This window comes from Ancylobacter sp. GW821-FHT10E12 (genome assembly GCF_058809335.1).
In genome coordinates this window covers 1-89,272 of record NZ_JBXASN010000022.1, presented here as the reverse complement: position 1 = coordinate 89,272, position 89,272 = coordinate 1, and the positions used below count along the sequence as shown (strand labels likewise).

The window sequence follows — 89,272 nt, the reverse complement described above, 5'->3', positions numbered from 1 at the left end:
GGCGAGCGCTTCACAAGGGCCATGGCGGCCTGATGTTCAACCCCGCCGCCCCGCACACGAAATTCCTGACAGTCCCTTTCGCTTTCCCGCGAGGCTGAGAGCCTTGGCGCCGAAGGGGTCATGATCATCCCCCCTTATTATTCCTCGCCCACTGAAGACGAGATATTCGAGCATTATCGCCGGATCGCCGAGGCGATCTCGCTGCCGGTGATGCTCTACAATAACCCCTTCACCTCGAACACCGACCTGACGGCGCCGCTGGTCGCGCGCCTCTCGACCATCGAGAACGTCTCCTACATCAAGGAATCGAGCGGCAGCGTGCCGCGCACGACGGACATCATCCGGCTGAGCGGCGGCCGGATGACCGTGTTCGCGGGCTACCACCCTTGGGAGAGCTATCGGGTCGGCGCCGCCGGTTACGTATCCGTCTTCGCCAACATCGCTCCCGCTTTGTCCGCCGCGCTCTATACCGAGACGGTCGAGAAGGTCGACGGCGAGGCCGGCCGGCGCATCCATGACGGCGTTGCGCCGCTCCTCAATGCAATAAGCGGCGATCTCTATGTGTCCGCGACCAAGGCCGCGCTGACCATGGTCGGCATGCCGATGGGTGCCCCGCGCCCGCCGCGCCTGCCGCTACCAGGAGAGAAACACATCTCTCTCCGCCGGGCACTCACCGATCTGGGCCTCATGAAGTCCGGTCCGGATTGATGCGGGACGTTCATTCCAGGCGATGCAAGAGCGACACTCAAAGGGGAACCGAATGAACATCTTTCCCAGAATTGCGGCTGCCGGACTCGCTGTGGCCCTGTGGCTCTCTCAGGCCACGGCGGCCGAATACACACTGAAGGCAAGTCATTCCGCTGCCCCGAGCGAGCCCTACCAGATCGGCCTCCAGGCCTTCGCCGACATGGTGAAGGAACGCAGCGGCGGCCGTGTCGAGGTGGTGATCTATCCCAACAACCAGCTTGGCAACGAAGGCTCCGTGCTGGAGGGCTTGTTGCTCGGAACGATTGACGTTGCGATTGCCGCCAACGGAACGCTCGGCAATTTTGTAAAGCCGGTCAGCATCTTCGATCTGCCGTTTCTGTTCCGTGACCGCGAGCATCTCTACAAGGTGGCGGACGGCCCGGTTGGCGTGCAGTTGAAGGGGAAGATCGCAGAACGGGGCTTTCACCTGCTCGCCTACTACGAGGCGGGCATCCGCCACATACTGACGAAGAAACCCGTCAAGTCGATGGCGGACCTGAAGGATCTCAAAATCCGGACCATGCAGGTCCCCTCGCATATCGCGGCCTTCAAGGCTTTCGGCGCCAATCCCGCACCGATGCCGTATGATGAGCTCTATGGCGCGATCCAGACGGGCGTCGTCGACGGTGCCGAAGCGGCGAACTCCAATTATTACGCCCAGAAGTTCTTCGAGGTGGCGCCGCATTACGCGCAGATCTCCTGGACCGCCATCGTGGCCGAACTGTTGATGTCGGAGCAGCGCCTGAAGTCTTTCCCCGAAGACATCCAGAAGATCATCATCGAGGCCGGACTGGAATCGGCGGCGATCCAGCGCAAGGCCTATGCGGACGCCGACGCAAAGCTTCTCAACGTACTGGTCGAGAAGGGCGTGGATGTTACCTATCCCGATCCCCAACCATTCCGGGAGGCCTCCAAATCGGTCTACGAGGCCTTCATCAAGACGCCGGAGCAGAAGGCGCAACTCGAAGAGATACTGACGACGCAGTGAGGCGGGCGGAAGCCGCATCCGGTATGCCCGCGCCTCGCACGCGCCCCTCGCGGTGCAACTCCCAGCGAGGCGCCTCGCAATCTTCGACATTCCAGCTCACAGCGGGGCGAAGCTTCATGTTCTCCATTCTGGTATCCGGCATCCGGCGCACGATCGATGCTGTCATCATCTGCCTCTACGCCTTCATGTGCATCGCGATCCTCGCCCAGGTGCTCGGCCGGTACATCTTCAACTTCTCGATCGGCGGTGCGGTGGAAAGCGCCACGTTCGCGCAGGTCTGGATGGTGCTGCTCGGCAGCGGTGTTGCGATGCGGTTCAACATGCACAACAGCATGGATCTGATCGCCACGAAGCTCTCGAAGCCGGTCTACCGGGCACTTCTCATGATCTCGTCGCTCTCCTGCCTGTGGTTTCTCTGGATCACGCTCGCGGGCAGCGGACCGCTGATCGAGATTGGCTCGTTCCAGATGTCCGCGGCGCTCGAGATTCCTATGTGGGTTCCCTATCTCGCGATCCCGGTGGGTTGTGCCTACTTCGCTCTGGAACTGCTGCTGTTCACCGTCGAGCGCTGGCGCGCTGGTGAAGCGCCTCCCTCCAGCATCGAGCAGGGCGGGGAGATCGGCGGATGATCACCCTCGCCATCGTCGCCTTCTGCGTGCTGATGCTGATCGGCACACCCGTGGTGTTCTGCCTCGGCATTTCCGCGGCGCTGGCGCTGATGGCGAGCGGCGTGCCGCTCGCCATCGTCACACAGCGCATCTATGGAGGGCTCGAAAGCTTCACCATCATGGCGATCCCGTTCTTCGTGCTCGCCGGCCTGATCATGGAGAAGGGCGGCATCGCCCGCCGCTTCATCGATTTCGCGACCGCCTTGGTCGGCTGGGTGACGGGAAGCCTGCTTTTCGTCTCCGTCGTCGCCTGCACCGGCTTTTCCGCCATCTCCGGCTCCGGTTCGGCCGACACGGCGGCGGTCGGGTCCATGACCCTGCCGGAAATGCGTCGGCGCGGCTACGATATCGATTTCGCCACCGGCATGCTGGCTGCCGCCGGCTGCATCGGTCCGGTGATCCCTCCGAGCATCATGATGGTGGTCTACGCCACCATCGCCAATGTTTCGGTCGGCCAGCTCTTCCTGGGAGGCATCCTGCCGGGCCTGCTGATGTCGGCCGGCCTCATGGCGGCCTGCTACATCCACGCCAAGCAGGGAGGACCGGCCTATCGGGACAGTCTGTCGTTCAGTTTCCGGCGCGTCGTCGAGACCGGCATCGTAGCTCTGCCGGCGGCGGGCATCGCGATCCTGCTCGTCGGCGGGATCGTCGGCGGCGTGATGACCCCGACCGAGGCAGCCGGCGTCGCCGTGTTCGCCAGCGCCCTTGTCGGACGTTTCGTCTATCGCGAGCTGAACCTCTCGGAGCTGCCGGGGCTGCTGCTGCGGGCGTCGGCCATGTCGGCGGCGGTGATGATCGTGATCTCCACAGCCAGCGTGTTCGCCTGGCTCATCACCAGCCAGAACATCCCGGCGCAGCTGGCGGACTATCTCGGCGCCTTCGCCGATGACCGAATCACCTTCCTGCTGGTCGCCAACATCCTGCTGCTGCTGATCGGCACCTTCATGGAGGGAATCTCGGCGCTGCTGATCGTCATGCCGATCCTGCTGCCGATCGCCGATCATCTCGGCATCGATCCCATCCATTTCGGCGTGGTGGTCATCGTCAACCTGTCGGTCGGGATGTTGACCCCGCCCTATGGCAGCACGCTGTTCGTTGCCGCGACCATCGCCGATCGCAACGTCGCCCAGGTCTCCACCAAGATCGCCATGCCGATGCTGGCGCTCACTGCGGCCTTGCTGCTGACGACCTACTACCCGCCGCTGGTGACCTGGCTCGCCAGCACCCTGGCGCCGTGACGGATGCGGGGCAGCGGACAACGAATAGCCCCCCTCGATGACTGGCGGGCCCGGCACGGAATGGGCAAGGTGAGATGATGCAGACGGGTGAATTGCTGACCGGCGTAAAGGTTCTGGACATGGGCAGGGTAGCCGCCGGCCCGCATTGTGCCCTGCTCTTGGCGAGTGTCGGCGCCGACGTGATCAAGATCGAACGGCCGGGCGCCGGCGACGACACGCGTGCCAACGGTTTCCACTTCGAGAACGGCGAGAGCGCCTATTTCCTGCAGCAGAACTGGGGCAAGCGCAGCATCGCTCTCGACCTGAAGCATCCGGAAGGCATGGCGGTGCTGCGCGGGCTGATCGGAGCCGCCGACGTGCTGGTCGAGAATTTCCGTCCCGGTACCCTCGATCGGCTGGGTCTCGGCTGGAAGCACCTGCAGGAGCTGAACCCCCGCCTCATCCTCTGTTCGGTATCGGCATTCGGCCAGTCGGGACCGGAGGCCCTGCGACCCGGTTATGGCGCCATGGTCGAGGCCCGCGCCGGCATTCCGGAGATGACCGGTGAGTGCAACGGGCCGCCAATGCCGACCCCGCTGCCGATCGCCGACTTCCTCGCCGCCTCCCATGCGTTCGGCGCGGTCTGCGCCGCGCTGGTCTCGCGCCAGCGCACGGGACGGGGGCAGCATGTCGACATCGCGCTGCTCGACTGCGCGGTCGAAATGCACGACTGGGCCGTCGAGCTCCACACAGCCAGCGGCGGCGCGATCGTGCCGACCCGGCGCGGCCTGCGCGACCGCGCCATCGTGCCGTGGGGCTATTTCCGCACCACCGACGGATGGATCTGCTTGATCGCCAGCAACGATTCCTTCTGGCGCAAGCTCGCCGAGCTGATCGGACGGCCGGAACTCGCCCGGCACCCCGACTATGCCACGGTCCGGGCGCGCGCCGAGCACGCCGACGAGATCTACGCTCTGCTGGAACAATGGGTGTCGAGCCGCAGCTCCAGAGAGTGCACCGCGATCCTGGACGCCGCCGGCATTCCGGCCGAGCGATTGCAGCGCATCCCCGATCTGCTCGACGACCCGCAGATTCGTCATCGCGGCATGATCCCGGAGGTCGATCATCCCCGCCTTGGAAGGACACGGATCGTCAACACCGCTGTGCGGCTCGCCTCCGGCCCCGCACATATCGACCGGGTCGCGCCCCTGCTAGGCGAGCACACGCGCGAGGTGCTGGCCGAGCTCGGCTATGGCGAACGGGACATCGACCGCCTGGAGACATCTGGCGCGGTGCAGTCGCACCGATGAGCACCATGGATCAGACTGGAGAGACCACCTTCGGAGCACGGCTGCGCTTCCATGCAGCCACGCGCGGCGAGGCCGTGGCGGTGACGGTCATCACCAACGACGGCACGGCACGCGACGTCAGCTGGACCGGCCTCGACCGGTTCGTCGACCAAGTCGCCCATGCGTTCGCCAAGCGCGGGGCCGCACAGGGGACGGTGATCGGCATCGGCCTGCGCAACGGCCTGCTTCATCTCGCCACCGTGCTGGCTTCCTGGCGGCTCGGCGCCACCATCATAGCCTTCGATCCCGGCCTGCCGGCCGCGCAGCTTTCGCCAATGCTGGCTCGGGCCCGTGCCGGCTTCGCCGTAGTTGAGGACGGCACGGGTCTCGACGACGGACAGACCCTGAGACGGACGGCACTGGAGAAGGCCGCCGCAGTGGCACCCGCGACGCCGGTCGAGGACAAGGTGTCCCGGCCCGGCAAGATTCTGCTGTCGGGCGGCTCGACCGGCGTCTCCAAGCTGATGGCCGACGATCTGCCCTGGACCCGATCGCCCGGCCGATCCTGGGGCAATGTGGCGCCAGCGCTCGGCTTCGGTCCGGATCAAGTTCAGCTCGTGTGTGGAGCGATGTCCCACAATGCGCCGCTCACCTGGGCGCATATCGGGCTGTTCGAGGGGCACCGCCTCGTCGTCATGGAGACCTTCGACGCTCGCCGGACCTTGCAGGCGATTGACCGATATCAGGTCGAGTTCGTGATGGTGGTGCCCACCATGATGGTGCGCATGCTCGATGTCTTGGGAACCGAGCCCTGCAGCTTTGCCTCGCTTCGTTCATTCTATCACACCGGGGCGCCCTGTCCGGTCTGGCTGAAGCGCAGCTGGATCGAGCGCTTGGGTGCCGAGCGTGTCTTCGAGATGTACGGATCCGGCGAGAATGTTGGACAGACGATCATTTCCGGCCCGGACTGGCTGTCCCATCCGGGTTCCGTCGGCCGTCCGTTCGAAACCGATGTGCGGGTGCTCGATGTACAAGGCCGGCGTCTTCCTCCAGGCGAGATCGGCGAGCTCTACATGCACCGCTGGAGCGAGGCCGGTGCCGTCCGCTACCTCGATCACGCTCTTGTGCCGCGAACCGATCCGGACGGCTTCACCTGCGTCGGCGACATGGCATGGCTCGACGAGGAGGGTTTCGTCTATCTCGCCGGTCGCCGCGACGACGTGATCAACACCGGGGGGGTGAAGCTGCATCCGGAGCGGATCGAAGCGGCGATCCTTTTCCATCCGGATGTTCGTGACGTGGTCGTCGTCGGGGTCGATGACCGTGAGTGGGGCCAGCGCGTCCATGCTGTCATCGAAGCGGCCGGTATCGGCACGCCGATCGACCTTGCCGAGTTGCGCCGCCACTGCGCGGGCAGGCTGACTGGCGCCGAGATGCCCAAGAGCCTGTCATTCGTCGGGGCCTTGCCCCGCGACGGGTTCGGCAAGGTGAGACGGCGCGCTGTGCGGGACGGACTGGAGAGGGAAGCAGTCGAGGCTGGCTGCGGGCAACTGCAGAGGGTTAAGAAACCGTCATGATCGAGGTCGAACGGGACGGCGATGTCGCGACCATCACGATAAGGCGCCCGCAGGTGCGCAACGCGCTCCGCGCGGCGGACAAGCGGGCGCTCGTGGCCGCAGTTCGCGAGGTCTCGGCCGCCGGCTGCGGGGCGATCATCGTGACCGGCGAGGGAAGCCGGGCCTTTTGTGCCGGCACCGACGTCAAGGAGATGGGGGATTTCTCCGCCGATGACTTCGCCGACATGCTCGATGCGGAGAAGCACCTGAACGACACCTTCCTAACGACCGAGACGCCAATAATCGCGGGGGTCAACGGCGCGGCGCTCGGGGCGGGTTGCGTGCTCGTCTATTGCTCGGACATCGCCATAGCCGCAGCCTCGGCCGTCCTCGGCCAGCCGGAAGTCCGTCACGGCGTCGCCGCCGGACTGCACGTTGCGTTGTTGCAGCAGGTGATCGGGCTAAGCCGCGCCCGTTGGCTGCTTTACACGGGGGAGTTCGTTTCCGCACAGACGGCGCTCGAGATCGGCCTCGTCAACGAGGTCGTTCCCGACGAGGAACTGATGCGGCGGGCACGTGAGATCGCCGCCAGGATCGCAGCCCGTCCACGCCGAGCGATGGCGCTGCAGAAGCGTGCGGTATCGACCTTCATCCATCGACCTCTCCCGGAAGCCGTGGCAACGACCCTCGATGCCAATGTCGCCGAATTTTCCTCCGGTCATCCGGGAAGAACCATGCTGAATTCCCTAGATCGCTAGGGACTTCCCCAATCAGGCGCAATCGCCTTGAGTGGGAAGGGCTGCAGAGCTTGGACGAGTTGTTCGACGACGTGGCCGCCGACACGGCCGGTAACTCCGATAACGAGGATGGTCATGGGGGATCACTCCGATTTGGGGTCAAAAGACACCTTGTAAATTAGTGATCCAGATTCGCGCCGATAGACGCTATATTTAGACAGATCGTCTCACTGATGGAACATATGGATCTTCTTGCTCTTGCTGATTTCAGTCTCGTCGCCCGCCATGGAGGGTTCGGCCGCGCCGCACGTGCTGCAGGGCGCCCGAAGGCGACATAGTCCCGCCGTGTCGCGGAACTGGAGGCGGCCCTCAATCTGCGTCTTTTCGAGCGCGGATCGCGTGATCTGAAGCTCACCGAGGAAGGGCGTGCGCTTTTCGAGCTAACTGGGGCGCTGCTGACGGAGCTGGAGGAGACCGCATCGGCAATCGCGTCCGGTGGTGAACGGCCGCGAGACAAGTTGCGGATCAGTGCCCCACTGCTCTTCTCCCAGACAGCAATGGGTAGGATCGCTGCCGGGTTCGCTCTTAAGTATCCCGACGTCCGGCTTGAGGTCACCACGGAAGACCGCGCCGTCGATATGATCGAGGAGGGATTTGACCTGGTGATCCGGGTCAATCCGGATCCGGATGACAGCCTTGTTGGACGTGTGTTCCTGCGCGATCGGCTGGTGGCGGTGGCAAGCCCTAAACTCGCGCGGCTGGCCGATCATGTCGGCGCCTGCGCCGCGGCACTACGCCCGTTGCACGTGCTGATCAGCGCCATGTACTGACGGCGCAACGGTTACATGGCGACGATACGCCGGTGCCGATCCTGGCGAAGGGCAAGACCGATACCGGTCGGGCCTGGGTGTATGTGCGTAACGATCAACCCTTCGGCGGCGCCGATCCGCCGGCGGTGCTGTTCCAGGCGTCGCGCGACCGCTCGGGCGATCATCCGCAAGAGCATCTGACGCGCTTCACCGGCATCCTGCAGGCCGATGCCTATGCCGGCTACAACCGACTGCTCATGCCCGATCGCCAGCCGGGACCGATCGTCGAGGCCCTGTGCTGGGCCCACGCACGGCGCAAGTTCTTCGAGCTTGCCGACATCGCGGCGAACCGTCGGCGCGGGCGCAATGCTGCGCCGATCTCGCCGATCGCCTTCGAGGCCGTCACCCGCATCGACGCGCTGTTCGATATCGAGCGCGAGATCAATGGCATGGGTGCCGATCAGCGTCGGGCTGTTCGCCAAGAGCGCAGCGCTCTTCTCGTCGCCGCTTGAGGTTTGGATGCGCGAGCATCGCGCCAGGCTCTCCCGCCACGCGCCTGTGGCCCAGGCCATGGATTACATGCTGCGCCGCTGGGACAGCTTCGCCCGCTTCCTCGACGATGGACGCGTTTGCCTCACGAACAATGCGGCAGAACGGGCGCTGCGCGGTATCGCTCTCGGCCGCAAGGCGTGGCTGTTCGCCGGGTCCGACCGTGGCGCCGAGCGCGCCGCCGTCATCTATAGCCTGATTGGCACTGCCCGGTTCAACGACATCGATCCGCAGGCCTGGCTCGCCGACGTCCTTACCCGCATCGCCGACATCCCGCAGAACCGGCTCCTCGACCTCTTGCCGTGGAACTGGCAACCAAGCTCCGCTGACAAGTTCAAAGCCGCCTGACCGTGGCCCTCGCCAGAGGGTTACGTGACGCTTGGCGAGACCATGCAATGTCTCCCCGACGAGAAACTCCTGCGCCACCTGGCGCTTGAACGCGGCGCTATGGGAACGGTGTCGGGCCATGGCTTTCATCTTTCGAAAGCCCGGCTTCCCGGTCAATTGCTCTCCGTCACACTGTCCACCTTAGGGGGCACACTCCATGCGGCGATCGTTATGTGGCAACGCTCTCCTTCGCCAGCTCCCTCAATTCCCTCATATAAGCGCGAGATCGGAGCCTAATACGCTCTCATCCCGGTGCCGGTGCCGGTGCCGGTGCCGAACGAAGTGTCACGCGTTCTTCTTGCGCGGCCCCTCGCGAGGCGCCGGTACGCTGTGCCCCATATCTTGCCTTCCGTCGGCAGGCAGCGGACGAGATCCCGTACTTGCAGCGCATCCTGAAACGGTTGCGCCGTATCGCTCCTCTCCCGATGGGGGCTCAGTTTGCCTCCACCAGGAATGCGGAGGCGCTCACCTCAAAGATAAAAACAGAATGCATTCTGTTTTTTGTTGACCGTTACCTGGCTCCGGCATAGCGTCGCCCCATCAAAAACAAGGGCGACAGGCCAAGCAGGGGAACGTGATGAAGCGACTGAAGCTCGGGGTGCTAGCCCTCCTTTTCTCATCCGCGGCATTTTGCGCCGACGCGGACGACAAGACTCTCAACCTCTTCAGCTGGGTGAATTCCTTCGATCCGCAGATCCTCGAAGAGTTCTCGGCCCAGACCGGCTATAAAATCCGCAACGATGCTTTCGATTCCGACGAGATGCTGGAGACGAAGCTTCTAGCGGGCAGCAGCGGTTACGATCTGGTGACGCCGTCGGCATTTCCCTTCCTGCAGAGACAAATCAAGACGGGCGCCATTCGTTCATTCGACCGGAAGCAGGTTCCCAATGCCGCAAGGCTCGATCCGACAATTATCGGTATGCTGAAGATTAGCGACCCGGAGCTGAATCACGCGGTTCCCTATGCCTGGGGATCGACCGGCATGGGTCTGAACGTCAATAAAATCAAAGAAGTGTTTCCTGACGCGCCGCTCGACAGCCTCGACCTGATGTTCAAGCCGGAAAACGCGGCGAAGCTGGCGAAATGCGGGTTCGTCATGGTCGATTCCGCCACTGACATCGTCCCCATCGCCATGCACTATCTCGGCATCGACACCTATTCCGAGGACGAGAAGGAGATTGGCAGGGCGATCGACCTCCTGAAAGCCATTCGCCCTTACGTATCCTATATCGACGCGACGAAGTACCAGGTCGAGCTGGCCAATGGCTCGATCTGCGCGGCGATCGGCTGGTCCGGCGACATCATCAGCGCGGGCAAGAGCGCCGCGGAAGCGAAGAACGGCGTCGAAATCTCCTATGTCATGCCGAAAGAAGGCACTCTCGTCTGGATGACGACCCTGGCGGTCCCGTCGGACGCGGCCAATCCGGAAGCCGGCTATGCCTTCATGAACTACCTCCTCAATCCGAAGGTCGCCGCGCGGAATACCGAAGCAACTGGCTATCCGGTGCCTGTCCCGGAAGCACGCCAGTTCCTGCCGCACGAACTGGCGGAAAACCCGGCTCTGTATCCGCCCGACAGCGTCAAGAAGGGCTTCTTCATGGGCTCCTCTCAGGCGCAGTCGATCGTGCGTTACGTGAACCGGCAGTGGACGCGCTTCAAGGCGGACAATTAGGGCCCGGTATTTGCTTTGATCTGCTTTGCCTGGAGCCCGGCGACGGGACGTCGCACGCACCCGGGATGATTGTCGGCGGCTCCGAAAGGCTGCGCGGCTGACAGTTGAATGGATCAAAGAGCGACGCTCTCCTGCAAAGCAGCGTCCGCCGCCGGTTTCCAATGCCCGAGCTGTTGCTGCTCTCCTTGGGAGGGCAGAGACCCGACTTGCAATCTTGAAGAAGACCCACATGGCATCGCATAGTTGGATACAGGATCTTCCGGAATGCTTCGTGCGGTACCAAGCCGCTCGCCGCCTCTACGAAGTGGAGTGCATGATTCCGGACATCGCCGGGATTTCGCGTGGCAAGGCGATGCCGGCCGCCAAGTTCGGCGATGCGTCCAATATTTACCTTCCGTCGTCGATTTTCTATCAGACGATCACGGGCAACTACGCCGATCTCGACATTGCCGACCAATGGACCGAAGTCGACGTCGTCCTGAAAGCGGACATGTCCACGGCCTGTGCGGCTCCCTGGGCGGACGAAGTGACGCTGCAGGTCATTCACGATGTCGAGGACAAGCATGGCAATCCTCTCCCGGTCGCTCCGCGCAATGTCCTCCGCCGTATCCTGTCTCTATACGAGGAGCGCGGCTGGCGCCCAGTCATCGCGCCGGAACTTGAGTTCTATCTCACCCAGCCCAACACCAATCCCAGCGACCCGATCGAGCCTTCGATCGGCCGCACCGGCCGGAAAGGCATTGGCCGGCAGTCATATTCGATCACTGCGGTTGATGAATACGGCAAGGTCATAGACGACATCTACGAGTTCGCCGAGGCGCAGGGCCTCGAGCTCGCTTCCGTGATCCAGGAAGGGGGCGCGGGGCAACTCGAGATCAACCTCGCTCACGGCGATCCCTTGCGCCTTGCCGATGAGGTCTTCCTCTTCAAGCGGACGATCCGGGAAGCTGCGCTTCGCAACGGCTGCTTTGCGACCTTCATGGCCAAGCCGATGAAGGACGAGCCGGGCAGCGCCATGCACATCCATCAAAGCGTTGTCGATACGACCACCGGCGCGAACATCTTCTCGCAGGCGGACGGCTCGGAGACCGAGCTGTTTCGCCACTTCATTGGCGGTTGTCAGAAGCATTTCTGGGCCGCGACCGCGTTGTTCGCGCCCTACGTCAATTCCTTCCGGCGCTTTTCCGGCGGCGACAGCGCGCCGACGAATATCGAGTGGGCCACCGACAACAGGACCACCGGCTTGCGCATTCCGGTGTCGTCACCGGATTCCCGCCGCGTGGAGAACCGCGTCGTCGGCATGGATTGCAACCCCTATCTCGCCATCGCGGGCAGCCTCGCCTGCGGCTATCTCGGCATGATCAATGCCGACGAGCCCCGGGAACCCACCGCCGGCGAGGGATATGGCCGCGGATTGTCGCTGCCGCGTAGCCTCTTCACCGCCCTCAAGCGATTGTCCGAGGACGCGGCGTTCCGGCATACGATCGGGGAAGAGTTCTGCATGGTCTACGAAGGAATAAAACATACAGAACTCGAGGAATTCCAGAGCGAAATCTCTCCGTGGGAACGCGAACACCTGCTGTTGGCGGTCTGATCCATGGAAAAATGCGCTTCCAGTTCCGGACAAGACGATGCTCGACCCGGCCGTTCATCGGGGCTCGGAGGGGACTTTCCGTTCCTGACCTTTGCCGGGCGATGACGCCATGGACCTTCTGACCATAAACGACCGGCCGGGCCTGTATCCCGACAGCTACTATGCTGCCTCGGCCGGCGCCCATCGCGCGAGTCGGCCGGCCGCGGATGGCGAGATCCGCTGCGACGTCTGCGTGATCGGCGGCGGCTATACCGGCGTGTCCAGCGCGCTGCATCTCGCAAAAAAGGGCTATCGGGTCGTCCTGTTGGAAGCCAACGGGCTCGGCTGGGGGGCGTCGGGCCGCAACGGCGGACAGGTCAATTCGGGCATGCGGCTCCACCAGGGCGAGCTGGAGCAGATGTTCGGAGTCGAGACAGCACGCCGCCTCTGGAGCCTCGCCGAGGAAGCCGGCGCACTCGTCCACGAGATGATCGGAACGTATGACATAGCCTGCGCCTTCAAGCACGGCGTGCTGACGGCCTGCCATCGCCGCCGCTATGTCGAGGACACACGCCGGTACATCGACAAGCTGGAACGTGAGTACGGCGTCGAGGGGCTGACATTTCTCGACCGCGACGCCTTCCGAGCGATCCTGCCGTCGGATTTCTACCATGGTGGTGCGCTCGACACCAATGCAGGTCACCTGCATCCGCTGAACTATCTCCTCGGCCTGGTGAAAGCGGCCGAAGAAGAAGGCGTCGCGATGTACGAGACGTCGCGGGTCGTGCGCATCGATCGTACCGCGCCGGCGAGAGTCCATACGGACCGCGCCTGCGTTTCGGCCGACTTCGTGATCATCGGCTGCAACGGCTATGCCGGCGATCTCGATCGGGACATCGCGCGTCACGTCATGCCGATCAACGGCTTCATCGCCGCGACCCGGCCGCTTTCCGAGGCGGAAGCGGCATCCGTGCTGACGCAGGACTATGCGGCCGCCGACACCAAGTTCGTCATCAACTATTTCCGCCTCTCCGAAGACCGCCGCCTGCTTTTCGGCGGCGGCGAGAGCTACGGCTACCGCTTTCCCGCGAACCTCGACGCCGTCGTCCGCCGCCCTCTCGGCAAAGTCTATCCGCAACTGAGGGATGTCGAGTTCGACTACTGCTGGGGCGGAACGCTCGGAATCACCATGAGCCGCATGCCCTATTTCCGGCGACTGCACGGCAACGTGCTGACGGCGGGCGGATTTTCCGGGCAGGGCGTCGCGCTCGCGACCCTGGCCGGCAAGCTCCTGGCCGAGGCCATCGCGGGACAAGCCGAAAAGTTCGACCTGCTGGCCTCCCTTCCCGCTACGCCATTTCCCGGCGGTCCCCGATGGCGCTCGCCGCTGCTGGCGTTTGCCATGAGCTGGTACGCCCTGCGCGATGCCTTGTCGTGACATCCGGGATCCGAGTCAAGGAACGCAAGGAATGAACACGACCGAACCGATCGACCTGATCCTGTTTGATGGACGGATCAAGACGATGGACGACCGACGTCCGTTTGCCGGAGCGGTCGCCATTTCGGGCAACAGGATCGTTGCGATCGGCAGCAATCACGAAGTGCTGGCACTGGCGCAGACGCCAACCCGCGTGATCGACGTCCGGGGCGGCACCGTGCTCCCCGGATTCAACGACGCCCATGTCCATATTTTCAGCGGCTCGGCGAGCCTGTCGCAGCTCTCTCTTCAAGGCGTTCAGGGCTTTGAGGACTTGCGATCCGCCATCGTCCGCCATGCCGCCCAGCATCCGGACACGGCTTCGATCATCGGCCGAAACTGCCTCTACACCGCGATATCGCCGACGGAACCCATCACCCGCCATCATCTGGACCGGATCGTCGATGACCGGCCGCTGCTTCTGCTGGCCTTCGACCTTCATACGGCGTGGGTGAACACCACTGCTCTCCGACACGCAGGCCTCCTTTACGGGCGCAAGCTTGCCGGCGGCAGCGAGATCGTCATCGGCGAGGACGGGCTGGCGACCGGCGAATTGCGCGAGCCGGATGCCATTTCCCTGGTCCAGAGCGTGTTCGAGGGTGGCGGAAGGGAAATGCTCGGCATCTCGACGGGAGGCGAGCCGGACAACGTCACGGAGGGCGAGCGGCGCTACGATATCGGTCTTCTGCGCCAGGGCCTCGCCTATTGCGCCAGTCTCGGCATCACGTCGATTCAGAACATGGACGGCAACCTCTACCAGCTCGAGCTTCTGGACGAAATCGAGCGGATGGAAGGTCTTCCGGTGCGTATCCGGATGCCGTTTCACATGAAGAGCTCGACGCCCCTGTCCGATCTGCACGAGAAGGCGGCGGCCTGGAACCGCCTCTACAATTCCGACAGGCTGCGCTGCGACTTCGTGAAGATGTTCATGGACGGCGTGACGGAAAGCGAGACCGCCTTTTTCCTCGACGACTACGCGCACCGGCCCGGCTGGAAGGGCGAAGCCCTCTTCTCGCAGGAGCAGTTCAACGACATCTGCGCGACGGCGTCACGGCTCAACCTCCAGGTGGCGAGCCATGCGGTCGGCGACGGAGCCGTTCGCCGCGTGCTGAACGGTTACCAGCACGCCGCCGACGTGACCGGCGCCCGCGACCTGCGCCATCGCGTGGAGCACATAGAAATCATCCACCCCGACGATATCGGCAGGTTCGGCAGGATCGGGGCGGTCGCCTCGATGCAGCCGATCCATGCGCCCTCGCGCGCGGAGGCCGCCGAGGAAACGGCGCCGCGTCTGGTCGGCCCTGCACGGCTGCCCTTTGCATTTGCCTGGCGGGCGCTCGCGGAGGCCGACACCCCCATGGTGCTCTCGACCGACTGGCCCGTGGCGCCGCTCGATCCGGTGCTCTCGGTCTCGGCGGCGATGACGCGCGAGCCTCTCACCGAGGACCTTCCCGACCAGCGACTTCCCCTTGACGATATCCTGCGCGGCTACACGCTGAATGCGGCCTGGGTCGAGTTCATGAGCGATCGCAAGGGCATGTTGCGGGAGGGCTATCTCGCCGACATCGTCGTCCTCGATGCCGACATCGATGTGGTCGCTCCGGAGGCCCTGTCCACTATTCGCGCTGCGCTGACCATATGCGACGGGCGGATCACCTTCGAGCGGGCGGACCGAGCCTGCGGCACGGCCATGGCGGACCTTCAGCATGTGTGAGGGGGCCATGTCTTCAATCGAGACCTCCGGCATCGCAGGCCACGTCCCTGAGGAGATCGCCGGCCAGTACGGCCACTACGGCACGATGTTCGCCCGGTTTCTGGGACCGGAGTCATTCAACTACGTCTTCCATTTCGTGGTGGACGGCCAGTTTCCCGACGATCCCGGCGCGGCGGATGGCTGGCTGATCACCGGTTCGCGGTACGGCGTCTATGAAGACCATCCATGGATGCGCCGGCTTGAAGAGTTCGTTCGCGCCATTCGCGACGCTAACAAGCCGCTTGCCGGCGTCTGCTTTGGCCATCAGCTGATTGCCAAGGCACTGGGCGGCACGGTCGAAAGATATGCGCCGGGCTGGTCGGCCGGCTCCTGCCACTATACGGGCCTCGGCGGGATGGATGGCCTGACCTTGCTTGCCTGGCACCAGGATCAGGTGATCGTGCCGCCAGGCGGCGCGCGGATCACCGTAACCAGTATATTCTGCGCCCACGCGGCGATTTCCTATGATGACTGGGCGATCAGCTTTCAGGCTCATCCCGAATTCAGCAGTTCATACTTTTCGGCGCTGGTGGAAGCCAGGCGGTCACTGGTCGGCGAACAGGTCGCGACCCGTGCATTGGCCGAAGCAGAAAACGTGTCGAGCCCGCAGGTCGCGAAACTCATCGCCGATCATTTCAAGCGCGCTCGGAATCGACAGGGAGTTCGACCGGCGCCCCGCGATCAGAATTCCCGCAGCGGACACACGATCATGCCAGCCTATCCCGATACGCTCCTTCATATCGGCGGCCGATGGCGCCAGGGGGCCGCGTCGGACCTCGATGTCGTCAACCCGGCGACGGGCGATGTGATCGGCCAGGTCGCACATGCCACTGCGGCGGAGCTCGACGACGCGCTGGCAGCCGCGAACGCCGACTTTGCAGTCTGGCGTCGGACCAGTCCGATGGAACGCGCCGACATCATGAGAAGGGCCGCGAACCTCCTGGCAGAGCGCGCCACGTCAATCGCGCCGCTGCTGACCATGGAACAGGGCAAGCCGCTGCAACAGGCGCACAATGAAATTTCCTCCGCCGTGGAAATCATCCCCTGGTTCGCGGAGGAAACGACACGCGCCTATGGGCGCTTGATCCCGGCGCGCGCGCCGGACGTGGCGCAGGACGTCGTCCGTGAACCGGTGGGGCCGGTGGCGGCGTTCACCCCGTGGAACTTCCCGATCAACCAGAGCGTCCTGAAACTTGCCGCGGCCCTCGCCGCGGGCTGCTCGATCATCATGAAGGGCCCGGAGGGGACGCCCGCAAGTTGCGCGGAGCTGGTCCGGGCCTTCGCCGATGCCGGCACGCCGGACGGCGTCGTCAATCTGGTCTATGGCGTTCCCTCCGTCATCTCCACCCATCTGATTTCCCACCCTGTGATCCGGAAAGTGTCCTTCACCGGCTCCACAGCCGTCGGCAGGACGCTGGCGCAGCTTGTCGGCCAGCATCTGAAGCGGATCACGTTGGAGCTTGGCGGGCATGCCCCGGCGCTGGTTTTCGACGATGCCGACGTGGACGAAGCCGCGCAGGTGCTCGCCCGGGCCAAATACTACAATGCCGGGCAGGTCTGCATCGCTCCCACGCGCCTGCTCGTCCATCGCGGCGTCTTCGATCGGTTCGTTGCAGCTTTCGAAGGCGAACTCAAAGCCATCAGGACCGGAAATGGACTGAATCCGGGCGTGACCATGGGCCCGCTCGCGAATGAGCGCCGCCTCGCCGCCATGCGGGCGTTCGTCGACGACGCGGCGGAGCATGGTGCGGAAATCCGCAGCGGCGGCCAGCGCATCGGCGGGCACGGCAACTTCTTCGCACCGACGATGGTGCTCGGCGCGCCCATCGACTGCCGGCTCCAGAGCGAGGAACCCTTCGGTCCCATCGCCCTGGTCAATCGCTTCAGCAACTATGCCGAGGCGGTCGCGGAGGCCAACCGCCTGCCCTACGGCCTTGCCGCCTACGCCTTCACGCGATCGGCCAAGACGATGAACGATCTCGCGCGGGATATGGAAGCGGGAATGCTTTCCATAAACCACCACGGCCTTGCCTTGCCGGAAACGCCCTTCGGAGGGGTCAAGGATTCCGGCTACGGCACGGAAGGCGGAAGCGAGGGTATCGACGCCTATCTGACCCCGAAATTCGTCAGCACGCGCTTCATCTGAAGCCCATGCAGCACATCGCCGATCCGGTGACGTTCGTCCGCGTGTCCTGTGGTGCCCTCGAAGTCATGAACCTGGTTTGACATCCGCCTATCCGATCAGCGGCCTGCTGGAGAGGTGAATGACGCCGAAACGGAGTTTTCAGCTTGTTCAATGCCAATTCTTCAGGAAGCTCCGTTTCGGACTTTGCGCCGTGGGATGATCCGAAGGCGAGACCGATCGTGGAATTCAGATCGGTTTCGAAAACCTATGGCAGCTTCACCGCCATAGCGGATTTTTCGCTCAAGATCTACGAGCGCGAATTCTTCGCCCTGCTCGGCCCTTCGGGCTGTGGCAAGACCACGATCATGCGGATGCTGGCCGGGTTTGAAACCCCGACATCCGGAGAAATCCTCCTGGAGGATCAGAACATCGTGCCGATCGAACCGCACAAGCGGCCGGTCAACATGATGTTCCAGTCCTACGCCCTGTTCTCCCACCTGACGGTCGAGGACAACATCGCCTTCGGCCTGCGCCGGATGGGAATGCCCAAGCCGCAGCTCGAAGAGACCGTTTCCGAAATGCTCAATCTGGTGCAGCTCGAGCCGTTGCGACGGCGCAAGCCGCACCAGATCTCGGGCGGACAGCGCCAGCGCGTCGCGCTCGCCCGCGCGCTGGCGCGTCGACCGAAAATCCTGCTGCTCGATGAACCGATGGCGGCGCTGGACAAGAAGCTGCGGCGGGAAACCCAGCTCGAACTGATGGACATCCAGTATCGGCTCGGGGCGACCTTCGTGATCGTCACCCATGACCAGGAAGAAGCCATGACGGTCGCGAGCAGAATCGCCGTCATGGATCACGGCGAGCTCGTGCAGGTGGCGCCGCCGCTTCAGCTTTACGAAAGCCCGGCGAGCCGGCACGTGGCCGAGTTCGTCGGCGAGACCAACCTTTTCGAAGGCACCCTGCAGGTGGATGCGGACGGAGGGCGTCATTTCGTTCCGGTTGGCGTGAATGCGAGATTTTCCGTCGCGGCGCCGAAACCGGCTCAGGAGGGAACGGCGCGCTACCTCAACATCCGTCCGGAAAAAATGGACGTGACCCTTCGCGCGCCCGACGACGGCTCGAATACCATCGCCGGCAAGATCGTCGACATCGCCTATCTCGGCAACATCTCCACCTATTATGTCGATGTCGGACTGAAGAAGCCGCTGATGGTTCAGATGACGAACAATCAGAGATCGCTGAACTCCCGTTTTTCCTATGACGATAACGTCTGGGTGTCCTGGTATCCCGACGATGGGCTGCTGCTCGACCGTTGAGCGTGGGGAAGATCAAATGCTCGCTGTTCGGAAATGGTTGCTGATACTACCGCCCTTCATCTGGCTGCTGGCGTTTTTCGGCGTGCCGTTCGCCTTCGTCGCGAAAATCGCCCTGTCCCAGAGCACGCTCGCGATGCCCCCCTATCTGCCGGTGTTCAATCCCGCGGAGGGGTGGGACGGGTTGATAAAGCTCATCAGCCAGTTCCATTTCACCAATTTCCAGACGGTGTTCGCCGATGACATCTATGTCGTCGCCTATTTGAACAGCATCGGAATCGCCTTCGTCGCGACGATCCTGTGCTTGCTGCTCGGCTACCCCATTGCCTATGCGATCGCCTCCGCTCCGCAGGCCTGGAAGCCGGCGCTCATCATGGCGATCAACCTGCCGTTCTGGACCTCGTTCCTCATCCGTATCTACGCGTGGATCGTCCTTCTGTCGAAGGAAGGCGTCATCAATCACCTTCTGATATCGCTGGGTGTGATCAGCGCGCCCATTCCGCTTCTCAACACCAACCTCGCCGTCTACATCGGCATGGTCTATGCTTATTTGCCGCTGATGATATTTCCGATCTACGCGACGCTCGAGAAACTGGACACCAGTATCTACGAGGCGGCACGGGATCTCGGTTGCAGCCGCATCGGCGCTTTCTTCCGCGTAACCCTGCCTTTGTCCCTGCCGGGCGTCCTAGGAGGCTGCTTCCTCGTCTTCATCCCGATGACCGGGGAATTCGTCATTCCCAGCCTGCTTGGAAACATGGGAGTGCCGATGATCGGCCGGGTTCTCTGGGACGAATTCTTTATCAACAGCGACTGGCCGCTGGCCTCTGCCATATCCGTGCTGCTGCTGGCGCTGCTGGTGGTCCCGATCATTCTCTATCAGTTCAATCGCCAGCGTCGAGAGGAGCGGTAGACATGAACCGCACGCTTTCTTGGTTCGGCTATGCCTCGCTGGCCGCGGGAGTTGCCTTCCTCTATATCCCGATCTGCGTGGTGATCTTCTACTCGTTCAACGATTCCGAGTTCATCACCCTGTGGACCGGCTTCTCGTTCCGGTGGTATATTTCCCTGTACCACAATACGGCCTACTGGACCGCAGGGTGGGTGACGCTCAAGATCGCGCTCGCCTCCTCCATCATCGCCACCCTGCTCGGCGTCATGGCGGCCTGCGCCCTCAGCCGCCTGCGGCGATTTCCCGGACGCAGCCTGTTCGCCGGGCTCGCCGTCGCGCCCATGGTCTTGCCGGAGGTGATCAGCGGGCTGTCGCTCCTGCTGCTGTTCGTGGCGCTCGGCATCGACCGGGGCTTTCTCACGGTGATCATCGCCCACGCCACGATGTCGATGTGCTTCGTGTGCGTCGTCGTCTCTGCCCGGCTCTCGCAATTCGATCTGACGATCGAGGAAGCGGCCCGCGACCTCGGCGCCGCACCGCTGCAGGCGTTCTTTCTGGCGACCTTGCCGGTCATCATGCCCGCGGTCGTTTCCGGCTTCATTCTCGCCTTTTCGATCTCTCTCGACTCTCTGGTCCTATCCTCCTTCACGACCGGCCCTGGCACCACGACGTTGCCCTTGCGCATCTATTCCGAGGTCAAGCGGGGTATTCGACCGGAAATCAACGCCTTGTCGACGCTTATCGTCATCGTGGTGACCGTCGCCGTCATTGTGGTGTCACTCCGGACCAAGTTGCAACGTCGGCGGCATGAGCAGGCGGCCGCCTGATCGGCCGTCGCGGCACTCGACCCCCGCGTGGCCACGCGGGGTCCCGGTCAGGTTCCGCTGGAGCTCAGGCGTTCGAAGAGAAAGCGCTCCAGATCGCGGACCCGACGGCGGCGCGACTCTTCGACAGGGAGGATCATCAGATATTGAGCAGGGGCATCCATTTCCACGTCGGAGACGCGCACGAGCTGGCCGCTCGCGAGCTCATCGGCAGCCGTCATCGCATCCGCGATGGCGAACCCGCAGCCCAATGCCGCCAGCTCGAACGCAATGAGCGGGTGAGGAACCCTCAGGAACGCCGGTTCCGCATCACTCGTGAGGCCGGCCGCTGTAATCAGCCTGCGCCAGTCCGACCCGTCGTCGTAGTGGATCAACGGGTGCTTGAGCATGTCGTTCGGCACCCGGATCGCCGGGGAGAGGTTGAGACGTCGCGGGCTGCATACCGCGAAGAAGCACAGCGACGCATCCGTCATGAGCGGCTTGCGCTCGCCGGGAATGTCGACCTCTCCAAAGGAGATGACGATGTCGGTCCCCTCCGGGGGCGGCATCTGGGTGACGATGGACAAGCTCAGTTCGCGATTCTGATCGAGATATTCCGCGAGGAGCGGCAGCACCCGCTTGGAAAGCAGCAGCGGTGCGCATGCGATGCGCAGCTCTCCCCGCATGGGGCCGGCGCCAAGTACGGTCAGCCGGTCGGCAATGCCGTCGAAGGCCTGCTTCAACGCCGGCAAAAGAAGGCGTCCGGCCTCGGTCAGCTGAAGCGGCCGGCTCGCCCGGTCGAAGAGCGTCATTCCTAGTTGCTCTTCGAGCGCCCGGACCTGATGGGACACGGCGCTGGTCGTCACCGCCAGTTCATCGGCGGCGCGGGCCAGCCCACCAAGTCTTGCGGCAGCTTCGAACGCGGCCAGGGCGCCGAGATTCGGCAACCTCCTGGCACTTCCGCGGGGCGCTCGCAGACTTGTTGGACGCTTCACGGATGGACGCTCCTACGTTGAACTATTCTCTACTTAAGTCACAAAATGATCCATTGCATCCAAAATTCCAATACACTCAGATCTTTTTCGACCAGCTGCGCGAAAGTTGCGGTTCATAGCGAGTGGGAGCGCAGCGCAGGTTATGGGGGCTGGTCAAGCGTCAATTTCAGCCGAAAGCCATCAAATCGATCGGTGACCTCCGATAAATGGAAAGGTGAGTATCGCGATGCCCGAAAACAATCCGATAACTGAAGCTCAGCTTGAGATACTCAAGAATCAGATGCAAAAAGACGATGACTTCGTTCCTCGTCAAATTGCCTTTACGGAGGATGAATACAAAGCGCGGCTGAAGAAGCTTCGTGAGGCGATGAAGGGCAACGAGATCGACGTGATGCTGTTGTCCTCGCCTGAGTCGCAGTGTTGGCTGCATGGCTATCAGGCGCGATGGTACCGCGCCGGCTCAACCACGGAATGGCCGCCGTGTAATTTTACGGCAGTCCATGTGGAGAATGATTCTGAAATCAGAATTTCCGTACGCAATCCCCATGCAGGAGATCTAAGGAGTCAACATTACACAATATATGGGAACAAGATAGACGGAAATGGCAAAAATATTGATCGATTAAGTGAAGATAATTTAAAAAAACTGGAGAATCTTAAAGAGCTTCAAGCGTTTAAAGATATAGAACCGATACTAGAATCCGTAGACATAGCGATATCAGACGGTTTTATTGTCTTCGACTCCTCAGACCACAAAGACCTTATACAGTTCACATCGATCGCCAAGGGATTTTGTCACTTCGACGATCCGGAAGATCCGGACAACGCCGACGCATCACTCAACGGCGTACATGGGTTCCTGCTGAGTGAACTCAAGAAGCAGGGCTGGCTGCCCGAAGTGGCGGACGAAGGAAAAAGAGCAAAAATCGGGATCGAGGCGTGGTCGCCTCGGCAGAACGCAGCAACGACGGCTCATCTATCGAAGGCGTTGACTGTCGAAGACAAGAGCGTCAAATCCGTAAGCGATGCTTCGCGCATGCTGCGCGAGTTACAATCCATCAAGACCGGGCCCGAAATAAAAATCATGAAGGAGGCCGGACGAATTCTCGATGATGCGTTTTTGCGCTTGCAAAGTGGAAATCTGAATATCTCTCCCGCAAACGTAAAACCTGGTTCGGAAGATCGTCAAAGAACGATGCGTCTTCATGGAGGGATGACGGAAATCCAGGTGTGGGCGGAGATAGAGTGGGCTATGGCTCAGGCGGGGGGTGAAACAGCCGCGCTGCACAATACGGTGTCGCGGACGCGGAGTTATTGCCATGCTCTGTCGAGCACCCGCCCGATTGGGGAAGGGCCGCTCCTCCTTGATCCGTGTGCGGTCAAACACCGCTATCACGTCAATACGGCCCGGCAGTTTTATCTAGGGAAGAGTGTGCCTGACGAACTCAAGGCGGCGAGTAAAATCGCAGCTGAGGCGTTTGACGTTCTGAATAATCTCGTCAAGGGACACCGACCCTTCAAGGATCACAAGGATGAATCGCGTGATGGCTTGAGGGCGTCAGATATAAGCAAGGTGCTCCGGAAGCACTATGAGGATGCAAATATATGGAAACTCCGGGATTGGCTCGGCGGATATCAGCTTGGGATTGCGTTCACGCCTGATTGGGTGGGCGAATTCAACTGGAACGTTGGCCCTGCGGAAGACAAGAAGATCATCGCCGGCCTGGTCACCAATTTCGAGAGCTTCGTCGGAGGTGCCGGCTTTATCGATTCTATCGTCTTCACCAATGAGGGCATCACGTCCCTATCCAGTCGTCCTCGCGAAATCCAACTGATTGATAATCCGGTGCCGGACTGGTGGGAGCCGAATAAGTCCTGACATTCATTCGCCCTGCGCCTGCGGGCTATGTCCTCGGGCTAATCGACATGGCCGACGCAGTTGTTCTAGTGACGACTGCGTCGGGCTGCGCATGCAGATAACGTCCAGAAGCGATCTGGGGTCTCTTCTCCTTCGGTTTTGGGCCGATGATCGACGGCTTTTCCAGGACCCGGGACTCCGAACGCTGGGTAGTCCGATCGTCGACCACGCCCCGCGACTGGAGGCGGGGCGATGAGTGAAAGTCTCCAATGTGAGGCCGAACCTTCAAGCTGAATTCAACCCGCGGTCGTGCCGGTACCTAAGTCGGGCAAGTGAAATAATTCTCATCTTATATGGTGACATTCTCGGTTGTTATTCAAGGAGAATTGCACACAGATAATCTCGTTTCTCAGATTGGTCGGTCGGTATGCCAGAGCCGTCAAACTGCCCTGCAATCCTGTCGCTTCGGGACGTCGAAGTGCACTACGGAGCTGCACAGGCCCTTGCCGGCGTGAGCCTGGACGCGGACCGCGGCGAGTTCCTCTCGTTTCTCGGGCCATCGGGATCGGGGAAGACAACGACGCTGAACGTCATTGCCGGCTTTGTGTCGCCCTCGCGCGGCGCGATCCTTCATGAAGCCCGTGACATCACCGCCAAGCCCGCGGAGGCGCGCGGTTTCGGCGTGGTGTTTCAAGGTTATGCGCTGTTCCCGCATCTGAGCGCGCTCGACAATGTGGCCTATCCGCTCTGGGTTCGCGGCGTGCCCCGTCGCGAGCGCCGGGCGCAGGCCACGCGGATGCTCGAGCGGCTGGGCCTGGGTGCCCTGGCGGAGCGACGCCCGGCGGAACTTTCAGGCGGCCAGCAGCAGCGGGTGGCGATGGCTCGGGCCCTCGTCTTCGAGCCGCCGATCCTGCTGCTCGATGAGCCGCTTTCGGCGCTGGACCGTGATCTCCGCAGACGGCTGCAGGCCGAGCTGCGGGCACTCCATCGTAATGCCGGCCGGACCTTCATTCTCGTCACCCACGATCAGGAGGAGGCCATGACCCTCTCCGATCGCATTGCGGTGTTCCGCGCCGGGCGGTTGATCCAGACCGGCACGCCGCAGCAGCTGTACCGCCGGCCGGTTTCGCGTTTCGTCGCCGAGTTCGTCGGCGAGGCGAACCTCCTGCCGGCGGCGGCGCTCGGGTCGCACGGCGCAGACGGTCTGCTGTTGCTGCGGCCCGAAGATCTTCGGATCGGCCGGACCGGCAAGGACCGTTGGCATGCCGCGCTCGAGGACCTCGTGTTCGCGGGAGACTGCTGGCGCGCCACCCTGCGCGACGATGCGGGGCGTGGCTGGATCGCCAGGCTGTCCGAGGCGGAAAAGGCGGCGCTCTCTCCCCTGCCGGGCGAGCGCCTGCACATCGGCTGGCAGGATCAAGAAGCCTGGGTCGTCTCCGACGATGTCCAGGCCTAGGCGAGAGGGGATCGAGGCATGAGGACGAAGACAGGGCTGACGCGGCGGGACGCGCTCGTCGGATTTGGCGCTTTGGGGCTTGCCGCCGGGCTTGGTCGACCGGCTGGGGCAAAGCCGAGCGACCTGGTCATGGCCAATTGGGGCGGCGACGCGATCAAGGCCTATGAGGCCGCCTATGCGGAGCCCATGAAGGCGGCCACCGGGCTGTCGCTGCGGATCGACGGCAGCGGGCCGCTCGAAGGAACCATCAAGACGCAAGTGGAGAGCGGCGCGCCGCTATGGGATCTGGCCGATGTGGAGGCCTATTCCGCCATCAGGCTGGGGCGCCAGGGCCTCCTGGAGAAGATTGGCGACGTCGTCCCCCCGGCGGCCGCGACGTCCGGAATGACCGACGCTCACGCGGTGCCGTATTCTACCTTCAGCTACGTCATCGCTTATGACGCCAAGCGCTTCGGCAATGATCCGCCGCGCAGCTGGGCCGATGTCTGGAACGTGAAGAAATATCCGGGCAAGCGTTCCTTCTACAAGTGGATGAGCGCCAACCTCGAATGCGCGCTGCTGGCCGACGGAGTGCCGCCCGACCAGCTCTATCCCCTCGACGTCGATCGGGCGCTGCGCAAGTTCGAGGAGCTGAAGCCGCACATCCTGGCCAATTGGGGCTCGGGAGCGGAGAGCCAGCAGCTCCTGCGCGATGGCGAGGTGACGATCGGGCATGTGTGGCACTCCCGCGCGATCCTTCTCAAGGCCGATACAGGCGGCGCCATAGACTGGACGTTCGACCAAGGCATTCTCGACTACGGAACCTGGGCTGTGCCACGCGGCAACCCCGCGGGCCTCGACGCGGCGCGGCGCGCGCTCGTGGTGACGCAGGATCCGGCCGTGCAGGCGCGGATCATGGAGCTCTATAATTACGGTCCAACGAATCCGGCGGCGAATGCTCTGATACCCGCGGCGCTGCGCGGCCAGAACCCTTCCGACCCGGCCAACCTGACCCGCCAGGTCGTCAAGAACAACGCCTGGTACGCCGATAATTACGACGGGGCGCTCAAACGCTGGCTGGCGCTGTTCGGGTGAAGAAGCCAATGGTGCACCGGGGTCATCTGGCCGTGTCGGGGCTTCTGCTGCCGCTTCCGGCTCTCGCAACGTTCGCCTACCTGGTGCCGTTTCTCGGCCTCGCGGCATGGAGTCTGCGGGGTCCAGGAGGGCTCTCGTTCGATGCGTATCGGGACCTCTTCGGCGACCCGGTCTTTGGGCTGGTGCTCGGCCGCACCATCCGCGTGGCGGCGCTGACGACACTGATCAGCGTCGCCGTGGGCGCACTCCTGGCCTATATCTGGGCCTTCGCGACGCCTCGGACCCGGCTCGTCGTCGAGATCACGGTGCTCGTGCCGTTCTGGATCTCGGTGCTGGTCCGCGCCTTCGCCTGGCTCGTGCTGCTCGGTCGGGACGGTCCGGTGAACGACCTCATCGTTGCTCTCGGTCTCGCCGAAGCGCCGCTCGTGCTCGTCCGTAACGAGTTCGCAGTGGTGATCGGCATGGTCCACTACATGATCCCCTATGCGGTGTTTCCAATTCTTGCGGCCATGCGGGCGGTCGATCCGCGTCTAATGCAGGCGGCGCAGAGTCTGGGCGCGGGTCAGGGCCGGAGATTCTGGAGCGTCCTCATGCCTCTGGCATTTCCCGGAATCACCGCCGCGGCCGTCATCGTCTTCGTCTTCTCGCTGGGTTTCTTCGTGACGCCGGCAATCCTCGGTGGCGGGCGCGTGATGTTGATCGCCGAGTTCATCTATATCCAGATCTTCCAGCTCGCGGACTGGTCGAAGGGGACGGCCGCCACCATCCTGCTGATGCTGGCGGTGGGCCTCCTATTCGGCGGGCTGGCGTTCGGACAGCGGCTGGCGGGGAGACGCTGATGCGCTCCGGCCTGTCGCCTCGCTGGCCCACCGTGGCCGCCGCAATGGTCGTGCTCGCCTTCTTGGTCGCGCCTATCCTCGTGGTTTTCCCGGTCTCCTTCACTCCGGAGCGATACCTTTCCTTCCCGCAGGGCAGCTGGTCGCTGCGCCACTACCGGGACGTCCTAGGCGGCGGCCCATGGCTCGATGCGATCGGCACGAGCTTGATCGTGGCGTTCGCGTCGGCATCGCTGGCCACGGCGCTTGCCGCGGCGCTCATGATCGGGCTCTGGCTCAGGCGCACGCCGTTCAAAGCCGTGCTGCTGGGATTGACCGCACTGCCCTTGGTGGCCCCCCAGATCGTCTCGGGAGTCGTGCTCTACGTCGCGGAGGCACGGCTTGGACTGGTGGCCAGCTACGCCGGCCTCATTCTCGCGCACACGGTGCTGGCGGCGCCTTACGCGGTCATTGCCGTAGGCGTCGGGACGGCGCGGCTTGATCCGGCGCTCGCCCGCGCGGCACAGAGCCTCGGGGCCGGCGTCTGGCGGATCGGCCTGACTGTCGCGGCGCCCAATCTGCGCCTGCCGATCGCCGTCGCCTTCGGGACGGCATTCGCCGTCTCCTGGGAGGAAACCGTGGTGACGCTGCTCATTTCCGGAGCGGACATCGCCACGCTGCCCAAGCGTGTCTGGGAAGGGCTCCGCTTCAACGTCGACCCGGCGATCGCGGCGCTCAGCGTGCTGATGATCGCCTTCACCACCATCCTCGTCCTCTGTGCCCGTGTGCGTGCGCTGCGGGTGCGAGCCCGTCCTCATGGAGAATCGTGATGCAGACCGCCTTCCCGCGCTCCACCTATCGCCGTCGTGTCGAAGCCGTGCTGGCGCGCATGGAAGAGGCGGGGCTCGACGCGCTCGTCACCACGGCGCCGGACAACGTCAATTATCTCTGCGGCTATGACGCGATCGGCTATCTCTGGTTCCACGCCTTGATCCTGTCGCCGCGCCTGCCGGAGCCGGTCTTCGTCATCCGTCACATCGAGATGACCGCGGTCGAGGAACTGTCGGCTGCCCCGACCACTCGGTACTACGACATTTCAAAGGAGGAGCCCGCCGCAGCCGTCGCGGATGTGCTGAACGGCGCGGGCCTGTCCGGTGCGCGGATAGGGCTGGAGACACAGTCCACCTGGATGAGTCCGGCACAGTATTTGGCCTTGCGGGAAGCTCTCCCGAATGGCCGCTTTATCGATGCGTCGACGCTGGTGGCGGAGGAGCGGCTGATCAAGACTCCCGAGGAGGTGGATTGCCAGCGGAAGGCCGCCCAGATGGCGGACCGGGCCATGCGGGTCGCGCTGGGCGCTCTGCGGCCGGGGCTGACGGAAACGGAGCTCACCGGCCTCATCCAGCTGGAGCTCGGCCGGATGGGAAGCGAGTATCCGGCGATTCCGCCGCTGGTGGTCTACGGACGGCGGACCAGCATGGTCCACGCCATGGCCAATCGCGTGCCGCTTGCCCAAGGCGATCTCGTGATGCTGGAGGTTGCCGGCTGCTACAATCGCTACCACGCGGTCACCATGCGCACCGCTGTGCTGGGCGAGCCGCCATCGCGGGTGCTCGCGACCGCGGATGCGTTGTCGCAAGCCTTCACGGCCGCGGTGGAGGCCGTGCGGCCCGGAGCACCAGTGGGCGCGCCGGATGCCGCCTGCAACGCGGCATTGGCACCTTACGACCTCGTTCAGCGCCGGGCACACCGCATCGGCTACAGCCTCGGCATCGCCTATCCGCCGACCTGGCTCGAGGCGATGATCCTGGACGCCGGCGACCCGCATCTTTTCGCACCGAACATGAGCTTCACCATGGAACCCAATCTTGTGTTCGACACGGAAGGATGGGGGCTGAAGCTCGGCGACACGGTGCTCTGCACCGAGGGCGGCGCCGAACGGCTGTCGAGCCTGCCGACTGGGCTGACGGTGATCGAATGAAACCCGCGGCCGGACAGGACGGCGCAGCTGCGTGCCACGAGCCGCGCCTCGACGTTTTCTGGAGCGAGGCAGCGCTCCTGCACGACACCGGTTCGGGTGTTTTCGAAGCTCCCGCGAGCCCTCTTCTCGCGGAGCAAACCCCTCATCCGGAAAGCATCCTGCGCCTGAGAAACATGCGCGCGCTGCTAGAGAGGGGTCCCGTCGCGCCATACCTGGCGTGGCACGATGCCTCTGCCGCGGCGCAGGAGCGGGTCGCTCTGTTCCACCCGGTGCGCTACCTGGATCGCCTGCGCGACGCGGCGATGCGGTTGGAGCGCCTGACCGCCACCACGCCGCTGACCCCGACCTCCTATGATGCGGCCCTGGGAGCCGCGGGGGCTGCGCTCGCGGCGCTGGATGCCATCCTCGGCGGCTCCAGCCGACCGGGCTTTGCCCTGGTGCGCCCCCCGGGGCACCATGCCGGCCGGGAAACCGCAGACGGCTACTGCCTCATCAATCACGTCGCCGTCGTCGCCGAGAACGCCCACGCGGCCGGCATGCGCCGCGTTGCGGTCATAGACTGGGACGCCCACCACGGAAACGGCACGCAAGCCGGCTTCTACGATCGCAACGATGTGCTCACCGTGTCGCTGCACATGGACCATGGCGCCTGGGGACCCAGCCATCCCGAGACGGGTGCAATCGAAGAGCGGGGAACCGGCGCGGGGCACGGCTTCAACCTGAACCTGCCGCTGCCGATGGGCTCGGGCGACGAGACCTATCGGCGTGCCTTCGACGACATCGTCGTACCTGCGATACGGCAGTTCGCACCGGATCTGATTGTCATTGCCTCGGGCGTGGACGCCGGACAGTTCGATCCCGGCGGACGAATGCTCGTCACGGCGGCCGGCTTCCATCGCCTGGCGGCGAGCGCGCTGAGCCTCGCGCAAGAGGTCTGCCACGGACGCATCCTTGCCGTCCAGGAGGGCGGCTACAACCCCGCCCACGCAGCGTTCTGCGTCCACGCAGTCGCCGAGGGTCTTGCCGGACTGCCGATGTCGCTGAACGACCCGCTTGCCTACATGCCGGATGACTCAGACCGGGCGGAAGCGGCTCTCCAACCGTTGCACCGGCGTCTTGAAGACGGCGGCGCCCTGGTTCCCGGGCGTGTTGCTCCGGAAAAGTCGGCATGACCGGCCGAATGTCGGCCCTGTCTGCCTGAGACCCCAGAAATGTCATTGCACCGGGCGCGCATCGAGCGTGGCTCGGGCTGAGCAAGGAAGTACCGATGAAGGTTCTGATGGTAGGCGGTGCCGGCGCTATGGCCAGCGGTTCCGTGCGCGACATGGTTGCGGGTTATTCGCGGCATATCCAGGAGATCATCGTCGCGGATACATCGTTTGAGAGGGCGCGCGACCTCACCGAGCAGCTCGGCGATCCCCGCCTCGAGCCCGTAAAGCTCGACGTCAGCGATGGCAGGGAATTGCGGGCCCTGCTGCAGCGCGTCGACGTCTGCGTCAACGCTGTGCCGGTCTTTGCCGGCCACCACATGGCCATCTTCGAAACCTGTTTCGAGATGCGGAAGACCTATGTCGATTTCGGCGGCATGGGGGTTTTCACCGTCAAGCAGAAAGCTTTCCACGAAGAATGGCAGCGAGCGGGCCTGACCGCCATACTGGGGCTCGGCGCCGATCCCGGCGTCTCGAATGTCATCTGCAAGGCGGTGGCGGAACGTCTCGATCGCATCGATCGGATCAATCTCTACTGGGCCGCCAAGCGCCTTGGGCCGGACAGCCCGGTTCTGGTGCCGCCCTACGCCCTATCGACGGTGCTCGGCGAGTATGCCAACCCGTCGATGCAGTTCCTCGACGGCGCCCACAGGGAAGTCGCCCCCCAGGAGGGCGAGGAGACGTTGGAGCTGCCCGAACCGTTCGGTCGTACGACATTTATCTTCACCCAGCATTCGGAACCTCTGACCGTCCCGTTGGCCGAAGGCATCCGGGACAAGGGCATTCGTGAATTCACCTGGAAGCTGCATCTGCCCCAGAAGGATCATGAGGCGTGGGTCGGCCTGGTGAAGGCGGGGTTCGGCCGCATTAACGACCCGATCGAGGTCGGTGGGGTCAGCGTCGATCCCCGGCAATTCCTCGATGCCTTGATGCAAAGGAACATCCAGCGGCACGACGATGAAATTCCGCAAACGACCTCGCAGGAAATTCACCTCGCCATCGGCCACGGGGAGAAGGACGGCAAGCCGAGCACGATCAATTGCGCGGTCATCGGCACGCCGGACGCCTTGTATGAGGACTATGTCGACGCCGCCACGTCGATGGGCCTGTCGATCGGCGTGCAGCTCATGGCCGAGACCCCGCATAAGCCGGGCGTCTGGGGCCCGGAGGAGTTCTTCGAGACCTCCTCCTTCCTGGCCGAACTGGAGCGTCGCAAATTCCGGGTCATGACCGACATACCGGTAGCGTTCTCGCCCGGAGATGACGTCTGAGGGATCGGTCCAAGCCTCTCCCGAAGACATGCTGTAACCATTGCTGCAAGAGCAGAACCGACGATGCGCGACGCACTTTACATAGATGGCCAGTGGGTTCGGCCGATGGAGGGCAGGACCTTCGAGGTGCTCAATCCGGCCACCGAGGACGTCATCCATCATGCCCCTGCCGCCACGGCCGCCGATGTCCACAGGGCGGTCAAGGCAGCCCGGCAGGCCTTCGAGCACGGGCCGTGGCGCCGGCTGAGCGGCAGGGAACGCGGGCGGTTTCTACGGGCGATCGCTGATACGATCCGCGTCCGCGCGGCCGAGTTGGCCCACCTGGAAGTGATCGATAACGGCAAGCCGCTGCCCGAGGCGGAATGGGACGTCGCAGACGCCGCCGGCTGCTTCGAGTTCTACGCCGGCCTTGCCGACGAGCTGGACGGCCGATCGGCCGAGGCCATCCCGCTCGGCGATCCCCGTTTCACAGCCAAGGCGATTCTCGAGCCGGTCGGTGTCGCCGCCGCGATCATACCCTGGAACTACCCTTTGCTGATGGCGGCCTGGAAGGTGGCGCCCGCCCTTGCTGCCGGCTGCACCATGGTGCTGAAGCCTTCCGAACTGACACCGCTCACGGCGCTTGAACTCGGCACCATCGCCGAGGACGTGGGATTGCCTCCCGGCGTGCTGAACATCGTGACCGGGCTTGGCGGCGCCGCAGGCCAGCCTCTCGTCGACCATCCGGATGTCGACAAGATCGCCTTCACCGGTTCGGTGCCGACCGGTTCCAAAATCATGGCTGCAGCCGCCCGGGACATCAAGCGCGTCAGCCTTGAGCTCGGGGGCAAGTCGCCTTTCCTCGTTTTCGAGGACGCCGACGTCGACAAGGCTGTCGAGTGGATCATGTTCGGCATCTTCTGGAACCAAGGGCAGGTCTGCTCGGCGACGTCGCGGGTACTCATCCACGAGGCGATCTATCACCGGGTGCTCGCCCGCCTTGTCGAGGAAACCGCCAGGATCACGATCGGCGATGGGTTGAAGCCGGGCACGCTGCTCGGCCCGCTCGTTTCCAGGCTCCAGTTGGACAAGGTCATTTCCTCGATCCGGCAGGCCTGTCGTGACGGTGCCAGAATCGCCTGTGGCGGCGGCCCCGCGGCCGGCCATGACACGGGCTATTTCGTTGCACCCACCGTACTGGTCGACGTGCCGCTGGAAAGCAGTGCCTGGTGCGAAGAGATCTTCGGCCCGGTGGTCTGCCTGAGGCGCTTTGCAAGCGAAGCGGAGGCGATCCAGCTTGCCAACGACACCCGCTTCGGGCTCGCGGCTGCGGTGATGTCGGACGACGAAGATCGGCTTGCTCGCGTCGCTGCCGCCCTGCGAGCTGGCATCGTCTGGATCAACTGCTCGCAACCGACCTTCACCGAAACGCCTTGGGGAGGCTACAAGCAGTCAGGGATCGGTCGAGAGTTAGGTCGGTGGGGGCTGGAGAATTATCTCGAGATCAAGCAGATCACACGCTTCGATAACAGCCGCTGGAGATGGTATTCCAAATAGAGCTACTCCCGCGGAGTATTGTCGAGCGGTGCGTACGGATTGCTCGGTCAACTGATTCGAAGCTTCCCGGGACGGCTTCTGTCATCATGGCGTGAAGACTCCACCGAGGAGAGCCAGGGCTCCAGAGTATCAGCGAGCTGTTGCTTGATGTGCTTGAGAAATTTTCCTCGGCTTGGATATCTGTCGCATACATAATTCTGGAAGCCATACGCGACAATGCATTCCACGACCGTCAGAAGCGTCTTGATCGGCGTGCCTGCTTTCAGCAGGCCGCGGTCTTCGAGGTGGTCGAAAGCGCATTCCAACTGGCGAAGATAAAACGCGTGATCGGACCTGATCTGTGGGCCTGCCACGGGGTCGGCGGCAAGGACAATGGTTGCCGCGATCGTTTCGCGCCACAGCATCTTCAGTCTGGGGTCGGCGGGCGGGTCCAGCAGGGCTTCAACGACGGAAGTCATATAGGCGACCGGCTCATCTACCGCCGCATCGAGCGCACTCTTGATTGAGTCTGCATAAATTTCACGCTCGTCCTCAAGCAGAGCCAGCAGGACCGACTGCTTCGAGTCAAAATATTTGTAGAACGTTGCAATAGAAATGTCCGCCTTGTCACGAATACGGCTAATCGTTGCCCCTTGATAACCCGACTCAGCAAAAAGCTCTCGGGAGGCCGTTAATATCTTTCGACGAATGGCAATCGCATTTCTCTTCCTCTTTGTTTCTTCTCCATCTTGTGCAATTTCATTCATAACCAACCCCAACGGAAAGAAACTCTCAAGATTGTTATTTCGTGCGCAGTCTTGGCAGGTGATAGAGCACAGGTCGGTGAGAGACGGAAGCCCACGTCTCGGCTAATGGTGCCAGAGCCTCGACGGCTCGCTCGCCGCGACGGAGTGGCTGGGCCGCCGAGAGGCCGCAACGACATGGGAGTCTTGCGGCCGTCCGCTCCGGATGGTCGCTTCTCATGGCAGGCATCACGCTATTTGGGGCACAATATCGCACGGCGTTGCCTATCAACATACGAATCGAATCTTAGTCCGGTCGATTCCGCGTCAATCAGCTTTGCGTTCCCCATACAAAACTCGTGACGACGCCCTGAGGTCCTAGCCGCCGCGAGCCGCGTGTGACCCCGGAGAAGCGGGTTCGGCGAAATCATCTGCTGCGGCCGATCCGCGATATCGCCAACAGAGCGCTTGGGGACCTGAGCGGGGGGCTTCGCGGCGCTCTATCGTCCGCGGCTTCTTCCGCCGAAGCGGCTAGCCACGCGGATCGGGGCGCGGACGATTGCTTTGCACCCATCCGAGAACGTCCGCTGTTGGGCTCGGCGCCAATTTCCGCTCATGGCGCATCTCGCAGGTTCCAAGCCTGCAATCTCAAAATGGAGGGCTGACCTCACTTGGCGTAATCCGTGGGCATCTAGGCGAGGATCAGACATGAGGGGCGCTGGCGCAAAAGGTCAGTCCCGATTGGTCAGCTTGAGAAAGCCGTGATCGCGGCCGGAAAACGCACCCTGAAGGCCGACCCGCCGGTCGCCGTGGGTCGATAATTCACCTCCGCCCCCATCGCCTGCGAGAGCGTGCGCACGATATAGAGACCGAGGCCCGATCCGCGAGGTCCATGGACCGGTTGGGTCGCCCCCCGCCGAAACTTGCCGAACAGCTGTTCGCGCTCTTCTGCCGGAATGCCGACGCCTTCGTCGATCACTTCGACGAAAGGATCCCCCTCGTTCCCCACAAGCAGACGGATGGTCGAGCCGGACGGAGAGAAGCGGATAGCGTTGGAGACGAGATTGTCGAAGATCTGGTCGAGTGCTTCCACGTCCGCCGTGGCTTGCACAGGGTGAGGCGGCGCTTCGATCGCCAGCCGGATCCCGTTGCCCGCCGCCCTGGCGGCGCTGCGCTGACGTGCCCGCTCCAGCGCCTTGCCGAGATCCACCCCATCGCGCAGGCGGGCGGGGCGTCCTTCCGTCTCGTGCGCCTCGAGCAGCCGACCGACCAGCGCCAGCATCGCGGTGATGCTTTCGCTGGCCTCACGCAACAGATCGTGCAGGGCGTGCGAAGAGGAATCCAGCCGGAATGCGGCCAGGTCGAGCAGGCTGCGCAGCCCGAACAGGGGACTGCGCAGGTCATGCGCCGCAATGGCCATGAGGCTGGCGAGCTCGGCATTGGCGCGGCCGAGCCGTTCGTTGGCGATGATCAGGGCTTCGTTCTGCGCCGCGATCTGTATCTGCTGGTTCTGTTCGGTCTCCTGCATGCGATGCAGGCCGCGCCGCCCGAATATGCCGGCGACGACGGCAAGCCCGGTGTTGAAGATCGCCACCGTCTTGTCGAACGGGCTGGCGTCGAGCAGCGAGACCCACAGCACGAAGATCAAGAAGGTACCGAGGCCGATCAACGCGAAGCGCCGTGGCGGGATCAGAAAGAAGACAGCCCCGGCGAGATAGACCATTGCATAGCCGCTGGGGATGCGTCCGCCGAGCGAGATGAAATAGCCCGCGGCCTGCGAGAGCAGCAGGGCAACCACCACGAATATCTCCGGCAGCCAGACGAAGCGTACCCGTTCTTCCCGCTGGCTACGCCGTGCGGCTCTCAGAAAGAGAAACGCAATGAGGATGGCCAGCCCGCTCAGGGCCATCATGCCAAGGCTTGGGCGGAAATAGCTGAATGCGCCCTCGACCGCGGCATCGAAGATCAGCGCGAGGGAGGCGAGCTCGACGCGGCGCAGATTGAGCCGCAGCCGCCGGTCCGGACGCATCACCTCGTCGCCGCCACGCGGGTCGAGGAGGTCGCGCAGGCGATGGGAGCCGCTCACGGGGTAAGGCGCCCCTGCACATGGTCGCGCGCGAGCGCCTCGAGATCCTTCAGGCTTTCGAGCTGCAGCTTGACCTTGATCCGGTCGCAATAGGTACCGACCGTCTTGATGGAGAGGCTGAGCGCACCGGCGATGGCGCGGCTCGTTGCGCCGTCGCCGATCATCCGCAACACTTGCAATTCCCGGTCGGAGAGCTGGTCGAGCCGTCCTGCGAAGCCAGCCTCGCCCTCGGGATCGAAGGTTTCCGTCATGCGCTGACGCACCGCCTCGCCGATGAAGATGCCACCGGAGGCGACGATGCCGAGCGCCTGGGCGACGACGGGGAGCCCCTCGGACTTGGCGACGTAGCCGCGCGCTCCGGCACGGATGACGCGCCGCGCGAAGCTCCATTCGTTCTGGCTCGAATAGACGAGGATGCGGGTCGCCGGCGCCAGCGAGAGGAGGTCGCGCAGCAATTCGATGCCGTCGCGACCGCCGAGCACGAGGTCGAGGATCACATAGTCCGGCCGCAGCGCCGCCACCTGCTCCCGCGCGCCGGCGCTGTTGGCGGCCTCGCCGCAGATGACGAAGCGCTCGTCGCGCTCGAACAGGAAGCGCAGCCCGTAGAGCACCACCGGATGGTCGTCGATGATGAGAACGCGTCCCACCGGCACAGACACCCGACCTCCTCCGCTCATGGCCATTTCCGGATCGGGATGAAGCCTACCACGCCGGCCCGGCACAGGCTGTAGGTCGGCGCCCGACAGACGCGACATCGCGATCCCGCTAGCGTCGCGGGAATGGTGAAACTTGGCGACATGATCCGGCGGATCGCACGAGGGAGGCTGGTTCGGCAGCCCGCAGTCGAACGGCGCCGTGCCGCCTGGAGGAAGCGCCTCGGCCGCGGCGGCTGGTCCGGATGACGAAGCCTGTTGAAAGCCGATCTCCTTGATGAAGCGAAGGATTCTCGAATGATGGTTCCTCTGTTGAAATGCGTAGCGGTACTCGGATTTCTGGCTGCCTCCGCATTGGCGGCGACGGCCTTGCCGCTGCCGGCCTCCTCGTCCGCCGCGCCGCCGGCGCAGATCGTTCCCGTCGCCGATGGCTGCGGGCCGGGTTGGTATCGCGGGCCGGGCGGCGCCTGCCACAGATTCGGCTTCGGACCCTATCCGGGCGGCTATTACGGGCCCTACGGAGGTGGCGGAGCCGGGAATGGCTGCCCTCCCGGCTACTGGCGAGGGCCCTGGGGTCACTGCCGCGACACGCCCTTTCACGGCCGCCTGCCGGACGGCACATGGCAGTAGGCAGCCCGATCTCATTGCGGAGAATGGATATGAACCACGTCACGTCCGCCATCGGCGCGGCAATCGCCGGCTGGCTGCTTCTCGCTGGGGCGGCCGCCCATGCCCAGAATGCGCCGGCCGCGCCCCAGCAGGGCCAGATCATCGAAATCTACACCGATGCCGACGCGAAGGCGGTCCTCAACGCACGCCTCGTGGCGCTCAAGACCGTGCTGGAGCTGACGCCCGTGCAGGAAAAGCTGTGGCCGCCGCTGGAGGCGTCGATCCGCAAGGCGGCGGCGGATTCGATGGCGCGCGGAAAGCAGCGCGCGGACGCCAGGCCGCCTGCGGATTTCCTCGATGCGCTCGACCGGATCGGGGAGGCTGAAGTCACGCGCGGCCAGGATCTGAGGAGCTTCGTCACGGCGGCCCGCCCGCTCGTCGCGGCGCTCACCGAGGAACAGAAGAACCGTATGCCGGCGTTCCTCGGCATGACGGTCGATCCCCAGTCGCCGCTGGCGACGAGGTCGCTGTGGCTTTTCGAGGAGGAGGAACGGTAGGCGGCCGTCCCGGAGGGCCCGTGTCGTGCACGTAAGGACCGGTGGATGGCCGCCCGGCGGAAGGCTGGGAAATCGTCTTCTCTTCTGCTCGTGACCGGTGCCAGCCGAGGCAAGGCGCCGGAAGCAATGGATCGGATCGCGGTTGGGCGATCCGATCCGCGTCCATGCTGTGTTCGGTGCCGGCGAGCCGGATCGCCGCGAGTTTCTCCATGGCCCGCGTGATCCGCGCTTCCGGTGGCCGGCGGGGAAATTAGATGTCTGCTCAGGGGGCTGAATGATGACCGGAATGCCGCTGCGTTCGAGCCGCAGGCTCTCGATGCTGCTGACCACGACGATGCTGGCCGGCGTCGCGGGCGGATTGACGGGCGTCGGCACCATGGCGCAGGCCGATGACGGGAATGCCTGCACGACGAGTTCGAATCCCGACGGAACCAGCAACTGCTCCATACAGACCATCGAGCCGACGGCTGCGGGTGGCGATCATCCGGGTGAAACCGGCCAGTCGGGTACGATGGCCCAGAATCTCCAGCACGACTTCACGACCCCCTCGTCCTACAGCGTCTTCGAAGGGGCTCCGGTCATACCGTCCCAGCCCGCCATATCGATGCTATCGATGGGTGGAGGCGGCGGAGCCGGCGCCAATACCGACCTTTCCCACGAGAACGGCGGCAATGGCGGTACGGGCGGCAATGGCGGCGATATCACCTTCTCGCTCGCGGCCGGCGTGACCGCCACGGACAACGCCAACATCAATCTCGGCACCGTCCAGATCTATTCGATCGGCGGCACTGGCGGCGAGGGAACCCGTGCCTATGCCGATGATCTCGGGAACCAGGGGGCAGGGTGGCCAGGGTGGCGATGGGGGGACGGTGACCGTCACCGGGTTGGGCGGCACGATCACGGCGTCGGCCCCGGCGCCACGGCCTTCACGGTGGTGTCGATGGCCGGCGCTGGCGGCAACGGCCAGAGCTATGACGAGCACAAGAGCAGTTCCGCCACCGGCGCCGAGGGCGGGCCGGGCGGCGCCGGCGGCTCCGTTTCCGTGACCACCAACAGTACGATGTCGCTGACGTCGGCCAACCTCGGTCTGGTCATCACCAGCAGTGGCGGCAACGGCGGAGGCGGCGGCAACGCCGAAACCGGCCTTGCTGGTGCCACCGGCGGCAATGGCGGCAACGGCGAGACTGTCAGCGTCACCCTGCAGGGCGGTACGATCAGCAGCGTCGGCACGGCGGTGTGGGCGTCCTCCATCGCCGGCGACGCGGGGACGGGAGGGGAAGGGCCTTCGGGCGGCGGCATAGGCGGCATTGCCGGCGACCTCACCTACACCAGCACGGACACCGTGATGGCGATCTCCTGCCCGCCCGGCTCCACGGCCTGCGATTTCTCCCCCGGCGTGCTGCTGCAGGCCAATGGCGGAGCCGCCGGAGCGGACGGTAGCGGCGGCTGGGGCGGCCAGGGGGCAGCTCCCAATCCGGCGGCACCGGCGGCGCGGTCACGGTCGATGCGTCCGGGGGCAGCGGCGGGCCGGATCATGACTGGGCGGGAGGGGGCGGCAATGGCGGTGCCGGCGGCGACGGCGGCACCGTTTCCGTCGTCAGCAGCCAGTCGATCACCACCGCTGGCGCGCTCTCCGAAGGCATCCTCGCCCAGAGCGTCGGCGGTGGCGGTGGCGCCGGCGGCAATGCGAGCGGCGGCGGCTTCCTCGTCGATACCCAGGTCGGGGGCTAAGGGGCCAATGGCGGCGACGGCAACAGCGTCGATCTCGCCAATAGCGGCGTGATCCAGACCTCCGGCCAGCATTCCACCGGCCTGCTGATCCAGAGCATCGGCGGCGGCGGCGGGCGTGGCGGCGCGGCCAACAGCACCTCCGGCTCGGCGGTGATAGGGGTCGCGGTGGCCGTCGGCGGCGACGGCGGGGCCGGCGGGGCCGGCGGCGACGGTGGCGGGATCAATCAGACCGATGGCGTCGGCATCACCAATAGCGGCACCATCCTCACCGCGGGCCGGAGCCTATGGCATCCTCGCGCAGAGCATCGGCGGCGGCGGTGGCGTCGGGGGAGCGTCGCTGGCCTCCGCCTACGCGGCCTCGGCGGACGACGTGCCCGCGGCCAGCGTCAGCATCTCCATGGGAGGAAGCGGCGGTTCCGGCGGCACGGGCGGTCATGTGACCGTGAGCAATACCGGCCTTGTCGTCACCTCGGGCTCCAACGCCTCGGGCGTGGCCGGCCAGAGCATCGGCGGCGGCGGCGGCACCGGTGGCGACACGTCCGCCACCGCCTATGCCGCCGGCGCCGACATCGACATCACGAGCGCGGTCTCGATCGGCGGCTCGGAGGGCTCGGGCGGCGCCGGCGAGCATGTGACCATCACCAGTTCCGGCCCGGTCGTGACGTCCGGCGAATCCTCCTATGCCATCCTCGCGCAGAGCATCGGCGGCGGCGGTGGCGTCAGCGGCAATGGCGACGGCTCGGCCCAGTCCTCGGCTGGCGAGTACACGCTGAGCACCACCCTCGGTCTCGGTGGCAGCGGCGGCGGCGGCGGCGGGGGCGGGCTGGTGACGGTCACCAACACGGGGTCGCTGCTCACGCTCGGCGACGGCGCATACGGCATCCTCGCCCAGTCGATCGGCGGCGGCGGCTGGATCACCACCGACGCCGGCGTGGTGAGCGGCTCGGCCGGCGGCAGCGGCACCGGCAGTGCGGTCACCGTGCAGGTCGCCTCCACCGCCAGCGTCTCGGCCTCGGGCGAGGGCTCGAACGGCATCTTCGCCGAGAGCGCCGGCGCCGCCGGTACCAGCCAGCCCGCGATCCTGATCGCGGTCGGCCCGTCCGACGGCTCCGGCGGTACGGTGACGGGCGGCAGCGGCGCGACCACGGCCGGTATCTCTCTGCGTGGTGGCTCGACCAGCCAGGAGCAGGCATTCGCCAATACCGTGACCAATTACGGCACCATCTCCGCCGCCAGTGGCAATGCGATCATCATCGACAGCAGCTTCGTCTATATCGCGAACTACGGGACGCTCGACGGCAGCCCACAAGCCGTCAATGGAGGCAACCTCTATCTCTACAGCACGGGCACCGTGAATGCCGTGCGTTCCATGGCGCTCGGCACCGGCGGACGGTTCGACAATGCGGGCACGCTGATCGTCGGCGGCGCGGGCAAGGCCAGCACGATCGAGATCGATGGCGCCTTCACCCAGAGCACCGCCGGCACGACGGTACTCGATGCTGACCATGTGGGGGGGGGGGCAATGGCGATCTGCTGCACATCACCGGAGCGGCGAGCCTCGACGGCAGGCTCGAGATCAACCCGCTCTCGCTGAGCCGCACGCCGGTGACGCTCATCACCTCCGACGGCGCGCTGGCACTCTCCTCCTCGCTCTCGATCGTCACGGCAGGCAACAGCCACCTGTTCACCTACACCGGCAGCCGCGTCGACGGCACCAGCCTCCAGGTGAGCGTCTCGGCGCATTTCCTCGACGACAGCGCCAGCCTGTCGGGCGCGCAGCGCAGTGTCGCCGCCTATCTCCAGCGTTCGTGGGAGCTCGACGAGGCCGGCAGCCTCAGCGACGGCTATGTCCAGCTGCAGAATGCCGCCGCCGATGCCGGCAGCTATGCCGTCGGCCTGTCCGGCTTTGCCGAGAATGCCGCGACCATGGCGGGGGCGATGCAGGCGCAGGCGAGCATGTCCTTCGCGGAACACATGAACAGTTGTCCGATCCTCGACGCGGCCAGGCTGCTGGTGGAGCGGGACTGTGCCTGGGCCCGCGTGACGGCGAACAGCATGAACGTCACGTCCGGCGCCGACTTCAGCCAGGATTCCACCCTTTTGCAGACCGGAATCCAGAAGGAGATCGCGGAGGGATGGTTCCTTGGCGGCTCCGCCGGCATCGGCTGGAGCGGTATCGACGCCGACAACGGCGTGACCGACGCGAACGGCACCAGCTTCGCGGCCGGCGTGATCCTCAAGCGGCAGGTCGACAATTGGCTTGTCTCCGTGTCGGCGGATGCCGGCTACACCTCCTACGACAACACCAATCGCTTCGCTCTCAGCGGCGCCGAGGCCAGCTTCAGCCGCAACACGGTCGAATCGGTCTATGGCGGCCTGCATGCGCGCATCGCTTATTTCCAGCCCATGGGAGGCTGGATTCTGAAGCCCTATCTCGACCTGCATGCCTTCTACGGCTACACGGGCGGCTACACGGAAAACAGCGACAGTCCTTTCGCCGCGCGCGTGAGCAGCGCCGACGATTGGCGCTTCGCGGCCGCTCCCACCCTGGAGGCGGATCTGCCGATCGCGTTCGGCAACGGCTCCAGCCTGCTGGCCTATGCGTCGGTGAGCGGTGTCTTCTTCGATGATAGTAGCTGGACCACGTCGTCCCGCTTCCTCGACGCGCCCGCGGCCGCCGGCAGCTTCGATGCCAAGACCGAACTGCCGGACCAGCTGTTCCAGGTGAAGCTCGGTACGCAGATCCTTGGGGCCGGCGCATGGGATCTGAAGCTCGAATATGCCGGTACCTTCGGCGACGATTACCGTGACAATGCCGGCACGATGAAGCTCAACTATCGGTTCTGACCTATGCGCGGATCGTTGGGGTCTGCCTCGGTGGGCAGTCCGGCATGAGAATTATCCGAAGCCGGCACACGGCATTCCCAGGGCACCTGCGAACAGGTTAGTGGTCGTTCTCCGAGCTGCGCCGGGGACCCAGCGCATGCGTATGTGATGTGTGCTCGTCCTAGTGACCTCGAACCCGAGCCGTTCGTAAAGGGCATGAGCGCAGCCATTCGTCTTGAGGACGGACAGCTCAAGAGCCCCGCCGTCGCTGACGGCTGACATGAGTTCCCGCAGCACGCTTGTTCCAATGCCGGTACCCTGGCTATCTGTCTTCACGCACAACGTGTGAACTTGGGTGCACGTGGGGCTGATTGGGGCGACAGTGATGAAGCCGACTTCCTCGTGGTCGAGCCGGATCACTCTGGTGTCGGCGAGCCGCAGTTGGGACCGGAATTGTGTCTCTTCACGTTGGCGATCCCAAGCGCCTCGGGCGGCGATGAAAGCTGCATCGTCGAGCACGGCGAGATATTCCTCGACCACGCGTCCGGCTGCCGCGGGCGATAGCCCCGCTTGACGGCTGGCCTCGGCCTTGATCAGGCTGGCATCTACAGCAAACCCTTCTCCGCCGACCAGTCCTCCGCGATGCAACGCTGCAGCACGGTCTCGAACAGATGCCGGAGCAAATCGCTGTCGCGGAAACGGCCATGACGGTTCTTGGAGAAGGTCGAGTGGTCCGGCACGCGGCCATCGAGCCCGAGGCGACAGAACCAGCGATAGGCAAGGTTCAGGTGGACCTCCTCGCACAGCCTCCGTTCCGAGCGGATGCCGAAGCAATAGCCGACGAGCAGCACCCGGATCATCAGATCCGGGTCGATCGAGGGCCGACCGGTCTCGCTGTAGAAAGGCTTGAGGTGCGCCCGGGTGCCGGAAAGGTCGATAAACCTGTCGATGGCCCGCACGAGGTGGCCGGCAGGGACATGACGCTCCAGGCTGAACTCGTAGAACAGAGCCTCCTGCACCCCAGTCCGCTCGCCATCATCGGCCTGCCCTCCAAACGCTTGATGCAGTTCGGGTGAGGTAGTCGATAAGCGCCCGCGTAGCGGCCGAGAGCCGGCGATGCGGAGCGAAGATGACAGAGAATGGGCGCGTACGCCCTCGCGCGTGTTGCAGCACTTCGACCAGGCGTCCCTGCTCGATGCGATCGCGCACGATGAAATCGTAAGTCTGGCAGATGCCCAACCCGCTTTCCGCAAGCGACATCACGCCCAACACGTCGTCAAAAACCCGGATACGGCCAGGCGGCGTCCACTCGATGTCGCGACCGTCGACATGGAACAGCCACGGCGCACAGCGGCCGGTGCTCGGCATGACGAAGGGCAGGCACTGGTGCTCCGCCAGATTCTCGATCGACCGAGGCGCGCCCGTCCGCTCGATATAACCCGGAGCGGCGACCAGACGCAGCGAAGCATCCTCCAGTTTGCGGGCGACCAGGCCACTGTCGGGCAAAGGCCCGAGGCGGATCGCCAGATCGTAGCCTTCAGCTACCAGGTCGACGTTGCGATTGGTGATGCTCAGTTCGATCTGGACCTCGGGATAGGCATGGGCGAACCCACTCAGCATGGACGGCAGTCTGTAATGACCGTAGGTCGTAGGCACGCTGAGACGCACATTACCGGTCAGCAACTCCCCGTCTTTTCCCTGAATTGTCCGCTCCGCATCATCGATCAGTGAAAACGCGGCACGCGCCTGCTCGAGATAGGCACGGCCGGCATCGGTCAGGCTCAGCCGTCGGGTCGTCCGGCGCATCAACTGAGCACCCAAGCGCGTTTCCAGCCGGGTAATAGCCCGGCTGAGGACCGAAGGCGTGGTCGACAACGTGACCGCTCCTTCGGTCATCGACCCCTTTTCCGCGACGGTCACGAACGCTTCCACATCGCCAAGGTGGTCAAATCGACGACTCATTCTTGCCTCTTGCGAATAAATCAGTTCCTGCAGGAAGGATTTATCCCTCACTGAGGCGACAATAAAGTGCCGTGATCGACGTGGTTCCGATGGCCCTGCCGTGGAGCAACCCTGTTCGCGTAATTTGAAGAGGTGCTGTTGATGGCTGCAACCCGCACATTCCTCATAACCGGCGCAAGCAAGGGGATCGGGCGAGCCATTTTCCGGGCGCCTCGCAGCGAGCGGGCACAAGGTGATCGGACTTGCCCGTCATGCCGACGACAACGTATTTCCGGGCCTGCTCCTCCCGGTCGATCTTGAGGACCGTCACAAGGCACAGGAAGCGCTTGCCGACATCTCCAAGCGATATCGCATCGACGGTGTCGTCAACAATGTGGGCCTGGTGCGACCGCGGCCCCTCGGCAGGGTCGAACTCAGGAAGACGCCGCTTTCATCGGCAAGGCCCTGATTTAGGCGCAGCCATCGGGGCGCACTGGCGAATGCCGACATCGTTCACAGGACGCGATCTTGCTCATCGGAGAACAAATGAATTCCCTGATCCGACCTTTATCGCCGCAATGAGAAATAATAAATCTCCTGTAGTTGGACGCTAGCAATCAGTCATCTTAGTCAGGAGAAAAATCATGGCCAATACAGTTCAGGAGCGCAAACCCGTCCTGTTTGTTCTGACCAGTCACGACGAAAAAGGAGAAGGCGGCGAGCCGACCGGCTTCTTCCTCGGCGAGGTCACACACCCCCTGGCGGTTCTCGATCTGGCCGGCATTCCGGTCGAGTTCGCCTCCGTCGAAGGCGGTGAACCGCCGGTCGATGGCCTTGATCTCAAGGACACGACCAATGCCCGCTACTGGAACGACGAAGGCTTCCGCGACGCCATTCGCCACACGCTGCGCCTCGCCGATGTGGACCCGAAGCGTTACTCGGCAATCTTCTTTGCTGGCGGCCACGGCGCGATGTGGGACTTCCCGACGAGCCCGGCTGTCAACAGCGTCACCCGCGCCATTTACGAAACCGGCGGTATCGTTGCCGCCGTCTGCCATGGCCCGGCCGCACTGGTCAACGTCACGCTCAGCAATGGTGCGCATCTTGTCGCCGGAAAGAATGTCGCCGCCTTCACCGACGACGAGGAGCGCGCGGTCAAGCTCGACAAGGTCGTGCCTTTCCTGCTCGCCAGCACGCTTGCCGAGCGCGGTGCGCATCACCACGCGGCTCCGGACTGGACGGCCAAGGTGATCGTCGACGGCAGGCTGGTCACTGGCCAGAATCCGCAATCGGCGAGCGGTGTGGGCGAGGCCCTTCGCGACCTCCTGACCGCCAACAACTGATCCAGCAGCATTCATAGCAACAACCTCCCCGCCCGGAAGGGCGGTGGATGGTCTTCGCCTGGGGAATATAGATGAAACTCTTCCGCATCGCCGCTGCCGCACTGGCGCTCGGCCTCGGCACCGCCGGCGCCCAAGCCGGCAATGTCGTGGTCATCCTCTCGGACTCCGATCACCTCAACCTGAAGGACGGCAAGGTTCTCGAGACCGGCTTCTACCTCAATGAGCTGATGCAGCCGGTAAAGGCGCTGCTTGACGCCGGCCATCAGATCACCTTTGCCACCCCCAACGGCATGGCCCCGACGCTGGACAAGTCCTCCGTGGACAAGATGCACTTCGGCGGTGACGAGGTGGCGATGCGCGAGAGCAGCGCTCTGCTCGACACGCTCAAGCTCACCTCGAAGACCGATTCACCGATTGTCAGCCTCGCCCGCATCGAACAGATCGGCTACGATCATTTCGACGCCGTCTATGTTCCCGGTGGTCATGCACCGATGCAGGACCTGCTGGTCAGCAAGGAACTGGGCAGGCTTCTCACCGACTTCCACACGAAGGGCAAGACCACGGCGCTGGCCTGCCACGGCCCGATCGCACTGCTTTCGGCCATGGCGGACGCCCCAGTTTTCGTCCGTGGACTTGAGACCAGCGGTTCTGCGAAGGCGCAGGACTGGATCTATGCCGACTATCGGATGGCGGTGATCAGCAACCAGGAAGAAGAAATTGCCAAGGGCCAGCTCAAGGGCGGCGAGATGAAGTTCTACCCCCAGACAGCGCTTCAGGATGCGGGTGCCAACTACCAAAGCAACACGGTTCCCTACACCTCATACGTCGTCACCGACCGTGAACTGATCACCGGTCAGAATCCCGCCTCCGCCCCGGCCGTCGCGAAAGAACTGCTGCGCCGCCTGAAGTAGGCCATCACGAGCGCGGCGCGCCCGGCGCCGCATACTCGACCCGAAAATCTTCATCGAGTTCTCTGACGCCTATACCCAGGAGACGAACCGGCTGCGCATGAAGGTCTAGCGCAGCGTCAGTCGGCGGCGGGGAACGCAGAAACGCCTGTCGGCCCGCCTCGCCGCCCTGCGTGTGCGTGCCGCCGATGTCCCGACGCAACGGACGGCAGCGCCGTGGGCGGACGGCACCTGCCCGGAGAGGAGGCTTGGCTGATCGGCGAGCGCCGCTCCACTGGCGAGCGATGTCCGCACTGCCGTAAGCGCATCAACCACAATCTGCCAAAGTCGTGGCGGGTGGAATCCGGTCGATTTGGAACTGCGCAGCGAGGCGTGAAAGGCCACGTCTTCTGACGTTCACGCTCCAATAGGCGGCCCTCCCGCACGCCGCTTGACAGCCACTTCAATAAACATGATATATGATGCATGTTAAAACTAAAATCAGCTGCAATAAGAATAGCTGATTGTTGGGAGGGAACATGGCTACCAAATTACCGTCCGTGCGATGGAGACTCGTCGCTGCGCTTCTGGCTTGCAGCGTGGTGCCGAGTGTCAGCCATGCGCAGACGCCGGCGGATGTGACGATCGGGTTCGTCCTTCCGCTTTCCGGCGGTTCTGCCACCATCGGCAACCAGACCAAGCTGGGCGCTCAGGTTGCCGCCGACCAGATCAACGGGAGCGGCGGTATCGCTTCACTGGGCGGCGCCAAACTGAAACTCGTTTTCGCCGATTCCCAGTCCAAGCCCGACATTGGCGCATCCGAAACGGAGCGGCTCATCCAGCGCGAGAATGTCTCGCTGCTGATCGGTGCCTATAACAGTGCCGTCACCTTTCCGGCGACTGAAGTCGCCGAGCGCTACAAGACGCCCTGGCTCGTTACCGGCGCGGTGAAGGACGAGATCACCGAACGTGGCTTCAAGTATATTTTCCGCCCCAACAATAAGGCCACCTACGACGCGCGCGAGCAACTCGATGCCATTGACCTGCTGAAGAAGGAAACGGGCAAAGGCCCAACGACCATCGGCCTGTTCTATGAAGGGTCCGACTGGGGCCGCTCACATGCGGCCAACATCAAGAAGTTCGCCAAGGAGCGCGGTTACCAGATCACTCTGGATGAATCCTTCCCGCCGAACCAGGTCGACTTCACCTCCCAGCTTCTGAAAATCCGCAGCGGCAAGCCCGACGCGCTCATCGTCGTCGCCTATACGCCGGATCATCTGCTATTCACGCGCCAGTTCTTCGAGAACAAGCTCAATATCCCCTACGGCCTGCACTCAGTCGGCGGTGGATCGGAAGACCCGTCCTTCTACAAGATGGTCCCGCGGAAGGCTGTCGACTACCTGTTCGTGCAGGAAGACTGGCAGATCGACCGCCTGAAGGTCGACAAGGACCCGAAGGTGCTGGATGCCAACACGCGCTTCAACGCGCTGGCCGGCTACGACATCAACTCCTACGGAGCCCAGGGCGTTTCCAACGTCTATATTGTCAAGGACGTGCTGGAGCGCGCCGCCTCCCCGGACCGCGAGAAAATCCGCGCCGCACTCGCCGCCACGGACATCACCTCCGGCATGCCGCTGATCGTAGGCTACCAGCGGATCAAGTTCGACGAGCAGGGGCAGAACACCTTTGCACATGGCGTGATTTCCGAGAACATCGCCGGCGAGCGGCGCACCGTGTGGCCGCAGGAAAACCGCGCGCTGGATACCAAGCCGGTCTGGCCGGTGCCGGACTGGTCCCAGCGCTGATCGGGCTGGCGGCGTCGGGCCAGGGCCCGCCGCCCCCTTCGCCGCCACGCACGGCATACTCCATCGCCAATAGCCCCCGTGCAGGGGCAAACACCTACAAATGATGAGCCGGGCTACCGGCAGCGCGCTGGCGGTCACCGACCCTGCACCGGGCCATGCCCCATCCGGCCGCGCTCAACATGACGTTACGGGAGTAGCCATATGGATTTGTTGACCCTCTCGTTCGCGGTCATCAACGGACTTCTCATTGGCGGGATCTATGGTGGTGTCGCGCTAGGGCTCAGCCTCATCTTTGGCGTCATGCGCGTGATCAATTTCGCGCACGGCTCCTTCCTCATGCTGGCGATGTACTGTTCCTACCTGATGTGGGCAACGCTCGGCCTGCATCCCTACGTCACGATCCTCGGCACGGTGCCCTTCCTGTTCCTGGTCGGCTATCTCGTCCAGAGCATGGTGATCTCGCCGCTGTTCAAGCGGGAGCGGGCATTGGTGGTCGAGCCCACGAGCGCCCTGCTGCTGACGGCGGGCGTGTATCTCGTGGTCGACAATCTGGTGCTGATGGCCTTCGGGCCGGACATGCGTTCGGTGATGGTCGACATCACCTATGAATCCATCTTCGTGGCCGGCCTGCCCATCAACCTGGCGCGGTTGATCGGCTTCGCCGCAGCAATCTTGGTGGCGGCGGCGCTCTCGCTGTGGCTCAAATATTCCGAAATGGGCCGGGCGATCCGCGCGACGGCGCAGAACCGCGATGCAGCCGCGCTGTCGGGCATCAATGTGCCGTTGGTCTACAACGTCACATTCGGGCTTGGCTGCTCGGTGCTCGGCCTGTTCGGCGCGCTGCTGGTGCCGTTCTTCTCGATCACTCCCAGCATCGGCCTGTCCTTCGGCATCAAGTCGTTCCTCGTGGTGGTCCTCGGCGGCATCGGCTCCATCCCCGGTTCGATTCTCGGCGGACTGCTGCTCGGGGTGTTCGAATCCGTGACCTCCCAATTCGTGACCGCCACCTCCGCGGCGATCTTTTCCTTCGGCCTGTTCATCCTGATCCTGCTTGTGCGGCCGCACGGCCTCATGGGCCGGGGGTGAGGTTCTCCATGCTCCGCAACAACGCTACCTTCGTCCTCGGCGCGCCGCTGCTGGCCATCGGGCTCCTCCTGCCGCTGGCCGTGCGGGACAGCTACTTCCTGCATTCGGCGGCGATGATCCTCTATTTCGCCTACATGGCGTCCTCGTGGAACTTCGTCTGCGGTTATGTCGGGCAGCTTTCGCTCGGCCATGCGGCCTTCTCCGGCATAGCGGGCTACGTCACGGTGCTGCTGTTCACCCAGCTCGGGCTGACGCCGTGGATAGGCATGCTGGCCGGCGGCGCGTTCGCCGCGCTGCTGTCGGTGCCGGTGGGCTATGCCACCTTCCGCCTGAAGGGACCGTATTTCACCCTAACCACCATCGCCTTCGCCGAAATCCTGCGCATCTGGCTGGAGAACACCGACGACTTCCTCGGCATCCCGCTGAAGGGGGCGCAGGGACTGACAGTGCCTCCGGTGGGCGGGTCGAGCTTCCTTGCCTTTCAGTTCGATGGCAAGGTAATATATTACTACATCATACTCGCCCTGCTGGTCGCGGTGATAGCGGCGACCGCGCTGATGGAGCGCTCGCGCCTTGGCTTCTATCTGAAGGCGATCCGGGGTGACCGCGACGGCGCGGAGGCCTTGGGTGTCAATCCGACACGCTACAGCCTCATCGCGCTCACCATCAGCGCGTTTCTGACCGGCATCGGCGGCGCCTACTACGCGCAGATGTTCCGCTACATCAACCCGGAGCGGAACATGGGGATCGACCTGTCCATCGACATGGCGATCATGACCATCGTCGGCGGCCAGGGCACGATACTTGGCCCGACTCTCGGCGCGCTGCTGCTGCACCCGATCGGCGAGACCGTGCGGGCGACGATCGGCGGCAGCTTCCTCGGGCTGCATCTCGTCATCTACGGCATCGTGCTGATGCTGGCCGTCATTTACCTCCCCAAGGGCATCATCACGCCGATCCAGCGCTGGCTGGGGGCCCGTGCGGTCAAGCCGGTGCCGAAGGCCGACGTGCTGAAGGAAGCAGGACAATGAGCGCGCGCGGCAGAATCCTCGACGTGAAGGGCATCTCGAAGCGCTTCGGCGGCGTGCAGGCTGTCAGCAGCCTGTCATTCCATCTGGAGGAGGGCGAGATCCTCGGCCTCCTCGGCCCCAACGGCGCCGGCAAGACTACCGCCTTCAACATGATCGCCGGAGCGATACGCAGCGACACCGGCGAGATCCTGTTCGAGGGCCGCAGCCTCGCCAATCGGAAGCCATGGGACATCTGCCGGCTCGGCATTGCCCGCACCTTCCAGCTCTCCAAGCCGTTCGGCGGGTTGAGCGTGCTGGAGAACGTCATGGTCGGCAGCTTCGTGCGGACGGCCTCGGAAGGCGCGGCGCGCGCGGAGGCGGAACGCGTCCTCGATTTCCTCGACATGTCGGGCAAAGCCCATATCGATGCGGACGACCTGACCGCCTTCGACCGCCGCAAACTGGAGCTCGGCCGCGCCCTCGCCACCCGTCCACGCCTGCTGCTGATGGACGAGGTGGTCGCCGGCGCCACGCCGAACGAGGCCGGCGAAATGGTGCATCTGGTCCGCAAGGTGCGCGATTCAGGCATCACCATTCTCATAGTGGAGCATGTGATGAAGGTCATCATGGGCCTGTCCGACCGGGTCATCGTGCTCGATTACGGCAAGCTGATCGCCGATGGTCCGCCGAAGAAGGTCGTGTGCCAACCAGATGTCCTCAAGGCCTATTTCGGAGAGCGCTATGTCGACGCCCGCGCTTGAGGTTCGCGGCCTGTGGTCCGGCTACGGCGACCAGGACGTGCTGCGCGGCATCGATCTGGTGCTCGAACCCCGCAGCATCGTGGCGCTGATCGGCGCCAACGGGGCGGGCAAGTCCACCTTGCTGCGGACCCTGTCCGGGCTGCTGAAGACGAGCCGCGGCGAGGCCCGCCTTTTTGGCGAGACCATCACCGGCCTTGCACCCCACAAGGTCGTGGAGAGCGGATTCGTGCAGTCGCCGGAGGGCAAGCAGCTCTTCCTCGGCATGTCGATCCGCGAGAATCTACTGGTGGGTGCTCAGAACAAGCGTGCCCGCGCCCGGCGCAACCAGACGCTGGATGAGGTTTTCGAGCTGTTCCCGATCCTGAAGGAGCGCCAGGCGCTCAACGCCTCCACGCTGTCCGGCGGGCAACAGCAAATGGTGGCGGTGGGTCGCGCGCTGATGGCGCTGCCGCGCGTCCTGGCCCTTGACGAGCCTTCGCTGGGCCTCGCTCCGATCATGGTCGACCGCCTGTTCGAATCCATCGCCCGGATCAAGGAGCGTGATCTCACCATCCTGATCATCGAGCAGAACGTGTTCCAGGTGCTGGAGATGGCGGACCGGGGCTACGTGCTGGAGAACGGCGTCATGACGCTCAGCGGCACCGGGGCCGAGCTGCTGGCCAACGATCATCTGCGCGCCAGCTATCTCGGGCTATAGGCCGGCGCCGATCAACCTCACTTCGACGGAGAAGCACAGTGGACAACAACAAGGTGGCCATTGTCACCGGCGGCGGCACGGGCATCGGCCGGGCCGTGATGCAGCGCCTGGCGCAGGCCGGCTACACGGCCATCGCGGTCGGACGCGACAAGGATGCGGACCTCAGCGCGGATGCCGCTTTCGCCGAGCTCGATGTGACGGACGAAGCCGCCATCATGCATCTGGCGGCACGGTTTCCTGAGATCGGCGCGCTGGTGAACTGCGCCGGCATGATCCTGCACGAGGGCAAGGAGTTCGAGGCGGATGGCTTCCGCAGGGTGCTCGACGTCAATCTCACCGGCTCGCATCTCGTCACCATGGCCTTTCGCAAGGCACTCGCGGCCGGCGCGGGAAGCGTGGTCAACATCGCCTCCATGTGGAGCTTCTTCGGCTCCGCCCGCAATCCGGCCTATGCGTCGAGCAAGGGAGCGGTGGTGCAGCTCACGCGCTCCCACGCGGTGGCTCTGGCGTCCGACAACATCCGCGTGAACGCGGTGGCGCCCGGGTGGATCCAGACCCGATTGTCGTCCGGCGCATTGCAGAATCCCGAACGCGCCCCGGCCATCATGGCCCGCATCCCGATGCAGCGCTGGGGCGTGCCGGCGGACGTCGCCGAGGTCGTGGCTTTCCTGGTTTCTCCCGCCGCAGCCTATGTGACAGGCGCGATCATTCCCGTCGACGGCGGCTACGGCATCACGTGATCTATTGTGCGACGTCTTCGCGCCAGACCGGGATGGCCGAAGACGTCTTCTCTGCCGAAGGTCACTTCTGACCGTGCTGATCGACCCAGTCGATCAGCACGCGGCCCCATTCGATATCGGCCTGGATCGCCTCGCGCGCAGCCACCGGATTGCGGGCGCGCAGCGCCGCGAGCACGTCATAGTGCTTGTGCTCGCTACCGGCGATGTGCCGGGGCAGCATGGTGGCGTGAAACACGTTGAGCAGCGGGCCCATTAGCGTCCACATGTTCTCGACGATGGATTCCACGCGCGGAAGCTGCGCGATGTCGAGCAGTGCGAAATGGAAGTCGCGGTTCTTGATACTGGCCTGCTTGGGGTTGGTTGCCGCCGCTTCGATGAATTCGTGCTGGATTGCCTCGAGCTGGCGCAGCTGCCGATCGGTAATGAGGCGAGTGGCCCGTTCCGCTGCTGCTCCTTCGAGCTGGAATCGGATCAGCTGGATCTCCTGCAGCCGTTCGCCATCGAGCATCGGCACATGGATCGCGGTGGCGGCCTTCATCTCCAGCGCCTGCTCGCTGACGAGTCGGAAAATGGCTTCGCGTACCGGCGTGATGCTGGTACCGAGCTCGCTTGCCAGCACGGAGATGCGCAGGCGTTCGCCTGGCTCGTACTGCCCGTCGATCAGTGCCCGTCGAATGCTGCCATAGACGCGCGCTGAAAGGTTTTCATTCTCGATCTGCTGCAGTTCCGCCATTGGCGACCTTCGATTCTTCGATCAACTCCGTGCGTGATATATCATATGGCGACTTGACGCGTTCTGGAATGCCTATTGTCGCGTGCCTCCAACGCCTCGATCGCCGCCACGATGTCGGCCTCCTCCAGCACGCGCAAAAAATGCCGGGCGTGGGGCGCTGTAAGTGTGAGGCGGGCGATGGTCGCGGACTCGGCGCGGGTCGGCGACGCTCCCGCCAGCGCACGCAGGCTGACCGGCAGGCCGATGTGGTCATAGAAGGCGATGATGTCGTCGAGGAAGTCCGGCTTGCGCCCTTCCAGCACCAGTTGCACCAGCAGCCCGTAGGCGACCTGGAAGCCATGAAGGGCGTTGGCATATGCCGGCACGGCGGAGAGGCCGCGTGTCATGGAATGGGAGATGGAGAGCCCGCCGCTCTCGAAGCTCAGCCCACTCATCAGCACCGTCGCCTCCACGACCGTGTCGAGGGCGGCATCAGCGCTCTTGCGGTCGACCGCTTCGAGGGCCGCCTCGGCATGGGTGCGCAGCGCCTCGTAGCAGCCGCGCGCCAGGATCAGGGCACTGTCCACGGGGGCGCCGCCGAAGATGTTGCGGCCCTGCGCCCGTACGCACTGCTCGACCTCGAACAGCTTGACCACGGCATCGCCGATGCCGGAGAGGAAAAGATGGCGGGGAGCCTGCGCGATCACCTGCGTGTCGACCACCACGAGGTCGGGATTGGCCGGCAGCTTCTCCACCGCCAGCAGGCGATGGTTCTCGTCATAGAGCACATAATTGTGGCTGGTCGGCGCGTCGGTGGAGGCGATGGTCGGGATGGTCGCGACCTTGGCGCCCAGGCGCCTGGCCAGCGCCTTGCCGGAATCGATGCATTTGCCGCCGCCGGCCGCGGCGACGAGACTGGGAACCTGATCGCCGCAGGCCGCGGCCAGGCGGTCCACCTCCATGGGTGAGCTTTCACCGCCGAACGGGATGCGGCGCAACGCGACGCCCGCCGCGACGCAGGCCGCCTCGATGCGTGCGCCGTACAAAGTGTCGATCACCGGATCGATGACGATCACCGCGTCCTTCGCGATGCGCGCGAATTCGGTGCCCAGATGGTCGAGTGCGCCAACCCCCTGAATGTAGCGTCGCGGCGCTCCGAATATTTTCATCTCATTCTACCTTTGTCCGGCACGCGCGGCGCGTTCTGCAACGAAATCCGAGCCATCCTCATGGCCCATGTTTGCGAATATGATATATCGTGCATGAATCGATCGCAATCGAACAGAGCGACGAGATGGGAGGAAAGACATGGTGGAACAAAAGCCGGGAGGTGGTGTCGACGGCAGGACCAGGGTGGTGGTGCATCTTGCCTATCCATCCGCGCATTTGCGGACGCCGTCAGTATTCAATCCCCGCTGCCGCGAGCGCGGGCTGAACGCCATTCTGGTGCCGTGGCAGGTCGCGCCGGACCAGCTCGCCGGCGCTTGGGAGGGCCTGCGGAAGGTTGAAAGCCTTGCCGGCGTGATCGTCACCGTGCCGCACAAGGCCTCCGTCGCGGCACTGTGCGATACGCTGGAAGGCGACGCCCGTCTCCTTCGAGTGGCTAACGTTGCCCGCCTCGGACCGGACGGGCGCTTCACCGGCATCATGCTGGACGGGGAGGGCTACATTGCCGGGCTGCGCGCCCAAGGTATCGAGCCGAAGGGCCGGCGGGTGCTACTGGTCGGCGCCGGCGGCGTGGCGACGGCCATGGCCTATTCCTTCGCCCAAGCACAGGTCGCCGGGCTCACTATCGCCAACCGCAGCGCCGACAAGGCGCAGGCGCTTGCTGCACTGGTGAGCGCCGCCCATCCCGGCGTATGGGTGGAAGCGGGGCCTGCCGATCCAGCGGGGTTCGATCTCGTGGTCAATGCCACGTCTCTTGGGCTTCATCCCGGTGATGCCATTCCGGTGGATGTCGAGCGGATCGCTCCCGGGAGCATCGTAGCCGACGTAGTGATGCAGCCGCCGGTAACGGCCTTGCTGGAAGCCGCGCAGGCACGCGGTGCGCGGATTCACAAGGGCGAGCACATGATCCACGCCCAGGTGGATGCGATTATCGACTTCCTGTTCGGCCCGGCATGAGGCTTTGTCCCGCAAAGCGGACAGGAGGCGAGGAATGCCTTGCATGAAGATATATCATATTTTATCATCAAGCATCTGAAGCGTTGCGTCGCCTGAAGCTGCCGCCCGCGACTACGCAACTGAAACGACGGCGGCGCAAAAACCGGGAGTCCCCATTGAGTGTCCCCATAAGTGCGGCTGAACGTCATCTGCCGATGCCCGATGCCCGTGCCTCGAACTTTCGGCCGACGCCGGAGGTGATCGCGCTGTTGCGGGAGAAGGCGCGCTTCGTGCGCCTGGAAACCATTCGCCTGATCGAGATCGCCAAGGTCGGTCACTACAGTTCGGCCTTTTCCGCCGCCGAGATTTTCGCGGCGCTCTATTACGACGTCATGGATATCGAGGCGGACCGCCCTGCCCGCCCGGATCGCGACCGCTTCCTGATGGGCAAGGGCCATGCGGCGGTCGGCCTGTTCCCGATCCTCGCGGAGTTCGGCTATATCCCGAAGGAGGTGCTGGACAATTACACCCGCCTCGGCAATCCGCTTGGCGACCACCCCGACATGCGCAAGGTGCCGGGCATCGACTTCTCCTCCGGCTCCATCGGCCACGCGCTCTCGGCGGGGCTGGGCATGGCGCTGGGGGGGCGCATTCAAGGGCTCGATTTCAACGTCTTCGTCATGCTGGGCGATGGCGAGATGCAGGAAGGCCAGGTTTGGGAGGCGGCGCTTTCCGCCGCCCATCACCGCGCCGCCAATCTCGTCGCCATCATCGACCGCAACGGCTTCCAGCTCGACGGCGCGGTAGATGACGTCATGGGCATCGAGCCGCTGGACGAGAAATGGCGGGCGTTCGGCTGGGAGGTCCATACCGTGGACGGCCATGACGTGGCCGCGCTGACCACCCTGCTGCGTGAGGTGAAGGCCGACAAGACGCGCACCCGGCCGTGCTGCATCATTGCCAAGACCCTGAAGGGCAAGGGCGTCTCCTACATGGAGACCGAGCCCGGCTGGCATCTTGGCTATCTCGACCCGTCCGACGCACGCCTCGCCGTCGAGGAAATCATGAGCAGGGAAATCTGAGCCATGAACCAAGCCCTGTCCTCCCATGGCCCCTTGTCGCCCAATTCCTGGCAGTATCGCGAGCTCAACGCCAAGACGCCGGGTCTTAGCCATCTCTCGAACGCGCTCATTTCACTGGTGGAAGCCGGCGAGCCGATCGTGGCGGGGTCTGCCGATCTGCAATATTCCAATGGCCTGGCGCGTTTCGCGGAACGCTATCCTGACCGCTACATCCAGTTTGGCATTTCCGAGCAGAACATGGTGACGGCCGCCGCCGGCCTCGCCACCACCGGCTTGAAGCCCTATGTCGCGACCTTTGCCTCGTTCCTCGGCCTGCTGTGCTGCGAGCAGATTCGCATGGATGTCGCCTATTGCGGCCAGCCGGTGCGCCTGATCGGCCATCACACCGGCATCTCGCTGGGCTTCTACGGCACCTCCCACCACGCGACCGAAGATATCGCCACCATGCGCGCTATTGCCGATCTTACCGTGGTGTCACCGGCCGACGGGCCGCAGCTCGCCGCTGCCATCAAGGCTTCGGCCTCGTATCCCGAGCCGATCTATTTCCGCATCGGGCGCGGCCGAGAACCGGACGTCTACGGACCCGATGCGACCTTCGAATTTGGCAAGGCGATCGAGCATTTTGCCGGCGACGAGATCACCCTCATCGGCTGCGGCATGCCGGTACATCCCGCACTCGAGGCTGCGCGGAAGCTCAATGCCTCGGGCCGGTCGGTCGGCGTCATCGACATGCCGACCATCAAGCCGCTGGACCGCGAGGCGATCCTGAAGGCGGCGGGCCGATCGAGGCTGCTGATGACCGTGGAGGAGCACAATGTGCTTGGCGGGCTCGGCAGCGCGGTGGCGGAAGTGCTGGCGGATGCAGGTGCGGGAATCCGACTGGTGCGTCACGGCATCCATGACGAATACAGTCTGATCGCGCCGCCGACCCATCTCTATGCCCATTACAAGCTCGACGCGGCGGGCATAGAGGAAGTGGTACTGAACGCGATCGGCGGGGGCCCGACATCATGAACCGCCCATTCGCCTGCGCTGAAGCGGCATGAGGCCGACGCAAACAGTATCTAGCTGTTGGTCCGCGATCAGTGCGCCTTAATTGAGCAGCGACCATCTCGCGACACGAGGTCTGGCTCAACGCCATGCACCGCCACGCCGGCGCCCGATAAGGGGGCCGGCGGGTGGCTGCCGGCGCGCGATAGCGCAGAACATCGTGCTCGGCCGCTTCGATCCGCAGATCATCGAGATCGAGGAATTCGGGCGGCTGCCGCAGGCGTTGGAACGCTTGAAGCACGGGCCGCCCCCCGGCCACCGGGTCGTCGTGCTCTGAGAGCCGGAACCGTCCCGATCGATTCCTTGCTGCGGCCGAGGAGGCCATGCTCATGTCACGCCCGCCGTCCCTTCCCGTGTCTCTCGACGATCCCGCGCTGTTCCGCGAGGCGGCGCTGGTCGGAGGTGATTGGATCGAGGCCTCGGGCGAGGCCGTCATCACCGTTGACGACCCAGCAACCGGGAGGGCCATCGGCCGCGTGCCGAAGCTCGGCGCTCGCGAGACCGAACGCGCCATCGAGGCGGCGCGCCTGGCGCAGAAGGAGTGGGGTGCCCGCACGGCCCGCGAGCGCAGCGCGATCCTGCGCCGCTGGTATGAGCTGATGATTGCGGCCAGGCAGGATCTCGGCCGCATCCTTACCGCCGAGCAGGGCAAGCCGCTCGCCGAGGCCGTGGGCGAGATCGTCTATGGTGCCAGCTTCATCGAGTGGTTCGCCGAAGAGGCGCGGCGCGTCTATGGCGACATCATTCCCAGCCACCAGCAGGACAAGCGCATTCTGGTGATGAAGCAGCCGATCGGCGTGGTGGCCGCGATCACGCCGTGGAACTTCCCCAACGCCATGATCACTCGCAAGGCCGGACCGGCCTTCGCCGCCGGCTGCGCCATGGTGCTCAAGCCGGCCAGCCAGACGCCCTTCTCCGCCATCGCGCTTGCCGTACTGGCCGAGCGGGCCGGCCTGCCCAAGGGGCTGTTCAGCGTCATTACCGGCTCCGCCCGCGACATCGGCGCGGCGATGACCGCGAGCCCGGTGGTGCGCAAGCTCACCTTTACCGGCTCCACCGAGGTCGGCGCCGATCTGTACCGGCAGAGCGCGCCGACTATCAAGAAGCTCGGCCTCGAGCTCGGCGGCAACGCGCCCTTCATCGTTTTCGACGACGCCGATCTCGACGCGGCCGTCGAGGGCGCGTTGATCGCCAAGTTCCGCAACAACGGCCAGACCTGCGTGTGCGCCAACCGGCTCTATGTGCAGGACGGCGTCTACGAGGCGTTCGCCTCCAAGCTGGCCGCTGCCGTGGCCGACCTGAAGACCGGCAACGGCTTCGACGAGGGCGTGGCGCTCGGGCCGCTGATCGACGAAACGGCGGCGCGGAAGGTCGAGGAGCACGTCGCTGATGCGCTCGCCAAGGGGGCATCGATCCGGCAGGGCGGGCGGCGCCATGCGCTCGGCGGCACCTTCTACGAGGCGACGGTGCTGGTGGATGTAACCCCCGACATGGCGGTGGCACGGGAGGAGACCTTTGGCCCGGTCGCGCCGCTTTTCCGCTTCACCGACGAGGCCGACGTCATCGCACAGGCCAACGATACCGAATTCGGCCTCGCCTCCTATTTCTACGCCACCGACCTGGCGCGCGTGTTCCGCGTGGCCGAGGCACTGGAATATGGCATGGTGGGGGTGAACACCGGCGTCATCTCTACGGCCGAGGCGCCCTTCGGCGGCGTCAAGCTCTCGGGCCTTGGCCGCGAGGGTTCGAAATACGGCATCGAGGAATTCCTCGAGATCAAATATGTTTGCCTTGGTGGCCTGCAGCATCGACCGGTTGACCATCCCATCTAGGCCGGAGCAATTTGCACCAACGGGCGTCTGTGCGCCTATCCGACATCGGAAAGACCTTGCAATCGCCCCTCGACATGCGTGCGGGTTTGACCGCCGATCCAAACCTGGCCGGCTTCATCGCGCCTCGCATGAACGCGCCCGTTGCGGCCGAGGCAGGTGCCTTGGGCGGCAATGTAATCCGCATCCACCACTCCAGCCGCGAACAGCCATTGCGCCAGCGAGGCGTTGAGACTGCCGGTGACGGGATCTTCCATGATCGTTCCCAGATGATCGCTGAAAAAGGCGCGAACCTCGAAGGCCGCGTCGCCACCGGATGCATGAGGACCGATCACGCCGATGTCGATCCGCTGGAGCCAGCTACGTGACGGCTTGAGCGACAGGACCCTTTCTGCCGATGGCAGCCTGATACCCAGCCAACCCGGCCCGTTGTCGATCCAGGCGGCATCGACGATCTCGTGGCTTTCGACGCCCAAGAAGCGCTGCGCTTCGATCAGTTCATCCGGGGATGGCGTGCCGGAGCGGATCAGAGGCGGAGCCGCGAAGGAGAGTCGGTCCTGATCGCGTCGGATTCTGACCAGGCCCGCTCCGCATTCCTGGACGATCTCCGCTCCGCCTTTCGACGCACCCCCGGTCTTCAGCCAGACGTGACAGGTGCCGAGCGTGGGATGACCCGCAAACGGCAGCTCCCGTTCCAGCGTGAAAATCCTGACGCGGTAGTCCGCGTCGGGATGCGTCGGAGGCAGCAGGAAGGTCGTTTCAGAGAGATTGAACCAGCGCGTGAGGCGCTGCATGTCGCCCGTCGCAAGATCATCAGCACCGACGACGACGGCCAAAGGATTGCCGGAGATCGCCTCCGATCCGAAGACATCGACCATGTGAACCGAAGCGCTCATGAGCCTGTCACCTGTCCGAAGCGATCAGTTTAAGGCCGGCAACGGCGAACAAGGCGCAAAGCCCACCTTCGATCCAGCGTCTCAGCCGTCCGTAAAGGGCGATCATCGGTGCGGTCGAAAACAGCACCGCATAGCCGCCGAAGACGAGAACGCCGAGCAGCGCGCAACCGCCGATGATCGCCGGCAGGACGCCGGTGGAAGCATCCTCTCGAAGTCCCAGCGACATGATCGCTATCCATGCGAGTACGGCCTTCGGATTGCCCATATGCATGAGAACACCCTGACGATAGAGCAGGCGATACGGAGACGTCGGACGGCCGGTCTCCATGCCGACGATGCCGGACGTCGGTCGCATCGCGGAGCGGCCCACGCGAAACGCCAGATAGAGCAGATAGACGCCGCCCAAAACCTTGATGACCAGGAGCGCTTCCGCATAGGCGGCCAGCACTGCGGAAATGCCCGTCGCCGCAAGGACCGCCCAGAAGAGCGAGCTGGTGATGACGCCGGCAGCGAGGGCAAGGGCCGGAGCACGACCATCGCGCATTGCCGTCGCCATGATCGCCATGTTGCTCGGCCCTGGGCTGGCTGCCGCGACGAGATAGGTGCCGTAGACGAGTGCGATCTGGCTCACGATCATCGGGAGGTTTCCTGAAGCCGCGGCCGTTCTTCGCGCGGATGAAGATCGCCGCGATGGACGATGTGGATCTTGTTTCCGTCGGGATCCCGCAGGTAGGCGCCGAAATACCCGTCGCCGTAATGCGGGCGCTCGCCCGGTGCCCCCTCGTCGGTGCCGCCATCCGCCAGTCCGGCGGCCCAGGCCGCCTCCACCGTCTCGCCGGAAGGGGCGAGGAACGCGATCATGCTGCCGTTCCCTGCCGTCGCCGGTTGTCCATCGCGGGGGACGTAGACGTAGAAGCGCGGAAGCAGGGTCTGGTCGGAAATCCAGCAGAGCGCCGGAGGCCCGCCATCCGGCGCGACCATGCGCCGTTTCAACCCGAGCGGCGCGAGCACCGCGTCATAGAAGCGGCCAGCTCGCCCCAGGTCATGCGTTCCGACGGTGACGTGGCTAAACATGCGGGCTCCATGCGGATGTCATCGCGGATGTGCGCTTCCGAAATGATTGGCTTTCGATGCGAACCATAACCCATGTTACACTTCTGCATTATCCAAATAGTGTCATGTGACACTTTGGGGGGAAGTGAACGTGCGCCTGCAATCCCCGTGGACACCGCGCCTTGCCGACATTGATGCGAGCATCGCCGAACGGCTGGTGCTGGCGCTCGCGGACGACATCATCGAAGGGCGCTTGAAAGGCGGAGATCGTCTGCCGGCCCATCGCGATCTCGCATGGAAACTCGGAATCGGTCTCGGCACCGTCACCAAAGCCTATGCCTCGGTCGAGCGGCGAGGCCTGACGCGGAGCGTCAAGGGGCGCGGAACCTTCGTGGCGATCCGCCAGGCGCATGAGCGGCGGCAGATCGATCTTTCGTCAAACACGCCACCGACCATGCTGACCGAACGCCTCCTCGCGCGCACGCTGGCCGTCATTGCGAAGAAGATCGACCCGGATCAGCTCAATCTCTATGCGCCGCCTGCCGGCCATCTCGAACATCGCCGCCTGCTGGCGCGTTGGCTCGAAACGCTGGGTGTGCCGGCCGACCCATCGCATCTGGTCCTGACAGGCAACGCGCGCCAGGCCATTGCGCTGGCGTTCGATCTCGCCTGCGGACCGCAAGGGGTCCTCTTGACCGAGAGAATGACCTACTCAGGTGCAATCACGCTGGCCCGGCGCAGAGGGTACCGGATGCGCGGCGTCGAAATCGACCGAGAGGGCATGGTCCCGGAAGCGCTGGCTACCGCCCTCGCGGGCGAGAGGGGCGCCCGCAAAGCGGTGTATCTCACGCCAACGCTTCACAATCCCACTACCGCGACGATGAGTCCGCGGCGGCGGCGGGCGATCGTCGAGACGTGCCGGCGTGCCGGTGCCTTGATCGTCGAAGATGGCGTCTATGCCTTCGCGGCGGTGGGATTGCCGCCGCTGGCGGCATTGGCGCCGGACATCACGCTGCACGTCAACGGACTGTCGAAATCCCTCGGGCCGGGACTACGGATCGGCGTACTGGCGCTGCCGGCGGAAATGATGGACGCGGCCGGCGACATCGTGCGGGACGTGCCGATGGAGCCGGCGCCGCTCTCATGTGCATTGGTGGAGGAGTGGCTGGCGAGTGGCGTCATCGCGTCGGTTCAAAAGGATCTCGGCCACGAAGCGCAGCGCAGATCGCATCTGGCCGCTTCGCTTCTCGGCAAGGCCGGGCTCGTGACCGATCCCGCCGCCTGCCACGCCTGGCTACCGGCGCCGCGCGATATTGCCGATGGCCTCGTCACCGCTGCGGCTGCGGTGGGCATCAAGGTCACGCTGCCGGAATCTGTGATGGTGGAGAGCGAGGATCGGGAGAGCGGCATTCGCCTTTGCCTAGGTGGCCCTTCCTTTGATGAACTCACAGAAGCTCTGACCGCCTTCTCCGGCCTGTTGAAGAGCAAAAAGGGCGCTGCGGCCGATCATCAACAGTTCCCCGCCCCACTGCCCGCCATCGCCGCCGTTTGACCACCTTTCGCCACCGAAAGCCGCCGATTGCCGCGGCGACTATAAAATGCCTCCGGCGCGATCATCGGCAACGATGCCGTCCGCATCATGGTCGCGGGACTCGCCGTCGAACTCGCCCCGAGGGTGCGCGCCAACGCGGTGGCGCCGACTTGGACCCTGACACCGCTGCAGCGAAACATGCCAACCGCCGACGTTGAGGCTACGGCTGGACATTAGGCGTGGCACGGGTGCCATGGTGCATCTCACCAGCCAGGCCGCGACCGTCGTTCATCGCACGCAGGGCGAGCCGACTCGTCTGTCGACCTCGATCACGATCGCCGACGGGGCCCTCTTGGCGCTGACGAACGGCCCGTTCATTCTGTTCCCGTAAGCCGGCTGGATAGAGAGCGGCGGGTCGGTTCCAATGGCGACATGGCGAAACTGTTGGCTGTCCAGACTCTGACGGAGAAGCGTGCCGAGATCCTCGCGCGGATCAGGACCTACGAGGCTCAGATTGCGCAGGTTTGCCGTTCTGGCGCATGTGAAAGCGACTGTGCACTGCGCCGGAACGGCAAACCTGCGCGCGGCAGAAGAGATAAGACGCGTGACGGCAAGGACGTTCAGCGCAATCACCGCCTCCATCTTGTCGCTGTCGGGAGCCAGGAAGGCTCCCGCAGCGGGCATTTGCGATGACGGCGCTGTTCGTTGTAACCATGCCGACCGCTTGATTTCCGGAAGAGACGCGGCATGGACCGATTCACCGGCGGCTGCCTGTGCGGCAATGTCCGAATTACAGCGTCGGGACTCCCATACCGGGTCGGCCTTTGTCACTGTCTCGATTGCCGCAAGCATCATGGGGCCCTTTTTCACGCTTCCGCGGTGTTCCCTCAGGATGCGGTGACGATCGAGGGCGAAACACGCGACTACGCCGGGCGGTTTTTCTGTCCCCGCTGCGGCTCGTCCGTTTTCGCACGCACCGCAGACGAAATCGAAGTGAACCTGGGATCGCTGGATGCCCCGGACCAGCTGATGCCAACCTACGAAAGCTGGATCATCCGTCGCGAGTCCTGGTTGCCGCCGTTTCCGCTCGCGAGACGATACGATCGCGATCGTGACGCCACGAGCCGCTTTGAGGAATAGGTCGCACGAACGGTGCGAAGGCGCCGCGACGGGGTGACCGAGCTGTGTGGCTTGATGGGTCCCCCATCCCGCATCATAGGCGCCTCGGCTTCGGGCGCTTTCGGATCAAACGGCCGTTTGGGAGGTCACGCCGGCGCGTCACTCCGGGAGACCGGCCTTGCGATAGCCTTCAACGAAATGCTCGAGCGTCGCAGCGTCGCGGAACGGCTCCGTCGTGGCCCAGTGGCGAGTCGAGAAATGCGGGCTGCCGACGAGGAACAGTTCGACCTCTGCGCGCGCCTCGTCGAGCCGGCCCAGTTGGGCAAGGCTTGCCGCCAGGAAACGGCGCGAGCTCGTGCGATAGGTCTCGTCCCGGTGCAGCGTCTCGACAGCGGCCTCATATTCGCCGGCCGCATATTGCGCCTGGCCGAGCGTCAGATAGTACCAGCTTGCCGGATAAGGGTTCAGCCGGAACGCCTTGGCGATATGCTCAAGGCCCTCCTCGACCCGCCCGGCCAGGACCGCGATGTCGGACAATGTCGCCCAGGTGTCGGCCTCGTTGGGGTCGAGCTCGATCGCCCTGGCGAATTCCGCATCCGCCTCGGCGAAGCTGCGCTCATAGGCAAGCAGGTTGGCCAGAACCCAGCGGCAGCCAGCATCGTTGGGATCGATCGCGACAGCTTTGCGCGCCAGTTCCAAGGCAATATTCCGGTTAGGTTCAATGGGTTCGCCCCAATGCACCCATCCCATCCAGTGGTTCATGGCAAGCCAGCGATAGGCCTCGGCATATCCCGGATCGAGGATGACCGCGCGCGTGAGCATCAGATGCGCTTCCCGCGCCGTCTGCGGCGAATCGTCGATCAGCTTGCGCGCCCGCACGCAGAGATCGTAGGCCTCGATATTCTTGGGCCGATTGCGCGGCGGCGATGCGCGCAGCCGGCCAAGCAGCGCCTCCACGATCTTGGCCGTCACTTCGTCCTGAACGGCGAAGATATCTTCCAGGCTGCGATCGAAGCGTTCCGCCCACAGATGATCGCTGCTCGCCGCGTCGACCAGCTTTGCGTTGATGCGCACCCGCCCGGCGGCGCGTCTTGCGCTACCCTCCAGCAGGTAGCGCACGCCAAGGTCCCGTGCGATCTCGCGTACGTCCATCGCCTTGCCCTTGTAGGCAAAGGCCGAGCTGCGGGCGATGACGAACAGGCCGGAAATCCTGGACAGGTCGGTGATCAGGTCTTCGGTCAACCCATCCGCGAAGGATTCCTGCTCGGGATCGTTGCCGACATTGACGAAGGGCAGCACGGCTATCGATGGCTTGTCGGGCAGCGGCAAAGGTTTTCGCTTGGCGCCACCGAGCTGTTCGATAGCCCCCGTGAAGCGGTAGCCGACGCGCGGAACCGTGGAGATCCATTCACCGCCGTCGGCGGCCGGACCCAGCAGCTTCCGCAGCTGCGCGATCTGGACGGTGAGGTTGCCTTCCTCGATGGCCGTGTCCGGCCACGCCGCATCCATCAGCTCGGCCTTGCCCAGGATTTCACCGGGCTGTCCGACGAGCGCCGCAAGCAGTTTCAGCCCGCGATAGCTGACGGCAACAGGGACGTTGTTCCGAAGGAGCGTTCCCGCACCTGAATCAAGCACGAACGGACCAAAGGCAAAGCGCGATCCCTGCATGCGGCACATCTATAGCCCGTTTGGAAGTTTTTGGAACTATTTGGGAGCGCTTAATTACGACGCTGCTCGTCTCCTACAGAATTCAGCCTCTTCCGGGTCGAGGGTCGCCGGATCCTCAAACCAGATGGAGGTTGCTGTGAACGATACTCCAACCCTCGCGTCAGACCTGCATCAACCAGCATGGCCGGGAACGCCCGTGGGGCCGGCGGAAGGGTCGCGTCGCCGCTACAGCCTGGCGACCCTGCGAAGCATTGTTGCGACCTGGCGCTGGCGGATACGCTTTCGCTGGGAGCTTGAGCAGAAATCGAAGGCCAATCCCCAGTTGATCGACGATATCGGTCTGACGAGACGACAAGTCGAGGCAGAGATCGCCAAGCCCTTCTGGCGGCGATAAGGCGAATGCGGCAAAGACACCGGGTCGCAGCGCCTTGCGCGGGAAGTCGCGATGATGACGCGTCGGGACGGCGCTCGCCGGCTGGCGTTCAGCCCGACTGCAGCACCCGCCAGGCCGCCACGAAATCCTCGGCACGCGCACCGATCTCGGCAACGGACATGCCGGGCTGGAAAAGCGCGGAGCCGAGGCCGAAGCCGGCGGCGCCGGCCTCGCGGTAGGGCCGCATGCTCGCCGGGGCGATGCCGCCCACCGGCAGGAGCCGGACGGATTTGGGCAGGATCGAACGGAGCGCCTTGACGACCGGCGGCGTCAGCAGCTCGGCCGGGAACAGCTTCAGCGCGTCGGCACCGGCCGCGAGCGCGGCGAAGGCTTCGGTCGCCGTCGCCACGCCGGGAACGCAGACGAGGCCGTGCGCCTTGGCCGCGGCGATGACGGCGGTGTCGGCATGCGGCATCACCGCCAGCTCGGCGCCGAGACCGGCGAGAATGTCGACCTCGGCCGGCGCGGTGACGGTGCCGGCGCCCACCAGCGTATCCTCCGGCAGGGCGGCCCGGATGCGCGTGATGCTCTCGAACGGATCGGGCGAGTTGAGCGGCACTTCCACCAGGCGAAAGCCCGCGGCGTGCAGGCGCTCCGCAACGGGCACCGCCTCGCCGGGCGTCAGCCCGCGCAGGATGGCGACGAGCGGCAGGGAAGCGAAAGCCACCTCGAAGCGGCCGGCATGGAGATCAGACACGGACGTTCTCCGCAATCAATTCGGGGATGAGGCCGGCGACACGCCGGTCTCGATGAAGGTCTGGCCGGCGGCGACCAAGGAGCCGCCGAGGGAGATCGGCGCCAGCACGGCCGCGCAACCGGCCGGCGCGTTGCAGGTCACGGCATCCATCCCAAATCCCTCGATATCGCGGCGGCGGCGGCGCGCACGACGGGGCCGAGCGCCACCATGCGCGCCTCCGGCATATGCGGGACGGCACTGGCAATGCTGAGGCCGGCGACGACGGCGCCGATGACATCGTGCACCGGCGCGGCGACGCAGCGGATGCCGAGTTCGTTCTCTTCAAAATCGTAGACCCAGCCGCGCACGGCCGCCTCGGCAAGGCGCGGCTGATAATCGTGCCAGGCAAGCGGCCGAGCGTCGCGGGAAACGCGGACGACACCGTCATCGTAGAGGCCCCGCCAGTTTTCCGGCTCGACGCCGAGCATCATCGCCTTCCCGAGGCCGGTCAGCGCCAGAGGCATGCGCTCGCCCACGCGCGAGCGCATTTCGAGGCCGCGGGTTCCGGGAACCTTGTCGAGATAGATCACGTCCGCACCTTGGGCGCAGCCGAAATGCACCGTATCGCCGGTATCGCGGGCAAGTTGCTCCAGATGCGGACGGGCAAGGGCGACGATCGGACGCTGCTCAAGCGCGCGGGCGCCGAGGCGGATCAGCTTCGGGCCGAGCGAATAGCCCCGATAGGGAACATGATGCAGATAGCCGGCCGCAACCAGGCTGCCGAGCATGCGGTGCGTGGTCGAGCGTTCCGTCCCGAGATGGGCCGCGATGCCTCTTACGTCGGCGATGCCGTCAGCCACGCATTCGAGCAACGCCAGGCCGCGCAACAGCGTCTGCGTGCCGACGGCCTTGGCCGGGGCGGCCATTCCCTGGGATGCGACCTTCTCGGGGACGCTGATGGCGGACACCCATGCCTTCGTTGATCGTCCGAACCGTAGGCTCACCGCCCAGATGCGTCAAATAATTCACATTCGTTCATATAGTGCGACATTCTGGCAAAAGACCTACCGTCGAAAGCGGCCGGCGCGAAAGCCGGGATCCATCCGGTCCATGGCGGCCACCGATCGGCAACCCGGCTGGATGGATCCCGCGTCTCTCGCTTCGCTCCGCCCTGAAACGCCGGGCGTTAACGCCAGTTGTCGATCAGGATGTCGTTCGGATAGGCCGCACCTCTGCCGGTCTCGAGCAGCGACTTCAGGCTCATCAGAAACACGCCCCACTTGGTGCTGCAATGGTGCATGAACTCCACCGGCTCCTTCCAGTCCTGGTGCTTGAAAAGCAGGATGGTGAAGTCGCCATCCTGCTTGAGCTCGAAGCTCACCTTGGTGCCGATCCATTCCTCGGGGCCGTCGACCACCTGCCAGAGCACGCCCCTGGCGGGATCCAGCTCGAGAACCTTCATGTCGAAACCGCCATGGGCTCCGAAGCGGAACCTCACCGTTTCGCCGACCTTGTTCTCCCCTGTCGTATCGTTCGTCCACCAGCCGGAGAGACCTTCGATCGTGGTCAATGCCTTGTAGGCATCGTTGGGGGACGACGTTTTAATTCCGACTCTGTGTAAGATGTCCGGCATTTGCGATTTCTCCTTATGGCTCAGCGTTCCGGGCGATCGCCAGATGGCTCGGGTCTTCGACGCATCTTCCGTCGTCGCGCCACCTGGTATCGTTGACCCTGAGCCACGTTAGGACCGGGCATCGAATGGCGAGAGTTACAAGTGTGACGGGATTCCGATGGACTCGCTGATCACCGCCGCGGCGCGTGCGCTCGCGGCGGGCGATCCCCTCGGCGCCCTGAAACGGGTCGCCCTGCGCGACGACGCGCCGGCGCTCGCGCTCAGAGGCATCGCGATGGCGCAGCTCGGCGATCTCGTCCGGGCGAAGGCCCTCCTGCGAAGCGCCGCTCGTGCCTTTCGTCCGAAAGAGGTGGTGGCGCGTGCGAGATGTGTCGTCGCCGAGGCCGAGATCGCGCTCGTCTCGCGCGACCTCGGCTGGCCGGCGAAGGCGCTCGATGCGGCGCGGGCGACGCTCGAAGCGCATGGCGACCGGATAAATGCCGCGCATGCCCGCAATCTCGAAGTCCGGCGCCTGCTCCTGATCGGCCGTCTCGACGAGGCCGAGCGCAGGCTCGCCGAGACCGACCCCGCAGCGCTCCCGCCCGCGTCGAGGACCGCCCACGAACTGGCGGTCGCGGGAATCGCGATCCGGCGCCTGCAGACGAAGGCGGCGCGAGCGGCACTCGCCCGGGCCGGGCATGCCGCGCGCGAGGCGGATATTCCCGCGCTGACGGCGGAGGTCGAAAACGCAGCCCTGGTGATGGACACGACCGCGGCGCGCCGAATCGCCGGCGGGGAGGAGCGCCCGCTCCGGCTCGAGGATGTCGAAGCGCTGCTGGCCTCGGGCGCGCTCGTCGTGGATGCGTGCCGCCATGTCGTGCGGGAGGGCGGCACGGCGGTCTCGCTGGCGACGCGCCCGGTCCTGTTCGCGCTTGCCCGCGCGCTGGGCGAAGCCTGGCCGGGGGACGTGCCGAGAAGCACGCTCGTCGCCTGCGCCTTCCGGGCGAAGCGCACCGATGAATCGCATCGTGCACGGTTGCGCGTCGAGATCGGGCGGCTTCGCGCGGAGCTTGGCACGCTGGCGGAGGTGAGCGCGACCAAGCGGGGCTTCGCGCTGGCGCCGCGTCGCGCAGGCGAGGTCGTCCTGCTGGCACCGCCCGTCGACGAGCCGTATGCCGCGGTGCTCGCCCTCCTCGCCGACGGCGAGTCGTGGTCGAGCTCGGCCCTGTCGATCGCGCTCGGATCCAGTCCTCGCACCGTGCAGCGGGCGCTCGACCAGCTTGCGGCGGCGGGCAAGGTCCAGTCGTTCGGGCGCGGGCGGGCGCGACGCTGGACGACCCCGACCGTGCCGGGATTCCCGACAGCTTTGTTACTCCCCGGCCCGCTGCCCGGCGACTAGGATCGCAGCATGAAAAGTTCAGCAGCCGAAATCCTTCGTGAATATGGACCCTTTCCGGGGATCGACCAGGTGCATGGCGTCACCTTTGACGGCGAGCATGTGTGGTTTGCGTCCGGCGGCAAGCTCAACGCCCTCGATCCCGCGAGCGGGAAGACGGTGCGCTCGATCGACGTCGCCGCGCATGCGGGAACGGCCTTCGACGGCCGGCACCTGTTTCAGATCGCCGAGGATCGCATCCAGAAGATCGACCCGAAGACCGGTGAAGTGCTCGCCACGATTCCGGCGCCCGGCGCCGGCGGCGACTCGGGCCTCGCCTGGGCCGAAGGGACGCTCTGGGTGGGAGAATATCGCGCCCGGAAGATCCACCAGATCGACCCCCGGACCGGGGCGATTCTTCGCACCATCGAGTGCAACCGCGTCGTTACCGGCGTCACCTGGATCGACGGCGAGCTCTGGCACGGCACCTGGGACGGCGACGAAAGCGATGTGAGGCGGATCGATCCTCAAACGGGCGAGGCCCTGGAGAGTATCGAGATGCCCGCCGGAACCGGGGTGTCAGGACTCGAATCCGATGGCGGCGATCGGTTCTTCTGCGGAGGCGGAAAGAGCGGCAAGGTGCGAGCCATCCGTCGGCCCGGGCGAAGCGCCCGATAGGCAACGGTTCCGATAGGCAACAGCCCTTCAATTCGCCGACGCCGTGATCCAGTCCGCTATGGGCCGGATGCGGCGGATGATGAGGGCATTGTCCGGCGCGATCAGGCACAGGGGCGACGCCTCCAGAAAGGTCGTGTCGAAGGGCGCGACCAGCCGGCCATCGTCGAGCAGGGGCTGTATCAGGCTGCGGTGGCCGATCAGCACCCCGGCCCCCGATACCGCTGCGTCGACCGCGATGCTGTAGAGCGAGAAGGTCGACCCGCGGCGCGGGTTCACCCCCCGCACCCCGGCATGGGCGAGCCAGCGCGCCCAATCATCGCGCCAGCGGGCATCGTGCAGAAGCGTCGCGCCCGCGAGCGCGCCGGGCGGCAGCGGATCATCAAGCAGCGAACCGTCGAGCAATCCCGGCGCACAGACCGGCAGCAGCGTCTCGGTGGCGACCACCTCCGAGAGGCAGCCCGCCGCCGCCCGGTCGGCGAAGAACAGCCCGAAGTCGAACAGCTCGCGGGTAAAATCCGGCGGCTCCTCCATGGCGACCACCGAGACCTCGATGCCCGGAAATGCCTGCCGCAGCGCCGCAAGGCGCGGCGACAGCCAGAGCTGGGCGATGGAGGGCAGCGCGGCAATCTGGATCTGCTCGGGCCGGCCGGTGGCGCGCAGCGCCTGCACCGCATGCCCCAGGGCGTCGAACGCATCGGTGAACAGCGGCAGCACGAGCCCGGCATCCACCGTCGCGCGCAGCCCGTGCGCCTGACGGTGGAACAGCGGCCTTCCCACCCAGGCCTCCAGGCTGCGCACCTGCTGGGCGATCGCCGCCGGCGTCACCCGCAATTCCGCAGCCGCGGCGACGAAGCTTTCATGGCGCGCAGCAGCCTCGAAGGCCCGGAGCGCGTTGAGGGAGGGAAATCCGGGTCGCGGCGGAGCGAGCGCCATTTTCAGGCCTAGATAATCTTGTGCTGGACCGCAGGATAAGTCGTTTGCGCGGCGCGGGCAAAGCTTCCATTGAATCCTCTCCCGCAGCCGGAGCCCCGCGATGTCCACCCTGCATGAAGGCTATTTCACCGAAGGTCTCGACGCCGATCCGCTTCTCGCGGCCGCCATCCGCGGCGAGCTCGCCCGTCAGCAGGACGGCATCGAGCTGATCGCCTCGGAGAACATCGTCTCCCGCCTCGTGCTGGAGGCGCAGGGCTCGGTACTGACCAACAAGACCGTCGAGGGCTTCGCCTATGCCCGCTATTATGGCGGCGCGGAATTCGCCGACGCCATCGAGGCGCTCGCCATCGAGCGGGTGACGGAACTGTTCGGCTGCCGCTTCGCCAACGTGCAGGCGCATTCCGGCTCCAACGCCAATGCCGGCGTGTTCCTCGGCCTGCTCAAGCTCGGCGACACCATCCTGTCGATGAACACTGCGGCCGGCGGCCATATCAGCCACGGCCATCCGGCGACGCTGACCGGCCGCGACTACAACATCGTGCGCTATGGCGTGAGCGCCGTCACCGAGCGCATCGAGCTCGACGAGTTGGGCGCCCTCGCCCGCGAGCACCGGCCGAAGCTGATCGTCGCCGGCGGCTCGGCCTATGCGCGCACCATCGACTTCGCCGGCATGCGCGCCATTGCCGACGAGGTCGGGGCGCTGCTGATGGTCGACATGGCGCATTTCGCCGGGCTGGTGGCGACCGGGCTGTATCCGAACCCGTTCCCCCACGCCCATGTCGTCACCTCCACCACCTACAAGTCGCTGCGCGGCGCGCGCGGCGGGCTGGTGCTGTGGGACGACGAGGCGCTGAGCGACAGGATCAACTACGGAATCTTCCCCGGCGTGCAGGGCTCGGTGATGATGCACATCGTCGCCGGCAAGGCCGCCTGCTTCGGCGAGGCGCTGCGGCCGGAATTCAAGGCCTATAACCGGGCGGTGCTCGACAATGCCCGCACCCTTGCCGCGACATTGGCGGCGGCGGACATCCGGCTGGTGGCCGGTGGCACCGATTGCGGCCTGATGCTGGTCGACCTCGCCACTCTCGGCATTACCGGAGACGTGGCGGCCAAAGCGCTGGAAAAAGCCGGCCTTGCCGTGAACAAGAACCAGATCCCCTTCGACACCCGCCCGCCGGAGGCGCCCTCGGGCCTGCGGCTCTCCAGCAATGCCGGCACCGCGCGCGGCTTCGGCACCGCGGAGTTCGCAGCCATCGGCCAGTGGATCGCCCGCATCGTGAAGGCGCCGCATGACGCCGCGCTGCTGGCCACGGTCAAGGGCGAGGTCGAGGCGCTGTGCCGGCGCTTCCCGATCTATCCGGCAGGCTGAGGCGCTGCCGACCTCACAGCCTCGCGCGCGTCGTGCGCGGGGTGGCGAGCAGCAGGCTGGTCTCCGAGGCGGTGATGCCCGGAATGAGGCGGATGCGGCGCAGCACGGCGTCGAGGTCGGTCAGGCTGTCGGTGCCCAGCTCGACCACCAGATCCCATTTGCCATTGGTGGTGTGGATCGCCGAAATCTCCGGGAAGCCGCCCAGCATGTCGACGATGCGATCGGCGGCGCGGCCCTCCACCTCGACCAGCATGATGCCGCGCACCGGCATGGCGATGGCGTCGGCGCGCAGGATCACCGTGTAGCCGACAATATCGCCCGAGCGTTCGAGCCGCTCCATGCGCGCGCGCACCGTCGCCCGCGACAGGCCGAGCTCGCCGGCCAGGTCGGAGACGCTGCGCCGCCCGTTGTGGCGCAGCAGGGTGAGCAGCTTGCGGTCCTGGTCGTCCATGCTGCCGATCCGTCGATTATGTCCGCCATATCGATAAGCCCTACTGTGCTTTTTGCCAATATTGCCTGTTCATTCTGCCGGTCGCCGACGCTAGCCTGACGGTATCGACATCGGGGAGGCGTGCGTGAAGACCTGCATTCTGCTGGGAGCACCTGTTCAGGAAGGCGCCGGGCGTCTGGGCTGCGACATGGGGCCGAGCGCGTTTCGCGCCGCCGACATCGCCGGCACGCTGCGCGATCTCGGCTATGCGGTGATCGATCGCGGCAATCTCGCGCCGGCCGCCGCGCCGGCGCTGAACCACGCCAACCCGGCCATCAAGCGGCTGCAGGAAGTGGTGGGCTGGACGCAGGCGCTGGCCGAGGCCGCCTACGAGGCGAGCGCGCAGGGCCTGCCGATCACGCTGGGCGGCGATCATTGCCTCGCCGCCGGCACGCTCTCCGGCCTCAGCCGCCGCGCGGCGGAGACCGGCCGGCCGCTCTTCGTACTGTGGCTCGACGCGCATCCCGACTTCCACACGCTCGACACCACGCAGAGCGGCAATCTCCACGGCGTGCCGATGGCCTACGCCACCGGCCGGCCCGGCTTCGAGGGCGTGTTCCCGTCCTTCCCGCATCCGCTCGATCCGCGCCACGTATGCATGATGGGCATCCGCAGCGTCGATCCGGCCGAGCGCACCGCGCTGGCTCTGAGCGGCGTCGCGGTGCACGACATGCGGGCCATCGACGAGCACGGCATCGCCGCGCTGCTCGGCGCGTTCCTGCGGCAGGTGGAAGCGGCCGACGGGCTGCTGCATGTCAGCCTCGACGTCGATTTCCTCGACCCCGACATCGCGCCCGGCGTCGGCACCACCGTGCCCGGCGGGGCGACCTTCCGCGAGGCGCATCTGGTGATGGAGATGCTGCACGACAGCGGCCTCGTCACCAGCCTCGACCTCGTCGAGCTGAACCCGTTCCTCGACGAGCGCGGGCGTACCGCGCGGCTGATGGTCGATCTGGTCGCCAGCCTGATGGGCCGGCGCGTGCTCGACCGCCCGACCCGGAGCCATTGAGCCATGACCGCCAAGCCGGGCCATACCAAGCTCAACGTCGTGCCCTTCGTTAGCGTCGACAACATGATGAAGCTGGTGCTCGCCATCGGCATCGAGCGCTTCCTCGTCGAGCTCGCCGGCTTCATCGAGGCCGATTTCCGCCGCTGGGAACTCTTCGACAAGACGCCGCGGGTGGCCGCGCACAGCCGGGAAGGCGTCATCGAGCTGATGCCCACCAGCGACGGGGCGCTCTACGGCTTCAAATATGTCAACGGCCACCCGATGAACACGCGGGACGGCCGCCAGACGGTGACCGCCTTCGGCGTGCTCGCCGATGTCGCCACCGGCTATCCGCTGCTGCTCACCGAGATGACCATCCTCACCGCGCTGCGCACCGCCGCCACCTCGGCACTGGTGGCGAAATACCTCGCGCCGAAGCCGGCACGCACCATGGCGCTGATCGGCAATGGCGCGCAGGCCGAGTTCCAGGCCGTGGCCTTCAAGGCGCTGCTCGGCGTCGACCGGCTGCGGCTCTACGACATCGACGGCGCCGCCAGCGTGAAATGCGCCCGCAACCTCGCCGGGTTCGGCTTCGACATCGACATCTGCGGATCGAGCCAGCAGGCGGTGACCGGCGCGCAGATCATCACCACCGTCACCGCCGACAAGCAGTTCGCCACCATCCTCACCGACAACATGGTCGGGCCGGGCATCCACATCAACGCCGTCGGCGGCGACTGCCCCGGCAAGACCGAGCTGCATGCCGACGTGCTGCGCCGCGCCGACATCTTCGTCGAATATCCGCCGCAGACCCGCATCGAGGGCGAGATCCAGCAGCTGCCCGCCGACCACCCGGTCACCGAGCTGTGGCAGGTGATCGCCGGCACGGCGCCGGGGCGGCGCGACGACCGGCAGATCACCCTGTTCGATTCGGTCGGCTTCGCCATCGAGGACTTCTCGGCGCTGCGCTATGTGCGCGAGCGGCTGGCCGGCACCGCCTTCTTCGACGAGCTCGACCTGCTGGCCGACCCCGACGAACCGCGCGACCTGTTCGGCATGCTGCTGCGGGCGAAAGTCGCGTAGTCGGCGCGATCCCGGCTGGACGCGACGCCCTAGGAACCCGGCCGAAGGCGCAGCACGCTCGACGTGGCCAGCAGCTCGGCCACCCAGTCGACGAAGACCCGCAACCGGCTGCTCAGGTGGCGGTTGGGCGAATAGACGACATGCAGCACGATCGGCTCGGAATGCCATTCGGGCAGCACGCGCACCAGCCGGCCCGCTTCGAGATGCGGCGCGATCAGCGAATGAATGCCCTGGGCGATGCCGAGCCCGGTCAGGCAGGCGGCGAGATAGGCGGTGGAATCGTTCACCGCCAGCACATAGGGCAGGTCGAATTCGTAGCTCTCCCCGCCGCGCACCACGTCGAAGCCCATGCGGCGCCCGGTGCGCGGGCTGAAATAGGCGATGGCGCGGTGGCCGGTCTCGAGGTCGCGGGGATGGAGCGGCACGCCGTGGCGTTCGAGGTAGCCGGGCGTCGCGCACATGACGAGGCTCACCTCGCCGACGCGCCGCGCGATCACGCTCGGATCCTGCAGGTCGCCGCCGCGTATGGCGCAGTCGATATTCTCCGCCAGCAGATCGGCCGGCCGGTCCGACACGCCGAGATCGAGCTGGATGTCCGGGTAGCGGGCATGAAACGCCGGCAAGGCCGGGATCAACACATGCAGCGCCAGGACCGTGCCGACATCGACCCGCAGCCGTCCCGCCGGATTGGCCTGCGAGCGGGTCATCGAGCCGTCGAGCTCGTCGAGGTCCGAGAGCAGCGCCACCGCCCGCTCGTAATAGGCCGCGCCGTCCGGCGTCACGCCGACCCGGCGCGTGGTGCGGTTGAGCAGCCTCGTACGCAGATGCGTCTCCAGCTGCTGTACCAGCTTGGTGACGGTCGGCTTCGGCGTCTCCAGCAGGTCGGCGGCGCGGGTGAAGCTGCCGGCCTCCACCACCCGAACGAAGGCACGCATCGCGGCGATCTGGTCCATGGCGCCTCCGGGATTATTTCCATGTGTGAATAATCAAATCCATTTTCACCTATTTTTTCGCGACTGGCACGCGCCTAGATTTCGCTGCATCGCAATATGGTGAAACCGGGTGGCATGGCATCACCCGCGCCTCGAAGGTGGCTCCCATGTCGGCAGACGAGACGGAAGACAGGCTGGATCTGGACGGGACGCTGCTGCCCGTCCGCGTCTACCGTCCGTCCACGCCGCTGCGGGCCACGTCGATCGTGCTGCACCTGCATGGCGGGACGTTCACCTGCGGCGACCTCGATTGCAGCCGGCATCTGTGCCGGGCGCTGGCGGATGCCGGCGCGGTGGTGGTCTCGGCAGACTATCCGCTCGCCCCGGAACACCCCTTCCCCGCCGCCCTCAACATCTCCTACGCCGCGCTCGATCTGCTCTACCGGCAGCGCGCGAAATGGGCGGGGCGCGGGGCGCGGCTGTTCGTGGCGGGCGAGGAAGCCGGCGCCAACATTGCCGCCGCGCTGACGCTGATGGCGCGCGACCAGCACCGCCCACCGGTCGCCGGGCAGATCCTCATCTCGCCCATGCTCGACCCCAGCCTGGCGTCGAAATCGGTCCGAGCGGCCGAGGGCGGGCCGGTCGGCTGCCGATGGGCGGATGGCTGGCACGACTATCTCGGGTCGGCCGACAAGGCCGCCCACCCCTATGCCGCGCCCCTGGGCTCGCGCCGGTTGGGCGATCTCGCACCGGCGCTGATCATCACCTCGGACGACTGTCCGATGCATGACGAGACGCTGGCCTATTCCCGCCGCCTCGAAGCCTGCGGCGTCGCCGTGCAAGCCCATGTGCTCGCCGGCCCGACCGACTGGCTCGAAGGCGTCGATCTTGCATTTGCCAGCTCGCCGCCCTGGGCGACGGAGCTGGCGCGCCTGTTCACCGCGTTTTTGGCGGAACGTTCCGCCCCCCTTCTTCGCACCGTTCAGGCCTGAGGGCCCGGAGACCGCTCATGAGCAACGATATCGCTCGCACCGATGCCGCCGGCAACGACGGACATCTCGCCGCAACCACCGCATCCCCCGCCCGTGCTCGGCGGAACGCCGGCCTTGCCGCCACCGCCGCCCTTCTGCTGGCCGGCGCGGCGGGCCTGTTCGCCTGGCCGAGCGACGCCGTGCGCGCCGCCGATCCCGCTCCCGCCGCCCAGGCGGCGCCGGGCACCCCGGTGTCGGTCGCGGTGCTGAAGACCCGCGAGACCATGAAATGGGACGGCTTCTCCGGCCGCCTCCAGGCGGTGGAGCGGGTCGATGTCCGTCCGCGTGTCGCCGGCGCGGTGAAGGCGGTGCATTTCCGCGAGGGCGCGCTGGTCAAGGAGGGCGACCTCCTGGTCACGATCGATCCCGAGCCCTTCGTCGCCACGCTGAACCATTCCGAAGCGCTGCGCGAGGCCGCCGTGGCACAGGTCGAGTACGCCAAGAACGAACTCGATCGCGGCAAGCAGCTGGTCGACAACAGGGTCGTCTCGGTTCGCGACCTCGATCAGCGCACCAACACCTCCCGCGCCGCCGAAGCCAATCTCCGCGCGGCCGAGGCCGCGGTGCAGACCGCCAAGCTCGACCTCAACTATACCGAGGTCCGCGCGCCGGTGGACGGGCGCATCGGCCGGATCAACGTGACGGTCGGCAACCTCGTGGTCGCCGGCCCCACCTCGCCGGTGCTCACCACGCTGGTGTCGGTCGATCCGATCTATGTCGGCTTCGATGCCGACGAGGACGCGGTCAGCCAGGCGCTCGCCTCGATCGGCAGCGGCGACGTGCTCGGCCAGATCGACCGCATCCCGGTGGAGATCACCACCGCCACCACCGGCGGCCAGCCGGTGCGCGGCCATCTCCAGCTGGTCGACAATCAGGTCGATGCGGCGACCGGCACGTTCCGCCTGCGCGCGGTGTTCGACAACCCGGACGGACGCCTTGTTCCCGGCCAGTTCGCCCGCGTGAAGATGGGCCGCGCCAAGACCGAGCCCGAGCTGGTGATCAACGAGCGCGCCATCGGCACCGACCAGGACAAGAAATTCGTCTTCGTGGTCGATGCCGACAGCAAGGCCGCCTATCGCGAGGTCAAGCTGGGCGCGCCGACCGAAGGGCTGCGCGTCGTCGCCAGCGGGCTGAAGGAAGGCGAGCGCGTCGTCGTCAACGGCCTGCAGCGGGTGCGCCCCGGCGCGCTGCTCGCACCTGAAATCGTTCCCATGGAAACCGCCTCCGCCGTGAAGGCCGCGGATTCCGCCACCGCCGTCGCCGCACGCTGAGGCGCTGAGCCTCGCTTTTGCCGGCCTCCTGGGGGGAGGACACCATGAATCTGTCCAAATTCTTCATCGACCGGCCGATCTTCGCCGGCGTGCTGTCGGTGCTCATCTTCGTCGTCGGCCTTCTGGCCCTGCGCGTCATGCCGATCTCGGAATATCCCGAGGTGGTGCCACCGCAGGTCATCGTGCGCGCGCAATATCCCGGCGCCAGCCCGAAGGTCATCGCCGCCACCGTCGCCACACCCATCGAGGAGCAGATCAACGGCGTCGAGGACATGCTCTACATGTCCAGCCAGGCGACGACGGACGGCGTGATGACGCTCACCGTCACCTTCAAGCTCGGCACCGACCCGGACAAGGCGACGCAGCTGGTGCAGAACCGGGTCGGGCAGGCCGAGCCGCGCCTGCCGGAGGAAGTCCGCAGCCTCGGCGTCACCACGGCGAAGAGCTCGCCGAACTTCATCATGGTGGTGCATCTCCTCTCGCCGAACGACCGCTACGACATCACCTATCTCCGCAATTACGGCGTGCTGAACGTCAAGGACCGGCTGGCGCGCATTCCCGGCGTCGGCCAGATCGACCTTTTCGGCGCCGGCGACTACTCGATGCGGGTCTGGCTCGACCCGCAGAAGATCGCCGAGCACGGCCTCTCGGCCGGCGACGTGGTCAACGAGATCCGCGCCCAGAACATCCAGGCCGCCGCCGGCACGGTCGGCGCCTCGCCGTCGGCGCCCGGCGTCGACCTCCAGCTCTCCATCAACGCCCAGGGGCGGCTGGAGAACGAGGAGGAGTTCGGCGACATCGTGGTGAAGACCGGCGCCGACGGCCAGGTGGTGCGCCTGCGCGACATCGCCCGCACCGAGCTCGGCGCCGCCGACTACGCGCTGCGCTCGCTGCTCGACAACAAGCCGGCGGTCGGCATCGGCGTCTTCCAGGCGCCCGGCTCCAACGCGCTGGAGATCGCCCAGAACGTCCGCGCGACCATGGAGGAGGTCAAGAAGACGATGCCGGACGGCGTCGACTACGCCATCGTCTACGACACCACCCGCTTCGTCGACGCCTCGATCGAGGCGGTGGTGCACACGCTGTTCGAGGCGGTGCTGCTGGTCGTCATCGTCGTCGTGGTGTTCCTGCAGACCTGGCGCGCCTCCATCATTCCGCTGCTGGCGGTCCCGGTCTCCATCGTCGGCACCTTCGCGGTGATGTATATCGCCGGCTTCTCGATCAACGCGCTCAGCCTGTTCGGCCTCGTGCTCGCCATCGGCATCGTCGTCGACGACGCCATCGTGGTGGTGGAGAATGTCGAGCGCAACATCGAGGAAGGCCTGTCGCCGCGCGAGGCCTCCTACAAGGCCATGTCGGAAGTCTCCGGCCCGATCATCGCCATCGCGCTGGTGCTGGTCGCGGTCTTCGTGCCGCTCGCCTTCATCACCGGGCTCAGCGGCCAGTTCTACCGCCAGTTCGCGCTCACCGTCGCCATCTCCACCGTCATCTCGGCGGTGAACTCGCTCACCCTGTCGCCGGCCCTCGCCGCCCTGCTGCTGAAGGGCCACCACGCGCCGCCGGACCCGCTGCAACGGGTGATCAACGCGCTGTTCGGCTGGTTCTTCCGCGGCTTCAACTGGGTGTTCTCGCGCGGGGCCAACGGCTATTCGCGCGGCGTGCGCGGCACCCTCACCCGCAAGAGCGTGGTGATGGTGTTCTACGCCGCCATGCTGGGCGCCACCTGGTGGCTGTTCCAGGCGGTGCCGGGCGGCTTCGTGCCGGCGCAGGACAAGCAGTATCTGGTCGGCTTCGCCCAGCTGCCCGACGGCGCCACGCTGGACCGCACCGAGGACGTCATCCGCCGCATGAGCGAGATCACCCTCGCCGAGCCGGGCGTGGAAAGCGCCGTCGCCTTCCCCGGCCTGTCCATCGCCGGCTTCTCCAACTCCTCCAATGCCGGCATCGTGTTCTCGGTGCTGAAGCCCTTCGAGGAGCGTAAGGACCCCTCGCTCAGCGCCGGCGCCATCGCCATGTCGCTGAACCAGAAATACGGGGTGATCAAGGACGCGTTCATCGCCATGTTCCCGCCGCCGCCGGTGCAGGGCCTCGGCGTGGTCGGCGGCTTCAAGCTGCAGATCGAGGACCGGGCGGGACGCGGCTACGAGGCGCTGAACGACGTCACCAACGCCTTCATGGCCAAGGCCATGGCGGCGCCGGAGCTGGTCGGCCAGTTCACCACCTACCAGATCAACGTCCCGCAGATCTTCGCCGATGTCGACCGCACCAAGGCGCGCCAGCTCGGCGTGCCGATCCAGTCGGTGTTCGAGACGCTGCAGGTCTATCTCGGCTCGCTCTATGTCAACGACTTCAACAAGTTCGGCCGCACCTACTCGGTCCGTGTCCAGGCCGACGCGCCTTATCGCGCCCGTCCCGAGGATATCGGCAAGCTGAAGGTGCGCTCGAACAGCGGCGAGATGATCCCGCTCGCCGCCGTGCTGAAGGTGGAGACCACCGCCGGGCCGGAACGCGCCATGCGCTATAACGGCTTCCTCACCGCCGACATCAACGCCTCGCCGGCTCCGGGCTTCTCCTCGGGGCAGGCGCAGGACGCCGCGAAGCGCATCGCCGCGGAGGTGCTGCCGCCGGGCTTCGACTATGAATGGACCGACCTCACCTATCAGGAAATCCTCGCCGGCAATTCGGCGGTGCTGGTGTTCCCGCTCGCCCTGCTGCTGGTGTTCCTGGTGCTGGCCGCCCAGTACGAGAGCCTGACGCTGCCGATCGCGATCATCATGATCGTGCCGATGGGCCTGCTCGCCGCCCTGTTCGGCGTCTGGCTCGGCGGCGGCGACAACAACATCTTCACCCAGATCGGGCTGGTGGTGCTGGTGGGCCTGTCGGCGAAGAACGCGATCCTGATCGTCGAGTTCGCCCGCGAGCTCGAATTCGCCGGGCGCACGCCCGTCGAGGCGGCGATCGAGGCGAGCCGGCTGCGCTTGCGGCCGATCCTGATGACGTCCTTCGCCTTCATCATGGGCGTGCTGCCGCTGGTGCTCTCCACCGGCGCCGGCGCCGAGATGCGGCACGCCATGGGCGTCGCGGTGTTCGCCGGCATGATCGGCGTAACCTTCTTCGGGCTGTTCCTCACGCCCGTCTTCTATGTGCTGCTGCGCCGGCTCGCGGGCAACCGCGCGCTGCGCCAGCACGGCGAGGCCCATCCCGCCGCTCATCCGGCGGAATGAGCCCTCGCGGCCGGTTGGAAAGAAAAGGCCCGCGTGCCGGTTGCCCCCTCGGCGTCCGGGTTTCCGAGCTTTCCAACCGGCCCCTCATCGGCAGCCGGACAGCCCTCAGTGGACCGGCCGCTCGTCCAGCCAGGGCGGGATGATGTTGAGGCGCCGCATGCGCCGATGCACCGTGGTGCGGTCGAGGCCGAGATCGCGCGCGGTGGCGGACACGTTCCATGCGCGCGCGGCCAGCGCGGCGATCAGCTGCTCGCGGCCGGTCACCGCCGCGGAACCGGCGGCGAGCGCGGAACCGCCGATCCTCCCGGCCGGGTCGTGGGCATCGGGCGCGATGCAGCGCAGGCGGTCGGGCAGGTCCTCCAGCCGGATCACCCAGCCATTGGCCACGGCGCTGGCATAGTCGAGGGCGTTGATCAGCTCGCGGATATTGCCGGGCCAGGAATAGGACGCGAACACCCGCAGCGCCTCGTCGGACAGCTCGAAGCGCTCCCCCGACGGGTGGATGCGCCCGGCCAGGAGCCGGTCGATCAGCCAGTCGAGATCCGTCCTCTGCCGCAGCGCCGGCAGGGTGAGCACGGCGCCGCTCAGCCGGAAATACAGATCCTCGCGGAAGCGCCCCGCCCGCACCTCGGCCACGAGGTCGCGATGGGTGGCGGCGATGACGCGGATATTCACCGGGATCGGCTTCGAGCGGCCGAGCGGCGTCACCTCGCGCTCGGCCAGCACCCGCAGCAGCCGCGTCTGCAGCGTCAGCGGCATGTCGCCGATCTCGTCGAGGAACAGCGTGCCGCCGTCCGCCTCGATGACCAGGCCCTTCTTGCCCTTGGCGGTGGCGCCGGTGAAGGCGCCGGGCTCGTAGCCGAACAATTCGCCCTCGATCAGCGTTTCCGGCAGCGCCGCGCAATTGACGGCGATGAACGGCTTGCCGGCGCGGCCGCTGGCGGCATGCACCGCCTTGGCCAGATGCTCCTTGCCGCAGCCGGTCTCGCCCGAGATCAGCAGGCTCATCTGGGTATTGACCAGCTTGGCCGCCCGCGCCGCCACGAGCTGCATGGTCGGGTCGTCGCGGAACAGCGCCTGCAGCGGCTTCGGCAGCGCCGGCGCGGCGGCTTCGGAGGCGCGGGCGCCGGGCCTTGCCGGCGGCGGCATGGTCTGGGCGAAGAGCGGCAGGTCGCTGACGGCGAGCCGGACCATGCGCTGCGTCGCCGGGCGGGAATGGGCGAAACGCGGCAGGTCGTCGACGGTGAGGTCGAAGAACTCCGACAGCGGCCGTCCGACCAGCGGCCGCCGGTCGCCCCGTCGCCCGCTTTCACGCCGCAGCAGTTCGCGGGCCATGGAATTGAAGCCGAGGATGCGTCCCGAGCCGTCCACCGCCAGCACGTGCGCCGGCTCGACATCGGCGAATTCCGGCGACGTGGCGAGCTTGATGATCCATTCGCGCCGGAACCGGTTGATGAGATTGGCGGTCTCGATCTTGTGCGTGAAGGATTTCACGCATTGCAGCGCCAGGAACTGGCTCTCCTTCGGTCCCGGCGAGCGCAGGGCCGAGATGTCCAGCACCGCGGCGAGGTCGCCGAACGGATCGAAGACCGGCGCCGCCGTGCAGGTCAGCGGGATATGCGTGGCATCGAAATGGTCGGTCTGGTGCACCACCAGCGCCTCGCCGGTGGCGATGCAGGTGCCGACCGCGCAGGTACCGGCATGCTGCTCGTTCCAGTCGGCACCGAGATAGAGCCCGGCGCGCATCAGGTTGTTGTCGAAGGTGGGGTCGCCGATGAAGTCGACGGTGATGCCCTTGGCATCGGTGAGCAGCAGCACGTAGCCGAGCCCCGCCACCTGCCGGTACAGCGTCTCGACGCCGAAGCGGGCGGTGTGCAGGAACTCGTCCATCGCGTCCTTGTGCTCGCGCAGCCGCGCCTGCGTCAGGATGCGCGGATCGCGCAGCACCACCGGATCGAGATTGTGCTCGCTCACGCAGCGCCGCCAGGAATCCTGGATGATGGCGTCGCGTCGCGTCGCATGGCCGTTCGCCGCCCGCACAAGCTCGTCGATGTGCGCGGCCTGATCGTGTCGCATGGGCATCCTCCCGGAAGCCGGTCTTATTTTTGAGCGGAGTGTCACCCTGTTCGCCGGTTCCCGCAAGCACCGCGTCCGCGAGTACCGCGCGGGACGGGGCCTTCCTCTGCGTCAGACGGGCGCCACAACTGTTGCGCCGCCCGCCACACCTGCGGCGCCCACGCCGCAGGTCGCCGGCGCGGGTGGCGGATGACCCGATCAACGGGATCAACGACTTAGCTGGAAAATGCGACTTGGCCCGCGGCTTGCGCAGGAGAGGGCAACAATAAGCCGCCCAAAACAAACCGCCCAAGAACAAGCCGCCAAAAACAGAGCTGCCCGGGGAGGGGTGCCTGCATGTCGCCGAAGGTCGGCATTATCGCCAATCCGATTTCGGCGCGGGACATACGCCGCGTCGTCGCCAGCGCCAACAGCGTGCAGATCGCCGACCGCGCCAATATCGTGCTGCGGGCTCTGGCCGCCCTCGCCGCCTGCGGGGTGGAGGAGGTTCTGATGATGCCGGAACGCGGCGGCATCGGCGGCCATGTGCTGCGCGGCATGGAGCGCTCGCGCAGCCAGACCGGGGCGCCGGCCGGCGAGACGCGGTTTCCGCGCCTGCGCTTCCTCGACATGAAGGTGACCGGCACGGTGGAGGACACCCGCCTCGCTGCCCGCATGATGGCGGCGGCCGGCGACGTGGCGGCGATCATCGTGCTCGGCGGCGACGGCACCCACCGCGCGGTGGTCGGCGAATGCGGCGCGGTGCCCATCGCCGGCATCTCCACCGGCACCAACAATGCCTTTCCCGAGCATCGCGAGCCCACCATCACCGGGCTCGCCACCGGGCTGGCCGCCATGGGGCTGGTGCCGCCGCGCATCGCCTTCGCCGACAACAAGAAGCTGGAGGTCAGCCTCGACGGCGGCACGCCGGAGATCGCGCTGGTGGATGTCGCCATCGTCACCGACCGCTTCGTCGGCGCCCGCGCGCTGTGGCGCACCGAGACCTTCCGCGAGCTCTATGTCGCCTTCGCCGACCCGGAAGTGATCGGCATGGCCGCCATTGCCGGCCTCGTCGAGCCGGTGACCCGCGCCGAGCCCGGCGGCCTCGCCGTCATCCTCACCCCGGCCTCGTCGGCGCCGATGCGCGTGCGGGCGCCCATCGCCCCCGGCCTCGTCGAGGCCGTCGGCATCGAGAGCTGGCGCCGCATGCCGGCCGGCGCCGTGTTCCGCCCGGCGCTCGCCGCCGGATCCGTCGCCCTCGACGGCGAGCGCGAGCTGTTCTTCGACCCGCATCAGGAGGTGGCGATCACCCTCGTCGACCGCGCCTTCCGCACCGTCGATGTCGGGGCGGCGATGCGCTTTGCCGCCCGACGCGGCCTGCTGCTGAGCCGGGCGCTCGAACACGCCCACCCATAACGAGCCACCAAGGAGGAGCCGAACGCCATGACCAACAACCCCTTCCCCCTCTCCCGCGACGAACTGCTCGCCGCCTACCGCACTATGCGCACCATCCGCGAATTCGAGGAGCGGCTGCATGTGGAGTTCGCCAAGGGCGACATTCCCGGCTTCGTGCATCTCTATGCCGGCGAGGAGGCCTGCGCGGCCGGCATCATGATGCACCTCACCGACATCGACCGCATCGCCTCCACCCATCGCGGCCACGGCCACTGCATCGCCAAGGGCGTCGATGTCCACGAGATGATGGCGGAGATCTACGGCAAGGCGACCGGCGCCTGCCGCGGCAAGGGCGGCTCCATGCACATTGCCGACCTGTCCAAGGGCATGATGGGCGCCAACGGCATTCTCGGCGCCGGCGCGCCGCTGATCTGCGGCGCCGGGCTCGCCGCCAAGTTCCGCGGCGATGGCGGGGTCGGCATCACCTTCTTCGGCGACGGCGCCTCCAACCAGGGCACGGTGCTGGAAAGCATGAACCTCGCCGCCGTCTGGAACCTGCCGGTGATCTTCGTCGTCGAGAATAACGGCTACGCGGAAGCCACCTCGGTCGACTACGCCACCGCGGTGGATTCCTATGTCGACCGCGCCTCCGGCTTCGGCCTGCCGGGCGTCACCGTCGACGGCACCGATTTCTTCGCGGTGTACGAGGCCGCCGGCGAGATCATCCGCCGGGCGCGCGAGGGGGGTGGGCCGGCGCTGCTCGAATGCAAGACCATCCGCTTCTTCGGCCATTTCGAGGGCGACGCCCAGACCTACAAGGCCAAGGGCGAGAACGACTTCAACCGCGCCAATCGCGACTGCCTGAAGCTCTTCGCCAGCCGCGTCACCTCGGCCGGGGTGGTCGGCGAGGCGGAGATCGCGCTGGTCGACCGCGAGGTCGCCGCCCTCATCGACGAGGCGGTGGAGAGCGCCAAGGGCGCGCCGCTGCCCACCGCGCGCGAGCTGCTGACCGACGTCTACGTCGCCTACTGACCCATCAGAAAAAACCGGAGGAAACGACATGGCCCGCAAGATCAGCTTCAAACAGGCGATCAACGAGGCGCTGGACCTGGAGATGCGCCGCGACCCCACCGTCATCGTGCTCGGCGAGGATATCGTCGGCGGCTCCGGCGCGCCGGGCGAGATCGACGCCTGGGGCGGCGTGCTCGGCGTCACCAAGGGCCTGCACGCCAAGCATGGCGGCCGGCTGATCGACACGCCGCTGTCGGAAAGCGCCTATATCGGCGCCGCCATCGGCGCGGCCGCCTGCGGCATGCGCCCGGTGGCCGAGCTCATGTTCCTCGATTTCATGGGCGTGTGCTTCGACCAGATCCTCAACCAGGCCGCCAAGTTCAAGTACATGTTCGGCGGCAAGGCCAAGACCCCGGTGGTCATCCGCGCCATGGTCGGCGCCGGCTTCCGCGCCGCCGCCCAGCACTCGCAGATGCTCACCCCGATGTTCACCCACGTGCCGGGGCTGAAGGTGGTGTGCCCCTCCAACGCCTATGACGCCAAGGGCCTGCTGATCCAGTCGATCCGCGACGACGACCCGGTGATCTTCTGCGAGCACAAGAACCTCTACGGGCTCGAATGCGACGTGCCGGAAGAATCCTATGCCATCCCCTTCGGCGAGGCCAACATCGTTCGCGACGGCAAGGACGTGACCATCGTCAGCTACGGCCTGACCGTGCATCGCGCGCTCGACGCCGCCGAGAAGCTGGCCAAGAGCGGCGTGCAGGCGGAGGTGATCGACCTGCGCACCCTCTCGCCGATCGACTGGGACACGGTGATCGAGAGCGTCGAGAACACCGGCCGCCTTGTCGTGGTCGACGAGGCCAATCCGCGCTGCTCCATCGCCGCCGACGTCGCCGCCTATGTGGCGCAGCACGCCTTCGGGGCGCTGAAGGCCGCACCGCAGATGGTGACCGCCCCGCATACGCCGGTACCGTTCTCCCCGGTGCTGGAGGACCTCTACATCCCCTCGGCGGATGCCATCGCCGCCGCGGTCGCCAAGACCACCGCCCGCGCACTGGCCGCGTGAAGGAGCCTGTAATGAACGAACGCATCAAGCCGATCGTCATGCCGAAATGGGGCCTGTCGATGTCGGAGGGCAAGGTGACCGGCTGGCTCAAGCCAGCCGGCACCACGGTCGCGGTGGGCGACGAGATCGTCGAGGTCGAGACCGACAAGATCGCCGGCGTGGTGGAGGCCAACGAGGCCGGCGTGCTGCGCCGGGTGCTCGGCGCGCCGGACACGGTCTATCCGGTGAAGGCGCTGATCGGCGTCATCGCCGGGGACGACGTGCCGGACGCCGAGATCGACGCCTATGTCGCCGAATATGCCACCCAGGCGGCGGCGGAAGGCGAGGAGGAGGACGCCGGGCCGCGTTACGAATTCGTCGACACCCCGGCCGGGCGGCTGCGCTATGCCCGGCGCGGCGAAGGCGGGCGAACCATTCTCCTCGTGCACGGCTTCGGCGGCGATCTCGACAACTGGCTGTTCAACATCGACGCGCTGGCCGAGGCTGGCACCGTCTATGCGCTCGACCTGCCGGGGCACGGACAGTCCGACAAGGCGGTGAAGGACCCGAGCCTCAAGGGCCTGTCGGCGGCGCTGCTCGGCTTCATGGACGCGCTCGGCCTGGAGGCCGCGCATCTCGTCGGCCATTCCATGGGCGGGGCGATTGCTGCGCAAACGGCGCTCGATGCGCCGGGCCGCGTCGCGTCGGTCACGCTGATCGGCTCGGCGGGTCTCGGAGCGGAGATCAACGACGGCTACACCGACGGTTTCGTCGCCGCCTCCTCGCGGCGCGACCTGAAGCCGGTCCTGGAGCAGCTGTTCCACGACCCCGCGACCGTCACCCGCCAGTTGGTCGACGACCTGTTGAAATACAAGCGGCTGGACGGGGTCGACGAGGCCTTGCGCGCGCTCGCCGGCGCGCTGTTCGCCGGCGGCCGCCAGAGCGCAGTGCTCGCCGGGGCGCTGCAGGCGTCGAACGTGCCGATGCTGGTCATCTGGGGCGAGAGCGACCGGGTGATCCCCGCCGCGCATGCCGCGGCGCTCGGCGACAAGGCCAGGGCCGAAGTGATCGGCGAAGCCGGCCACATGGTGCAGATGGAAAAGGCCGGCCGCGTCAACGAGCTGGTGCTCGAGCACGTCAAGGCCTGAGGCGCCGCCCGATACCTGGACAATGAAGGTCGCCGCACGAACGGACGGCCAAGGAGGAATCATGCCCGATCTTAGGGATAAGAGCATCGTCATCACCGGCGCGGCCGGCGGCATCGGCGCCGCCATCGCCAGGGCGCTCGCCGCCGACGGTGCCCGCATCACGGTGGCCGACCTGTCGCAGGCCGCCGCCGACAAGGTGGCGGAGGACATTTGCGCCGCCGGCGGCACCGCCATCGCGGTGGCGGTCGACGTGCGCGAACGCAGCCAGATACGGGCGACGATCGACGCCGCGGTCGAGGCCTTCGGCCGGCTCGACGTCATCTTCAACAATGCCGGCGTCGCCCAGACCCGGCCGTTCCTCGACATCACCGAGGAGGACTGGCGCCTCGTCACCGACGTCAACGCGCTCGGCGTGCTGATCGGCATGCAGGAGGCGATCAAGACCTTCCGCCGGCAGGGCGGCGGCGGCAAGATCGTCAACACCGCCTCGATCGCCGCCAAGCAGGGCTACGAGCCGCTGGCCCATTACTGCGCCAGCAAATTCGCGGTGGCGGCGATGACGCAGGCCGCCGCCCGCGCCTTCGGCAAGGAGGGCATCACCGCCAATGCCTTCTGCCCCGGCGTGGTCGCCACCCCGATGTGGGACACGATCGACAGGGGGTTCCGCGACAGCGGCCTGACCCGCAGGGAAAACGAGGCTTTCGATACGTTCGCCGCCGGCGCGGTGCTCGGCCGCGCCTCGCGGCCGGACGATCTCGTCGGCGTCGCGCGTTTCCTTGCCTCGTCCGATTCCGATTTCATGACCGGCCAGTCGCTGATGGTCGATGGCGGCATGGTGTTCATCTGAGGGAGCGTGGAACATGGCATCGTCGGAAAACCTGCCGCAGCAGCTGAAAGAGATGAACCAGCGCTTCGGCGCCCTCGCCAAGGCGGCGCCGCAGACCATGGGCGCCTTCCGCTCGCTGATGACGGAGGCGTCCAGGGCCGGTACATTGCCGGCTAAGTTCAAGGAACTGGTCGCCGTCGCCATCGCCGTCCATCAGGGCTGCGGCGACTGCATCCTGTTCCACGTCGCCAATGCGAAGGGCCATGGTGCCGGCCGCGCGGAGCTCGCCGAGATACTGGCAGTGTCGATCGAAATGGGAGGCGGCCCCGCGGCCGTCTATGCCGGCCGGGCGCTGGAGGCGTTCGACGCCTCCGACACCGGCGTTTCGTGAGCGCCAGCTTGCTCGTCCCGGCGGCCCCGTCCGCCCCGCCCCATCCCATCCCGCGGC

Annotated in this window: 79 protein-coding genes and 6 pseudogenes; 64 read left to right on the top strand and 21 right to left on the bottom strand. The window is 65.5% G+C overall.

What is annotated here, in order from left to right; translation table 11 throughout:
* Nucleotides 1–84: 84 nt before the first annotated feature.
* From AC1RU4_RS23695 to AC1RU4_RS23610, 18 genes and pseudogenes are all read left to right on the top strand, one after another.
* Nucleotides 85–708 (top strand): annotated as a pseudogene (locus tag AC1RU4_RS23695) (dihydrodipicolinate synthase family protein); the annotation flags it as partial.
* A 52-nt stretch (nucleotides 709–760) separates the two neighbouring features.
* Complete coding sequence (locus AC1RU4_RS23690; RefSeq protein ID WP_492893858.1) at nucleotides 761–1,735, top strand: TRAP transporter substrate-binding protein; 975 nt, start codon at nucleotides 761–763, stop codon at nucleotides 1,733–1,735.
* Nucleotides 1,736–1,851: 116 nt separating this feature from the next.
* Entirely contained in the window at nucleotides 1,852–2,364 is a 513-nt protein-coding gene (locus AC1RU4_RS23685) for a TRAP transporter small permease (protein WP_492893856.1), read from the top strand.
* Nucleotides 2,361–3,641 carry a TRAP transporter large permease gene (locus AC1RU4_RS23680; protein WP_492893854.1) on the top strand — a complete coding sequence of 427 codons (1,281 nt, stop codon included), beginning with the start codon at nucleotides 2,361–2,363 and terminating at the stop codon, nucleotides 3,639–3,641. The genes AC1RU4_RS23685 and AC1RU4_RS23680 overlap by 4 nt, the downstream gene beginning before the upstream one ends.
* 74 nt (nucleotides 3,642–3,715) lie before the next feature.
* Entirely contained in the window at nucleotides 3,716–4,930 is a 1,215-nt protein-coding gene (locus AC1RU4_RS23675) for a CaiB/BaiF CoA transferase family protein (RefSeq protein ID WP_492893852.1), read from the top strand.
* The gene (locus AC1RU4_RS23670) at nucleotides 4,927–6,486 is read left to right on the top strand and encodes an AMP-binding protein (RefSeq protein ID WP_492893850.1); all 1,560 of its coding nucleotides are present in this window, start codon (nucleotides 4,927–4,929) and stop codon (nucleotides 6,484–6,486) included. The genes AC1RU4_RS23675 and AC1RU4_RS23670 overlap by 4 nt, the downstream gene beginning before the upstream one ends.
* A complete protein-coding gene (locus AC1RU4_RS23665; protein ID WP_492893848.1) occupies nucleotides 6,483–7,223 on the top strand; it encodes an enoyl-CoA hydratase/isomerase family protein in 741 nt (246 codons plus the stop codon). The genes AC1RU4_RS23670 and AC1RU4_RS23665 overlap by 4 nt, the downstream gene beginning before the upstream one ends.
* A 329-nt stretch (nucleotides 7,224–7,552) precedes the next feature.
* Nucleotides 7,553–7,618 (top strand): annotated as a pseudogene (locus AC1RU4_RS23660) (hypothetical protein); the annotation flags it as partial.
* Nucleotides 7,607–8,908 (top strand): annotated as a pseudogene (gene tnpC, locus AC1RU4_RS23655) (IS66 family transposase). The pseudogenes AC1RU4_RS23660 and tnpC, both read left to right, overlap by 12 nt.
* A gap of 616 nt (nucleotides 8,909–9,524) precedes the next feature.
* On the top strand, nucleotides 9,525–10,619 hold the full coding sequence (locus tag AC1RU4_RS23650; RefSeq protein ID WP_492893846.1) for an extracellular solute-binding protein: 1,095 nt from the start codon (nucleotides 9,525–9,527) through the stop codon (nucleotides 10,617–10,619).
* Nucleotides 10,620–10,932: 313 nt separating this feature from the next.
* A complete protein-coding gene (locus AC1RU4_RS23645; protein WP_492893844.1) occupies nucleotides 10,933–12,213 on the top strand; it encodes a glutamine synthetase family protein in 1,281 nt (426 codons plus the stop codon).
* Between the two features lie 109 nt (nucleotides 12,214–12,322).
* Complete coding sequence (locus tag AC1RU4_RS23640; protein WP_492893842.1) at nucleotides 12,323–13,630, top strand: NAD(P)/FAD-dependent oxidoreductase; 1,308 nt, start codon at nucleotides 12,323–12,325, stop codon at nucleotides 13,628–13,630.
* 31 nt (nucleotides 13,631–13,661) lie between these two features.
* Nucleotides 13,662–15,383: an amidohydrolase gene (locus AC1RU4_RS23635; protein ID WP_492893840.1), complete on the top strand. Its 1,722-nt coding sequence runs from the start codon at nucleotides 13,662–13,664 to the stop codon at nucleotides 15,381–15,383.
* A pseudogene (locus AC1RU4_RS23630) lies at nucleotides 15,376–15,927 on the top strand (type 1 glutamine amidotransferase); the annotation flags it as partial. The gene AC1RU4_RS23635 and the pseudogene AC1RU4_RS23630, both read left to right, overlap by 8 nt.
* A gap of 204 nt (nucleotides 15,928–16,131) precedes the next feature.
* A complete protein-coding gene (locus tag AC1RU4_RS23625) occupies nucleotides 16,132–17,568 on the top strand; it encodes an NAD-dependent succinate-semialdehyde dehydrogenase (protein ID WP_492893862.1) in 1,437 nt (478 codons plus the stop codon).
* Between the two features lie 143 nt (nucleotides 17,569–17,711).
* Entirely contained in the window at nucleotides 17,712–18,863 is a 1,152-nt protein-coding gene (locus AC1RU4_RS23620) for an ABC transporter ATP-binding protein (protein WP_492893838.1), read from the top strand.
* On the top strand, nucleotides 18,841–19,773 hold the full coding sequence (locus AC1RU4_RS23615; RefSeq protein ID WP_492893836.1) for an ABC transporter permease: 933 nt from the start codon (nucleotides 18,841–18,843) through the stop codon (nucleotides 19,771–19,773). Before AC1RU4_RS23620 ends, AC1RU4_RS23615 begins: the two co-directional genes overlap by 23 nt.
* A gap of 2 nt (nucleotides 19,774–19,775) precedes the next feature.
* Nucleotides 19,776–20,579 carry an ABC transporter permease gene (locus tag AC1RU4_RS23610; RefSeq protein WP_492893834.1) on the top strand — a complete coding sequence of 268 codons (804 nt, stop codon included), beginning with the start codon at nucleotides 19,776–19,778 and terminating at the stop codon, nucleotides 20,577–20,579.
* Between the two features lie 47 nt (nucleotides 20,580–20,626).
* On the opposite strand, the gene AC1RU4_RS23605 is transcribed toward AC1RU4_RS23610, so the two are convergent.
* Nucleotides 20,627–21,502, bottom strand: a complete 876-nt coding sequence (locus tag AC1RU4_RS23605) for a LysR substrate-binding domain-containing protein (RefSeq protein WP_492893832.1) — start codon at nucleotides 21,500–21,502, stop codon at nucleotides 20,627–20,629.
* A 274-nt stretch (nucleotides 21,503–21,776) separates the two neighbouring features.
* On the opposite strand from AC1RU4_RS23605, the gene AC1RU4_RS23600 reads away from it, so the two are divergent.
* From AC1RU4_RS23600 to AC1RU4_RS23560, 9 genes are all read left to right on the top strand, one after another.
* Entirely contained in the window at nucleotides 21,777–23,429 is a 1,653-nt protein-coding gene (locus AC1RU4_RS23600) for a M24 family metallopeptidase (protein WP_492893830.1), read from the top strand.
* A 490-nt stretch (nucleotides 23,430–23,919) separates the two neighbouring features.
* Nucleotides 23,920–24,864 carry an ABC transporter ATP-binding protein gene (locus AC1RU4_RS23595; RefSeq protein ID WP_492893828.1) on the top strand — a complete coding sequence of 315 codons (945 nt, stop codon included), beginning with the start codon at nucleotides 23,920–23,922 and terminating at the stop codon, nucleotides 24,862–24,864.
* A 72-nt stretch (nucleotides 24,865–24,936) separates the two neighbouring features.
* Entirely contained in the window at nucleotides 24,937–25,938 is a 1,002-nt protein-coding gene (locus tag AC1RU4_RS23590) for an ABC transporter substrate-binding protein (RefSeq protein WP_492893826.1), read from the top strand.
* Between the two features lie 8 nt (nucleotides 25,939–25,946).
* Nucleotides 25,947–26,777 carry an ABC transporter permease gene (locus AC1RU4_RS23585; RefSeq protein WP_492893824.1) on the top strand — a complete coding sequence of 277 codons (831 nt, stop codon included), beginning with the start codon at nucleotides 25,947–25,949 and terminating at the stop codon, nucleotides 26,775–26,777.
* Nucleotides 26,777–27,583: an ABC transporter permease gene (locus AC1RU4_RS23580; RefSeq protein WP_492893822.1), complete on the top strand. Its 807-nt coding sequence runs from the start codon at nucleotides 26,777–26,779 to the stop codon at nucleotides 27,581–27,583. Before AC1RU4_RS23585 ends, AC1RU4_RS23580 begins: the two co-directional genes overlap by 1 nt.
* Nucleotides 27,583–28,734 carry a M24 family metallopeptidase gene (locus tag AC1RU4_RS23575; protein WP_492893820.1) on the top strand — a complete coding sequence of 384 codons (1,152 nt, stop codon included), beginning with the start codon at nucleotides 27,583–27,585 and terminating at the stop codon, nucleotides 28,732–28,734. The genes AC1RU4_RS23580 and AC1RU4_RS23575 overlap by 1 nt, the downstream gene beginning before the upstream one ends.
* Nucleotides 28,731–29,906 (top strand): arginase family protein, encoded by a 1,176-nt coding sequence (locus tag AC1RU4_RS23570; RefSeq protein WP_492893818.1) that lies wholly within the window; start codon nucleotides 28,731–28,733, stop codon nucleotides 29,904–29,906. The genes AC1RU4_RS23575 and AC1RU4_RS23570 overlap by 4 nt, the downstream gene beginning before the upstream one ends.
* A gap of 95 nt (nucleotides 29,907–30,001) precedes the next feature.
* Nucleotides 30,002–31,213 carry a saccharopine dehydrogenase family protein gene (locus tag AC1RU4_RS23565; protein WP_492893816.1) on the top strand — a complete coding sequence of 404 codons (1,212 nt, stop codon included), beginning with the start codon at nucleotides 30,002–30,004 and terminating at the stop codon, nucleotides 31,211–31,213.
* Between the two features lie 63 nt (nucleotides 31,214–31,276).
* Nucleotides 31,277–32,749 (top strand): aldehyde dehydrogenase family protein, encoded by a 1,473-nt coding sequence (locus AC1RU4_RS23560; protein WP_492893814.1) that lies wholly within the window; start codon nucleotides 31,277–31,279, stop codon nucleotides 32,747–32,749.
* Between the two features lie 47 nt (nucleotides 32,750–32,796).
* Here the strand turns inward: AC1RU4_RS23560 and AC1RU4_RS23555 are convergent, their stop codons facing one another.
* The 3 genes from AC1RU4_RS23555 to AC1RU4_RS23545 all read right to left on the bottom strand — a co-directional run bounded on the left by AC1RU4_RS23555 (nucleotide 32,797) and on the right by AC1RU4_RS23545 (nucleotide 36,204).
* A complete protein-coding gene (locus tag AC1RU4_RS23555) occupies nucleotides 32,797–33,495 on the bottom strand; it encodes a TetR/AcrR family transcriptional regulator (protein WP_492893812.1) in 699 nt (232 codons plus the stop codon).
* Nucleotides 33,496–34,216: 721 nt separating this feature from the next.
* Nucleotides 34,217–35,557 (bottom strand): sensor histidine kinase, encoded by a 1,341-nt coding sequence (locus AC1RU4_RS23550; RefSeq protein ID WP_492893810.1) that lies wholly within the window; start codon nucleotides 35,555–35,557, stop codon nucleotides 34,217–34,219.
* Entirely contained in the window at nucleotides 35,554–36,204 is a 651-nt protein-coding gene (locus AC1RU4_RS23545; RefSeq protein WP_492893808.1) for a response regulator, read from the bottom strand. Before AC1RU4_RS23545 ends, AC1RU4_RS23550 begins: the two co-directional genes overlap by 4 nt.
* Before the next feature lie 303 nt (nucleotides 36,205–36,507).
* Between AC1RU4_RS23545 and AC1RU4_RS23540 the strand changes: the two genes are divergently transcribed.
* The 5 genes from AC1RU4_RS23540 to AC1RU4_RS23520 all read left to right on the top strand — a co-directional run bounded on the left by AC1RU4_RS23540 (nucleotide 36,508) and on the right by AC1RU4_RS23520 (nucleotide 41,954).
* The gene (locus tag AC1RU4_RS23540; RefSeq protein ID WP_492893806.1) at nucleotides 36,508–36,840 is read left to right on the top strand and encodes a GCG_CRPN prefix-to-repeats domain-containing protein; all 333 of its coding nucleotides are present in this window, start codon (nucleotides 36,508–36,510) and stop codon (nucleotides 36,838–36,840) included.
* 29 nt (nucleotides 36,841–36,869) lie between these two features.
* Nucleotides 36,870–37,376 (top strand): Spy/CpxP family protein refolding chaperone, encoded by a 507-nt coding sequence (locus tag AC1RU4_RS23535; protein WP_492893804.1) that lies wholly within the window; start codon nucleotides 36,870–36,872, stop codon nucleotides 37,374–37,376.
* Nucleotides 37,377–37,662: 286 nt separating this feature from the next.
* Nucleotides 37,663–39,159 (top strand): hypothetical protein, encoded by a 1,497-nt coding sequence (locus tag AC1RU4_RS23530; RefSeq protein WP_492893802.1) that lies wholly within the window; start codon nucleotides 37,663–37,665, stop codon nucleotides 39,157–39,159.
* A gap of 180 nt (nucleotides 39,160–39,339) precedes the next feature.
* Nucleotides 39,340–40,701 (top strand): hypothetical protein, encoded by a 1,362-nt coding sequence (locus tag AC1RU4_RS23525; RefSeq protein WP_492893800.1) that lies wholly within the window; start codon nucleotides 39,340–39,342, stop codon nucleotides 40,699–40,701.
* Nucleotides 40,702–40,712: 11 nt separating this feature from the next.
* The gene (locus tag AC1RU4_RS23520; protein WP_492893798.1) at nucleotides 40,713–41,954 is read left to right on the top strand and encodes an autotransporter outer membrane beta-barrel domain-containing protein; all 1,242 of its coding nucleotides are present in this window, start codon (nucleotides 40,713–40,715) and stop codon (nucleotides 41,952–41,954) included.
* 51 nt (nucleotides 41,955–42,005) lie between these two features.
* On the opposite strand, the gene AC1RU4_RS23515 is transcribed toward AC1RU4_RS23520, so the two are convergent.
* The 3 genes and pseudogenes from AC1RU4_RS23515 to AC1RU4_RS23505 form a co-directional block, all read right to left on the bottom strand.
* Complete coding sequence (locus AC1RU4_RS23515; RefSeq protein ID WP_492893860.1) at nucleotides 42,006–42,431, bottom strand: GNAT family N-acetyltransferase; 426 nt, start codon at nucleotides 42,429–42,431, stop codon at nucleotides 42,006–42,008.
* Nucleotides 42,423–43,000 (bottom strand): annotated as a pseudogene (locus AC1RU4_RS23510) (transposase); the annotation flags it as partial. The gene AC1RU4_RS23515 and the pseudogene AC1RU4_RS23510, both read right to left, overlap by 9 nt.
* Nucleotides 42,969–43,895 (bottom strand): LysR family transcriptional regulator, encoded by a 927-nt coding sequence (locus tag AC1RU4_RS23505; RefSeq protein WP_492893796.1) that lies wholly within the window; start codon nucleotides 43,893–43,895, stop codon nucleotides 42,969–42,971. The pseudogene AC1RU4_RS23510 and the gene AC1RU4_RS23505, both read right to left, overlap by 32 nt.
* Nucleotides 43,896–44,127: 232 nt before the next feature.
* On the opposite strand from AC1RU4_RS23505, the gene AC1RU4_RS23500 reads away from it, so the two are divergent.
* The 10 genes and pseudogenes from AC1RU4_RS23500 (at nucleotide 44,128) to AC1RU4_RS23455 (ending at nucleotide 52,203) form a co-directional block, all read left to right on the top strand.
* Nucleotides 44,128–44,343, top strand: a complete 216-nt coding sequence (locus tag AC1RU4_RS23500) for a hypothetical protein (RefSeq protein ID WP_492893794.1) — start codon at nucleotides 44,128–44,130, stop codon at nucleotides 44,341–44,343.
* A 175-nt stretch (nucleotides 44,344–44,518) separates the two neighbouring features.
* Nucleotides 44,519–45,217 carry a type 1 glutamine amidotransferase domain-containing protein gene (locus AC1RU4_RS23495; protein WP_492893792.1) on the top strand — a complete coding sequence of 233 codons (699 nt, stop codon included), beginning with the start codon at nucleotides 44,519–44,521 and terminating at the stop codon, nucleotides 45,215–45,217.
* 71 nt (nucleotides 45,218–45,288) lie between these two features.
* Nucleotides 45,289–46,128, top strand: coding sequence for a type 1 glutamine amidotransferase domain-containing protein (locus tag AC1RU4_RS23490; protein ID WP_492893790.1), 840 nt, complete (start codon nucleotides 45,289–45,291; stop codon nucleotides 46,126–46,128).
* Nucleotides 46,129–46,237: 109 nt separating this feature from the next.
* Nucleotides 46,238–46,410, top strand: a pseudogene (locus tag AC1RU4_RS23485) (IS701 family transposase); the annotation flags it as partial.
* Between the two features lie 233 nt (nucleotides 46,411–46,643).
* Entirely contained in the window at nucleotides 46,644–47,909 is a 1,266-nt protein-coding gene (locus AC1RU4_RS23480; RefSeq protein ID WP_492893788.1) for an ABC transporter substrate-binding protein, read from the top strand.
* A gap of 201 nt (nucleotides 47,910–48,110) precedes the next feature.
* Nucleotides 48,111–48,995, top strand: coding sequence for a branched-chain amino acid ABC transporter permease (locus AC1RU4_RS23475; RefSeq protein ID WP_492893786.1), 885 nt, complete (start codon nucleotides 48,111–48,113; stop codon nucleotides 48,993–48,995).
* A gap of 8 nt (nucleotides 48,996–49,003) precedes the next feature.
* The gene (locus AC1RU4_RS23470; RefSeq protein WP_492893784.1) at nucleotides 49,004–50,026 is read left to right on the top strand and encodes a branched-chain amino acid ABC transporter permease; all 1,023 of its coding nucleotides are present in this window, start codon (nucleotides 49,004–49,006) and stop codon (nucleotides 50,024–50,026) included.
* Nucleotides 50,023–50,766 (top strand): ABC transporter ATP-binding protein, encoded by a 744-nt coding sequence (locus AC1RU4_RS23465; protein WP_492893782.1) that lies wholly within the window; start codon nucleotides 50,023–50,025, stop codon nucleotides 50,764–50,766. Before AC1RU4_RS23470 ends, AC1RU4_RS23465 begins: the two co-directional genes overlap by 4 nt.
* Complete coding sequence (locus AC1RU4_RS23460) at nucleotides 50,747–51,463, top strand: ABC transporter ATP-binding protein (RefSeq protein WP_492893780.1); 717 nt, start codon at nucleotides 50,747–50,749, stop codon at nucleotides 51,461–51,463. The genes AC1RU4_RS23465 and AC1RU4_RS23460 overlap by 20 nt, the downstream gene beginning before the upstream one ends.
* A 38-nt stretch (nucleotides 51,464–51,501) precedes the next feature.
* A complete protein-coding gene (locus AC1RU4_RS23455) occupies nucleotides 51,502–52,203 on the top strand; it encodes an SDR family NAD(P)-dependent oxidoreductase (protein ID WP_492893778.1) in 702 nt (233 codons plus the stop codon).
* Nucleotides 52,204–52,264: 61 nt separating this feature from the next.
* Here AC1RU4_RS23455 and AC1RU4_RS23450 read toward each other — a convergent pair whose 3' ends face one another.
* The gene (locus AC1RU4_RS23450; protein ID WP_492893776.1) at nucleotides 52,265–52,936 is read right to left on the bottom strand and encodes a GntR family transcriptional regulator; all 672 of its coding nucleotides are present in this window, start codon (nucleotides 52,934–52,936) and stop codon (nucleotides 52,265–52,267) included.
* A gap of 41 nt (nucleotides 52,937–52,977) precedes the next feature.
* Nucleotides 52,978–54,084: a glycerol dehydrogenase gene (locus tag AC1RU4_RS23445; protein ID WP_492893774.1), complete on the bottom strand. Its 1,107-nt coding sequence runs from the start codon at nucleotides 54,082–54,084 to the stop codon at nucleotides 52,978–52,980.
* Between the two features lie 187 nt (nucleotides 54,085–54,271).
* On the opposite strand from AC1RU4_RS23445, the gene AC1RU4_RS23440 reads away from it, so the two are divergent.
* The 4 genes from AC1RU4_RS23440 to AC1RU4_RS23425 all read left to right on the top strand — a co-directional run bounded on the left by AC1RU4_RS23440 (nucleotide 54,272) and on the right by AC1RU4_RS23425 (nucleotide 58,982).
* Nucleotides 54,272–55,039, top strand: coding sequence for a shikimate dehydrogenase family protein (locus AC1RU4_RS23440; protein WP_492893772.1), 768 nt, complete (start codon nucleotides 54,272–54,274; stop codon nucleotides 55,037–55,039).
* 194 nt (nucleotides 55,040–55,233) lie between these two features.
* Entirely contained in the window at nucleotides 55,234–56,100 is an 867-nt protein-coding gene (locus AC1RU4_RS23435) for a transketolase (protein ID WP_492893770.1), read from the top strand.
* A gap of 3 nt (nucleotides 56,101–56,103) precedes the next feature.
* Nucleotides 56,104–57,114 carry a transketolase family protein gene (locus AC1RU4_RS23430; RefSeq protein ID WP_492893768.1) on the top strand — a complete coding sequence of 337 codons (1,011 nt, stop codon included), beginning with the start codon at nucleotides 56,104–56,106 and terminating at the stop codon, nucleotides 57,112–57,114.
* 365 nt (nucleotides 57,115–57,479) lie between these two features.
* A complete protein-coding gene (locus AC1RU4_RS23425) occupies nucleotides 57,480–58,982 on the top strand; it encodes an NAD-dependent succinate-semialdehyde dehydrogenase (RefSeq protein ID WP_492893766.1) in 1,503 nt (500 codons plus the stop codon).
* Between the two features lie 35 nt (nucleotides 58,983–59,017).
* Here AC1RU4_RS23425 and AC1RU4_RS23420 read toward each other — a convergent pair whose 3' ends face one another.
* From AC1RU4_RS23420 to AC1RU4_RS23410, 3 genes are read right to left on the bottom strand one after another with little or no spacing between them, the layout of a single operon-like run.
* On the bottom strand, nucleotides 59,018–59,875 hold the full coding sequence (locus AC1RU4_RS23420; RefSeq protein ID WP_492893764.1) for a PhzF family phenazine biosynthesis protein: 858 nt from the start codon (nucleotides 59,873–59,875) through the stop codon (nucleotides 59,018–59,020).
* Between the two features lie 7 nt (nucleotides 59,876–59,882).
* The gene (locus AC1RU4_RS23415) at nucleotides 59,883–60,512 is read right to left on the bottom strand and encodes a LysE family translocator (protein WP_492893762.1); all 630 of its coding nucleotides are present in this window, start codon (nucleotides 60,510–60,512) and stop codon (nucleotides 59,883–59,885) included.
* Entirely contained in the window at nucleotides 60,509–60,949 is a 441-nt protein-coding gene (locus tag AC1RU4_RS23410) for a VOC family protein (protein WP_492893760.1), read from the bottom strand. The genes AC1RU4_RS23415 and AC1RU4_RS23410 overlap by 4 nt, the downstream gene beginning before the upstream one ends.
* 124 nt (nucleotides 60,950–61,073) lie before the next feature.
* On the opposite strand from AC1RU4_RS23410, the gene AC1RU4_RS23405 reads away from it, so the two are divergent.
* From AC1RU4_RS23405 to AC1RU4_RS23395, 3 genes are all read left to right on the top strand, one after another.
* Nucleotides 61,074–62,480, top strand: coding sequence for an aminotransferase-like domain-containing protein (locus AC1RU4_RS23405; RefSeq protein WP_492893758.1), 1,407 nt, complete (start codon nucleotides 61,074–61,076; stop codon nucleotides 62,478–62,480).
* A 232-nt stretch (nucleotides 62,481–62,712) separates the two neighbouring features.
* Nucleotides 62,713–62,850 (top strand): urease accessory protein UreD, encoded by a 138-nt coding sequence (locus AC1RU4_RS23400; RefSeq protein WP_492893756.1) that lies wholly within the window; start codon nucleotides 62,713–62,715, stop codon nucleotides 62,848–62,850.
* Nucleotides 62,851–63,206: 356 nt separating this feature from the next.
* Entirely contained in the window at nucleotides 63,207–63,599 is a 393-nt protein-coding gene (locus AC1RU4_RS23395; protein ID WP_492893754.1) for a GFA family protein, read from the top strand.
* A 138-nt stretch (nucleotides 63,600–63,737) separates the two neighbouring features.
* Here AC1RU4_RS23395 and AC1RU4_RS23390 read toward each other — a convergent pair whose 3' ends face one another.
* Entirely contained in the window at nucleotides 63,738–65,246 is a 1,509-nt protein-coding gene (locus tag AC1RU4_RS23390; protein WP_492893752.1) for a winged helix-turn-helix domain-containing tetratricopeptide repeat protein, read from the bottom strand.
* 136 nt (nucleotides 65,247–65,382) lie between these two features.
* On the opposite strand from AC1RU4_RS23390, the gene AC1RU4_RS23385 reads away from it, so the two are divergent.
* Entirely contained in the window at nucleotides 65,383–65,640 is a 258-nt protein-coding gene (locus AC1RU4_RS23385) for a DUF1127 domain-containing protein (protein ID WP_492893750.1), read from the top strand.
* Nucleotides 65,641–65,728: 88 nt separating this feature from the next.
* Here the strand turns inward: AC1RU4_RS23385 and AC1RU4_RS23380 are convergent, their stop codons facing one another.
* From AC1RU4_RS23380 to AC1RU4_RS23365, 4 genes are all read right to left on the bottom strand, one after another.
* Complete coding sequence (locus tag AC1RU4_RS23380; protein ID WP_492893748.1) at nucleotides 65,729–66,376, bottom strand: 2-dehydro-3-deoxy-6-phosphogalactonate aldolase; 648 nt, start codon at nucleotides 66,374–66,376, stop codon at nucleotides 65,729–65,731.
* Between the two features lie 15 nt (nucleotides 66,377–66,391).
* Nucleotides 66,392–66,526: a hypothetical protein gene (locus AC1RU4_RS23375; protein WP_492893746.1), complete on the bottom strand. Its 135-nt coding sequence runs from the start codon at nucleotides 66,524–66,526 to the stop codon at nucleotides 66,392–66,394.
* On the bottom strand, nucleotides 66,514–67,323 hold the full coding sequence (locus tag AC1RU4_RS23370) for an IclR family transcriptional regulator (protein WP_492893744.1): 810 nt from the start codon (nucleotides 67,321–67,323) through the stop codon (nucleotides 66,514–66,516). Before AC1RU4_RS23370 ends, AC1RU4_RS23375 begins: the two co-directional genes overlap by 13 nt.
* A 218-nt stretch (nucleotides 67,324–67,541) precedes the next feature.
* Entirely contained in the window at nucleotides 67,542–67,988 is a 447-nt protein-coding gene (locus tag AC1RU4_RS23365) for an SRPBCC family protein (protein ID WP_492893742.1), read from the bottom strand.
* A 157-nt stretch (nucleotides 67,989–68,145) separates the two neighbouring features.
* On the opposite strand from AC1RU4_RS23365, the gene AC1RU4_RS23360 reads away from it, so the two are divergent.
* Nucleotides 68,146–69,366, top strand: coding sequence for a helix-turn-helix domain-containing protein (locus AC1RU4_RS23360; RefSeq protein ID WP_492893740.1), 1,221 nt, complete (start codon nucleotides 68,146–68,148; stop codon nucleotides 69,364–69,366).
* A 9-nt stretch (nucleotides 69,367–69,375) separates the two neighbouring features.
* Nucleotides 69,376–70,020, top strand: coding sequence for a Vgb family protein (locus tag AC1RU4_RS23355; RefSeq protein WP_492893738.1), 645 nt, complete (start codon nucleotides 69,376–69,378; stop codon nucleotides 70,018–70,020).
* Nucleotides 70,021–70,047: 27 nt separating this feature from the next.
* Here AC1RU4_RS23355 and AC1RU4_RS23350 read toward each other — a convergent pair whose 3' ends face one another.
* Nucleotides 70,048–70,953, bottom strand: a complete 906-nt coding sequence (locus AC1RU4_RS23350) for a LysR substrate-binding domain-containing protein (protein WP_492893736.1) — start codon at nucleotides 70,951–70,953, stop codon at nucleotides 70,048–70,050.
* 100 nt (nucleotides 70,954–71,053) lie between these two features.
* Between AC1RU4_RS23350 and glyA the strand changes: the two genes are divergently transcribed.
* A complete protein-coding gene (glyA, locus tag AC1RU4_RS23345; protein ID WP_492893734.1) occupies nucleotides 71,054–72,322 on the top strand; it encodes a serine hydroxymethyltransferase in 1,269 nt (422 codons plus the stop codon).
* Between the two features lie 13 nt (nucleotides 72,323–72,335).
* Here the strand turns inward: glyA and AC1RU4_RS23340 are convergent, their stop codons facing one another.
* Entirely contained in the window at nucleotides 72,336–72,773 is a 438-nt protein-coding gene (locus AC1RU4_RS23340; protein ID WP_492893732.1) for an Lrp/AsnC family transcriptional regulator, read from the bottom strand.
* 124 nt (nucleotides 72,774–72,897) lie between these two features.
* Between AC1RU4_RS23340 and rocF the strand changes: the two genes are divergently transcribed.
* Nucleotides 72,898–73,821 carry an arginase gene (gene rocF, locus AC1RU4_RS23335; RefSeq protein ID WP_492893730.1) on the top strand — a complete coding sequence of 308 codons (924 nt, stop codon included), beginning with the start codon at nucleotides 72,898–72,900 and terminating at the stop codon, nucleotides 73,819–73,821.
* Nucleotides 73,822–73,824: 3 nt separating this feature from the next.
* On the top strand, nucleotides 73,825–74,883 hold the full coding sequence (gene ocd / locus AC1RU4_RS23330) for an ornithine cyclodeaminase (RefSeq protein WP_492893728.1): 1,059 nt from the start codon (nucleotides 73,825–73,827) through the stop codon (nucleotides 74,881–74,883).
* A gap of 29 nt (nucleotides 74,884–74,912) precedes the next feature.
* Here ocd and AC1RU4_RS23325 read toward each other — a convergent pair whose 3' ends face one another.
* Nucleotides 74,913–75,836, bottom strand: a complete 924-nt coding sequence (locus AC1RU4_RS23325) for a LysR family transcriptional regulator (RefSeq protein ID WP_492893726.1) — start codon at nucleotides 75,834–75,836, stop codon at nucleotides 74,913–74,915.
* 146 nt (nucleotides 75,837–75,982) lie between these two features.
* Between AC1RU4_RS23325 and AC1RU4_RS23320 the strand changes: the two genes are divergently transcribed.
* Genes AC1RU4_RS23320 through AC1RU4_RS23310 form a run of 3 tightly spaced genes read left to right on the top strand, consistent with a single transcriptional unit; the run spans nucleotide 75,983 to nucleotide 81,341 of the window.
* Nucleotides 75,983–76,807: an alpha/beta hydrolase gene (locus tag AC1RU4_RS23320; RefSeq protein WP_492893724.1), complete on the top strand. Its 825-nt coding sequence runs from the start codon at nucleotides 75,983–75,985 to the stop codon at nucleotides 76,805–76,807.
* Nucleotides 76,808–76,824: 17 nt separating this feature from the next.
* Nucleotides 76,825–78,117: an efflux RND transporter periplasmic adaptor subunit gene (locus tag AC1RU4_RS23315; RefSeq protein ID WP_492893722.1), complete on the top strand. Its 1,293-nt coding sequence runs from the start codon at nucleotides 76,825–76,827 to the stop codon at nucleotides 78,115–78,117.
* A gap of 44 nt (nucleotides 78,118–78,161) precedes the next feature.
* Nucleotides 78,162–81,341 carry an efflux RND transporter permease subunit gene (locus AC1RU4_RS23310; RefSeq protein WP_492893720.1) on the top strand — a complete coding sequence of 1,060 codons (3,180 nt, stop codon included), beginning with the start codon at nucleotides 78,162–78,164 and terminating at the stop codon, nucleotides 81,339–81,341.
* A gap of 105 nt (nucleotides 81,342–81,446) precedes the next feature.
* Here the strand turns inward: AC1RU4_RS23310 and AC1RU4_RS23305 are convergent, their stop codons facing one another.
* Complete coding sequence (locus AC1RU4_RS23305) at nucleotides 81,447–83,417, bottom strand: sigma-54-dependent Fis family transcriptional regulator (RefSeq protein ID WP_492893718.1); 1,971 nt, start codon at nucleotides 83,415–83,417, stop codon at nucleotides 81,447–81,449.
* 336 nt (nucleotides 83,418–83,753) lie between these two features.
* On the opposite strand from AC1RU4_RS23305, the gene AC1RU4_RS23300 reads away from it, so the two are divergent.
* From AC1RU4_RS23300 to AC1RU4_RS23275, 6 genes are all read left to right on the top strand, one after another.
* Nucleotides 83,754–84,812, top strand: a complete 1,059-nt coding sequence (locus AC1RU4_RS23300; RefSeq protein ID WP_492893716.1) for an ATP-NAD kinase family protein — start codon at nucleotides 83,754–83,756, stop codon at nucleotides 84,810–84,812.
* A gap of 27 nt (nucleotides 84,813–84,839) precedes the next feature.
* A complete protein-coding gene (locus tag AC1RU4_RS23295) occupies nucleotides 84,840–85,823 on the top strand; it encodes a thiamine pyrophosphate-dependent dehydrogenase E1 component subunit alpha (protein ID WP_492893714.1) in 984 nt (327 codons plus the stop codon).
* A 28-nt stretch (nucleotides 85,824–85,851) separates the two neighbouring features.
* A complete protein-coding gene (locus AC1RU4_RS23290; RefSeq protein ID WP_492893712.1) occupies nucleotides 85,852–86,871 on the top strand; it encodes an alpha-ketoacid dehydrogenase subunit beta in 1,020 nt (339 codons plus the stop codon).
* An 11-nt stretch (nucleotides 86,872–86,882) separates the two neighbouring features.
* Nucleotides 86,883–87,998 carry an acetoin dehydrogenase dihydrolipoyllysine-residue acetyltransferase subunit gene (locus AC1RU4_RS23285; RefSeq protein ID WP_492893710.1) on the top strand — a complete coding sequence of 372 codons (1,116 nt, stop codon included), beginning with the start codon at nucleotides 86,883–86,885 and terminating at the stop codon, nucleotides 87,996–87,998.
* A 61-nt stretch (nucleotides 87,999–88,059) separates the two neighbouring features.
* The gene (locus tag AC1RU4_RS23280; RefSeq protein ID WP_492893708.1) at nucleotides 88,060–88,845 is read left to right on the top strand and encodes a glucose 1-dehydrogenase; all 786 of its coding nucleotides are present in this window, start codon (nucleotides 88,060–88,062) and stop codon (nucleotides 88,843–88,845) included.
* Between the two features lie 13 nt (nucleotides 88,846–88,858).
* Nucleotides 88,859–89,215, top strand: a complete 357-nt coding sequence (locus AC1RU4_RS23275; protein WP_492893706.1) for a carboxymuconolactone decarboxylase family protein — start codon at nucleotides 88,859–88,861, stop codon at nucleotides 89,213–89,215.
* Nucleotides 89,216–89,272 lie beyond the last annotated feature (57 nt).

Bases quoted from the DNA above. Each gene is read 5' to 3' on its own strand.
- AC1RU4_RS23395 (WP_492893754.1), top strand. From the start codon at position 63,207: ATGGACCGATTCACCGGCGGCTGCCTGTGCGGCAATGTCCGAATTACA.
- AC1RU4_RS23465 (WP_492893782.1), top strand. From the start codon at position 50,023: ATGAGCGCGCGCGGCAGAATCCTCGACGTGAAGGGCATCTCGAAGCGC.
- AC1RU4_RS23340 (WP_492893732.1), bottom strand. From the start codon at position 72,773: ATGGACGACCAGGACCGCAAGCTGCTCACCCTGCTGCGCCACAACGGG.
- AC1RU4_RS23600 (WP_492893830.1), top strand. From the start codon at position 21,777: ATGCCCGAAAACAATCCGATAACTGAAGCTCAGCTTGAGATACTCAAG.
- AC1RU4_RS23525 (WP_492893800.1), top strand. From the start codon at position 39,340: ATGGCGTCGGCATCACCAATAGCGGCACCATCCTCACCGCGGGCCGGA.
- AC1RU4_RS23430 (WP_492893768.1), top strand. From the start codon at position 56,104: ATGAACCAAGCCCTGTCCTCCCATGGCCCCTTGTCGCCCAATTCCTGG.
- AC1RU4_RS23625 (WP_492893862.1), top strand. From the start codon at position 16,132: ATGCCAGCCTATCCCGATACGCTCCTTCATATCGGCGGCCGATGGCGC.
- AC1RU4_RS23610 (WP_492893834.1), top strand. From the start codon at position 19,776: ATGAACCGCACGCTTTCTTGGTTCGGCTATGCCTCGCTGGCCGCGGGA.
- AC1RU4_RS23280 (WP_492893708.1), top strand. From the start codon at position 88,060: ATGCCCGATCTTAGGGATAAGAGCATCGTCATCACCGGCGCGGCCGGC.
- AC1RU4_RS23425 (WP_492893766.1), top strand. From the start codon at position 57,480: ATGTCACGCCCGCCGTCCCTTCCCGTGTCTCTCGACGATCCCGCGCTG.
- AC1RU4_RS23505 (WP_492893796.1), bottom strand. From the start codon at position 43,895: ATGAGTCGTCGATTTGACCACCTTGGCGATGTGGAAGCGTTCGTGACC.
- ocd (WP_492893728.1), top strand. From the start codon at position 73,825: ATGACCGCCAAGCCGGGCCATACCAAGCTCAACGTCGTGCCCTTCGTT.
- AC1RU4_RS23325 (WP_492893726.1), bottom strand. From the start codon at position 75,836: ATGGACCAGATCGCCGCGATGCGTGCCTTCGTTCGGGTGGTGGAGGCC.
- AC1RU4_RS23690 (WP_492893858.1), top strand. From the start codon at position 761: ATGAACATCTTTCCCAGAATTGCGGCTGCCGGACTCGCTGTGGCCCTG.
- AC1RU4_RS23475 (WP_492893786.1), top strand. From the start codon at position 48,111: ATGGATTTGTTGACCCTCTCGTTCGCGGTCATCAACGGACTTCTCATT.
- AC1RU4_RS23585 (WP_492893824.1), top strand. From the start codon at position 25,947: ATGGTGCACCGGGGTCATCTGGCCGTGTCGGGGCTTCTGCTGCCGCTT.
- AC1RU4_RS23300 (WP_492893716.1), top strand. From the start codon at position 83,754: ATGTCGCCGAAGGTCGGCATTATCGCCAATCCGATTTCGGCGCGGGAC.
- AC1RU4_RS23410 (WP_492893760.1), bottom strand. From the start codon at position 60,949: ATGTTTAGCCACGTCACCGTCGGAACGCATGACCTGGGGCGAGCTGGC.
- AC1RU4_RS23490 (WP_492893790.1), top strand. From the start codon at position 45,289: ATGAAACTCTTCCGCATCGCCGCTGCCGCACTGGCGCTCGGCCTCGGC.
- AC1RU4_RS23285 (WP_492893710.1), top strand. From the start codon at position 86,883: ATGAACGAACGCATCAAGCCGATCGTCATGCCGAAATGGGGCCTGTCG.
- AC1RU4_RS23635 (WP_492893840.1), top strand. From the start codon at position 13,662: ATGAACACGACCGAACCGATCGACCTGATCCTGTTTGATGGACGGATC.
- AC1RU4_RS23560 (WP_492893814.1), top strand. From the start codon at position 31,277: ATGCGCGACGCACTTTACATAGATGGCCAGTGGGTTCGGCCGATGGAG.
- AC1RU4_RS23435 (WP_492893770.1), top strand. From the start codon at position 55,234: ATGCCCGATGCCCGTGCCTCGAACTTTCGGCCGACGCCGGAGGTGATC.
- AC1RU4_RS23650 (WP_492893846.1), top strand. From the start codon at position 9,525: ATGAAGCGACTGAAGCTCGGGGTGCTAGCCCTCCTTTTCTCATCCGCG.
- AC1RU4_RS23275 (WP_492893706.1), top strand. From the start codon at position 88,859: ATGGCATCGTCGGAAAACCTGCCGCAGCAGCTGAAAGAGATGAACCAG.
- AC1RU4_RS23290 (WP_492893712.1), top strand. From the start codon at position 85,852: ATGGCCCGCAAGATCAGCTTCAAACAGGCGATCAACGAGGCGCTGGAC.
- AC1RU4_RS23315 (WP_492893722.1), top strand. From the start codon at position 76,825: ATGAGCAACGATATCGCTCGCACCGATGCCGCCGGCAACGACGGACAT.
- AC1RU4_RS23580 (WP_492893822.1), top strand. From the start codon at position 26,777: ATGCGCTCCGGCCTGTCGCCTCGCTGGCCCACCGTGGCCGCCGCAATG.
- AC1RU4_RS23365 (WP_492893742.1), bottom strand. From the start codon at position 67,988: ATGCCGGACATCTTACACAGAGTCGGAATTAAAACGTCGTCCCCCAAC.
- AC1RU4_RS23575 (WP_492893820.1), top strand. From the start codon at position 27,583: ATGCAGACCGCCTTCCCGCGCTCCACCTATCGCCGTCGTGTCGAAGCC.
- AC1RU4_RS23540 (WP_492893806.1), top strand. From the start codon at position 36,508: ATGATGGTTCCTCTGTTGAAATGCGTAGCGGTACTCGGATTTCTGGCT.
- AC1RU4_RS23640 (WP_492893842.1), top strand. From the start codon at position 12,323: ATGGACCTTCTGACCATAAACGACCGGCCGGGCCTGTATCCCGACAGC.
- AC1RU4_RS23680 (WP_492893854.1), top strand. From the start codon at position 2,361: ATGATCACCCTCGCCATCGTCGCCTTCTGCGTGCTGATGCTGATCGGC.
- AC1RU4_RS23320 (WP_492893724.1), top strand. From the start codon at position 75,983: ATGTCGGCAGACGAGACGGAAGACAGGCTGGATCTGGACGGGACGCTG.
- AC1RU4_RS23665 (WP_492893848.1), top strand. From the start codon at position 6,483: ATGATCGAGGTCGAACGGGACGGCGATGTCGCGACCATCACGATAAGG.
- glyA (WP_492893734.1), top strand. From the start codon at position 71,054: ATGTCCACCCTGCATGAAGGCTATTTCACCGAAGGTCTCGACGCCGAT.
- AC1RU4_RS23555 (WP_492893812.1), bottom strand. From the start codon at position 33,495: ATGAATGAAATTGCACAAGATGGAGAAGAAACAAAGAGGAAGAGAAAT.
- AC1RU4_RS23495 (WP_492893792.1), top strand. From the start codon at position 44,519: ATGGCCAATACAGTTCAGGAGCGCAAACCCGTCCTGTTTGTTCTGACC.
- AC1RU4_RS23460 (WP_492893780.1), top strand. From the start codon at position 50,747: ATGTCGACGCCCGCGCTTGAGGTTCGCGGCCTGTGGTCCGGCTACGGC.
- AC1RU4_RS23645 (WP_492893844.1), top strand. From the start codon at position 10,933: ATGATTCCGGACATCGCCGGGATTTCGCGTGGCAAGGCGATGCCGGCC.
- AC1RU4_RS23305 (WP_492893718.1), bottom strand. From the start codon at position 83,417: ATGCGACACGATCAGGCCGCGCACATCGACGAGCTTGTGCGGGCGGCG.
- AC1RU4_RS23295 (WP_492893714.1), top strand. From the start codon at position 84,840: ATGACCAACAACCCCTTCCCCCTCTCCCGCGACGAACTGCTCGCCGCC.
- AC1RU4_RS23570 (WP_492893818.1), top strand. From the start codon at position 28,731: ATGAAACCCGCGGCCGGACAGGACGGCGCAGCTGCGTGCCACGAGCCG.
- AC1RU4_RS23360 (WP_492893740.1), top strand. From the start codon at position 68,146: ATGGACTCGCTGATCACCGCCGCGGCGCGTGCGCTCGCGGCGGGCGAT.
- AC1RU4_RS23450 (WP_492893776.1), bottom strand. From the start codon at position 52,936: ATGGCGGAACTGCAGCAGATCGAGAATGAAAACCTTTCAGCGCGCGTC.
- AC1RU4_RS23535 (WP_492893804.1), top strand. From the start codon at position 36,870: ATGAACCACGTCACGTCCGCCATCGGCGCGGCAATCGCCGGCTGGCTG.
- AC1RU4_RS23400 (WP_492893756.1), top strand. From the start codon at position 62,713: ATGGTGCATCTCACCAGCCAGGCCGCGACCGTCGTTCATCGCACGCAG.
- AC1RU4_RS23390 (WP_492893752.1), bottom strand. From the start codon at position 65,246: ATGCAGGGATCGCGCTTTGCCTTTGGTCCGTTCGTGCTTGATTCAGGT.
- AC1RU4_RS23565 (WP_492893816.1), top strand. From the start codon at position 30,002: ATGAAGGTTCTGATGGTAGGCGGTGCCGGCGCTATGGCCAGCGGTTCC.
- AC1RU4_RS23675 (WP_492893852.1), top strand. From the start codon at position 3,716: ATGATGCAGACGGGTGAATTGCTGACCGGCGTAAAGGTTCTGGACATG.
- AC1RU4_RS23310 (WP_492893720.1), top strand. From the start codon at position 78,162: ATGAATCTGTCCAAATTCTTCATCGACCGGCCGATCTTCGCCGGCGTG.
- AC1RU4_RS23470 (WP_492893784.1), top strand. From the start codon at position 49,004: ATGCTCCGCAACAACGCTACCTTCGTCCTCGGCGCGCCGCTGCTGGCC.
- AC1RU4_RS23420 (WP_492893764.1), bottom strand. From the start codon at position 59,875: ATGAGCGCTTCGGTTCACATGGTCGATGTCTTCGGATCGGAGGCGATC.
- AC1RU4_RS23670 (WP_492893850.1), top strand. From the start codon at position 4,927: ATGAGCACCATGGATCAGACTGGAGAGACCACCTTCGGAGCACGGCTG.
- AC1RU4_RS23375 (WP_492893746.1), bottom strand. From the start codon at position 66,526: ATGGATGCCGTGACCTGCAACGCGCCGGCCGGTTGCGCGGCCGTGCTG.
- AC1RU4_RS23530 (WP_492893802.1), top strand. From the start codon at position 37,663: ATGCCGCTGCGTTCGAGCCGCAGGCTCTCGATGCTGCTGACCACGACG.
- AC1RU4_RS23350 (WP_492893736.1), bottom strand. From the start codon at position 70,953: ATGGCGCTCGCTCCGCCGCGACCCGGATTTCCCTCCCTCAACGCGCTC.
- AC1RU4_RS23355 (WP_492893738.1), top strand. From the start codon at position 69,376: ATGAAAAGTTCAGCAGCCGAAATCCTTCGTGAATATGGACCCTTTCCG.
- AC1RU4_RS23480 (WP_492893788.1), top strand. From the start codon at position 46,644: ATGGCTACCAAATTACCGTCCGTGCGATGGAGACTCGTCGCTGCGCTT.
- AC1RU4_RS23415 (WP_492893762.1), bottom strand. From the start codon at position 60,512: ATGATCGTGAGCCAGATCGCACTCGTCTACGGCACCTATCTCGTCGCG.
- AC1RU4_RS23615 (WP_492893836.1), top strand. From the start codon at position 18,841: ATGGGCTGCTGCTCGACCGTTGAGCGTGGGGAAGATCAAATGCTCGCT.
- AC1RU4_RS23685 (WP_492893856.1), top strand. From the start codon at position 1,852: ATGTTCTCCATTCTGGTATCCGGCATCCGGCGCACGATCGATGCTGTC.
- AC1RU4_RS23445 (WP_492893774.1), bottom strand. From the start codon at position 54,084: ATGAAAATATTCGGAGCGCCGCGACGCTACATTCAGGGGGTTGGCGCA.